This is a genomic window from Streptomyces sp. NPDC101110 (assembly GCF_044759525.1).
GTDB lineage: Bacteria > Actinomycetota > Actinomycetes > Streptomycetales > Streptomycetaceae > Streptomyces.
The window spans coordinates 1-115343 of record NZ_JBIVZM010000006.1 but is presented as its reverse complement, the minus strand read 5'-3'; the positions used below and the strand labels follow the sequence as shown (position 1 = coordinate 115343).

Genomic DNA, 115343 nt, shown 5'->3' with positions numbered 1-115343 from the left:
AGCCGCACCCAGGGCCGTGGCACCTTCACGGCCCGGCCCACCGGCTACGCGCCTGCACCGGTCGCGACACCGGTGCGGTAGGCACAGAACAGGCCCCTCCCCCTTCCGGCCCGGGGGAGGGGAGGGGCCTGCCCTTCCCTGCACGCTACGGATACGACACCACCGTCGACGGCACCGTTGAGGTCCCCGATGTCGGCGATCCCGTGTCGTTGATGACACGCTCGTACTGCCCGTTGCCGCCGAGCGAGACCACGAGCAGGTCGTGGAAGCGCACCCCGGGACGGTTCGGGGCCGCGAAGCCGTGGTGCTGCACGATCGTGGGGTCGACGTTGTAGTAGCAGTAGCTGCCCAGGCCCCAGCCCTCGTGGCTGGTGACGCCGTCCCCGACCCGGTAGGCGGCGTAGCCCTTGACCGGGCCGTTCTGGATCGCGGCCTGGTTCGGGGCGTCGTACGCCTTCTCGTTCTGGTAGAAGATCGTGCGCCCGCGCTCGCCGAACCACTGCACGTCGTACTTGTTGAAGTGCTCCACGAACAGCCCGGTCGCCAGCACGTCGTGCCCGTTGACGACGACGCCGTGATCGGCGCGGTTGGTCTCCCAGCCGACGCCCTCGCCGTGGTCGGCGCGCCAGACCCAGGTGTGGTCGACGATGGTGTGCCGGCTGTTGACGACCATGCTGGTCGTGGCCTTGCCGGGGCCCGCTCCGCCGATGCGGACGAACACGTCCTGGACGGTCGTCGGGTTGGCGGAGTGGTCGCGGGAGGCGCCCTGTGGGCCGATCTCCAGCAGGGTCGCGGAGTTGACCGGCCCGGCGTCGACGAGGAACCCGGCGAGCCTTACGCCGTCGACGTCGGCGACCTTGAGCGCGGTCACGCCGTTGTCGGGGACGAGGGTGGCGTAGCCCAGGCCCAGCACCACGGTGCCCGCCCGGTCGACCCGTACCGGCTGGTCGAGGTGGTAGATCCCGGGCGTGAGGAGCAGGTGCAGTCCCTGTGCGAGGGCCTGGTTGAGCGTGGCGGCCGGGACGCCGGGCTTCGCGACGTAGAAGCGGGACAGCGGCAGCGAGGTGCCCCGCGGCGTGCCGTTGCCCCAGGTGACACCGCGGGCGTTGATCCGCTTCTCCGGCAGGAAGACCCGGTACTCGCCGCCGCCGAGGTACAGGAACGGCTTCTCGCGGGAGACCGGTGTCGTGGCCAGGGTCGTGTACGGCGGGTTCGGGAAGCCCTGCGCGGGGGCGCCCTCGACGCCGGAGAACACCATGTTCCACACGCCGTTGAGCCAGCCGCCGATGGCGCTGTCCCGGGTGTACCACTGCTGCTGCGAGTACGGCTGCACCTGGCCGTCGATCCGGCTGTCGGCGATGTAACCGCCGCTGGACCAGCCGTAGCCGCTCGGGGCGAGGTTGAGGTTGCCGCGGACGTGCATCCGGCGGAAGGGGGCCGCCTGCGAGACCGCCCAGCGGTTGGTGCCGTTCACCGGTATGACCGCGAGGTTCTCCGCGGAACGCCAGAAGTTCTGCGTGGCGTTGCCGCCGAACCAGCCCGCGTCGACCGTGATGTCGCCGTTGATGGTGGTGTCGTCGGGGGAGAGGCCGAGACCGGAGATCGAGGTGTAGAAGCCGATCTGCGCGTTGAGGCCGTGATAGGTGCCCGGCTTGAACAGCAACTGATAGCGGCCGGTGCCGAACTGTGCCGATTCCTGCCGCCGGAAGACCTCGTCCAGTCTGGCCTGGATGTCCGGCGTGGAGGGGTCGAAGACCAGCACGTTCGGGCCGAGATCGCCACCGCCGGGCAGGGCGCGCGGCTTCCTGTGTACGGGCTTCCTGCGCGGGTCCGGGGCGGCTGCCGCCGTTCCGGGCAGCGCCGCCAGCGCGGTGGCGGCCGCGGCGGCGCCGAGGACGGTCCGGCGGCCGGGTACGGCCGGGCGTGATGACGGGGAGTCAGAGTGCATGGGGCGGCTCTCCTGGTTCATGAAGTGAACGGAGTGGGGTGCGGGGAGCGCTCTCTCGCCGCTGAATGGTTCATCCGCGGAACAGATGCGTCAAGGGGTGCCGCGAGAGTTCCGAGAGTGTGTCCAAACCCTTGACGGGACTGCCTTCCGGGGATTAACTCACGTCCTAAATTAAGCCATGACGGCTCCCCTGTTTCCGGGGACGCCGTGGTCCCGTACTCCCGGAAGGGCCAGGAGCAGCCATGCGCAGCATCCGAGCCGCGGCGGCAGGCGCCGTCACACTGTCACTCGCCCTCGCGGCCACGGCCTGCGGAGGCGGCTCGGCCACCGGCGGCGGATCCAACGACTCGCCGAAGACGCTCACCTACTGGGCGTCCAATCAGGGCGCGAGCATCGAGGTCGACAAGAAGGTCCTCCAGCCCGAGCTCGACAAGTTCGAGAAGCAGACCGGCATCAAGGTGAAGCTGGAGGTCGTCCCCTGGTCCGACCTGCTGAACCGGATCCTCACCGCCACCACTTCCGGCCAGGGCCCCGACGTGCTGAACATCGGCAACACCTGGAGCGCCTCGCTCCAGGCCACCGGCGCCCTGCTGCCCTGGGACGCGAAGAACTTCGACAAGATCGGCGGCCGGGACCGCTTCGTCGCCTCGGCCCTCGGATCCACGGGCGCCGAGGGGAAGGACCCGGCCGCGGTGCCCCTGTACTCGATGTCGTACGCGCTCTACTACAACAAGAAGATGTTCGCCGACGCGGGCATCTCCGAGCCGCCGGCCACCTGGGACGAACTGGTCGCCGACGGCAGGAAGCTCTCCAAGGACGGCAAGTGGGGCCTGGGAGCAGAAGGTTCCAACCCCTCGGAGAACATCCACCACGCGTTCGTCTTCGCCAAGCAGCACGGCGCCGACTTCTTCACCCCCGAAGGCAAGGCAGACTTCACGAACGACGGTGTGGTCACCGCCGTCAAGCAGTACGTCGACCTGATGGCCGAGGACAAGGTCATCGCGCCCGGCAACGCCGAGTACGCGCAGAACCAGTCGGTGAGCGACTTCGCCAAGGGCAGGACCGCGATGCTGCTGTGGCAGTCGGCCTCCGCCAACCTCACGTCCCAGGGCATGAGCGAGGACGACTACGGCATCGCGCCCGTGCCCGTGCAGTCCGGCACCCCCGGTACCGGCAAGCAGGTCAACTCGATGGTCGCCGGCATCAATCTGGCGGTCTTCAAGAACACCGACAACCTCGACGGCGCCACGAGGTTCGTGAAGTTCATGACCAGCGACGACGAGCAGACCATCCTCAACAAGGCCTACAGCTCCATACCGCCGGTGAAGAACGCGCAGTCCGACAAGGCGTTCGGCTCCGCCGCCGACGCCGTTCTGAAGGGCACCCTCGCCAAGAGCGCCGCCGCACTGCCCCAGGTCGCCGACGAGTCCCAGTTCGAGACGGCCGTCGGCACCGCCATCAAGGGCCTCTTCGCCGACGCGGCCGCCGGACGCCCGGTCACCACGGGCACGGTCGAGGCGGCCCTGGAGAAGGCCCAGCAGCAGATGCCGGCGGCGTGAACCAGATGACCACCACGGTTGAAGCCGGTACACCGCCGGTCAGCAAGAGCCCCTCCGGAGCGGCGCGCGGCCCCCGCCGCCGCACCGGGCGGATCCACCGCGTGGGCCTGCCCTACTTGCTGCTCCTGCCCGCCCTGCTCCTCGAACTCCTCGTCCACCTGGTGCCGATGGTGATCGGCATCGTCATGAGCTTCAAGGAACTCACCCAGTTCTACATCCGCGACTGGGGCGCCGCACCCTGGTCAGCCCTCGCCAACTACGAGGTCTCGGTGGACTTCGACGCCCCCGTCGGCGAGGCACTGCTCCACTCGTTCCTCGTCACCGTCGCCTTCACCCTGCTGTCGGTGGGCCTGTGCTGGCTGATCGGCACGGCCGCCGCGGTCTTCATGCAGGACTCCTTCCGGGGCCGCGGCCTGCTCAGGGCGCTGTTCCTCATCCCGTACGCGCTACCCGTCTACGCGGCCGTCATCACCTGGGTGTTCATGTTCCAGCACGACAACGGTCTGGTGAACCACGTCCTGCACGATCAGCTCGGCCTCACCGACAAGCCGTCGTTCTGGCTCATCGGCGACAACAGCTTCATCGCGCTGCTGACGGTGTCGGTGTGGAAAGGCTGGCCGTTCGCCTTCCTCATCGTCATGGCCGGCCTGCAGAACATCCCGCGCGAGCTGTACGAGGCGGCAGCCCTGGACGGAGCCGGCGTCCGGCAGCAGATCCGCCGTATCACCCTGCCGTCCCTGCGGCCGGTCAACCAGGTCCTGGTCCTCGTCCTGTTCCTGTGGACGTTCAACGACTTCAACACGCCGTTCGTCCTGTTCGGCAGGACCGCGCCGGAGGCCGCCGACCTCGTCTCGGTGCACATCTACCAGGCGTCGTTCGTCACCTGGAACTTCGGCACCGGCTCCGCGATGTCCGTCCTGCTCCTGCTGTTCCTGCTGCTGGTCACGGGCGGCTACCTCGCACTCACCTCCCGAGGACGGAGGGCCGCCGCATGAGCGCACCCCTGGCCCCGCCCCGGTCCTTCCTGTGGTCCCGGCGGATCTTCCTCACCCTGCTGACGGGCTTCGTGCTCGTGCCCGTCCACGTCATGGTCTCCAGCTCGCTGAAGCCCCTGGCGGACGTCACGGGCACCTTCCGCTGGCTGCCGACCGAGCTGACGATCCGCCCGTACATCGACATCTGGTCGACGGTCCCGCTGGCGCGCTACTTCGTCAACTCCCTGGTGGTGGCCGGCGCGGCGACGGTCTGCTCGGTGATCGTCGCGGTCTTCTCCGCCTACGCCGTCAGCCGCTACGACTTCCGCGGCAAACGCGTCTTTACCGTCACCGTCCTGTCCACGCAGATGTTCCCCGGCATCCTGTTCCTGCTACCGCTGTTCCTGATCTACGTCAACATTGGCAACGCGACGGGCATCGCCCTGTTCGGCTCGCGCGGCGGCCTGATCCTCACCTACCTGACCTTCTCCCTGCCGTTCTCGATCTGGATGCTGATCGGCTACTTCGACTCGGTGCCGCGCGACCTGGACGAGGCCGCGCTGGTTGACGGCTGCGGCCCGCTCGGTGCGCTGTTCCGGGTGGTCGTTCCCGCGGCCGTGCCCGGCATCGTCGCGGTGGCGGTGTACGCCTTCATGACCGCGTGGGGCGAGGTCCTGTTCGCCTCGGTGATGACCAACGACACCACCCGCACCCTCGCCGTCGGCCTCCAGGGCTACTCGACCCTCAACGACGTGTACTGGAACCAGATCATGGCCGCCTCACTGGTCGTCAGCCTCCCCGTGGTCGCGGGCTTCCTGCTGCTCCAGCGCTACCTGGTGGCCGGTCTCACGTCGGGAGCCGTCAAGTGACCGACTCGCCCGTTCCCGAGAGGACTTCCGTGACCATCGACCTCGCCGCACTCCCGCACGACTTCCTGTGGGGCACGGCCACCTCGGCGTACCAGATCGAGGGAGCCGTGGCGGAGGACGGCCGTTCGCCGTCGATCTGGGACACGTTCTCGCACACTCCGGGGAGGACCGCCGGGGGCGACCACGGCGACATCGCCTGCGACCACTACCACCGCTGGCGCGAGGACATCGCCCTGATGCGCCGGCTCGGCCTGAACGCCTACCGCCTCTCGATTGCCTGGCCGCGTATCGTCCCCGGCGGCGACGGCCCCGTGAACGCCAAGGGTCTCGCCTTCTACGACAAGTTGATCGACGGCCTGCTGGAGGCGGGCATCACCCCGTCCGTGACCCTGTACCACTGGGACCTTCCGCAGGCGCTCCAGGACCGGGGCGGCTGGCCGGAGCGCGACACGGCCCACGCGTTCGCGCGGTACGCCTCGGTCGTCGCCGAGCGCCTCGGTGACCGCGTCACCCACTGGGCGACCTTGAACGAGCCCCTGTGCTCGGCGTGGATCGGCCATCTCGAAGGCAAGATGGCACCCGGCATGACGGACCTCACCGCCGCCGTCCGCGCCTCATACCACCTGCTGCTCGGCCACGGGCTGGCGAGCCGTGCCGTGCGCGCGGCGGTCCCCGGAGCGCAGGTCGGCATCGTCAACAACCTCTCGACGATCCATCCCGCCACCGACACACCGGAGGACCGGGGCGCGGCCCGGCGCATGGACGGCCACACCAACCGCTGGTGGCTCGACCCGGTGCACGGCAGGGGCTTCCCGGCGGACATGCGCGAGCTCTACGGCGTCGAACTCCCCGAACGGCCCGGTGACTCGGCGGCCATCGCCGCCCCGCTGGACTGGCTGGGCCTCAACTACTACTTCCCGCAGACCGTCGCCGCCGATCCGGCCGGTCCGGCACCGTACGCCCGGGCCATCCGCCGTGACGGCGTGCCGCGCACCGGCATGGACTGGGAGGTCGACGCGAGCGGCATCGAGTCGCTGCTGCTGAGGCTCACCGACGACTACGGGGCCCGCCGGCTGTACGTCACGGAGAACGGCTCGGCCTACCCCGACGCGGTCCGCCCCGACGGCACGGTCGACGACCCCGAGCGGCAGGAGTACCTGCTGGGCCACCTCGCCGCCTGCGCCTCGGCCGCCCGCAAGGGAGCCCCACTGGCCGGCTACTTCGCCTGGTCGCTCCTGGACAACTTCGAGTGGGCGTACGGCTACGAGAAGCGCTTCGGCCTCGTCCACGTCGACTACGAGACGCAGCGGCGCACGATCAAGGCGGCGGGGTACCGGTACGCGGAGGTCGTACGAGCCCACCGGGGCCAGGCGCGCGAGGCGGCCTGAGAACCCTGAGAACAAGGGCCCGCCGCATCATCTGCGCGGGTTCCGGCCGCCCGTGGTCGCGGCGCGGCGTCGAACTCGATGCGATCGACGCGCCTGCTGTACACAAGACGGCAGGCGGAGGCGACAGTTATCGTATGTGCCGTAGATCACTCGCGCGGTGGGGGCGGCAGCATGGGGCTGGCAAACGACAAGATCATCACTCAGGTCGAGAATCTGCTGCGGGGCAGCGTCGTCATTCCCTCCATCCAGCGCGACTTCGTCTGGATGCGGCCCGATGTACGTGATCTTTTCGATTCCCTGTACCGGGGCTACCCCGTCGGTGCCCTGCTGTTGTGGAAGACGAATCTGACCGTCCCGTTCAAGACTGCTGCCGTCGTCCAGGCCGACAAGTCGACGCACCAGCCCCTGTATCTGCTGGACGGGCAACAGCGGTTGACTTCCCTCGCCTGGGTGTACCGGCCCGATTCGAAGGCGGACGGCCGGCTCATCGATCTGCGCTTCGACGTGCGCACCGAGGAGTTCGTCAATCCGAGCGCGGTCCAGGGCAAGGACCCGCTGTTGTTCCGCGTTTCCACCTTGCTGCAGGAGAACGTGCAGTACCACGAAGTGCTCAACGCGGCCGGGGTCGAGTACTCCGCTCCGCACTTCGGCGCGTGGATGCAGCGCCTGCAGAAGGTGCATGACATTCGCAGGCAGGAGATCGCCGTCATCACCTACGAGTCCGACGACTACGAGGAGGTCGCCGAACTCTTCGCCCGCTTGAACAAGGGCGGCCGAAGGCTGTCCAAAGGCGACTTGGTGTACAGCGCGATCGCGGCACGCTGGTCCGAGGGCCTGGACACCATGGACGCCTTCCACCAGGAACTGCGGGACAGCAACTTCGCCTTGAACAGGGAAGCCGTCCTGCGCCTCACGAGTCTCCTCGCGGGAACAGGCGCGCATCACATCAAGCTCATCGGAGCCGACATGGACGAAGCTGCGCTGAAGGAGGCGTGGCACTCCACGGAGAGGGCGCTGCGCTTCGCCATCGACTTCCTGAAGGGCGAGTGTTCGATCCCCCGGTCCGAGATCCTCTCCTCACCGAACGTCACGATCGTGCCCGCTCTGCTGCTGCACCACCGCGACGGCAAGCTGCGCCCGGGAGAGGCCCAGCTGCTGCGCCGCTGGGTGTACACGGCGATGGCGTTCAGCCACTACTCCTTGCAGGTCGAGGGCAAGCTCGACGCGGAGGCCAGGCTGATCAAGTCGCGTGCAGGCGAGGACCTGTTCGCCGAGCTCATCCGGCGGGCTTCCGGCACCCGGTCGCTGGACAGCGCGCTGCACCCGAGGGACCTGGAGCAGAAGTACTCCACGCACCCCTTCTTCAAGCTGCTCTACATCGCCGCGCTGCGGGGCACGGCACGGGACTGGGCGACCAACATCGCCATCAGTGACCAGCCGATGAACACCGGTGCCACCATCGAGTTCCACCACGTGTTCCCGCGCGCCCGGGTCCAGGGGACGTACGCGAAGGAGGAGTGGAACAGCCTCGCCAACCTGGCCTTCATCACCGGCCAGACCAACAAGATGATCTCGGCGAGGCTGCCCTCCCAGTACATGGCGGAAATCGCTTCGGAACGCCTGGCCGAACAGTGGATCCCCGAAGAACCGGAGTTGTGGTCCCTCGACCGCTTCCCCGACTTCCTCGCCGCCCGCAGGCGCTCGCTGGCCAATGTCCTCAACGGGCTTCTGGGGCTTCCCCACTACGACGCGCAGGCCGCGCATCCGGCCACCGACGAGTTGCCCGCCGACGAAGAACTGATCGCGGAGGACCCGACGGCACCCACTTTGATCGGGACGGAAGTCCAAAAGCTGCGCACGGAGCAGGGAGTCGAGATCCACGCGGTCTACGAAGGCCGACGCACCAACGCCTTCTACGACCCCTCGTCCCGCACCGTGAGGATTCCCTCCGGTCCCGGCCGCGGCGATTACGAGACTCCCAGCGGTGCGGCCGTCGCGGTGGTACATGCCCTCAACCCGCACGTCAATCCGAACCGCAACGGATGGTCGTTCTGGACGGTCACCGCCACAGGGCAGCTGCTGCAGAGCATTCGATAGGGGAGATTCGGCAAACCCTACCGAACGGAGTGGTCGAACCGAGCGGCCGAACCGAGCGGTCTTGACGAGGCGGTCCACACACCCATGACCGGCGGTACCGGCCGACCCGGTCCTGTGACCGGAACACCCTGCCAGGCTCAAGCCATGGCGCTACGCGAAGCGCGTCCAGTCCGGGTCGCGTGGATGCGCCGGACCGTCCCATACGCCGGACCGTCCCACACCAGTGCCTGATCGACGAGACCGGGCACTTTCTTGTTCACGGGCTCGGCGGCAGAACGGCAGCCTGTCGTGGTGTCTGCCGCAAGGTGCCTGTGTGAACACCAGCCGTGGTGCCACCCACCGTCTCGAAACCCGGCACGCCCCCGGTGAGGTCCGGGTCGCCGAACTCCGCGCGCAGCGCGTCGAACGCGGTCACCTTGTCCGCGCCGAAGCGGAGGACGTGGGCGGCGTATGCGTCGGGGGAGAGGAACACCGACGGCCGGGACTTGCTGTGAAACTTGTCCGCGTACATCACCAGTCTCTCCTCCTCCGTCACGGCCACATAGTCGGCGGGAGGGAGGGGCAGGGCCTGGCTGACGATGTCGTGCCGTGTGATTCCCACGCCCGTGTGGTGGGAGCAGAAGCGGCGGACAGCCTCGGGGAAGCCCTCCGCCTCGAGGATCTCGTGGCCGAGCAGACCGTGCCGGATGTAGTTCCGGTGGTCCAGCCGTCCGTCCTCCTCGTAGAGGCGGTAGACGCCGATGTCGTGGAGGAGACAGCCGGCGCGGACCAGTTCGGCGTCGAGGTGGGCGAGGTGCGGCGCGGCAAGGAGCTGCTCGGCGATGGCCCAGACGATCTCGCAGTGTCTGTGGACGAGGGCGAACGCCTCGGTGGTGGGCGCGTACTTCTCGTGCAGCGCCCGGATCTCTGCGGGGTCCGGAATCCTCATCGCAGGAGCGTAACAACCGTTCGTCCGGCTGCGCCGGGAAGTTCCCGCAGCGATCCTTTTCCCACGATCGGATGGTGCCTCGGGGAGCGGGCACCTGCCCGGCCCGCGGGCCGTTCGAGCTGGTGACGGGACTTGTCGTCCATCCTCAACACGATGACGGGGGCACACCATGGGCCTGCACTTCCACCGCAATTCCGACGGCACGACGACGGGGCGCAACGAAGCGAACGGCTTCACCGTGACGCATGCCGACGAAGAAGAGGTGAAACGGCAGTTGTACGAGGACGCCGGATGGGAGTACACGCCTCCGCCGCCGCCCGTCCCGCCCGGGTTCCACCGGTTCTCCCTGGTGCACGACGAGTTCCGGGCCTCCGGATTCGAGGACGAGACGTACGCGAGGCTGCGGGCGCGCCCGCCGGAGGGGTGCATGCCGATCGACCGGGGGTGCTTCGTCCTGGAATGCGAACGGCCGGGGAAGACGCTCCTGGACGCCGTCGCCGGTACCGTCGCGGAGCTCCGCCGAGAGCACGGCCTGGTGATGAACAGCCTGGGTGTCGAAAAGCCCCAGGAATGGTGCGACGCGCACAGCAAGAACGGATACGCCGCGCGGATCGTCGCGCACTTGGTACTGATGGCCGCCGACCGCGCCCGGCGGCTCGGGTACGGACGCAAGGACGTGGTCCGGCTACTCGATGCCACGGGAATCGAGTAGCCGGAGGGGACACGGTGGGCGTGGCGCCGGTGCCTCAGAGCCGGGCGGCCGGTCCCGGCACGAAGTCCGGATCCACTTGAGCGGCCAGGTCTTCGCCGGTACGCGCATCCGCCCACGCCTGGACGTTGCGCAGGTGGAACTCGACCGCGTGGCGGTGCAGTCGGTCCCAGTCGCGGACCTCGGCGTCCACCGCCCCGCGCATCACCGCGAGGGCGTGCCGGTTGTGAGGTTCCAGCGAGGCCAGTGCGTCCGGGCCGGACCCGGCCCGGCCCTGCTCGGCGGCGCGGATCCAGGGTGAGTGCACCAGGTGGGTCAAGAGGCCGTCGCCCACCTGCTCCTTGAGGAAGAGCAGGTCGTCCTCGCCGGTCACCTTGTTGCCGACGACGGCGATCCGGATGCCGAACTGTTCCGCGTGGTCGCGGTACTGGCGGTACACCGAGACACCCTTGCGGGTGGGTTCCGCCACCAGGAAGGTGAGGTCGAAGCGGGCGAACAGGCCCGAGGCGAAGGCATCGGCGCCGGCCGTCATGTCGACCACGACGTACTCGCCGGGACCGTCGACCAGATGCCCGAGGTACAGCTCGACCGCGCCCAGCTTGGAGTGGTAACAGGCCACGCCCAGGTCGGACTCGTCGAACTCGCCTGTGGCCATGAAGGGGACACCGCCTGCCCGTCCGACGTGCCGTGCGTGCAGTTCGTCCTCGCCGAGGGGGCGCAGGAGGCGGGATCCGCGACCCGGCGGGGTCGTCTTGATCATCGCCTCGGCGGAAGGGACGCGGGGGTTGTCGCCCCGCAGGTAGTCCTTGATCTCGGGCAGGTGCGCGCCCAGCGGAGGAGCGGACTCCTCCTCGCCGCCCAGCGCCTCGGCCAAGTGCTGGTTGATGTCGCCGTCGACGGCGAGGACCGGCGCGCCGGAGCGTGCCAGGTGGCGGGAGAAGAGCGCGGAGAGCGTGGTCTTGCCGCTACCGCCCTTGCCGACGAACGCGATCCTCACGACGGCCCCACCTTGTTGAAAATGGATGTCATGTGGCTAGGTTTAGGGAGTGATCGTCGCCGCTGTCAAATTGCCTGAGCCGATCGGGGTAGTGCCGTCGCCGAGGCCATCGCGACCGACGGCACCGAGCAGCGGCAGGGCGCCGCCATGGCTGCCGAGGCCGCGATCCTCGGCAGCGACGCGGTCGTGCCCCTGGCCCACCAGCAGATCATCGCCGGTGTCTCCACCAAGGTCCGGGGCGTGCTGCTCGACCCCTACGAACGGACCCTCGTGGGTGCCGGAACGCGTCGCTGACCGGGCGGTTCAGGCGGGCAGCCTCGTGTCGATCACGCAGCTGATCTCGACGAGCTGCCCGGGGAAGGTCAGTTCGGTGACGCCGAGGGCCGTGCTGGCCGGACGGTGGGCGCCGAAGTACGCCCGGTTGCCCTTCGCGATCACCTCGGCGTTGCGCACGAGGCCGACCGCGTACAGCGTCTGGGAGACGATCTGATTGCGGGTGGCGCCGTAGTGGGCCAGGACCTTGTCGAGGTTGACGTAGGTCCGGTCGAGCTGGGCGGCGACGTCGTCCTCGGGGTCGAAGGCGCCCGCCTCGTCGAACGAGAGCTGCCCGGAGACGTGGACGAGGTCACCGGACCTGATCGCCTGGGCGTAGCCGAAGTGGCCCTCGGCCGGAATGCCGTGGTCGTAGACGTCGAGCGTGGTCATGGTGCGGGTTCCTTCCGTCGGGCACGGACCGCGGGCCCCGGGCCCGTGCTCTCTTGCGGTTACTCGGAAACCGTAGGAGAGTGACCGCCGACCTGGAAGAACGCACTTTTCGGTGACTGGGGAACCAGATGGTGACCAAGGAGATCAGAGACCTGCCCGAGAACGCGGACCTGCGGCGGGCGGGCTCCCTGGCGCGGGAGATCTTCTCCGACGTGGCCAACAAGTGGGCCCTGTTGATCATCGAGGCGCTCGGGGAACGCACCCTGCGCTTCAGCGAGTTGCGCGACGAGGTCGAGGGCGTCAGCCACAAGATGCTCACGCAGAACCTGCGAATGCTGGAGCGCAACGGCCTGGTGGACCGGAAGGTGCACCCCACCGTGCCGCCCAAGGTCGAGTACACGCTCACCGAGCCGGGCCGCGCCCTGCGCGCCACGGTCGACGCGATCTGCGGCTGGACCCATCAGTACCTCGGGCACATCGAGGCGGCCCGAGGGCGATTCGGCTCCTGACCGGCCCGGTGTCAGCCGGCGACCAGCTCGCGAACCTGCCGTGAGGCCGGGCTCTCCTCGATCCGCGAGGTCCGGTACAGCCACAGCACGTCCCGCCCGAACGACCAGACCAGCAGGCCCAGCGCCAGGGCCGCGACCGCGAAGTTGGCGGCGTACGGCAGCAGCTCGGCGCCCGCCAGGAGCAGCAGCACACCCTGGAGCGCGGCGACGGTCTTGCGGGCGGTGCTCGGCGGGAGCGCGGCGGTCAGCCAGGGCCACACCTTGGCCGCGGCGACGAACACGTAGCGCATGCCGCCGATCAGCAGCACCCACGGGCCCAGTTGCATCGACACGTACACGCTGAGCACCAGGATCAGGAAGGCGTCGACCTCCATGTCGAAACGCGCGCCCAGCGGGGTCGACGTACCGGTGCGGCGGGCGACCTTGCCGTCCACGCCGTCGAGGATCAGCGCAACCGCCGTCAGGCCGACGAACAGCGACACCGGCGGTGAGCTCTGGAAGGAGTCCGCGACCAGGGCCGTGACCCCGCCCACGAGGGTGGCCCGGCCCAGGGTGACCCGGTTCGCCGCGCCGAACGAGCGCAGCCGGGAGCGGTGCAGGGCCCGGGAGAGCACCGCCCAGGTGGCGATCGCGAACGCGAGGCCGCTGAGCCAGCCCGCCGGCCCCATCCCGATCGCCGTGCCGATCAGGGCCAGCAGCAGGACCTGCACACCCGCCCCCAGGGCGGTCTCCTGCTGTACGAGCCTCGCGTCGTAAGTGTTGTTCAGGGCCACCGAACACCCTCCGGCCGTGTGACAGAGTCGATCAACGCCGCTACGTTGTGCGCGGCCTGTGCACCCCTCGGTACGCACTCAGCTTCCCGATCGTTCAGGAGGACTTCGATGAAGCACACCGGACGCGCGTTCTGGATCGACTCGCCTGGGCGAGGCGAGGTCCGGGACGTCGCCCTGCCGGCGCCCGGTGAGGGCGAGGTGCTGGTCCGCACGCTGTTCTCCGGAGTCAGCCGCGGCACCGAGACGCTCGTCTTCCGCGGCGGCGTCCCCGTGAGTCAGCACACGGCCATGCGCGCGCCCTTCCAGGAGGGCGACTTCCCCGGCCCGGTGAAGTACGGCTACCTCAACGTCGGCGTGGTGGAAGAGGGTCCCGAAGAGCTCGCCGGCCGCACGGTGTTCTGCCTCTACCCGCACCAGACGCGGTACGTCGTCCCGGCCTCCGCAGTGACCCCCGTCCCGGACACCGTGCCCGCCGAACGAGCCGTGCTCGCCGGGACCGTGGAGACCGCCGTCAACGCCCTGTGGGACGCCGCGCCCCTGGTCGGCGACCGGATCGCCGTGGTCGGCGGCGGCATGGTCGGCTGCTCGGTGGCGGCCCTCCTCGCCCGGTTCCCGGGGGTCCGCGTCCAGCTGGTCGACGCCGACCCGTCCCGCGCGAAGATCGCGGAGGCGCTCGGGGTCGGCTTCGCCACCCCCGAGGACGCCGACGGGGAACGCGACCTGGTCGTGCACGCCAGCGCCACGGAAGCCGGCCTCGCGAGGTCCCTGGAACTCCTCACCGCCGAGGGGACCGTCCTCGAACTCAGCTGGTACGGCGACCGGCAGGTCAGCCTCCCGCTCGGTGAGGCCTTCCACTCCCGCCGGCTCGTCATCCGCAGCAGTCAGGTCGGCACCGTCTCCCCGGCCCGCCCGAACCGCACCTACGCCGACCGGCTCGCCGTCGCCCTCGACCTGCTCGCCGACCCCGCGCTCGACGCCCTGATCACCGGCGAATCCTCTTTCGAGAACCTGCCGGAGGTGCTGCCCCGGCTGGCGTCCGGCGAGGTCCCCGCGCTGTGCCACCGCGTCCGTTACGACGAGAACTCCGGACGCATCGGCTGACGATTCGTTCCATCCGGTACGAGTTGGCCACGACAAGAGCGCCTGACCTCAGAAAAGACGTACGACAGGCTGAACAGGGGAAGACAACGGGCCGTACTACTCGGCATCCCCGGCACCGAGCGGGGAGCAGACGCGCCGCACCTGGAGGGTCGTCCGTTGTTCAGCATCACCGTCCGCGATCACATCATGATCGCCCACAGCTTCCGTGGCGACGTCTTCGGACCGGCGCAGCGCCTGCACGGGGCCACGTTCCTCGTGGACGCCACGTTCCGGCGCGAACAGCTGGACGAGGACAACATCGTCGTCGACATCGGGCTCGCCACCCAGGAACTGGGCGCGGTCGTCAGCGAGCTGAACTACCGCAACCTCGACAACGAGCCCGACTTCGCCGGAATCAACACCTCCACGGAGTTCCTGGCCAAGGTCATCGCCGACCGCCTCGCCGAACGCATCCACAAGGGGGCGCTGGGCGAGGGCGCCAAGGGCATCGCGGGCCTCACCGTCACCCTGCACGAGTCGCACATCGCCTGGGCGAGTTACGAGCGTGCGCTGTGACCGACACGACCGTCGAACGGCCCGAGCACATGGGCCCGGCACCGGCACGGCTGAATTATGTTCCCGTGCAGCACGCTTCCCTGAAGAACGCCGAGATCATCCCCATGTCCCTGCGCACCGTGCACTTCGTACTGCCGGGCGGCATCGACGACCCGACGGCACCCAGCGGCGGCAACGCCTACGACCGGCGCGTGTGCCTGGACCTGCCCGGCTTCGGCTGGCAGGTCACCAAGCACGCCGTGGCCGGTGACTGGCCCCGGCCCGGGGCCGGCACCCGTACGGAACTGGCCCGCGCCCTGGCCGCCCTGCCCGACGGCTCCGTCGTGCTCCTCGACGGACTGGTGGCCTGCGGCGTACCGGAGATCGTGGTCCCCGAGGCGGAACGCCTGCGCATGGCCGTGCTCGTCCACCTCCCGCTCGGCGACGAGACGGGGCTGGACGCGGCGGTCGCCGCCGAACTGGACGCCAAGGAGCGGACGGTGCTGCGGGCGGTGCCGGCGGTGATCGCCACCAGCGACTGGGCCGTCCGCCGTCTGGTCTCCCACCACGGCCTTCCCCCCGAGCGGGTCCATGTCGCCGCCCCCGGCGCCGACATCGCGCCGCTCGCGCCCGGGACCGACGGGGTGTCGCGCCTGCTGTGCGTGGCCGCCGTGACCCCGCGCAAGGGCCAGCACCGGCTGGTGGAGGCGCTGGCCGCGGTGCGCGACCTGCCGTGGAGCTGCGTGTGCGTCGGCTCGCTCACGCAGGACCCGGAGTACGTCGACCACCTGCGGTCCCTGATCGCGGAGCACGGCCTCGAGGACCGGCTGGAGCTGGCCGGCCCCAAGTCCGGACCCGCGCTCGACGCCGCCTACGCCACCGCCGACCTGATGGTCCTCACCTCCTACGCCGAGACCTACGGCATGGCGGTGACCGAGGCCCTGGCCCGGGGCATCCCGGTGCTGGCCACGGACGTGGGCGGACTGCCCGAGGCGGTCGGCCGCGCACCCGACGGCGGGATGCCCGGCATCCTCGTCCCGCCGGAGAACCCCGCCGCGATCGCCGCCGAGCTGCGCGGCTGGTTCGGCGAGGCGGACGTACGACGCCGTCTGAAGGGCGCCGCCCGCAGCCGCCGTGCCGCCCTCGACGGCTGGGCGACGACCGCACAGAGCCTGGCGGCGGTACTGCGCCGGCTCCCCACCGAACCCCGGAGGGCCGCATGACGAACCCGACGACGACCCAGCAGAGCGGGACGATCCCGGCACAGCCCGGGCCGAGGGAGGTCACGAGCGTGACGGACGGTGTGACGGCGGGCGCGAAGCCCGGCCCGGGCCAGGTCGCAGCGGGCAGGGTTCCCGGCGGGAAGGCGGCGGCCCCGGGCCTGGGCTCCAGCGTGGAGTTCGTCCCGGGATACGCCCCGGACGCCGTCATCCCCGGCGCCGGACCCAGCGGCAGGCCCGGCTCGCGGCCGACCGTCAAGCTGCGGGAGGCCAACCCGGAGGACCCGCCCCGGTACGCGCCGGAATGGCTGGAGTTGCGGGAGCCGGCCGACGCCGCGGCACGGGCCAACGACCTGCTCGACACGCTGCGCATCCGGCTCGCCAACCTGCCGGGCAAGTCCGGCGTCGTCATCCACGACCTGGGCTGCGGAACCGGATCGATGGGCCGCTGGCTCGCGCCCCGACTCGACGGCGCCCAGCACTGGATCCTGCACGACCGGGACCCCTATCTGCTGCACTTCGCCGCCGTCTCCTCCCCGCGCTCGGCCGCCGACGGCAGCCGGGTCACCGTGGAGACGCGGCGCGGTGACGTCGCCCGCCTCACCCCGGACGCCCTCCAGGGAGCCTCCCTGGTGACGGCGTCCGCCCTGCTGGACGTCCTCACACGCGAGGAGATCGACACACTGGCCGCCGCGTGTGCCGGAGCCGGGTGTCCCGCCCTGCTGACGCTGTCCGTCGCCGGGCGCGTGGAACTGACCCCGTCCCACCCGCTGGACGCGGAGATCGCCCAGGCGTTCAACGACCACCAGCGCCGCGACGGTCTGCTCGGACCCGACGCGGTCACCGTGGCGGCCGAGGCGTTCTCCGAGCACGGCGCGACCGTACGGCTGCACCCGAGCCCCTGGCGGCTCGGACCCGAGCAGGCCGCACTCACCGAGCAGTGGCTGCGCGGCTGGGTCGGCGCCGCCGTCGAGGAGCGCCCCGAACTGCGCGCCGAGGCCGACGTCTACCTCACCAACCGGCTGGCCGCCTGCGCCGCGGGCGAGTTGCGCGTCACCGTCCACCACGTCGACCTGCTGGCCCTCTCCCGCCCGGCGGACGGAGCGTCATGAGCCCCCAGGCGACGGGAACGCGCCCGCGCACACCGCTCACGGAGCAGCCCGGGCTGCCCACGACCGCCGACGCCACCCGTCTGCCCGCGCCCTCCGGGCCGGTGGCCACGGGCCGGACGGACACGGTCGCGCCGCGCCCGGCTGTGAGCGACGGCAGCGAGCCCGCCGCCTCGGCCCCGTCCGGCCCCACCCGGACGCCCGGAGCTCCGGCGAAGCGTGTCCGTACGGCCCTGGCCCGTCTCGGCTCCCCCAAGGTCCGCACGCACCTCGGCACGTTCGCCGGAATCGCCATCCTGGGTGTGCTGTTCTGGCGACTGGGAACCGGCGTCTTCCTGGACGGACTGCGGCGGATCGACGCGGCGTCGCTGCTGCTCGCGCTCGGCATCGGACTCGTCACCACCGTGTTCAGCGCGTGGCGGTGGGCGCTCGTGGCGCGGGGGCTGCGGATCCGCCTGCCCTTCGGGCCGGCCGTCGCCGACTACTACCGTGCGCTGTTCCTGAACGCGGCCCTGCCCGGAGGCGTCCTCGGCGACGTGCACCGGGCCGTGCGGCACGGGCAGAGCGAGGGGGACCTGCGGCGGGGCGTGAAGGCCGTCGTCCTCGAACGGACGGCCGGTCAGATCGCGTTGTTCGCCGCCGGGGCCGTCGTCCTGCTGACCATGCCGTCTCCGGTGCTGGCGGAGGCCCGGCACATCGCGGCGCCCGCGGCCCTGGCGGCCCTGGGCGCACTCGCCGTCGTCCTCGCCCTGCGCATGAACCGTTCGGGGCCCTCCCGCCGGAGCCGCAAGCTGCGCGCATTCCTCGCCGAGGCCCGCGAAGGGCTGCTGTCGCGACGGAACGGCCCCGGAGTGGTTGTCTCCTCCGTGGTGGTCCTGGCAGGTTACGTCGCGATGTTCGTTATCGCCGCCCGGGTCGCCGGGACCACCGCCTCCGTGGCCGTCCTGCTGCCCCTCGCCGTCCTCGCCCTGCTGGCGATGGGCCTGCCGCTGAACGTCGGCGGCTGGGGCCCCCGGGAGGGCGTCACCGCCTGGGCGTTCGGCGCGGCGGGTCTGGGCGCCGGCCGGGGGCTCGCCGTCGCGGTCGTCTACGGCGTGCTCAGTCTCGTCGCCAGCCTGCCCGGACTGATCGTGCTCGTCGCCCGCTGGTACGCGGGCCTGCGGGCCGGGACCCCTCCCGGGGCCCCGGCGCCGCAGGGTGACTACGCGTCGGAGGTCAGCATCGAGAAATACGCCCCGAAGGAATCCGCCAAGCTCGCCAGGAGTTCCTTCCCCTTTTCCGCCGAACCCAGTGAAGGACGGCCGATGACACCGGAATCGGTATAGCCGGACATGCCGAGGGTGAGCAGATGACGCCGGTCGTCAGCGACGAAATCGGAACTCTCATAACCGGGTCGGAGCATTTCTGGATGAGCGTGCAGAAGGATCGAGGTCTCGATTTCCCCCGCGTGCATGTCGGTGAGCAGCGAGGTGACGACACCCGCCCGCTCGCGCGCCGCCTCCCAGTCCTCCGCGGCCGGGAAGAGCGCCATCCGCTCGCCGCGCGCGGAGGATTCCTGAACCACGTTGCCCAGCACGTAGTTGCCGCCGTGTCCGTTGACCACCACCAGGACGTCGACGCCGGACCGGCGCAGCGAAGCCGCAATGTCCCGTACCACCGCATGAAGGGTCACCGAGGAGATGCTGACGGTCCCCGGCCAGGCCGCGTGCTCGTGCGAGCACGAGATCGTCACCGGAGGAAGGAGGTGCACCGGGTACGCGCCGGCTATCTCCCGCGCGACGGCACAGGCGACGAGCGTGTCGGTCGCCAGCGGGAGATACGGACCGTGCTGCTCGAAACTCCCCACGGGAAGCACCGCGACCTGCCGTGAGACACCGGCGCCCCGCGTCCGTACGTCTTCCGTGGTGTCCGCCGGCACCAGATCACTCATATCGTCACGGCCTTTCGTCTCTGCTTAGGAACTCGAGAATCATGACAGACAACATTGGCGTACTCGGCAAGAAGGCACCCCAGCGGACCGGCGTGGAACGCGTCGTCAATGCCCCCTTGCCCACCGTGTACGGGAAATTCCAGGCGATCGGCTACATGGACCACGACCGCGGCGACGAACAGGTCGCGCTGGTCTACGGCGAGATCGGCCCGGACGACGTCCTCATCCGGCTGCACTCGGAGTGCCTGACGGGCGACGCCTTCGGCTCCCAGCACTGCGAGTGCGGCGACCAGCTCGACGCAGCCCTGCGCGCGGTCGTCTCCGAGGGCGCGGGCGTCGTGGTCTACCTCAGAGGGCATGAAGGCCGGGGCATCGGCCTGCTCGGCAAGCTGCGGGCGATGGCCCTCCAGGCGGAGGGTCTGGACACGGTCGAGGCGAACCTCGCCCTCGGCCTGCCCGTCGACGCCCGCGACTACGGTGTCGCCGCCCGGATCCTGGAAGACCTCGGTGTGCGATCGGTGCGTCTGATGTCCAACAACCCGCGCAAGCGCGAGGCGCTGGTGGACCACGGCATCACGGTCGCCGAGACGGTGCCGCTGCTGATCCCGCCGTGCGAGAACAACATCACCTATCTGCGCACCAAGCGGGAACGCCTCGACCACCACCTGCCCCACCTGGACGCGGTGGTCAGCTCCTCCTGATCACCTCGACCGGCTCCGGCTTCCCCGACGTGACCTGGGCGGATCGGTGCGCGACCCGAAGGCGGGCCGCGTACGCTTCGTGGACGTCCGCCCCTTGAGCGTCGGCCCCAGCGGCCGACGCCTCACGCCGGAGGCCCACTGGTATGACCGAGCTCCATCTGTGGCTGCGCCACGAGGCCCGCACGACCGAGCGACGCACTCCGATCGTCCCCGACGACGCCCGGCGGCTCGTCGGGGACGGAGTGGAACTGACCGTCGAGGAGTCCCCCCAGCGGGTCTTCCCGATCGAGGAGTACCAGGCGGCCGGCTGCCGGATCGCACCAGCGGGCTCCTGGCTGACGGCGCCGCGGGACGCCGTCGTGCTCGGGTTGAAGGAACTGCCCGACGAACCGGGCGAGCTGACGCACCGGCACGTCTTCTTCGGCCACGCCTACAAGAACCAGCCCGGAGCGGCGGAGCTGCTGGGCAGGTTCGCTGCCGGCGGCGGGGCGCTGTACGACCTGGAGTACCTGGTGGACGACGCCGGGCGCCGCCTGGCCGCCTTCGGTTTCTGGGCCGGCTACCTGGGCGCCGCCCTCGCCGTGCTCCGGCACCGCGGCCGGCTCCGGGCGCCCCTGGCCCCCACCACCAAGGAAGACCTGGACGAGACGCTGAAGCCCGCCGCCGACGCCGATTTCAGCGGGCTCGTCATCGGCGCCCTGGGCCGCAGCGGCCGCGGCGCCCGCGCCGCCTTCGCCACCGCCGGCGCCGAGCCGACCTGCTGGGACCTCGCCGAGACGCGCGACCTCGACCGCCCCGCCCTGCTGCGGCACGACGTGATGGTCAACGCGGTGCTCGCCACCACCCCCGTCCCGCCCTTCCTGCGCGAGCAGGACCTGGACAGCCCCGACCGCCGTCTGCGCACCCTGTGCGATGTGACCTGCGACGTCGGCTCACCGCTCAACGTCCTGCCGGTGTACGACGACACCACCTCCTGGGACGAGCCGGTGCGCCGGCTGCGCGACGAACCCCCGCTCGACCTGATCGCCATCGACAACCTGCCCTCCCTGCTGCCGCTGGAGTCCAGCACCGACTTCTCGGCCGCACTGCTGCCCCATCTGCTCGACTTCGGCGTCTCCGGGCCCTGGGGACGCTGCCTGGACCGGTTCCGCGAGGCGTCCCGCGCCCACGGCCTCGACAAGGGGGGGTCCCGTGACCGGTGAACCGGCACCGGCAAGCGGCACCGTCCACTGGGTCGGCGCAGGCCTGTCCACGGGCAGCGGTCTGGCCACGCTGTGCGACACCGCCGAGCGCGTACGGCTCTGGCACCGCACCGAGAGCCGCGCCGCCGACGCCCTGGGCCGGCTGGGCCTGACCGGACGGGCCGAGCCCCGCGCGTACACGCGCTCCGCGCTCGGAGCCGAACTCGCCCCGGGCGACGTCGTCGTGTCGATGCTGCCCGCGCCGGAGCACGCACCGCTCCTCGCCGAGTGCGTACGCCGGGGGGCACACTTCGCGTGCTCCAGCTATGTGTCCCAGGCGGTGCTGGAGCAGGTACCCGACGCCGGGAAGGCCGGGCTGGTCGTCCTCACCGAGGCCGGGCTCGACCCGGGCATCGACCACCTGTTCGCCCATGCCCTGTTCGCCCGGGCCCGGGAGTCGATCGGTGAGGGGACGCCAGCGTCCTACACCTTCACGTCGTACTGCGGCGGAGTCCCGGCCGTGCCGAACGACTTCACCTACCGCTTCAGCTGGGCCCCCGCCGGTGTTCTCAACGCCCTGCGCTCACCGGCCCGTTACCTGGAGGGCGGTGCGGAGACGGTCGCCGAGCGGCCCTGGGAGGCGACCCGGCGGCACGTCGTCGACGGGGAGACCTTCGAGGTCTACCCCAACCGCGACAGTGTCCCGTTCGTCGCGCAGTACGAGGTGCCGGACGCCTGGACACCGCGGACGTTCGTGCGGGGCACCCTGCGTCTGGAGGGCTGGCTGCGGGCCTGGGACGGCGTCTTCGAGGAGCTGAGGACCGGCGACGACACCCGGATCGCGGCACTGGCCCGAGAGCTGGCCGCCGCCCACCCCACCACGGACGACGACCGCGACCGGGTCGTCCTGGCCGTGTCGCTGGACGTGCGCGCCGAGCCGGGGCCGTCGTGGCGGGGCGGATACCTCCTCGACCTGGCGGGGGACGCCGAGGAGAGCGCGATGGCCCGGTGCGTCTCGCGGACCCTCGCCCTCGGTGTCCGTCACATCCTGGACGGCTCCCTGCCGCCCGGCCTGAACCGCGCGGCGGAGACGGCCGCCCGGTCCGAGCAGTGGCTGCGTGAACTCGCTCAGGAGGGAATGGAGTTCACCTTGCGCGTGGACCGGTAGCGGACATTCGGTCCGGCAGGGCCTCGTGGACCAGCCGCTTGAGGTCCTTGAAGACCGTGTGGGACGTCCTGGGCCGCACCTGTGTCATGAACTGCACCGTCAGGTCGCGGCCCGGATCGACCCAGAAGGTCGTCGTGGCCACCCCGCTCCAGCCGAAGGCGCCGAGCCCGGACGGGACCTGGGTGCGGGACGGATCGATCACGACGGAACAGTTGAGACCGAAGCCGAGTCCCTCGTTGCCGGGCTCGTCGTGGGCGGGGCGGCTGCCGAAGGCCCGCAGGTCGGCGCCGCCGGGCAGGTGGTTGCGGGTCATCAGGTCCACCGTCTTTGGGTCGAGCAGCCGCACGCCGTCGAGTTCGCCCCGGCGGCGCAGCAGTTCCATGAAGCGGTGGTAGTCGTGGGCCGAGCACACCAGGCCGCCGCTGCCCGACAGGAACCGCGGCCGGCCGCGCAGCGGCAGTCCCGGGATCGGCTCGATGCCGCCGTCCTCCCGCTCCCCGTACATCTCGGCGAGCCGGGGCGCCCGGGCGTCCGTGACGTGGAAGCCCGCGTCCGTCATGCCGAGCGGCCCGAAGATCCGCTCGGCGCAGAACGCGTCGAGCGGCTGCCCCGACACGACCTCGATGATCCGGCCGAGGACGTTGCCGGCGACCGAGTAGTTCCACTCGGTACCCGGCTCGAACTGCAGCGGCAGGCTCGCGTACACCTCGATGGTCTCCGCCAGGTCCGCGCCCGGCGGCACCGACGACTCCAGGCCGGCTGCGCGGTAGAGGGCGTCGACGGGGTGGGTGCGGTAGAAGCCGAAGGTCAGACCGGAGGTGTGGGTCATCAGGTGCCGGACGAGTATCGGGCCGTCGGCCGGGCGGGTCTCCACGCCGGCCCCGGAGCCGCCCACGTAGACCCGCGGGTCGGCGAAGGCGGGCAGGTGGTCGGCGACCGGGTCGTCCAGCGCCAGGCGGCCCTCCTCCACCAGCAGCAGCGCGGCGACCGCGGTGACCGGCTTCGTCATGGAGTAGACCCGCCACAGGGTGTCGGGCTCCACCGGCAGCCCGGCCGCTGTGTCACGCAGGCCGTAGGTCGTGAGGTGGGCGACGCGCCCGGACCGGGCGACGGACACGAGGAAGCCCGGCAGCCGCCCCTCGTCGACCAGCCGCGCGAAGGTCCGGTCCATCCGGCCCAGCACCCGCGGATCCAGCCCGGCCTCACCCGGATCGACCTCTTGTCGCAGCTGTGCCATGGCTCTTCTCCCGTCGCACTGGTCGAGGTGAGGTCCGGCATACCCCGCCCGGACCGCCTCAGACACCCATGGTGGCGCAGGAAAGGTGGGCGATCGCGGGGAACCCGTGAGCGAGCCTTGGGCCCCGGGACGCATGACCGACGGCCGGTGGTCCGGCGGCGGCCGGGTTCCCGGGCTCGGGGCGTCGACGAAGTCAGGACGCCAGGACGTCAGGAGAAACGAGGGGGGAGCACCGGCGAGGACCTGGACGGCCTGCGGTCTGGTCCTGTGCCGGAGGGGAAGTCGTAGTACGCAAGGGCGCTGCCGATCCAGGCGGCGGTCGCGGCCTTCCTGGGCCGGCCGGGCGGGGCTGCGGATCCTTCGGGCATGGCGGGGACGGACACGGCGGCTCCTTCGGGGGCTCCACACCACAGTGGGCGACGGACGAGCAGAGGGGACGTGCCGGATCGCGGCTAATTAACCCACTGGATAGTTAGTAGGGGCCGGTGATGCTGCGCCCGTGTGCCGCCGGTGTCAAGGGGTGCGAGCCGGGTGTTCAGCGGGGGGTGCGCTCCGCCGTCAGGTACGCGATCACCATGTCGCCCAGCATCGCGCGGTAGTGCGCGCGCTGCGCCCCCTCGAGCAGGTCGCGGCCGAACAGCGCCCCGAAGGTGTGCCGGTTGGCGACCCGGAAGAAACAGAAGGAGGAGATCATCGCGTGCAGGTCGACGGCGTCGACGTCCGCCGTGAACAGGCCCGAATCCCGGCCCGACGCCAGGATCCGCCGGATCACGTCCAGGGCCGGGGAGCCGATCTTCCCGAGCTTCTCGGAGGCGGCGATGTGCTGCGCCCCGTGGATGTTCTCGATGCTGACCAGGCGGATGAAGTCGGGGTGCTGCTCGTGGTGGTCGAAGGTCAGCTCGGCCAGCCGCCGGATGGCCGCCACCGGGTCGAGGTGGTCGACGTCGAGCTGCTGCTCGGCCTCCCGGATCACGCCGTACGCGCGCTCCAGGACGGAGGTGAACAGCTGCTCCTTGCCGCCGAAGTAGTAGTAGATCATCCGCTTCGTGGTGCGGGTCCGGGCGGCGATCTCGTCGACCCGGGCGCCGTCGTAGCCGGCCCGGGCGAACTCCTGGGTGGCGGCGTCGAGGATCTCGGCCCGGGTGCGGGCGGCGTCATGGATGCGCTCGCCGGATCGTGCCGGTTCTTCGACGCTGGTCATCAGGTTCCTTCGGGCGGAGGGGCCGGTGCCGGTGATTCTAGAAGGAGGCTCCCCATCACCCGCCGGGTCTTCCGGAGGCCGCCCCTCGGCCGACATGGCTAACGTACTGGTTCGTACATTACTGAGCCGCCCGGGAGGCGTGCGTACCCACGGAGTCCTTTCTCGTCGGACTGATCGGTTCCGGCATCGGCCCGTCACTCAGTCCCGCGCTGCACGAGCGGGAGGCCGACCGCCAGGGCCTGCGCCTGGTGTACCGGCGGATCGACATCGACACCCTCGGCGTGCCGCCGATCACCGTCGTCGACGCCCTGCCCGAGCGGGCCGCGGTCCTGCCCGGAGCCCTGAACCGGACCTTCGGACCGGGCCGAGCGGCCGCGGCGTCGCCCGCCCGGCCCGCCCGGCTCGCCGGGCTGCTCGCGCACGCCGACGGCGTCGTCCACGCCACTCCAACGCCCCGGTGCGGCTGGCCGCGCAGCACACGGACCGCGCGCTCACTGGCGGCTGACGGTGCGGGTGATGCCGGTGACGACGGTGGTGGCGAGGATCCAGCCCGTGAGCACCAGGGCGTAGGAGAGCCACTGGTGGCCTCCGGTGGGGGCGAACGCGGCCTCCTGCCCGAAGGAGATCACCGGCAGCAGCAGGTCGAGGGTGTAGAAGACCGGGTTGAACTGCGGTGCCTCGTCGGGTTTCAGCGGCGCCGGATGGTGCAGCGCGTAGGCGAGGGAGCCGACCGCGAGCAGCGACACCAGCCAGCCCGCGGCCCGCAGGGGGCGGAAGCCGTAGCCGACGGTGGCGTCCTGCACGTACCCCCACAGCCGGCCGTACCAGGGCAGGGTGGCGCGCCGGCGGCGCTGCTTGGCGAGCTGGACGCGACGGGCTGCGGGGTCGTCGCCGATCCTGCGGTAGGCGGCGGTCAACTGCTCGTAGGCGTGCGGCACATAGCCCTCGCCGTCCCGCTCCAGCATCGCCAGCCGCCGCTCGGCGGGCTCGTGCGGGGTGAGGGAGGTGTAGACGAGACTGTTGAGCAGCACCTCGTCGGGGACCACCTCCGGCTCCAGGAACAGGACCTCCACCTGGGCGCGGCGGAGGTTGAGGGTGCCCTCCATGCGGGGCCCCTTGCGCAGCCAGAGTTCGCCGATGGTGCAACTGCTGGCCCGCAGCGCCGCGTCGCCCGGGTTCGCCAGCCGTGTGTGCGACAGGTCGAGGCGGCCGGCTATCCGCGCGCCCCGCAGCCCGATCCAGCCCAGCACGTCCGCTTCGCGCAGCAGGGCGTCGCCCTCCACCGTGAGCGTCTCCGCATCGAGGGCGACCTGACCGGCACCGGCCTGAAGCCGCGCCTCGTTGAGGTCGATCGTGCCGGCGACCGACGCGCCCGACAGCCGTACCTCGCCGCGCGTGTGCAGTCCCGGCGCCGACAGGCCGTCCCCGACGGTCACATGGTTGAGCTGGAGTGCCGGCTGCCCGGCGGGGGGTTCGCCGATGTCGGCCCCGTCCAGGAACAGCGCGCCGGACAGCTGCGCCCCGCCGAGCCGTACGGGCCCGTCGAAGAGGCAGTCCGACAAGCGCAGCACGCCGTCCACGCGCAGGGTGGCGGCGTCGAGTCCGGGCAGGACCGAGCGGCGCAGGTTCAGCTGACGCAGCCGCGCCGCGTACAGCACGGGTACGTTCTCGAAGAAGCAGTCACTCAGGCGCACGGCGTGGTCGATGTCGCTGTACTGGAGATTCAGCACCCCGGTGATCCGCGCCCCGGCCAGTCGGAGGGCGGCGGTCTCCCCGTCCTCCTGCGGTGCGCTCAGCAACAGGGCCCGCACCACGGCCGCCCGTACGGTCCGTTCGGGGCCCCAGTCCGCGCCCTGCCCCGGGTCCTCGCCCGCCGGCCCGCGGAAGTCGACGCTCTCCCCGCGTGCGAAGGCGCGCCACATCCGCTCCTCGGCGGGTGTCATCGTGTCGATCTGCATCAGCGGGGACTCTGACGTGCCCGGCCGGAGGCTGTCAACTCGCCTCCGGCCGGGGCTCGTTACGCCCTGGTGTTCCACTCCGCGATCACGGGCCGGCCATGCTCGGCCGACAGTCGGCAGAGCGTCCCGGTCTCCAGCCGGAACAGCCGTCCCTCCGCCGGGGACAGGCCCAGCCGGCGGGCCGTCAGTACGCGGAGGAAGTGGCCGTGCGCCACCAGCATCACGTCGCCCACGGGCAGCGCCTTCGCCGCCCGGGCCAGCACCCGGTCGGCCCGCTCGCCGACCTCCTCGGGCGACTCGCCCGGCTCGCCGTCACGGCCGGGCGGGCCCCCGTCGGTCCACAGGTCCCAGTCGGGACGGGTGCGGTGGATCTCCTCGGTGGTGACGCCCTCGTAGGCGCCGTAGTACCACTCGTGCAGGTCAGCGTCCCGCACGGCCCCCGTCAGGCCCGCGAGTTCTGCGGTGTGCACCGCGCGGCCGAGCGGGCTGGTGAGGACCAGGGCGAAGGAGCGTTCCGCGAGGAGCGGGGCGAGCGATGTGGCCTGCTCCTCACCGCGCCGGGTGAGGGGCAGGTCGGTGAAGCTGGTGTGCTGTCCGCTCCGGCTCCACTCCGTCTCGCCGTGCCGGACCAGCAGCAGATCACCCACGTCCTACGCCTTCTTCGCGGATTCGACGGCGTGGCCGCCGAACTGGTTGCGCAGCGCCGCGATCATCTTCATCTGCGGCGAGTCGTCCTGCCGGGAGGCGAACCGGGCGAAGAGGGAGGCGGTGATCGCCGGCAACGGCACGGAGTTGTCGATCGCCGCCTCCACGGTCCAGCGTCCCTCGCCGGAGTCCTGGGCGTAGCCCCGCAGAGCGGTGAGGTGCTCGTCGTCGTCCAGGGCGTCCACGGCCAGGTCGAGCAGCCAGGAGCGGATGACGGTGCCCTGCTGCCAGGAGCGGAACACCTCGCGGACGTTGTCCACCGAGTCCACGGCCTCCAGCAGCTCCCAGCCCTCGGCGTAGGCCTGCATCATGGCGTACTCGATGCCGTTGTGGACCATCTTCGCGAAGTGGCCGGCGCCGACCTTCCCCGCGTGGACGTAGCCGTACGGGCCCTCCGGCTTGAGCGCCTCGAAGATCGGCTGGAGCCGGTCGACGGTCTCCTTCTCGCCGCCCACCATCAGGGCGTAGCCGTTCTTCAGGCCCCACACGCCGCCGGAGACACCGGCGTCGACGAAGCCGACGCCACGCTTGCTCAGCTCCTCGGCGTGCCTCTCGTCGTCCGTCCAGCGCGAGTTGCCGCCGTCGACGACGGTGTCGTAGGGCTTGAGGAGGTCCCCCAGACGGTCGATGACGTGCTGGGTGGGTTCGCCGGCCGGGACCATGACCCAGACGGTGCGGGGCGCTTCCAGCTGGTTGACGAGGTCGGCCAGACTGCTCACGTCCGACTTCTCGGGGTCGGTGTCGTAGCCGATGACGGTGTGGCCGGCGTTGCGCAGGCGCTCGCGCATGTTGCCGCCCATCTTGCCGAGACCCACAAGACCGATCTGCATGTCAGTTCACTTCCCGAAGTTTGCGGTAGGCGGCCACCAGCGCGGCCGTGGACGGGTCGAGACCGGGGACGTCAGCGCCCTCGGTCAGGGCGGGCTCGATGCGTTTGGCGAGGACCTTGCCGAGTTCGACGCCCCACTGGTCGAAGGAGTCGATGTTCCACACGGCGCCCTGCACGAACACCTTGTGCTCGTAGAGGGCGATCAGCTGGCCGAGGACCGACGGGGTCAGCTCGGTGGCCAGGATCGTCGTGGTGGGGTGGTTGCCCCGGAAGGTGCGGTGCGGCACCTGCTCCTCGGGCACGCCCTCGGCGCGCACCTCCTCGGCGGTCTTGCCGAAGGCGAGCGCCTGCGTCTGGGCGAAGAAGTTGGCCATCAACAGGTCGTGCTGTGCCTTCAGCTGCTCGCTCAGCTCGGCGACGGGCCTCGCGAAACCGATGAAGTCCGCAGGGATCAGCTTGGTGCCCTGATGGATCAACTGGTAGTAGGCGTGCTGCCCGTTGGTGCCGGGCGTGCCCCACACCACCGGACCCGTCTGCCATTCCACCGGGTCGCCGTCGCGGTCCACCGACTTGCCGTTGGACTCCATGTCGAGCTGCTGGAGGTAGGCGGTGAACTTCGACAGGTAGTGGCTGTAGGGCAGGACGGCGTGCGACTGGGCGTCGTGGAAGTTGCCGTACCAGATGCCCAGCAGGCCCAGCAGCAGCGGCGCGTTGGACTCGGCCGGGGCGTTGCGGAAGTGCTCGTCGACGATGCGGAAGCCGTCGAGCATCTCCCGGAAGCGGTCCGGGCCGATGGCGATCATCAGGGACAGGCCGATCGCGGAGTCGTAGGAGTAGCGGCCGCCGACCCAGTCCCAGAACTCGAACATGTTGTCGACGTCGATGCCGAACTCGGTGACCTTCTCCGCGTTGGTCGACAGTGCGACGAAGTGCTTCGCCACCGCCTTGTCGTCGCCCCCGAGCCCGTTCAGCAGCCAGGAGCGCGCGGACGTGGCGTTGGTGATCGTCTCGATCGTGGTGAAGGTCTTGGACGCGACGATGAACAGGGTCTCCGCCGGATCCAGGTCGCGGGTGGCCTCGTGCAGGTCCGAGCCGTCCACGTTCGACACGAAGCGGAACGTCAGCTCCCGGTCGGTGAACGGCCGCAGCACCTCGTAGGCCATCGCCGGGCCGAGGTCCGATCCGCCGATGCCGATGTTGACGACGTTGCGGATCCGCTTGCCGGTGTGCCCGGTCCACTCCCCGGAGCGCACCCGGACCGCGAAACCGGCCATCCTGTCGAGCACGGCGTGCACGCCCGGGACGACGTTCTCGCCGTCGACCTCGATGACGGCGTCCCGCGGGGCGCGCAGCGCCGTGTGCAGCACCGCCCGGTTCTCGGTGACGTTGATCTTCTCACCGCGGAACATGGCGTCCCGGAGCCCGAACACGTCCGTGGCCGTGGCCAGCTCCTGGAGCAGGGCCAGCGTCTCGTCGGTGACCAGGTGCTTGGAGTAGTCGATGCGCAGGTCGCCCACGTGCACGACATAGCGCTCGGCGCGTCCCGGATCCGCCGCGAACAGCTCCCGCAGATCGGGCTGCGGCAGGGCATCCGCGCGGTGGTCCTCCAGCGCGGTCCACTCGGGGCGCCGGGTGAGGCTGGTGGAGTGGGAGGGGGAGTCAGACATGGGCAGGGGTCTCCTCGGTCGCCTCGCCGTTCAGGGCGATGGCGTACATCTCGTCCGCGTCGAGGCGCCGCAGCTCCTCGGCGATCAGTTCGGAGGTCGCACGCACCTTGAGCGCGAGGGTGCGCGACGGCTGGCCCGGCAGGGTCAGCGTGGCCAGCGGCCCCTCGGGCCGGTCGATCACGATCTCCCCGTGCTCGGTACCCAGGCGCACGGCCGTCACGACCGGCCCGGCGGTGACGACGCGGTCCACCCGGACGTGCAGCCGCGCCTCGAGCCAGCGGGCCAGCAGCTCGGCGGCCGGGTTCTCGGCCTCGGCCTCCACCGCCGCCGAGACGATCCGCGCCCGGGCCTGGTCCAGCGCGGCCGCCAGCATCGAACGCCACGGCGTCAGCCGGGTCCAGGCGAGGTCGGTGTCACCGGGGGCGTAGGAGCGGACCCGGGTCTGGAGCGTCTCCAGGGGGTTCTCGACGGCGTACAGGTCGGTGATCCGCCGCTGGGCCAGCGCTCCGAGCGGGTCCTTGGAGGGGACCTCGGGGGCGTCCACCGGCCACCACACCACCACCGGCGCGTCGGGCAGCAGCAGCGGCAGCACCACCGAGTCGGCGTGCTCGGACACCTCGCCGTAGGTACGCAGGATCACCGTCTCGCCGGTGCCCGCGTCGGCACCCACCCGGACCTCGGCGTCCAGTCGCGAGGACTGTCGGTCGCGCGGTGTGCGGGCGTGCCGCTTGATGACGACCAGGGTGCGCGAGGGGTGCTCGTGCGAGGCCTCCTCGGCCGCCTTGATCGCGTCGTAGGCGTTCTCCTCGTCCGTGACGATCACCATCGTCAGGACCATGCCCACGGCGGGTGTGCCGATGGCGCGGCGGCCCTGCACCAGCGCCTTGTTGATCTTGCTTGCCGTGGTGTCGGTCAGGTCGATCTTCATGGCCTGCGCCAGCTCCGTCCGTCTCGTGCGAGCATCTCGTCGGCTTCCTCGGGTCCCCAGCTGCCCGAGGCGTACTGCGCGGGCCGGCCGTGCGTGGCCCAGTACTGCTCGATCGGGTCGAGGATCTTCCAGGACTCTTCCACTTCCTGGTGACGGGGGAACAGGTTGGCGTCGCCCAGGAGGACGTCGAGGATCAGCCGTTCGTACGCCTCCGGGCTCGACTCGGTGAACGACTCGCCGTAGGCGAAGTCCATCGTGACGTCCCTGATCTCCATCGATGTGCCCGGCACCTTGGAACCGAAGCGGACCGTCATGCCCTCGTCCGGCTGGACGCGGATGACGATCGCGTTGGAACCCAGTTCCTCGGTCGCGGTGGAGTCGAAGGGGGAGTGCGGGGCCCTCTGGAAGACCACCGCGATCTCCGTCACCCGGCGGCCGAGGCGCTTGCCGGTGCGCAGGTAGAACGGGACGCCGGCCCAGCGGCGGTTGTCCACCTGGAGCCTGACCGCGGCGTAGGTGTCGGTGGTGGAGGAGGGGTCGATGCCGTCCTCCTCCAGATAGCCGCGTACCTTCGCGCCGCCCTGCCAGGCCGCCGCGTACTGGCCGCGCACGGTGTTCGCCCCGAGGTCCTGCGGAAGCCGCACGGCCTTGAGGACCTTCAGCTTCTCGGTGAGCAGCGAGGGGGCGTCGAAGGCGGCCGGTTCCTCCATCGCGGTGAGCGCCATCAACTGGAGCAGGTGGTTCTGGATGACGTCACGGGCGGCGCCGATGCCGTCGTAGTACCCGGCCCGGCCGCCGATGCCGATGTCCTCGGCCATGGTGATCTGCACGTGGTCGACGTACGACCGGTTCCAGATCGGTTCGAACATCTGGTTGGCGAAGCGCAGCGCCAGCAGGTTCTGTACGGTCTCCTTGCCCAGGTAGTGGTCGATACGGAAGACCTGCTCCGGATCGAACACCTCGTGCACGATGCGGTTGAGCTCCTCGGCCGACTTCAGGTCGTGGCCGAACGGCTTCTCGATGACCGCGCGACGCCAGGACCCCTCGGGCGCGTCGGCCAGCTTGTGCTTCTTCAGCTGCTGGACGACCTTCGGGAAGAACTTCGGCGGCACGGACAGATAGAAGGCGTAGTTGCCGCTGGTGCCCCGGGAGGCGTCCAGCTCCTCCACGGCGGAGCGCAGCTGCTTGAACGCCGTGTCGTCGTCGAAGTCGCCCGGGATGAACCGCATGCCCTCGGCGAGCTGCTGCCAGACCTCCTCGCGGAACGGGGTCCGGGCGTGCTCGCGGACCGCGTCGTGCACGACCTGCGCGAAGTCCTGGTCCTCCCAGTCCCGGCGGGCGAAACCCACCAGGGAGAAGCCCGGCGGCAGCAGGCCGCGGTTGGCCAGGTCGTACACCGCCGGCATCAGCTTCTTGCGGGAGAGGTCGCCGGTGACGCCGAAGATGACGAGCCCGGAGGGCCCCGCGATCCTGGGCAGACGGCGGTCGCGCGGATCGCGCAGGGGGTTCTCGAAGTGGGTGTCGGCGTGCTCCGTACGGGGGGCGTGACCGCTCACCCCGGTCTGCTCCACCCCGGCCGCCTCCTGCGCGGTCAGGGCCTCCTTCTCCTCCTTGGTCCCCTTCGTCTCCTGTTCGGCCGTCTGGGGGATGCCCTCGATGCCCTCGCTCATTCCGCGTCAACTCCCTTGCTGTTCAAGGACTTGGTGACCGCGTCCAGCAGCTCCTGCCAGGCCACCTCGAACTTGGCCACGCCCTCGTCCTCCAGTTGCCGCACCACCTCGTCGTATGCAATGCCGAGCCGTTCCACGGCCGCCAGGTCCGCGCGCGCCTGGGCGTAACCGCCGGTGACGGTGTCGCCCAGGACGTCACCGTGGTCGGCGACGGCGTTCAGCGTGGCCTCCGGCATGGTGTTGACCGTGCCGGGGGCGACCAGTTCGTCCACGTACAGGGTGTCCTTGTAGGCCGGGTCCTTCACACCGGTGGAGGCCCAAAGGGGGCGCTGCCGGTTCGCGCGGGCCCCGCCCAGGGCCTGCCAGCGCGGCCCGGCGAAGACCTGCTCGTACGCCTCGTAGGCCAGTCGTGCATTGGCCAGGGCGGCCCGGCCCTTCAGGACGAGGGCCTCCGGCGTGCCCAGCAGCGCCAGCCGCTTGTCGATCTCGGCATCCACGCGGGAGACGAAGAACGAGGCGACCGAGTGAATCGCCGCCAGGTCGAGACCGGCCGCCTGCGCCTTCTCCAGGCCCGCGAGATAGGCGTCCATCACCTCGCGGTACCGCTCCAGCGAGAAGATCAGCGTCACGTTGACACTGATACCCGCCCCGATGACTTCCATGATCGCCGGCAGGCCCGCGCGCGTCGCCGGGATCTTGATCATCACGTTGGGGCGGTCCACCAGCCAGGCCAGCTGCCGGGCCTCGGCGACGGTCGCCCGTGTGTCGTGGGCCAGCCGCGGGTCGACCTCGATGGACACCCGGCCGTCCCGGCCGCCGGTGGCCTCGTACACCGGGCGCAGCACGTCGGCGGCGGCCCGGACGTCGGCGGTCGTCATCATCCGTACGGCCTCGTCCACCGTCACTCCGCGCACCGCCAGGTCGGCGAGCTGCTCCTCGTAACCCGCCCCGGAGCCGATGGCGGCCTGGAAGATGGACGGGTTGGTGGTGACGCCGACGACGTTCCTCGTGGCGACGAGCTCGGCCAGGTTGCCGGACTCGATCCGCGGGCGCGACAGGTCGTCGAGCCAGATCGACACGCCCTGGCCGGACAGGCGCTTGAGTGCTCCCGCGTTCGCGGTCGCTTCGGTCACAGTGATCATCTTCTTTCGGGCTGTCGGATCAGCCGCGGGCGGCGGTGAGGGATTCCCGCGCGGCGGCGACGACGTTCTCGGGGGTGAAGCCGTACTCGGCGAACAGGGTCCTGGCGTCGGCGGAGGCGCCGAAGTGCTCCAGGGAGACGATGCGTCCGGCGTCTCCGACGAACCGGTGCCAGGTCAGGCCGATCCCGGCCTCGACGGCGACCCGGGCCGTCACGGACGGCGGCAGGACGCTCTCGCGGTAGGAGCGTGACTGTTCCTCGAACCACTCCACCGACGGCATCGACACGACACGGGTGGGCACACCGGCGGCCTGGAGGATCTCGCGCGCCCCGGCGGCGACGTGCACCTCGGAGCCGGTCGCGATCAGGATCACCTGAGGCGTGCCGCCCTCCGCCTCGAACCGTACGTAACCGCCGCGCGCCGCGTCCGGGTCCGGCTCGTACGTGGGCACGCTTTGGCGGGTGAGCGCCAGGCCGTGCGGAGCCGGGGCGGTGCTGTGCCGCTCGAGGATCTCGGCCCAGACGATCGCGGTCTCGTTGGCGTCGGCCGGGCGTACGACGTTCAGGCCGGGGATGGCCCGCAGCGCGGCCAGATGTTCCACCGGCTGGTGGGTCGGGCCGTCCTCGCCGAGGCCGATCGAGTCGTGCGTCCACACGTATGTCACGGGCAGCTGCATCAGGGCCGACATCCGCACCGCGTTGCGCATGTAGTCGGAGAAGACCAGGAAGGTGCCGCCGTAGACGCGGGTGTTGCCGTGCAGTGCGATGCCGTTCATCTCCGCGGCCATGGAGAACTCGCGGATGCCGAAGTGCACGGTGCGGCCGTACGGGTCGGCCTCCGGCAGCGGGTTGCCCCGCGGGAGGAACGAGCTGGTCCTGTCGATGGTGGTGTTGTTCGATCCGGCGAGGTCGGCCGAACCGCCCCACAGCTCGGGCACGACCGGGCCCAGCGCCTGGAGGACCTTGCCGGAGGCGGCGCGGGTGGCGACGGCCCTGCCCGGTTCGAACACCGGCAGGGCGTCCTCCCAGCCCTCGGGCAGCTCGCCCTTGCTGACGCGGTCGAACGTGGCGGCCCGCTCCGGGCTCTCGGACCGCCAGGCCGCGATCTGCTTGTCCCAGGCGGTGTGCGCCTCGGCGCCCCGGTCCAGGGCCTTGCGGGTGTGCGCCAGCACCTCTCCGGCGACCGCGAAGCTCTCCTCCGGGTCGAAGCCGAGGACGCGCTTGGTGGCGGCCACCTCGTCCTCGCCGAGCACCGAGCCGTGGGAGGCCTCGGTGTCGCGCGCGTTCGGGGCGGGCCAGGCGATGATCGTGCGCATCGCGATGATCGACGGGCGCTCCGTCTCGGCCTTGGCCGACCTGAGCGCCGTGTACAGCGCACGCACGTCGACGTCGCCGTCCTCCTGCGGCTCGATCCGCTGCACGTGCCAGCCGTAGGCCTCGTAGCGCTTCAGCACGTCCTCGGAGAACGCGGTCGCGGTGTCGCCCTCGATGGAGATGTGGTTGTCGTCGTAGAGGAAGACCAGGTTGCCGAGCTTCTGGTGGCCTGCGAGCGAGGAGGCCTCGGCGGAGACACCCTCCTGGAGGTCGCCGTCGGAGACGATCGCCCAGATCGTGTGGTCGAAGGGGGAGTCGCCGCCGTCGGCGTCCGGGTCGAACAGGCCGCGCTCGTACCGGGCGGCCATCGCCATGCCCACCGCGTTCGCCACGCCCTGGCCGAGCGGGCCCGTGGTGGTCTCCACGCCCGCGGTGTGGCCGTACTCGGGGTGACCGGGTGTCTTGGAGTCGTGCGTGCGGAACGCCTTCAGGTCGTCCAGCTCCAGCTCGTAGCCCGCGAGGTAGAGCTGCGTGTAAAGGGTCAGCGAGGTGTGGCCGGGGGAGAGGACGAAGCGGTCACGGCCGGCCCATTCGGGATCGGCGGGATCGTGCTTCATCACCTTCTGAAAGATCGTGTAGGCGGCCGGGGCCAGGCTCATCGCCGTGCCGGGGTGGCCGTTGCCGACCCGCTGGACGGCGTCGGCCGCCAGCAGACGGGCGGTGTCGACGGCACGCCGGTCGAGTTCGGTCCATTCGAAGCGGTCCGCTGTCTGCGTGCTCATCTTCAAGAAGTCCTCGATGGGAGCGAAGTTGCTGGACTGACGCGTTCAAAACTAAAAGTCTGACTTTTACGGCGGAAGGTCGGCGTGTGTCAGCCTGTGGTGAAAGTGGGACACCCGTGGGCAGCAGGACACGCGAACGGCGCGGCACGAGGCGGACATGGCGGACAGAACCATTCAAGACGGCGACGGGATCGATACGTTCCCCTTCCCGGTCGAGCTCAGCGTCGGCGGCGTCGGCATGCAGATCGCCCCCATGGGCGCCACCTGGCCGTCCGGCGTACCGCTGGAGCGCGTGCACCGCATCGACTTCCACACCGTCCTGCTCTTCGGTGCGGGCCCGGTCCGGCACATGGTCGACTTCACCGAGCACGAGGCCACGGCCGGGGACCTGCTGTGGATCCGCCCGGGACAGGTCCACCGCTTCTCGCGCACCAGCGAGTACCGCGGAACCGTGCTGACCATGCAACCCGGCTTCCTGCCCCGCTCGACCGTGGAGGCCACCGGCCTCTACCGCTACGACCTACCGCCCCTGCTGCACCCCGACGCCGCTCAACTCGCCGCACTGGAAGCCTCGTTGGCACAGTTGCGGCGCGAGTACGAGGACACGGCCACCCTCCCGCCGGCCCTGCACACCGCCGTCCTGCGTCACACGCTGACGGCGTTCCTGCTGCGGCTCGCCCACCTCGCCGCGCATTCGGCGAAGGCTCCGCGGCAGCAGTCCGACTCCACCTTCACCCTCTTCCGGGACGCCGTGGAGCGGGACTTCGCCACCAACCACAGCGTCAGCGCCTACGCCGACGCGCTCGGCTACTCCCGCCGAACCCTGGTCCGGGCGGTGCGCGCCGCGACCGGTGAGACCCCCAAGGCCTTCATCGACAAGCGTGTGATTTTGGAGGCCAAACGGCTCCTCGCCCACACCGAACTGCCCATCGGCCGGATCGGCGTGGCGGTGGGCTTCCCCGACGCCGCGAACTTCTCCAAGTTCTTCCACCAGCACACGGAGCAGACTCCGGCGGCCTTCCGCGCGGAGTTGCGCTGAGCACGGCGAAGGGGCTCGACGCGGGCGCGTCGAGCCCCTTCCCCCATGCCGTCAGTGCCCGAAGGTGAACCAGTTGACGTTCACGAAGTCCGCCGGCTGACCGCTGGTGAAGGTCAGATACACGTCGTGCGTGCCCGTTACGGCGCTGATGTTCGCCGGGACGGTCCGCCACGACTGCCAGCCGCCGGTGCTGCCCACCGCGAAGCTCCCCACGGGCGCGTTGCTCCGGCTGTCCAGCCGCACCTCGACCAGCCCGCTGACGCCGCCCGCCGCTCCGCTCGCGACCCGGGCGCTGAACTGCCGGGCCGCCGTGGAGCCGAAGTTCACGCCCTTGAAGTGCAGCCAGTCGCCGCTTGCGAGCGCGCCGACGTTCTGCCCGCCGCCGGAGTCGGCCGTTGTCTCCGTGATCACGCCGGACTGGCCGTCGTAGGACTCGGCCTGGATTGCGGAGTAGGCGTCGCGGTTTCCGGTCGGCGGGGGTGTCGTGCCGCCGCCGGACGACAGCACCTGCACGTAGTCGACGACCATCGCGTGACCCGGCTGCGTCCCGGCGTCCGGGCCGCCGCCGAACGCGTCGGGGAAGCCGCCGCCCATCGCTACGTTCAGGATGACGAAGAACCCGTGGTCGGTGGCGTTCTTCCAGGTGGTCGCGTCGACCTGGTCGGCGCGCACCGTGTGGTAGTTGACGCCGTCGAGGTAGAAGCGGATCTCCTCGACGCTCGTGGAGCGGTCCCACTCCATCCGGTACGTGTGGAAGCCCGCCTGGCAGGACGCGCCCTGACAGGTGGTCGAGCCGCCGATGCCACTGGTCTCGTTGCACGGACCACCGGGTGAGGTGCCGCAGTGCATCGTGGCGAACACCGTGTTCATGCCCTGGGTGTTCTCCATGATGTCCAGCTCGCCGACCGCCGGCCAGTTCCAGTGGTTGCCGCGGTACGGGGCGCCCAGCATCCAGAACGCCGGCCAGTAGCCCTTGGCGGCGGCGCCGGTGACGTTCGGCACCTGGATGCGCGACTCGACGCGGAGCTTGCCGCCGGCCGGGGGCTGGAAGTCGGTGCGGTTGGTCTCGATCCGGCCGGAGGTCCAGTTGCCGGCGGAGTCCCGCCGGGGCGTGATGCGGAGGTTGCCGTTGCCGTCGAGCGAGACGTTGTCCGTGCTGTTCGTCATCGTCTCGATCTCGCCGGTGCCCCAGTTGGCGGGTCCGCCGGGGTAGCCCTTGCCGGTCGCGTACCGCCAGTCGGAGGTGTTGACGCCGGAGCCGGCGGCGCCGTTGAAGTCGTCCAGGAAGAGCTGCGTCCAGCCCGACGGGGGCGGGGGCGCGGCGGCGTCAGCGGAAGGGGCGGCGACCGCGGAGGCGGCTGCCGCGAGCCCGAGGGTGCTGACCACGGCGACGAACGCCCGCCGCAGCGGACGTCGTCCGGGGGAGGTGCCGGTGGTGTCGCTCATGTGGGGATGCCTCTCGGATGGGAGACGGGTGAGAGCGCTCTCAAAGTGCCGTCAATGTGCTCCACGCGCTCTGGGGCGTCAAGAGGTAAAGCCGGGATTGGTGCGAGGCGGAGCGTGAGTGCACTGCTTGAACGGCCGGAGCCAGGCCCGGACCCGCCGGGCTTCGCGTCCACGGCCCGGGCCGGTCCTGCCGGCCTCCGCGCCGAAGCCCCGGCCGGTCCTGCCCGGCTTCGCGCTGTTGAACAAGGGGTTCCGGGGCACTCGGGGTGGCGACGGACCACCGGTCGAGGCAGCAGGAGGCATCCGTGGCCGTACGCCATCACCTGATCCGAGTCGGCCCGGGCGCCGTGTGGGACGTCCTCGCCGACGGCCACCGCTATGCGGAGTGGGTAGTGGGAACCTCCGAGTCCCACCCGGTGCACGGGCACTGGCCGCGCACGGGCGCGGCGATCCGCTACGAGATCCGGCTCGGCCCGGTGCGGCTCGAAAACGAGACGGTCGTCCGCTACTGCGAGGAAGGCAGGCGGCTGGAGCTGGAGGCCCACGCGGGTCCGCTGGGCACGGCCCGCATCGCCATCGAGCTGCGGCCCTGGGGCGAGCACTGCCTGGTGATCGTGGACGAGCACCCCCTGCGCGGCGCCGGCGGCCGGCTGCACAACATCGGATTCGAGGCCCTGATCCAGCTGCGCCACCGCGCCATGCTGGCCCGCCTGGCCCGGCTCTGCGAGGACGAGGCACAAAACCCGGGCGGTGCCCGCCGTCGGCCCCTGGGCCAGGTGACCGTGGGGCCTGACACGGGCGGAGCCCGCCATGCCTGACGCGGTGGTGATCGGCGCGGGCCCCAACGGCCTGGTCGCCGCCAACGTCCTCGTGGACGCCGGGTGGAGCGTGGAGGTGCTGGAGGAGCAGCCCGAACCCGGCGGCGCCGTGCGCCACGACCGGGGCGTCGACCCCGCCTTCGTCAACGACCTGTTCAGCTCCTTCTACCCCCTCGCCGCGGCATCTCCCGTCCTGGCCGCACTGCACCCCGAGGAGCACGGGCTGCGCTGGAGCCACGCGCCCAGCGTGCTGGCCCACCCCCTGACCGACGGCAGCTGCGCCCTCCTGGACCGGAACGTCGACGCCACCGCCGCGTCCCTCGACACCTTCGAGGCGGGCGACGGAGCCGCCTGGCGGCGACTGCACGACGTGTGGCAGAACCTGCGCCCCGACCTCCTCGACGCCCTGTTCACCCCGTTCCCGCCCGTCCGGGCCTCGGCCCGCCTGGCGTTGCGGTTGCGGGCCGCGGGCGGACTGCGCATGGCCCGCTCCCTGGTGCTGCCGGTGCGCCGCCTGGGTGAGGAGGAGTTCCGCGGCCAGGGCGGGCGCCTGCTGCTGGCCGGCAACGCCCTGCACGCCGACCTCGCCCCCGAGTCGGCGGGCAGCGGCGGCTTCGGCTGGCTGATGGCCATGCTGGGCCAGACCTACGGCTTCCCCGTCCCGGCCGGCGGCTCCGGCGCGCTGACCTCGGCCCTGGTGCACCGTCTGCGGTCCCGGGGCGGCCGGGTGCGCTGCGGGCAACGCGTGGACCGCGTCGTCGTCCGCGGCGGGCGGGCCGTCGGTGTGCGCACGGCGGCCGGTGACGCGGTCCGGGCCCGCCGGGCGGTACTGGCGGACGTGTCCGTGCCCGCCCTGTACGGCGAGCTCCTCGACCCGGAACACCTGCCCGCGCAGGTCCTCGACGACCTGCGGCGCTTCCAGTGGGACTTCGCCACGTTCAAGGTCGACTGGGCACTCGACGGCCCGGTGCCCTGGCAGGCCGAGCAGGCGTCGCGGGCCGGAACCGTGCACCTCTCCGACGGCATGGACGAGCTGACCCGCTTCGCCGCGCAGATCGCCATGCGGGAGGTCCCGGACCGGCCGTTCCTGATCTTCGGCCAGATGACCACCTCCGACGCCTCCCGTTCCCCGCGGGGCACCGAATCGGCGTGGGCCTACACCCACATCCCCCACGAGATCCGCGCCGACGCCGCCGACGAGGGCATCACCGGCCGCTGGGGCACCAAGGACCAGGAGCTCATGGCCGACCGCATGGAACGCCAGGTGGAACGCTTCGCGCCCGGGTTCCGCTCGCTGATCCGCAGCCGCCGCATCCTGGCACCCCCGACGCTGGAGGCGCTCGACGGCAACCTCGCGGGCGGTGCCATCAACGGCGGCACCACCGCCATCCACCAGCAGCTCGTCTTCCGGCCCCTGCCTGGCACCGGCCGCCCGGAGACCCCGGTACCGGGCCTCTACCTCGCCTCCTCCGGAGCCCACCCGGGCGGCGGAGTACACGGCGCCCCCGGAGCCAACGCCGCCCGGGCCGCCCTGCGCCGCAACCGGCCCCCCGGCCTCGCCCACGCCCAGCGGCTCCTCGCCCATCGCGACCGCACCGGAGCCAGGCGCTGACCCCGGCCCCCCGGGGGGACGGGCCCGACGCCGGAAGGAAGGGCAGCCCATGCGCAGCAGTCCGCTCGCCGAGCGCACGATCGTCGTCACCGGAGCCGCCCGCGGTGTGGGCGCTGCCCTGGCCCGCGAGGTCGCCCGGCGCGGCGCCCGGGTGGCACTCGTCGGCCACGAGAAGGCCGCCCTGGAGGCGGTGGCCGCCTCGCTCCCCGGCCCGGCCCTCGCCCTGGAGGCCGACGTCACCGACCTCCCGGCGCTGGAAGCGGCGGCGGAAGCCGTGCGGGTCGGTCTCGGCCGCCCTTCGGCGGTGGTGGCCAACGCCGGGATCGCCGAGGGCGGCTCGCTGCTGGCCTCGGATCCCGACGCCTGGCGCCGCGTGATCGACGTCAACCTCACCGGCAGCGCGCGGACGGCCCGGGCGTTCCTGCCGGACCTGCTCGCCACGGCGGGCTACTTCCTCCAGGTCGCGTCCCTGGCCTCGATCGGCGCCGCCCCGCTGATGAGCGCCTACTGCGCCTCCAAGGCGGGGGTCGAGGCCTTCGCGCACTCCCTGCGGGCGGAGGTGGCGCACCGCGGGGTCGGGGTCGGCATCGCCTACCTCAACTGGACCGACACCGACATGATCCGCGACGCCGACCGGTACGCGGTCCTGCGGGAACTGCGCCTGCACATGCCCCCGCCGGCCCGCCGCGTGTACCCGGTGGAGGTCGTCGCCGCCCGCCTGGTCAGGGGCATGGAGCGACGGCGTACGGCCGTCTACGCCCCGGCCTGGCTGCGGCTGGCCCAGCCGATACGACCCGCCATGCCCCCGGTGGTCCTGCGCGTGTCGCGCCGTGCCCTGCCCCGCCTGGAGGCCTCGGGCCCGGTCCGCTACACCGGCCCGCTCGGCGCCGGCGGCCAGGCCGACCGCACGGCGTCGGGCGGGACGTCCTGACCCCGGCGGCACGGCAGGCCCGCCAGGCCCCGGCCGGCGCCGCCATGCCGGACACTGGGCGGCAGGAGAAGGGAGGCCGACCGTGCTGACCGGAGTTCGTGAACAGCTGGGCCAGGCCCTGTTCCGCCGGGTCGCCGGGCCCGGCGGGCCCGCGGCCCGGGCCCGCATCCATCACACGCCGGGGCCGCGCTGGTTCGGGCCGGACCGCCCCATCCGCACGGTCCACGGCGACGCCTCGATGTTCATCGGCGGGCTGACCGCCCTGCTCCTGCAGTCCCTGCACCCCCTCGCGATGGCGGCGGTCGCCGGCCACTCCGGCTTCCGCGGCGACCCGTGGGGCCGGCTGCAGCGCACCAGCACCTTCCTGGCCGTCACGACGTACGGCACCGCCGCCGACGCGCAGCAGGCGGTCGACCACGTGCGCGCCATCCACGAACGGATCCGCGGCACGACGGCCGACGGCGTGCCGTACCACGCGGCCGACCCCCACCTGCTCGGCTGGGTGCACGCCGCCGAGACGGACAGCTTCCTGCGCGCGCACGAACGCTACGGGGCCCGGCCGCTGGACGCCGCCGGCTACGACGCCTACGTCGCCGACACCGCGCGCGTCGCGGAGGCGCTGGGGGCTGCCGACCCGCCGCGCGACCGCGGCGAACTGGCCGAGCGTCTGGCCGCCTACCGGCCCGAACTGCGGGCCACGCCCGAGGCCCGGGCGGCCGCCCGCTTCCTGCTGTTCCAGCCTCCGCTGCCCCTGGCCGTCCGGCCCTTCTACGGGGGGCTGGCGGCGAACGCCGTCACGCTGCTCCCGCCCTGGGCCCGCGGCCTGCTGTGGCTGCCCCGGGTGCCGGTCGTCGAGGACCTCGCCGTGCGCCCCACGGGCCGGGCCCTGACCCGGACCATCCGCTGGGCCATGGCACCGGCCCGGGAAGAGGTCTGAAGCCAGGGCACACGGCACCGGCCCGGGAAGAGGCCTGACGTCACGGCACACGGCACCGGCGCCTCCGCCGCCCCTCAGGGCTGCCACCCCAGCGCCCGCGAGATACCCCGCGCCGCCACCCGCACCGCCGGGCCCAGGACCGGCACCCGGGCGTCGGCGTGAGGCACCACGATCGACACGGCGGCGGTCACGCTGCCGTCGGCGCCGCGTACCGGAGCGGCCACCGACAGGGCGTCCTCGGTGACCTGACGGTCGCTCACAGCCATGCCCGACCTGCGCACCTCGGCGAGGACCCGCCGCAGCCGCTCCGGTTCGGTGATCGTGTACGGGGTGAAGGCGGCGAGGCCGCCCGCGCAGTACTCCTTGCGGAACACCGGGTCGCCGTGGGCCAGCAACGCGAGTCCGACCCCGGTTGCGTGCAGCGGCCAGCGGGCGCCGACGCGGATGTGCACACCGACCGCGGACCGCCCCGACAGCCACTCGATGTAGACGACGTCCCGGCCGTCCCGCACGGCCAGTTGCACGTTCTCGTGCGTCGCCTCGTACAGGTCCTCCAGGTACGGCAGCGCGATCTGCCGCAGCGCGAGGCCGCGCGGGGCCAGCGCGGCGAGCTCCCACAGTCGCAGCCCCACGTGGTAGACGCCGGACTCGTCCCGCTCCAGGGCGCCCCACTCGGTGAGCGCGCCCACCAGCCGGTGTGCGGTGGTCAGGCTCAGCCCGGCCCGCCGGCTGATGTCCGTCAGGCACAGCGCCGGATGCTCGTGGTCGAAGGCCGCGAGCACGGACAGCAGCCGGTCGGGCGCGGTGGGGCCGGTCATGGCCGGGCGTCTGAGGGGTGGGCGAGGTCGTAGGGACGCGGGTAGGCGCTCGGACGGTACGGCAGGTAGCGGGGCTCCGTCGTGGGATCCTCGGCCCGCGCGCGGGAGTTGAGGGCGCCCGGCGAGGCGTCCCAGCGGCCGGTGTCCACGCGGTGCTCCAGGGTGTGCAGGGCGGCCAGTGTCTCGCCCGGGCCGAAGGTGCAGTGGCCCGGCGCGTCGACGTACGCCTGGCGGAGCAGCCCGGCTGCGCCCGCCGCGGTGGCGGCCCGCCGGTAGGCGCTCTCCGACTGCACCGGGATCAGGGCGTCACCGGTGGTGTGGATGTTCAGCTGAGGGTCGGTGAGGCGGCCGGAGAAGACGCTGGTGTTCCGCATCCACCGCACCGCCGACGGTTCGGCGGAGACCCGGGGTGCCCGGCCCAGGGCCGAGAGGTCCGTGCGCAAGGACAGTCCCGCCTCCTTGTAGAGCTCCGTCACCTCTTTGTACAGCGGGGAACGGGCGAGCATCGAGCGGTAGTCGACGCCCGTGTTCCACGACGGGTTGCCGCCCGCCCGGCTCTCTGCCTCCTGCCGCCAGGCGAACGCGGGCAGCTGCAACAGGCCCCGGACGGCCGCGTACTGGTTGGACTGCGCGGTCGCCCAGTCGGTGGGGCCTGGTTCGGGTTGCGAGGCGTCGTTGTGGCCCGGGATGCCGTGCAGGGCGGCGGCCAGGGCGATCCGGGCCCGGCCCCCTGGGGTCTGCTGGGCCGCGTCGACCTTCGAGGTGAGCGCTTTGCCCGCGGCGACCGCCTCGGCCCGGTCCGCGAACCCCGCGAGCCGCACACCGGAGTCCGGGGCGAGCAGGGTGCGCAGCGCGAACACCGGGTCCAGGGTGCTGTTCCAGTTGGCGACCCCGCCCTGCACCAGCCCGCACATCGACAGCGAACCGTCGAACCGTCCGGCGTGTCGCTCGGCGAGCATGGCCGTGACGAAGCCGCCGTACGAGGTGCCCCAGGCGAGCGTCCGACGGGCCGCTCCGTACGTCCCCGTGAAGAGGTCCAGCGTGGCGAGCTGGTCGGGCACGGCCTCGGCGATCGCCCAGCCGTTCGTCGCGTACGAGGAGCCGATCAGGGCGTACCCCTCGGCGAGCAGCCGGTCGCGGACGGCCGGACCGGGCGCGTTCTGGGCCGGGTTGGGTGCTCCGGCCGGGGTGTAGCCGTGGCTGTAGAGCAGGACCGTGCCGTTCCAGGACGCGGGGACGTCCATCACGTACGCGGCGCCTGAGGAAAGCCTGCCCTCCAGGTGGGTGCCGGTGGAGGCGGCGTGCGCGGGCAGGGCGGTCGCCGCCAGGGACAGACACGCGGTGGTCAGTAAGGCGAGGCGGATCCTCAACGGGGGGTTCCTTCCAGGGCGGGGGCGGCGGCAGGGGAGTGGAGGGCGTCCGTGTGCGTCTCGCGCAGCCGCCACACGGTGACCGCGGTGACGGCCGCGCCGGCGCACAGCATCAGCGACACCGGGGTGCTGCCGCCGCCGAAGGAGGCCAGGAGGCTGCCGGCGATCAGGGGCGAGAACCCGGCGCCGATCAGGGTCGCCCCCTGGTAACCGAGGGAGGCGCCGGTGTAGCGGACGCGGGTGCCGAACATCTCGGTGAGCAGGGCGCCTAGAGGGCCGTACATCGTGGACTGGGCGACGCCGTGGCCGAGGGCCAGGGCGAGGATCAGCAGGGCCGGCGACCCGGAATCGACCAGGGCCAGCACCGGGAACGCGAGCGCCGCCGAGGCGAGGGCACCGGCCAGGACGACGGGCCTGCGGCCGACGCGGTCCGACAGCGCGGACGCGGTGGGCAGCACGACGAGGGCCACGCAGGAGGCGACGGTGACGGCGGTCAGCACCTGCGGGCGGGTGTACCCCTCGTCGACGGCGTAGGAGATCATGAAGCTGGTCAGCAGCGACTGGGCGGTGAAGGCGCCGATGCCGACACAGGCGGCCAGCAGCACGGGCTTCGGGCGGCGCAGCACCTCGACGATCGGGGGCCGGTCCGCCGGCTCCTTCTTGACCTGCGCGAACAGCGGGCTCTCGGCGACCTTCAGACGCACGAACAGACCGACGGCCAGCAGCACGATGCTCAGCAGGAACGGCACGCGCCAGCCCCAGGAGCGGAAGTCGTCGTCCGGCAGCGCGGCGACGAGCGTGACCACACCGGCCGACAGCACGGAACCGAGCGGAGCGCCGAGCTGCGTGAAGCTGGACCACAGGCCGCGCCGGGAACCCCGGGCGTGCTCGGCATGTTCGACGACCATCAGCATCGCGCCGCCCCACTCGCCGCCGATCGCGATGCCCTGCACCACGCGCAGGGCGACGAGCAGCACCGGAGCCCAGACGCCGATGGTGTCGTACGTCGGCAGCAGGCCGATGAGGAAGCTTCCGGACCCCATCAGCACCATGGTCAGCAGCATCATCGACTTGCGGCCGATCCGGTCGCCGAAGTGCCCGAACACGATGCCGCAGAGCGGCCGGGCGAGGTAGCCGGCGGCGAAGGTGCCGAACGCCGCGATGGTGCCGACCGCCGGGTCGGCCCGCGGGAAGAACAGTTCGCCGAAGGCGAGCGCGGCCACGGTGCCGTAGACGAGGAAGTCGTAGAACTCGACGGCTGTGCCGAGCAGGCCGGAGGCGGCTACCCGGCGCAACTGCCGTGAATCGGGAGAGGGTCGGGATGCGGACGGGGATGGCTGCACGGTGGGCTCCCTGGGGACGGGACGCGGTTGGTCCGTGAAGTTATGCAGTCGTCGTGCAGCCGTCAATCACTTGCACAACATCAGTTCAGGCTGTCCTCCGCGATGCGCAGCAACAGCGCGTGCAGCGTCTCCCGCTCGGCGGCGTCCAGCGGACCGAGAAGTTCACCGGTCACCCGCAGGCCGTCCTCGTCGGTGTCGCGGAGGAAGTCGCGGCCCCTCTCGGACAGGACGACGATCCGGCTCCGGCGATCGTCGGGGGAGGGGCGGCGCTCGGCGAAGCCCAGCTTCTCCAGGTCGTCGACCAGGCCGACGATCGCGCTCGGGTCGTAGCCGAGCCGCGTGCTCAGCTCGCGCTGCAGGGCGCCGTCGGTGGTGGCGAGGAAGCGCAGCACCGCGTAGTGGCGCAGGCGCAGGCCCGACTCCTGGAGGCAGGCGTTGAAGAGCTGTCCCGAGCGCAGGCCCAGGCGGTACAGCAGGTAGCCCGTGTCGGCGTGCAGGCCGCGCATCCACGGCTCGTGGGCGTCGATGGGCTTCGCGGTGACGTTCTCGCGTGTGATGGCGGGCTCCCTGGGCTCGGTGCTGCTGGGTGCTGCTTCCTGCTGATTCCAGCATCCCGCACCCATGGGTAACCAACAACTATTGACGTCAACAATTATTGCTCTTAGCTTCGATCTCGCAGTCGAACCCGTGCGACTCGCAGTCGAATCCGTGTGAAGGGACCCGCCCGTGCCCAGCATCGATCTCTCCGGCAAGGCCGCCGTCGTCACCGGCAGCGGCCGTGGCCTCGGCCTCGCCTACGCCCGCGCCCTGGCCGCCCACGGCGCCTTCGTGGTCGTCAACGACGTCGACGAGGCGGTGGCCGAGGCAGCCGTGAAGTCCATCGTGGACGCGGGTGGCAAGGCCGTGGCCGAAGTGGTCCCGGTAGGCACCACCGAGGCGGCGGAACGGCTGGTCGGCCGCGCGGTCGAGGAGTTCGGACGGCTCGACGTGCTCGTCACCAACGCGGGCATCCTGCGCGACAAGGTCCTGTGGAAGATGACCGACGAGGACTTCGACGCGGTGCTCACCACTCACCTCAAGGGCACCTTCACCTGCGCCCGCGCCGCCGCCGTACGGATGCGCGAGCAGGGCGAGGGCGGCTCACTGGTCCTGGTCGGCTCCCCGGCCGGGCAGCGCGGCAACTTCGGTCAGACGAACTACGCCGCCGCCAAGGCCGGCATCGCGGCGATGGCCCGCACCTGGGCCATGGAACTGGGCCGCGCGAACATCACGGTCAACGCGATCGTGCCGGTCGCCGCCACCGCGATGACCGAGACCATCCCGGTCTTCGCCCCCTACATCGAGGCCATGCGGAACGGCGAGCCCCTGCCGGACTTCCTCCGCAAGGGCGAGGGATTCGGCACCCCCGAGGACTGCGCGGCCCTGGTCCCGTTCCTCGCCTCGGAGGCCGCTCGGGGCGTCACCGGCCAGGCCATCGGCATCGGCGGCGACAAGGTGGCACTCTGGTCGCACCCGCAGGAGATCAGGGCCGCCTACGCCGACGGCGGCTGGACCCCCGACACCCTGGCCGACGCCTGGCCGGCCTCGGTCGGTGCCGAGCTCCAGACCGTCGGCATTCCGGCACCGAAGCTTCCGGAGGCGTGATGGACCGCCCGATGAACGTCGACGAACTGGTCGCGATCGACGTCCACACCCACGCCGAGGTGTCCTCCAAGGGCCACTCCTCGCTGGACGACGACCTGCACGACGCCTCCTCCGCTTACTTCAAGGTGGAGGGCAAGCGGAAGCCCACCCTGGAGGAGACGGCCGCCTACTACCGCGAGCGGAAGATGGCCGCGGTCATCTTCACCGTCGACGCCGAGTCCGCGACCGGCACCGCGCCCGTCCCGAACGAGGAGGTCGCCGAGGCCGCGGCCGCCAACTCCGACGTCCTGATCCCCTTCGCCTCCATCGATCCCTTCCGGGGCAGGGCCGGCGTCAGACGGGCCCGCCGTCTGGTCGAGGAGTACGGCGTGAAGGGCTTCAAGTTCCACCCCAGCATCCAGGGGTTCTTCCCCAACGACCGCGCGGTGGCGTACGACCTGTACGAGGTGATCGAGGAGACGGGTGCCATCGCCCTCTTCCACACCGGCCAGACGGGTATCGGCGCCGGAGTTCCCGGCGGGGGCGGCATCAGGCTCAAGTACTCCAACCCCCTGCATGTGGACGACGTGGCGGCCGACTTCCCGCACCTGAAGATCATCCTGGCGCACCCGTCCTTTCCGTGGCAGGACGAGGCCCTGGCGGTCGCCACGCACAAGCCGGGGGTGCACATCGACCTGTCCGGCTGGTCGCCGAAGTACTTCCCGCCGCAGCTCGTGCAGTACGCGAACACCCTGCTGAAGGACAAGGTGCTCTTCGGCTCCGACTTCCCCGTCCTGACCCCCGACCGCTGGCTCGCCGACTTCGGCAAGCTGACGATCAAGGACGAGGTCCGGCCGAAGATCCTCAAGGAGAACGCGGCCCGCCTGCTCGGGCTGACGACACCGTAAGGGGCGAGACATGCGCAACGAGGGACTGGGGTCGTGGCCCGCACGCCGGGCCCGCAAGACCCCGCACCGCACCGCCCTGATCCACGACGGGTCCGCCACCGACTACGCCACCCTCCACACCCGCACCACCCGCCTGGCCCACGCCCTGCGCGCCCGGGGTGTGCGCCGCGGCGACCGCATCGCCTACCTCGGCCCGAACCACCCCTCGTATCTGGAGACCCTGTTCGCCGCGGGCCTGCTGGGCGCGGTCTTCGTCCCGCTCAACATCCGCCTCGCAGGTCCCGAGATCGCCTACCAGCTCGCCGACTCCGGCGCCCGGGCCCTCGTCTACGGCCCGTCCTACGCGGGTCTGGTCGCGGGCCTGCCGGGCAGCACGGACGTACGCCTCTACCTGGAGGTCGGCGCGGAGTACGAGGCGGCCGTCGCCGAGGCGGCCGGGGAGCCGATCGACGAACCCGTCGGCACCGACGACACCTGCATCATCATGTACACCTCGGGCACGACCGGCCGCCCCAAGGGCGCCATGCTCACCCACGGCAACCTCACCTGGAACGCCGTCAACGTCCTCGTCGACACCGACCTGATCGCCGACGAACGCGCGCTGGTCTCGGCCCCCCTGTTCCACACCGCGGGCCTGAACATGCTGACCCTGCCGGTCCTGCTGAAGGGCGGCACCTGCGTCCTGGTCGACGCCTTCGACCCGGACGCCACCTTCGACCTCATCGAACGGCACCGGATCACCTTCATGTTCGGCGTGCCCACGATGTTCGACCAGGTGGTCAGCCACCCGCGCTGGCCCGAGGCGGACCTGTCCTCGCTCCGCATCCTCACCTGCGGCGGCTCCCCGGTCCCCACCCCGCTGATCGCGGCGTACCTGGAGCGCGGCCTGACCTTCCTCCAGGGCTACGGGATGACCGAGGCCGCCCCGGGCACGCTGTTCCTGGACGCCGAGCACGCCGTGAGCAAGGCGGGTTCGGCGGGTGTGCCGCACTTCTTCAGCGACGTCCGCGTCGTCCGGCCGGACCTGGCACCGGCCGAGGTCGGCGAGGTCGGGGAGGTCGTGGTGCGCGGCCCGCACGTCATGCCCGGCTACTGGGGGCTGCCCGAGGAGACGGCCGCCTGCTTCGCGGACGGCTGGTTCCGCAGCGGGGACGCCGCGCAGGTCGACGAGGACGGCTACGTCCACATCGTCGACCGCATCAAGGACATGATCATCTCCGGTGGCGAGAACGTCTACCCCGCCGAGATCGAGGACCAGCTCCTCGCCCACCCGGACATCGCCGAGTGCGCGGTGATCGGCGTGCCGGACGACACGTGGGGCGAGGTGCCCCGCGCGGTCGTCGTCCCCCGCGAGGGCGCCGCCCTCGACCCCGACGAGGTGCTCGCGTCGCTCGCCGGCCGCCTCGCCAAGTACAAGATCCCCAAATCGGTGGTCCTCGCGGACGCACTCCCGCGCACGGCCTCCGGAAAGCTCCTCAAGTCCCGTGTCCGTACGCGCTACGGCCAGAGTTAAGGATCCGCATGAGCATCACCGTCAACGGCCTCGACGAACTCAAGAAGCTCGCCGGCAGCGACCTCGGCACCAGCGAGTGGATCGAGGTGACGCAGGAGCGCATCGACACCTTCGCGGACGCCACGGGCGACCACCAGTGGATCCACGTGGACCCCGAGCGTGCCAAGGAGGGGCCCTTCGGCGCACCCATCGCGCACGGCTACCTCACGCTGTCCCTCTTCATCCCCCTGTTCACCGAGCTGCTGGACGTCCAGGGCGTGACGACGAAAGTCAACTACGGCCTCAACAAGGTGCGTTTCCCCGCCCCCGTCAAGGCCGGCTCCCGCATCCGCCTCACCGCGAGGCTCGCCGAGGTCGAGGAGGTGCCGGGCGGCGTGCAGATCACCGTCGAGGGCGCCGTCGAGATCGAGGGCGGCACCAAGCCGGCCGCGGTACTGCAGAGCCTGTCACGGTTCTACGCCTGAGGGCGCGCCGGTACCAGGTCCAGAAGGCGTCGTGAGGCGTCGCGGACGAGCGGTGAGAGCCTGTCGTGCACGGTCCGGAACGTCTTCTCGGCCTGTTCGGCCGGCCAGTCCTCCGGCAGATGCGCGACGGGCAGCCGTGGGTCGCGCCGGACGATCTGCAACCACTCCGTCTGGAGCCGCAGCCGCAGCACGAGGGCGTCGTCGGCGTCCGGCAGCTCGTCCTCCCACGACTGCCAGCGCCGCACGAACCCCGCGTAGCGCCCGGCCAGGTCGGACAGTTCCCACGTCTCCTCGATCATCCTGCCGATGTCCATGCCGCTGTCGGCGTGCGCCCGGAACACCTTCACGTGGGCGGACAGGCCGAGCTCGGACACCAGGTCCGACACGTCGACCTCGCCCGGGGCGATCCACAGGCCGTTGAAGAGGGGGCCGAAGCCGCTCCAGGTCAGCCGGGAGCGCAGGTCGTGCCGCTGGCGCTGCCAGGACTCCGGCAGGGAGAAACCGAGCAGCGTCCAGGTGCCGTCCCACCGCCGGTTGACGGCACCCGTCCGCCAGATCCGCCGCTCGCCGTCGCGCAGCACCGCCTCCGAGCGCTCGGTCAGCCCGAAGTACATCCGCCGGCCCTCACGCTGGCGGCGCAGCAGATCACGGCCGGCCATGCGGCTCAGCGTGGAGCGGGTCGCCTGCTCCCCGATCCCGGCCCGGGCGAACACGTCGATGACGCTGCCCGAGTACACGCACACGTCACGGCCGAGCACCTGGTCGCCCAGGAACGTCAGCATGAGGGACTGGGGCCGCAGCGACTCTTCACCGGTCACGCGGCCCACCGTACCTCCGCCCGATCAGACCGTGACCTGCTGGTACCTGGGCATCAAGCCCCCTCGACGTCCACGAACACGGGGTTCGAGTAGAACCAGGTGTCCGCCCACGGATCACCGTCCCCTGGGGCGTGCGGGACCGGCCCGTGCGGGTCGACCGAGGCGCCCAGACGGCCGGCGCCGTTGCGGTTGCCGTCGCTGCCGCGCAGCCGCACATAGAAGGACTCCGCTCCGGCGGTCAGCGGGATCCGCAGGGTGAAGGTGCCCTTCCGGCCGGAGACGTCCTCGGTCCGCACGACCCGGGTGTCCGGTGCCTTCCACGTGTCGCGGTCGGCGACCGGCCCGCGCACCGCGCCGCGGATGACGTCCACATGCGCCAACTCGGGCAGTATCCCCTGAGGGTTGGGCCGGGACGCGGTCGTCACCGTGACGTGCAGGGTGAGCCTCTCGCCCGTGCGGACCCGCAGCCGGCCGCCGAGCGTCACGCCCCGGCCCCGGTCGAGGTCCCGCGTGAGGCGGACGTCGAGTCCGTCGAGCAGATGCCCGTGGTCCAGCCAGACCCGGCCCGCCCGCATCCCGGCCATCACCGCGCGGTAGCCGTACCGGGTGACGCCCACATGCGTACGGCTGAACTGGCCGGGCCAGAAGTCACTGCCCGGCTGCGGGGTGCCGGTGTTCACCGGGTCGGGGAGCTTCCCCGTGTTGTCGAAGGTCTGCCCGGGCTGCCAGTCGCCGTTCTTCCAGGTGTCGAAGACGATCCGGTGCGCGTCGGAGTTGGTCGTGACCGAGAACAGCCGGCCCTCGGCGAGCATCGAGTCCCACAGACCGCCGACGGTCGCGGTCGCCCAGTCGAAGCCGCCGTACGTCAGGTAGGCGTCCGCCGGGTAGCCGGGCCAGGACTGCGCCGACGGCTTGTTCTCGTACTCGCCGCGGATCGAGGTGGCCCCGCGCCGGCCGGGGATGGCCGCGCCCTGCGCACCGGGCGCGCCCTCCATGCCGATCATGATCTCGGGTGCCGCGTCCCGCCAGGCGCGCAGCTCGTGCGGGGAGTCGATACCGAGGCGCATGGGGTGGTTGGCGAGGACCAGCACGTCGTCGACGCAGCCCGAACGGCGCTGCTCGGCCAGCCACTTGATCGCCTTGACGGCGTGCGTCTCGTTGCGGCCCGTGTCCGAGTCGGCGGGGCCGCCCTTGTCGTAGGCGAGGAGCTTGCCGTCGTAGGCCCGCTCGAAGCAGGTCAGTACGTCGACCTCGCGCGGCCCGGGCGCGGTGAACACCGTGCAGTGCTCGGCGGCCGGGATGTACCACTCCAGGCCCTGGAAGATCAGCTGCCGCGGGTTCTCCGCCCGTGCCTCCAGGATCTCCCGGTGCTCCATCGCGGCCCCGAAGTCGGCGTGCCCGAAGTTGGAGTGCTCGGTGAACACCATCCAGTCCAGGCCGTACTTCGCGCCCGCGGCGGCCAGCTGGGAGAAGGTGTACTTGGCGTCGTGGCTGTACACGGAGTGGATGTGGTGGTCGCCGACCAGGTAGGCCAGGCGCGGGTCCTCACCGCCCGGCCGGATGCCGTCACCGGCGGCCAGGGCGGGGGTCCGGGAAGCCGCCGCCGAGCCGAGGGCGAACGCGGCGCCGAACAGGCCCGCGCGGCGCAGGAGTCCGCGGCGGGACACGCCCTGCGGGTCGAGGGCGGCGGGGGAGACGGACGGATCGGCCCAGACGGCCAGCTGCTGCTCGATCATGATCAGGGGCCCTTCGGGATCTCAGTGGTTCATGAAGGAGGTGACGGGCAGCGCCCGGGCGACGATCCGGACGTCGCCGAGCCGGCCGTGGAAGATCTGGTCGATCTTTCCGCCGTACTCGTAGCCGCCCAGCAGCCACGGCAAGTCGGCGGAGGTGATGCCGACGGAGGACGCCTTGGGGTTGCGGAGCACCGGGCAGCCCTCGACGTAGAACGTGGTGTGCCTGCCGTCGTTGACGACCGCGAGGTGCCACCAGGTCTCCAGCGGCGTCTCCTGGCCCCAGTTGGTGGCGATGCCCTGCTGGTTGAGCGGGCGCACCGCCCACTGCGGTTCCCGGTCGTTGGACAACGACAGCGTCGCCGGCGGCTCGTCCGGGTCGTCGGCGGTCTTCCCGGCGGAGCCGCCCGTGCCGCTACGGGAGACCAGCCCCGACCAGGCGTTGTGGTCCGGGTCCCAGTCGGCGGGCAGGCGGTAGAACGCCTCGATGGTGTAACCGTCCTCGAACGTCGACGCGTTGAGCGGGGCATCGTCGACCGTCTTCAGATACGCGCCCCTCAGCGGGGACTTGAAGCCCTGGAACTCCAGGCTGCCGTGGCCCGGCTGGTCGGGGTGGTGGTCGGCCGACCAGCCCAGCGTGCCCCCGCCGACCGTGACCGCGGACAGGTCGTTGCCCCGGCCGGACAGGTCGCGGACCGTGCCGGTCGTGCCGTCGACGGGCTTGTCGAAGCGCCAGTACGCCACTGTGCCCGGCAGCAGGATCGTCGGGACGGGCCGGGCCGGCCGGGCGGGCACGGGCGCGAACCCGGAGAAGCGTGTCCGGAAGTCGATCTCGACGGAGAACCGGTCGGCGTCGCCGCTCAGTTCCATCTCCTGCCGCTCCAGCTCGTTGAGCCCCTTCGCCGCCCGGCCGAGGATCCACGGCGAGAGCGTCTCCACGTCGATGACGCCGCGATCCAGGTCGAAGCGGTAGAGGCGGATCATCGCCGCGCCGCCGAAGTAGCGGTTCTGGTAGTTCGTCAGATGCAGATGGACCTCGTGCCCGGCCGCGTTCTTCCGGGTCGCGCGGGCGGCGGGCCAGTAGTGCCCGCCCAGGGCCAGGAAGATCTGGTCGTGGTCCTCGATCAGCCGGTCCCACAGCTGCTGCCCGTACTCCGACAACGTGTCGTCCTCGACGACCAGTTCGTGTGTCGTGAGGATCACCGGCGTCCTCGGGTGTTTCGCCAGGACCTCCTTCGCCCACGCGTAGCCCTGCGGCGACAGCCGCCAGTCCAGCGCGAGCACCAGCCACTCCCCGCCGCCCGCCTCAAGGCGGTGGTACGTGTTGTAGCCGTCGGCGGAGGCCCCGCCGAACGTGCTCTGCCCCTCGAACCGGTGCGGCCCGAACGCGTCCAGGTAGGGGGTGGCGCCGCGCTGGTCGGTCGTCGACGACTTCACGTCGTGGTTCCCGGCCAGGACGCTGTAGCCGACGCCGCGCCGGTCGAGCAGCCGGAACGCCTCGCCGATCGCGGCGAACTCCTCCGCCGCGCCGTTCTGCGTCAGGTCGCCGAGGTGGGACAGGAAGACGATGTTCTCCACCCGGCCGTGCTCCAGCAGATAGCGCAGCGCGGCCTCGACGGGCGCCTTGTCGATGCTCGGCCCGTCGAACAGGTACTGGGTGTCCGGCATCACGGCGAGCGTGAAGCGGCGGCTGCGCGGGTCGGGGCGCCACGCCGGGGTCGCGGCCTCGGCGGTGACGGCCGGCAAGGCGGTCACGGCCGCGGCGGTCGCGCCGAGCAGGGCCGTGGCGCGGAGGAAACCGCGTCTGCCGGCACCGGCCTGGGGCGCCTCGCCCGGGGCGTGGTCATGCGAAGTGCACACGCGTGCTCCATGAGGGGACTGAGAGGGGTGACCGGGGGTGACGGAGAGGGGCGGAGGGAGAAGGGAAGAGGTCTCAGAGAACGCGCAGCGTCCAGCTCCAGCGGTGGACGCCGGCCGGCACCAGATAGGAGGCGAAGGTGTCGGGGCCGCACGAGGCCGTGCCGAGCCCGCGGTGCGCCGCGTCGATATGCACCACGCACCCGGCCCGCGGCACCAGTTCGTCATGGTGCGCGGCAGCGGCCAGGTCGGCGGTGCGATGCCGGGTCACCGAGACCTGGCGGGCCCGGTCCAGCCGCACCGCGAGACCGGTGGCGTCGGGTGCGGACAGCGTGAACCGCCGTACGCCGTGCCGTCCGCCGCTCTCCTGTGGCCGCAGATACGGCGTGAACAGCTCGTCCACCGGCAGGCGGTGGTGGCCGACCGGCGCACCCGAGGCCCGGTCCGGATACGACTCCCAGGGGCCCTGCCCGAACCACTCCATGAGGTCCAGCCCGGCGACCGTCTCGAACACGGTCCCGACCCGGGCCACGTCGTGCAGCGCCTCGGGCAGCTCGGCGCACTCCTGCACGAGCAGCCCGCCCTCCACGGCCGTCAGCACTCGCTCGTGACGGACGGTCCCGCCCGCGCAGCGGTAGTCGGACACCACGGCCACCCGGCCCGGATCACGCCGCACGGACACGAGGCTGCGCGGCGGCGCGTGCAGCCCCCAGTCCCGCCAGCGGGCCGCCGTGCCGCCCAGTTCGTCGTTGTCGGTGGGCGCCCGCCACAGCGACAGCAACGGCGCGGCCGTCAGCAGCGGATGGACCAGCAGCCCGTCCTCGTCGACCTCGACCGGGCCCGGGACCGGGGTGTGCCTGACGGGGAGCGCGGCCCGAAGCCGTACCTGCGGCAGGCACACGAGCGAGCCGCGCGGTGCCCACGGCTCGTCACCGGCCGTCGTGACCCGCAGCGTCAGCCACGCCTCGCCGCCCTCGTCCGGCAGCGCGAACGGCAGCGGTACGGCGGCCGTCTCGCCCGGCCGCAGATCGGGCAGCTCGGCGGGAGCGGTCAGGGAGGTGCCGTCGGCGAGGGACAACTCCCACTCACCGGACAGCCAGTCCAGGCCCCGGAAGTGCTGGTGGTTCCCGAGGATCACGCCCTCGTGCCGGAAACACTCGATCCGCACCGGCGCGGCGATCTCCCGGTGCTCGTACATCACCGGCTTGGGCGTGCGATCCGGGAAGACGACACCGTCGGCGATGAAGGCGCCGTCGTGGTCCGCCTCGCCGAAGTCGCCGCCGTACGCCCAGCGGTGCCCGGGCGCGGCGACACCGTTGTCATACCGCCCGGCGCCCCCACGCCCGGCCGGTCTGCCGTCGTTCACACGCTGGAGGATGCCGTGGTCCCAGAACTCCCAGATGAACCCGCCCTGAAGACCCGGGGTGGACTCGATGGCCTCCCAATGGTCGGCCAGCGTGCCGTTGCTGTTGCCCATGGCGTGCGAGTACTCGCACTGGATCAGCGGCTTGGTCTGGGCGCCGGACATGGCGTGCGCCAGGCACTCCTCCAATGGCGCGTACATCGGGCAGGCGATGTCGGAGGCCACGTCCGCAGCGGCCCAGCCGAGCTTGGCCGCGCCCTCGTACTGCACCGGCCGGGTCGGGTCGTGCCTGCGTACCCAGCCCGCCGCCGCGTCGTGGTTCGCGCCGTAGTCGGACTCGTTGCCCAGCGACCAGATGATGACGGACGGGTGGTTCTTGTCCCGCAGCACCATCCGGGAGACCCGGTCCACGAAGGCGCCCAGATAGCGCGGGTCGTCGGCGATCTCGTGGGCGTGGTCGTGGGACTCGATGTCCGCCTCGTCGACGACGTAGAAGCCGAGCTCGTCCGCCAGGTCGTACAGGGCCGGGTCGTTCGGGTAGTGCGCGGTGCGGATCGCGTTGAAGCCGAAGCGTTTCAGCAGGACGAGGTCCGCCCGCATGTCGTCGTACGTCACCGTCCGCCCGGTCAGCGGGTGGAAGTCGTGCCGGTTGACGCCCCGGACGAACACGCGCTCCCCGTTGACCAGCAGGTCCCGCCCGCTGACCTCGACGTCGCGGAAGCCGACGCGGTGCCGTGAGGTGTCGGCGACGCTGCCGTCGGCCCGGTGCAGGCGCACGGTCAGGCCGTACAGCTCGGGCGTCTCGGCGTTCCAGGTGCGCACCCGCGGTACCGAGGCCCGCAGCCGGGCCTCGCCGAGGAAGCCGGAGACCCGCTCGTCCTCGGCGTTGGCCCGGTCGAACTCCGCGTCCTGTGTGAGCAGGTGCCCGTCCAGATCCCCGCTGACGTACCAGCCCTCGGGCAGCGCCCCACCCGTGTCCCGCACCCGGCAGTCCACCCGCAGGTCCCCGTCCCGCCGGGCCCGCACCGTCACGTCCGCGAGGTGCAGCGGGTCGACGGCGTACAGCAGTACCGAGCGGGTGATCCCGCCGTGCCACCACTGGTCCTGGTCCTCGATGTGAGAGGCGTCCGACCACTTCACGACGGTCAGCCGCAGGCCGGCCCGCTCCCCGGGGCGCACCAGGTCCGTCAGGTCGAACTCGGCGGCCAGGTGCGAGTCCTTGGAGATCCCGACGGGCCGCCCGTCCACGTGCACCAGCAGCACGCTCTCGGCGGCCCCGGCCTGCAGCACGATCCGCCGCCCTGCCCACTCGGCCGGCACGTCCACCGAGCGCTCGTACACCCCGGTCGGGTTGACGGCGGGCACCTGCGGCGGGAACTCGGCGAACGGCATGCGGACGTTGAGGTACCGCGGGAGATCGTCCGTGCCCTGCACGGTCCACACACCGGGAACGTACGACGACGACCAGATCTCCCCGAGCGGGGCGTCCGGCGCGGGCAGCAGCTGGAAGCGCCAGTCGCCGTCGAGTGGGACGGCTGCGGGACGCCGGTCGACGGCGTGCATCGGCAGCCGGCCCCAGGAGGTCACCTCGGGGGCCTCCCAGGGGCGAAGGGCGATCAGGGGATCGAGCGGTGCGTCGGTCATGACCATTCCGAAGTGGGTGCGGTGGGCCCGGGCAGGACACGTCCCTGCAGGCCCCAGCCGGGGTCGACGGGGATGCCGAGACGGTCCAGGACGGTGGGGGCGATGTCGATGAGGCGGGGGGTGTCGAGCGGGGCGCCTACGGGTCCGCCGGCCGTGTCGAGCGGGGTGGTGCCCTCGGGCTTTCGGGGCTCGGTGAGCGGGGTGGACGCCGGTCCGCGGAGCGCGTCGCGCCGGGTGCCTGCGGGTTCGCCGGGCCGGGTGAGCCGGAAGCCTTCCGGCCCGCCGGGCTCGGCGAGGACGACGAAGACCTCCCGTTCGGCACGGGAGTCGCCGCCGTGGCCACCGGAGTCGAGGTGCCCGTGGTCCGTCGTGACCAGTACGGTCCACCGCTCACCGGCGCGCCCCGGAGCCGAGCGCCGGGCGTCGATCGCCGCCAGCAGCCGCCCGAGATGGGCGTCCTGGGCGCGGAGGGCGCGGTCGTAGGCGGGGGAGAGGGGGCCGGTGGCGTGGCCGGCCTCGTCGGTGGCGCCGAAGTACACGAACACGACGTCCGGGTCGCCCTTGGCGAGCCAGCGCAGGGCGGTGCGGGCGACGCGGCGGTCCGCCCTCTCGTAGCCCCAGAATTCGCCGTTGTACCGCACCCGTCGGCCAATGGCCCGGCCCAGGGTCCCGCGGCGGACCAGAGCCGGCCAGGACACCGCGGCCGCCGTACGCAGACCGGGCCGGGCGGTGACGGCGCGGGTCAGGAAGTCGGGGTAGCGGGCGTAGTCGGCGCCTGCGAAGTCGTTGCCGGTGACGCCGTGGCGCTCGGGCCACACTCCGGTGAGGATGCTCGACCAGCCGGGTCCTGAGTCGGTGTAGGCCGTGCCGTTCGACGGGCCGTCGTCGGCCCGGCCGTAGGGCAGCAGGCTGGTGCCGGCGGTGCCCTCGGCCATCAGGGCGTGCAGGACCGGGGCGTTGGCCGGTGAGCGGGTCAGGCGGTCGTGGCGCAGACCGTCCATGCCGATGACGAGTACTTTGGGGCGTCGGGCCTCGGCGTTGACATCCGTCACGGGGGGTGCCTCCTGGTGCGACCACTACGAGCTCGGGACCGGCTGCCGGTTCTTGGCTGCGCGGCCGTGGTGGCTGGTCGCGCAGTTCCCCGCGCCCCTTTCGGGGCGCTTCAACTGCCCTGTACCGCTCCCTCCGTGGCGCCCGCGATGAAGCCGCGGGCGAAGATCGTGAAGACGATGACCAGGGGCACGGACGCCATGAGCACACCGGCCATGACCATGCTGTAGTCGGTGGTGTGGCCGACGTGGAGCTGGGCGAGTGCCACTTGCAGGGTGAGGTGGCCGGGGTCGTTGAGGACGATCAGCGGCCAGATGTAGTCGTTCCAGGCACCGACGAAGGCGTAGATGGCGAGGAAGGACAGCGCGGGTCGGATCATCGGCAGCACGACGCTCCAGTACTGCCGGAAGAATCCCGCACCGTCGATGCGTGCGGCGTCGAGGAGCTCGTCCGGCACGCCGCTCTCGATGTACTGCCGCAGCCAGAAGATGCCGAAGGCGTTGGCGAGCGCGGGCAGGACCAGCGCCTTGAGCGTGCCGACCCAGCCGATGTCCGCCATCAGGATGAACTGCGGCAGGACGGCCAGCTGGAGCGGCAGCATCATGAACCCCACCAGCATGGCGAACAGCACCTTGCGGCCTGGGAAGTCGAACTTGGCGAAGGTGAACGCGGCCAGGGAGTCGACGAACAGGACCAGGACGGTGGTGACGCACGCGACGACGAGCGTGTTCAGCATCGACCCGAAGAAGTCGATGGTGTCGAGCACGTGCCGGATGTTCTCCAGCATATGGGATCCGAAGGTCAGCTTCGGGGGGCTCTTGTAGATGTCCTCGGTGGTGTTCGTCGCCATGACGATCGTCCACAGGAACGGGAACACCGAGACGAGGACGGCCAGGACGAGGACGATGTGCGCGGTCAGGCCCCCGGGACGCCGGGACCGCCTCGGGACGACTGCGGTCATGACTTCCTCCCGCGCTGTACGACACGCCAGTTGATGACGACCAGCACCATGATCAGTACGAAGAAGGCCCACACGATGGCCGCGCCGTAGCCGTAGTCGTTGTTCACGAAGGCCGACTGGTAGAAGTACAGCAGCGTGGTCAGGCCGGCCTGGCCTGGGCCGCCCAGGTTGGGGTTGGCGGCGTTGCTGCCGAACAGGACCTGGGGTTCGCTGAAGCTCTGCAGGCCGTTGATGGTCGAGATGACGACGGTGAACAGGATGATGGGCCGCATGATCGGCACGGTGATCTGGAAGAACGTACGGATCGGCCCGGCCCCGTCCAGCCTGGCCGCCTCGTAGATCTGGGCCGGGATGGACTGGAGGCCGGCCAGATAGATGATCATGTTGTAGCCGGTCCACATCCAGGTCATCAGCAGGGCGATGACCAGCTTGATCAGCCACGGATTGCTCAGCCACGGCACGGGCGAGATGCCGACCGTGCCCAGGATCGCGTTGACCAGGCCGAAGTTGTTGCTGAACACCGCGCCGAAGAAGATCGACACGGCGACGATCGAGGTGACGTTCGGTATGTACAGAGCGATGCGGTAGAAGCCCTTGAAACGGCGCACCGAGTGCAGCAGCGTCGCCAGCACCAGGGCGCCGAACAGGGTGGGGACGGTGGACAGCACCCAGATCGCCAGGGTGTTGCGGATGGACAGCCAGAAGACCGGGTCGTCCAGCAGGAACCGGAACTGCTGGAGTCCCACGAACTGCACGGTGCCCATACCGTCCCAGCGCTGGAAGGCGAGGTACAGCGAGTAGAAGACCGGGAAGAACGAGAAGACGCCGAAGATCAGGAAGAAGGGCGAGATCGCCAGGTACTGCCGCCAGTGCGACAGCACACGGCGACGCCCCGGCCGCACGGTGCCCGCGGGCGGCGTGCGTCGCGGGCGGAAGCGGGCCGGGCCGGGCCCGCCGTGATGCCGTGGCACCGCGGCGGAACCGGTGACCGGAGGGGAGGCCATCGCTCAGCTCACCCCCTGCCGCCGGGCGATCTGCTTGGCCTGGCCGACCGCGTCCTCCCAGGCGTCGTCGGGCTTCTTGCCCTTGGCCTCGATGTTGGTGAGTTCGGTCATGAACGGCGCCATGACGGCGGCGTCCGCGGGAGCCTCGTAGCTGGACGGTATGGCCTTGGCGGCCGGGCCGAAGACATCGATGATCTTCTGTCCGCCGAAGAAGGGGTCACCGCCCGTCATGGCCGGCATGGCGTAGGCCGCCGGTGCGGCGGGGAAGATGGCGGCGTCGGTGAAGCCGCGGGCGTCGTTCTCCGGGCTGAGGATCCAGCTGATGATCTTGAACGCCTCTTCGGGGTTCCGGCACTGCCTGGGCAGGGCCAGGTAGGAGCCGCCCTGGTTGGCCGGTCCGCCGGGCATCGCGCAGACCCGCCACTTGCCCTTGGTCTTCGGAGCCGCCTGCTCGATGTCCAGGGCGTGCCAGGCCGCGCCGAGTTCGGTGGTCAGGCTCCTGCCGACGGCGGCGTTCCAGGTGTTGTCGTTGATCTTGGCGTCGAGACCGAGGGCGTAGGGCCGCACCGCCGTGGTCCACGCGGTGCGGATGTGGTCCTGGTCGCCGATGAAGTGGTTGTCCTGGTCGATGAACCGCTCGGTGCCCTGTCCGACCACCATGTTGAACACCGAGCCGATGTTGTTCACCAGGTAGGTGCCGGGCAGCTTCCTCTTCAGTTCGGTGCCGAGCGCGAAGTACTCCTCCCAGCTCCCCGCCCGGGCGGCGACCTTGTCGGGGTCGGTGGGCAGTCCGGCCTTGTCGAACAGGTCCGCGCGGTAGAAGAGGGCGGTCGGGCCGATGTCGATGGGGAAGCCGATCTGTTTGCCGTCCTCGGTCCGTGCGAGCTTGGTCTTCCAGTCGAGGTACTGCGACGCGACCTTCTTGAAGCCCAGGTCGTTCAGATCGAGGAAGCGGCCCGCGTTGGGCAGGAACGACGCCATGTCCTCGCCCTTGATGCCGGTGATGTCGGGCACGGAGGCGCCCGCCGCGAGCGTCGTGGTCAGCTTCTGCTTGAAGTCGCCCCCGATGGAGGCCGCGGTCAGCTTCACCTCGCCGTTGAAGTGCGTCTTCGCCTCGGCGACGACCTTGTCGCTGAGCGCGCCTCCCCAGTACCACAAGGTGAGGTTCTTGCCGTTCTTGCTGCCGGCCGAGCCGGATCCGCTGCCGCAGGCGACGGTCAGACCGGAGGCGGCCGCGGTGAGCGCGGCGGCCTGGAGGAAGCCTCTACGGGAAAGGTCCACGGGTCACTCCTGTTGTTCCTGTTCGACGTGCCGGAGGGGTGGGTCAGTGCGTCCCTTCGAAGGCGCGCGGACCGACGGAGGTATGAGGGGCGGGCGGGGTGACGGGGGCGTGGTGCACGGGCCGTCCGGGATCGGCCGGGATGCGATCGGCGAGGAACCCGTAGGCGCCGCGTACGTCGGGGTCGGTCTGTGAGCGCCACCAGCGTGCGACGCCGTACCAGCCGGGGGCTGCCAGGGCGCCGCCGTGGTGCCGGACCGAGAGCCCGGCCGCGAGGACGGCGAACCGCAGCCGCTCCGTCAGCGGCCAGCCGCCGAGGGACGCCGCGACGAAGCTCGCGCCGAAGACGTCCCCGGCGCCCGTCGCGTCCAGGACCGCGGTGTCCAGGGCCGCGACCTCGGCGTACTCGCCGGTGATCTGGTCGACGGCGATGGCGCCGTCCCCGCCGCGGGTCACCACGGCGACCGGCACCAGCTCGGAGAGGGTGCCGAGGGCGGCCATCGCGCTGTCGGTGCGGGTGTAGGCCATCGCCTCGGTCTCGTTCGGGAGGAAGGCGTGGCACAGGGCCAGCTGGTCCAGGAGGGCCGGCGACCACTCCTGGGCGGGGTCCCAGCCGACGTCGCCGTAGATCTGTGTGCCGCTCGCCGCGGCCTTCGCGAGCCACTCGCGAGGCCGGGCTTCGAGGTGTACCAGGGCGGTCCGCGCTTCGGGCGGGTCGCCCATCAGCACGTCCTGCGAGTAGGGCGGCTCCTGGCCGTGCGTGAGCAGGGCCCGGTCGTGGCCGTAGGCGACGGAGACGGTGACCGGGGTGGGCCAGCCGTCCGCCGTCCGGGAGAGCGAGAGGTCGACGCCTTCCTGGTCGCGCAGGACGTCCCGGCAGTGCTCGCCGTAGAAGTCGTCGCCGAACACCGTGGCCAGGCTGGTGCGCAGGCCGAAGCGTGAGGCGGCGACCGCGAGGTTGGCGATGCCGCCCGGGCCGCAGCCCATGCCCCGGGTCCAGATCTCCTCGCCGGGGGTGGGCGGCCCGCCGAGCCCCGTGAGCACGAGGTCGTAGAAGAGCAGCCCGGTCAGCAGCACATCGGGCCGGTCGTCGTCCACGGATGTGTCCTCTCACTCATGGCTTCGACGGAGATCGTCAAAACTCTTCATTTCGGTGAGCGGAATCGTGCGCTGTTACGCGAGACCTGGTCAATACCCGAGCAGAAATAAGCATGGCGATGATTGGAGATGACGAGTAATGTGCACGCCGTGCTGGCAGAACGACGACACCAACTCATCCTGCGGGCCCTGCGGGCCGGTGGCCCCGCGTCCGTGACCGACCTCTCGGAGCAGCTGGGCGTGAGCCCCGCCACCATCAGGCGTGACCTGGTCAAACTAGAAGAGGACGGGCTGCTCACGCGTGTGCACGGCGGCGCCGTGGTGGAGGAGGGCGACCAGCCCTTCGCCGAGGTCGCCGAGGTGCGCGTGTCCGAGAAGGACGCCATAGCCGAACGCGCCGCCGCGATGATCAGGGACGGCCAGTCGGTGCTGCTGGACATCGGCACGACGGCCTACCGCCTGGCCCGGCAGCTGCACGGGCGCCGGCTCACCGTGATCACCAGCAACCTGGTGGTCTACGAGGAGCTCGCCGACGACGGGGGCATCGAGCTGGTCCTGCTCGGCGGCATGGTCCGCCGCGAGTACCGCTCCCTGGTCGGCTTCCTCACCGAGGACAACCTGCGCCAGCTGCACGCCGACTGGCTCTTCCTCGGGACCAGCGGGGTGCGGCCCGGCGGGCAGGTCATGGACACGACGGTCGTGGAAGTGCCCGTCAAACGGGCCATGATCAAGGCCGGCGAGAAGGTGGTGCTGCTCGCTGACGCGGCGAAGTTCCCCGGGCACGGGATGGCGAAGGTCTGCGGTCCCGAAGACCTGGACGCGGTGGTGACGAACGCGCCGGTCGACGCGGCGACACGCACCTCCTTCCAGGAGGCGGGCGTCGAGGTCGTCGTGGCGGGAAAGGGGCAGGCGTGAAACTGACGATTCTGGGCGGTGGAGGATTCCGCGTACCCCTGGTGTACGGAGCGCTCCTCCAGGATCACGCCGAGGGCCGGGTGACCCGCGTCGTCCTGCACGATCTGGACGCCGGACGGCTGTCGGCGGTGACCCGCGTCCTCGCCGAACAGGCGGCCGGCGTCCCGGACGCGCCCGAGGTGAGCGCCACCACCGACCTCGACGACGCCCTGCGAGGCGCCGACTTCGTGTTCTCCGCGATCCGCGTCGGCGGCCTGGAGGGACGCGCGAACGACGAACGTGTCGCCCTGGCCGAAGGGGTGCTGGGCCAGGAGACCGTGGGAGCGGGCGGCATCGCCTACGGCCTGCGCACGGTCCCGGTCGCCGTCGACATCGCGCAACGGGTCGCCCGGCTCGCGCCCGACGCCTGGGTCATCAACTTCACCAACCCGGCGGGTCTCGTCACCGAGGCCATGTCCCGCCACCTCGGCGACCGCGTGATCGGCATCTGCGACTCCCCGGTCGGCCTCGGCCGCCGCATCGCCCGGGTGCTCGGCGTGAAGAACCCGGGGGAGGCGTGGATCGACTACGTCGGGCTCAACCACCTCGGCTGGGTGCGCGGCCTGCGCGTCGCCGGCCGGGACGAGCTCCCGCGCCTGCTCGCCGACCCCGACCTGCTCGGCTCGTTCGAGGAGGGCAAGCTCTTCGGCGCCGACTGGCTGCGCTCCCTGGGCGCGATCCCCAACGAATATCTGCACTACTACTACTTCAACCGCGAGGCGGTCCGCGCCTACCAGCAGGCCGAGAAGACCCGAGGCGCCTTCCTGCACGACCAGCAGGCCCGCTTCTACGCCGAGATGCGCAACCCGGACGCCCCCGCCCTCGCTGTCTGGGACCGCACCCGCGCCGAGCGCGAGGCCACGTACATGGCCGAGAACCGCGAGACCGCGGGCGCCGGGGAACGCGACGAGGACGACCTGTCCGGCGGCTACGAGAAGGTGGCCCTCGCCCTGATGCGGGCCATCGCCCGGGACGAGCGCACCACCCTGATCCTCAACGTGCGCAACCGGCGCACGCTGTCCGTCCTGGACACGGAGGCCGTGATCGAGGTCCCCTGCCTCGTCGACGCCAACGGCGCCCACCCCGTCACCGTCGACCCGCTGCCCGGCCATGCCGCCGGCCTGGTCTGCGCGGTCAAGGCCGTCGAGCGCGAGGTGCTGGCCGCCGCGGACTCCGGCTCCCGCGCCATCGCCGTAAAGGCCTTCGCCCTGCATCCGCTCGTCGACTCCGTCAACGTGGCCCGCAGGCTGGTCGAGGGGTACGCCGAGGTCCACCCCGGGTTGGCGTACCTTAGGTGAACGCCGCTCGGTAAGCGCTTTCCCCTCGCCTGCCGTCTGCTCGCTCTTCCCGCTTCCTGGAGACAGCCCATGCACGACGAAAGCCGCCGCATCGAGGAGCGCGTGCAGCGCCTTCACGACCAGCGCATCAAGACCGCGGTCTACGCGGCCACCGTCCCCCTCGAGGTGGAGGCCTGGCAGGCCCCGGGGGAGCCGGTGCCGTTCGAGGAGGCCGCCGCCGCCTCCTACGAGCCGTTCACGATGGGCACCCCGTGGGGCCCGCCTTGGGGCACCACCTGGTTCCGTATGCGCGGACAGGTGCCCGCCGAGTGGGCCGGCAGGCGCGTCGAGGCCGTCATCGACCTCGGCTTCACCGGCGACTGGCCCGGCAACCAGGCCGAGGCCCTCGTCCACCTCACCGACGGCACCCCTCTGAAGGCGGTCAACCCGCTCAACCAGTACGTGGCGATCGCCGACCCCGCCCAGGGCGGCGAGAGCGTCGACTACCTGGTCGAGGCCGCCTCCAACCCGGACATCCTCGCGGACAACTTCTCGAAGACCACCCCGCTCGGCGACAAGCTCACCGCGGGTGACAAGCCCCTCTACACCTTCCGCAGCGCCGACATCGCGATCCTCGACGAACAGGTCTGGCACCTCGACCTCGACGTGCAGGTGCTGCGCGAGCTGATGCTGGAGCTCGGCGAGCACGACCCGCGCCGGCACGAGATCGCGCACGCCCTGGACCGGGCCATGGACCTGCTCGACCTGGACGATGTCTCCGGCTCCGCCCCGGCCGTCCGCGAGGCGCTGAAGCCGGTGCTGTCCAGGCCCGCGCACGCCAGCGCGCACACGATCTCCGGTGTCGGCCACGCCCACATCGACTCCGCCTGGCTCTGGCCGATCCGCGAGACCAAGCGCAAGACGTCCCGCACCTTCTCCAACGTCACCTCGCTCGCCGACGAGTACGACGACTTCATCTTCGCCTGCTCCCAGGCCCAGCAGTACGAGTGGGTCCGCGACCACTACCCCAAGGTCTGGTCCCGCATCCAGGAGTCGGTCAAGAACGGCCAGTGGGCGCCGGTCGGCGGCATGTGGGTCGAGTCCGACGGCAACCTGCCCGGTGGTGAGGCCGTCGCCCGCCAGTTCGTCCACGGCAAGCGGTTCTTCATCGAGCACTTCGGCCTCGAGACCAAGGGCGTGTGGCTGCCGGACTCCTTCGGCTACAACGCGGCCTACCCGCAGATCGCCAAACTCGCCGGCAACGAGTGGTTCCTCACCCAGAAGATCTCCTGGAACCAGACCAACAAGTTCCCCCACCACACCTTCTGGTGGGAGGGCATCGACGGCACCCGCATCTTCACCCACTTCCCGCCCGTCGACACCTACAACGCCCGCTTCAGCGGCGAGGAGATGTCCCGCGCGGTCCGCAACTACTCCGAGAAGGGCGGCGCCTCCCGCTCCCTCGCCCCCTTCGGCTGGGGCGACGGCGGTGGCGGCCCCACCCGCGAGATCATGGAACGGGCGCGCCGGCTGGCGGACCTGGAGGGCTCCGCGAAGGTCGTCGTCGAGCACCCCGACGAGTTCTTCGCCAAGGCCCGCGAGGAGTACCCGGACGCGCCCGTGTGGGTCGGCGAGCTCTACCTGGAGCTGCACCGCGCCACCTACACCTCCCAGGCCCGCACCAAGCAGGGCAACCGCCGCTCCGAACACCTCCTGCGCGAGGCCGAACTCTGGGCGACCACGGCCGCGCTGCACGCGCCCGGCTACAGCTACCCGTACGAGAAGCTGGACCGGCTGTGGAAGACGGTGCTGCTGCACCAGTTCCACGACATCCTGCCCGGCTCCTCCATCGCCTGGGTGCACCGCGAGGCCGAGGCCGAGTACGCCCGCGTCGCCCGGGAACTGCACGCCCTGACCGCCGAGGCGGTGGCCGCACTGGGCGCAGGGGAACCCCGCGTCTTCAACACCAGCCCCTACGACCGGGCCGAAGTGGTCCGCAGCGCCGACGGCACCCCGGTGTTCGTGCGGGTGCCCGCGAGCGGCTCCGCGCCCCTGGCCGACACCGCGCCCCCGCAGCCGGTGACCGTCGACGGGCGAGTGCTCGACAACGGACTGGTCCGCGTGGAGGTCGCCGAGGACGGCACCCTCTCCTCGGTCTTCGACCTGCGCGCCGGCCGCGAGGTGCTCGCCGAGCCGGGCAACCTGCTCCGCCTGCACACGGACCTGCCCAACTACTGGGACGCCTGGGACATCGACAAGCACTACAAGAACCGCTACACCGACCTCCTGGACGCGTCGTCCGTCACGGTCGTCGAGCAGGACCCGCTGGTCGGCGCCATCCGTGTCGAGCGATCCTTCGGCAAGGGCTCCACGATCACCCAGACGATCAGCGTCCGCGCCGGCAGCCCCCGTATCGACATCGAGACGGACATCGACTGGCACGAGACGGAGAAGATCCTCAAGGCGGCCTTCCCGGTCGACATCCGCGCCCCGCACTCCTCCGCCGAGATCCAGTTCGGCCACGTCCAGCGCCCCACCCACACCAACACCAGCTGGGAGTCGGCGCGCTTCGAGGTCTCCGGCCACCGCTGGGTGCACCTCGCCGAGCCCGGCTACGGTGTCGCCGTCATCAACGACTCGACCTACGGCCACGACGTCTCCCGCACCGTCCGCGACGACGGCGGCACCACGACCACCGTCCGGCTGTCCCTGGTCCGCGCCCCGCGCATCCCGGACCCCGAGGCCGACCAGGGCCGCCACCGCTTCACCTACGCCCTGCTGCCCGGCGCGAGCATCGAGGACGCCGTCGCCGAGGGCTACGCCCTCAACCTGCCGCTGCGCGTGGCCGACGCTGCCGGTGCGCCCGAACCGGTCGTGTCCACCGAGGGCGAGGGCATCACCGTGGAAGCGGTCAAGCTCGCCGACGACACCTCCGGTGACGTCGTCGTACGGCTCTACGAGTCTCGCGGCGGTCGCGCCACCGGCACCCTGCGCACCGGGTTCCCGCTCGCGGGCGCCCAGATCACCGACCTGCTGGAACGGCCCCTGGAGGACGCGGAGACCACCGACGGGGCCGTCGCCGTCGCGCTGCGGCCCTTCCAGATCCTCACCCTGCGCCTGCGCAGGGGATGACCTCGGGGGCGTGCGGCCGAGGACGGGGACGCCGTGCCCGGCGTCCCCGCCCGCCGGGCCAGCGAGGCCGTCGACGGCGTGGGCGCAGTCCAGGTCGTTCTGCGACGCCGCCCGGCACAGGGCCGGTCCCTGTCCGGCACGGCCCTGCGCCGGAGGGTCAGTCCACCGGATCCAGGAAGGTGAGCACGGAGGCGCTCTCCTCGATCAGCGGCGCGAGCGCGGCGTTGAACGGGCCGCCGTACGGGGCGTCCAGGTGTGCCTTGAAGGCGTCGTCGTCCCGGTAGACCTCGAAGATCCAGAAGGCGCGTGGGCGGGAGGCCTTGGTGTAGACGTCGAAGGCGAGGTTGCCCTCCTCGTCCCGCACCTTCAGGGCGTAGTCGCGCAGCATCCGGGCGACGTACTCCTCCGCTCCCTCACGGGCGGTGAACTCGGCGAACAGGGTCTTCTTCACGATGGGTCGGCCTCCATGGTCGAGGATGGCGGGGAGGATCGGTCACGGCAGGAGCCGGGGCCCCGGACGGCGGCCCGATCCCGCCTCACCGTGCCTTTCCCGGCCTTCGGCGGTGCGCGCCGCGATGGTCCGCCGGTGAGCACGCCGGGATGCACGTCGAGGGCTCATGAAGTCTCCTGTGCCGCGGTCGTCCACGCAGCGGAACCCGAACTGCTCCGGCGCGGACCGGCCGAGAGGTGATGCCCCCTGGCCGGCGCTGTCGTCCACGTCGCCCAGGGGGTGTCGTCGCCGACTTGTGTCAACGATGACATCGAGGTGCCCGATGATGGAGGCAGAACGGCCGGCACGTCAACGGGTACGGGCGCCGTCGGCCCCTGCCGGCAGCGGCCCCTCAGGCTCGGCGGGCCGTCGCGGGGCGCGTGAGTGCGTGCTGCCACGGCGGGTTGGGGCCGGCCACCGAGCAGGTCAGGGAGGCGACCCGGGCGGCGAAGCGGCAGGCTTCCTCGACGTCGCCGAGCCGGAGGTCCGTCAGTCGGCCCCCGAGGAGTCCGCGGGCGGCGAGGCGGTGCAGCAGGCCGGCGGTGAAGGAGTCCCCCGCCCCGACCGTGTCGACCACCTCCGCCGCGACCGCCGGCACCTCCACCCGTTCCCCGTCGAGCGAGGCCAGGGCGCCGTCCCCGCCGCGGGTGATCACGACGAGCCGGGCCCCCGCCGCGTGCCAGGTGTCGCACGCCTGTTCGGGGGACGCGCCGGGCAGGAGCAGTTCGAGGTCCTCGTCGCTGAGCCGCAGGATGTCGGTGAGCCGGCACCAGTGCGGAAGCCGCTCGCGGTAGACCTCGGGACGCACCAGCAGCGGACGCACGTTGGGACACCGCGGCCGCTCCGGGTTCCCGGACCAGGGCGAGCGATCCGGTGTGCACACAGACGGACCCGGACAGGTCCGCGCCGGCGAGTTCCCCGGCCGTCCACTGCCAGTCGGCGGTGTTCTGCGCGTGGAAGGAGAACGCGGCCCGGCCCTGGGCGTCCAGTTCCGCCACGGCCAGCGTGCTCGGTTCGCAGGCCTTGACGGCGTCCGACAGATCCACTCCGGACTCCTCCAGGTGGGCCCGGAACAGGCGGCCGAACACATCGTCGGACAGACGTGCCAGGAAGTGCGCTCCGGTGCCGAGCCGGGCGAGCGACACGGCCGTGTTCGCCGGCCCGCCTCCGGGCAGCACCCGCAGGGCGAGTTCGTTCGAGGCCTTCGCGGGCTCGGTGAACGCGTCCGCGACGCACTCTCCCAGGACGGTGATCTGATGCGGGCTCATCTGCTGCTCTCCTCTGCGGCCGCGCGGGCGAACCGGTCACGTCATGACGCAGCCGCTGATCGGCCGCGGGGGCGGGGGCCCGGGCGTTGCCGATTTGTGACGCGGGTAAGGCATTGACGTTGCCGGGAGCCGGAGTCCATCATCCTCGCCATGCAGTGTCAACGATGACATAAGTCAACGATGACACCTCGGGACGGCATGCTCCCATGCCGGCCGCGCCGCTCGTTATCCCGCAGGAGTCGTTTCATGTCTCGCACCACTCGTATGCCCTCCTCCCTCCTCAGAGCCGCCGCGTGCACCGGCGTCGCGGCCCTCGCCCTGACGGCCTGCGGATCCGGCTCCGGCGCCGGTTCGGCTTCGGCCGGCTCCTCCTCGGGCGATGTCAAGGTCGGTCTGATCACCAAGACCGACACCAACCCGTTCTTCGTGAAGATGAAGGAGGGTGCCGATAAGGCCGCGAAGGCCGAAGGCGTGCAGCTCATGACCGCGGCGGGCAAGTTCGACGGCGACAACGCCGGTCAGGTGACGGCCATCGAGAACATGGTCGCGTCGGGCGTGAAGGGCATCCTCATCACCCCCAGCGACTCCAAGGCGATCGTGCCCGCGCTCGAAAAGGCCAAGGCCAAGGGCGTCCTGGTCATCGCGCTCGACACCCCTACCGAGCCGCAGAGCGCCGTCGACGCCCTCTTCGCCACCGACAACCTCAAGGCCGGCGAACTGATCGGCGAGTACGCCAAGGCCGCCATGAAGGGCAAGACCGCGAAGATAGCCGCCCTCGACCTCGCACCGGGAGTCTCCGTGGGCGTCCAGCGGCACAACGGCTTCCTCAAGGGCTTCGGCGCCACCGACAAGGACGTCGCCTGCGCCCAGGACACCGGCGGTGACCAGTCCAAGGGCCAGACCGCCATGGAGAACTGCCTCCAGAAGGAACCCGGCATCAACGTCGTCTACACCATCAACGAACCGGCCGCCCTGGGCGCCTACACCGCCCTGAAGGCCAAGGGCCGCGAGAAGGACGTCCTGATCGTGTCCGTGGACGGCGGCTGCACCGGCACCCGCGCCGTCAAGGACGGCAAGATCGCCGCGACCTCGCAGCAGTACCCGCTGAAGATGGCCGCCGAGGGTGTCAAGGCCGTCGTGACCTACGCCAAGGACGGCAAGAAGGCCTCCGGTTACACCGACACCGGCGTCACCCTCATCTCCGACAAGGCGCAGCCGGGGGTCACGTCCAAGGACACCGCCTACGGCCTGGAGAACTGCTGGGGCTGAGCCGCCCCGAGGACCGCCCGCACCGCCTCACCCCGAGCCGGCGGGCCGGCTCCCACCTCCCCGGCCGGGAGCCGGCCGCCTCCCCACCCTCCGTCAAGGACCTCGCATGACTGCCACGTCCACGCCACCGTCCACATCCTCGCCCTACGCCGGGCTGAAAGCCCCGACGACGGTCCGCAGGCTGCTCACGCAGCCGACCACGGGTCCGCTGGTCGCGCTCCTGCTGGCCTGTGTGTTCTTCTCCGTCTCGACCGACCAGTTCCTCACGGGCGGGAACTTCTCGCTGATCGTCCAGCAGGTCATGGTCGTCGGAACGCTCGCGATCGGCCAGACGCTGATCATCCTCACGGCGGGCATCGACCTGTCGTGCGGGGCCGTGATGGCGTTCGGCAGCATCGTGATCGCCAAGATGGCGGCCGAGGGCTCGCTGCCGCCGCTGGCCGCGATCGCCCTGGGTCTGGTCGTCTGCGGCGGTTTCGGCCTGCTCAACGGGCTGCTGGTGCAGAAGATCCCGCTGCCGCCGTTCATCGTCACCCTCGGCATGCTGAACGTGGCGTTCGCGCTCACCCACATCTACTCCGAGGAGCAGACGGTCACGAACCTGCCCGGCCCGCTGACGGCGCTGGGGCAGACCTTCCCCCTGGGCAGAACGGACATCACCTACGGCTCCCTGGTCACCATCGGCCTGTTCCTCCTCCTCGCCTACGCGCTGAGCAGCACCGGCTGGGGCCGGCACGTCTACGCCCTGGGCAACAGCCAGGAAGCGGCCCGCCTGAACGGCATCCGCACCTCCCGGCTGACCATCGGCGTCTACACCGCGGCCGGCGTCCTCTACGGCATCGCCGCCCTGCTCCTCATCTCCCGTACGGGGGTGGGCGACCCGCAGGCGGGCCAGACGGACAACCTGGACAGCATCACCGCCGTGGTCCTCGGCGGCACCAGCCTCTTCGGCGGACGCGGCTCGGTCCTGGGCACCTTCATCGGCGTCCTCATCGTCGGCGTCTTCCGCAACGGGCTCCAGCTGATGGGAGTCGCCTCCATCTACCAGACCCTGATCACCGGCGTCCTGGTGATCCTCGCGGTGACCGTCGACCAGATCTCCCGGAAGAAGGCCCGATGACCGCCACCTCCTCCCCGACGCCCGTCCTCCAGGCCCGCGGTCTGGTCAAGCGCTACGGCCACGTCACCGCCATCGACGGCGCCGACTTCGACCTGCTGCCCGGCGAGGTGCTCGCCGTCATCGGCGACAACGGCGCCGGCAAGACCAGCCTCATCAAGGCCCTCACCGGCGCGGTGACCCCCGACGCGGGCGAGATACGCCTGAACGGCGAACCCATCACCTTCTCGGGCCCTCAGAGCGCCCGCGCCCACGGCATCGAGACGGTGTACCAGGACCTCGCCGTGGCCGCTTCCATGGACATCGCGTCGAACATGTTCCTTGGCCGCGAACTGCGCCGCCCGGGCGTCCTCGGCAGTGTCTTCCGCCTGCTGGACAAGAAGCGCATGCGTCAGGAGGCCGCCGAGCACATGGCCGACCTGAAGATCGGGCTGCGCTCCCTGACGCAGGCGGTCGAGACCCTGTCCGGCGGACAGCGCCAGGCCGTGGCCGTGGCCCGTTCCGTCGCCTGGGCCCGCAGCGTCGTCGTCATGGACGAACCCACCGCCGCGCTGGGCGTGAAGGAATCGGGGCAGGTCCTGGACCTCATCCGCCGTGTCCGGGACAAGGGCATGCCGGTCGTCCTGATCAGCCACAACATGCCGCACGTCTTCGAGATCGCCGACCGGATCCACGTCCACCGGCTGGGCCGCCGCGCCGCCCTGATCAAGCCCTCCGACTACTCCATGGCGGAGGTCGTCGCCATCATGACCGGCGCGCTCGGTGTCGACGCGGCCGGGGATACTGTCGTGGCGGATTCCGCGGCCGCGAAGGCCGCCGGGGTCCAGGCCACTTGACCACCCGCCCTCACAGGATTCCGGCCGAGGCCGCGGCCGGAACCGACGAGCACAGGAGACAGTCCTCCCCCATGGCAGCGAACCGCCGCCCGACCCTGGCCGACGTCGCACGCGAAGTCGGTGTCAGCGCCAAGACGGTCTCCCGTGTCCTGAACGAGGACGGGCCCGCCTCCGCCGAGACGAGGGAACAGGTCCTCGCCGCCGTCGCCCGACTCGGCTTCCAGCCGAACCTCATGGCCCGCAACATCCGGGTCGGCGGACCGGACACCACCATCGGGCTGGTCATCCCCGACCTCGGCAACCCCTTCTTCGGGGCCGTGGCCCGAAGCATCGAGGACACCGTCCGCGAACGCGGACTGACCCTCCTCATGGGCTCCTCCGCGGACGACCCCGACCGCGAGCGGGCCCTGACCGACAAGTTCCTCGCCCGCCGCGTCAGCGTCCTCATGGTCGTGCCGTCCGTCGGCGCCGACCACTCCCACCTCAAGGCCCACCGCACCAGGGGCCTGCCCGTGGTCTTCCTCGACCGGCTGGGGTCCGGCCTGTCCACCGACAGCGTGGTCAGCTCCAACCGCACCGGCGCGCACGACGGCGTCGCCCACCTGGTCGCCCACGGCCACCGGCGCATCGGTTTCGTCGGCGACCTGCCCACCAAGCTCTACACCCGCCGTGAACGACTGGCCGGCTACCGCGACGCCCTCCAGGAAGCGGGCATCGCCTACGACCGCACCCTGGTCGCCAACGCCCACGACCAGCGCGGGGCCTCCGCCGTCACCTCCCGGCTGCTGGGCCTGGACGATCCCCCCACCGCCCTGTTCGCCGGCAACAACATCGTCGCCCTGGGCATCGTCACCGAACTCGCCCGCAGCAGGAGGAAGGACGTCGCCGTCGTCGCCTTCGACGACGTGGAACTGGCCGAGGCCCTCGAGCCCGCCCTGACGGTCGTCGCGCAGGACCCCGAGGAGATCGGCAGGGCAGCCGCCACGACCGCCCTCGCCCGCCTCGACGGCGACCGCTCCCGCGCCCGCACCGTCACCGTCCCCACCCGGCTCATCGTCCGCGGCTCGGGGGAACGCCCGGCTCCGGCGCCGCGGCAGGCGTGACACCGCCGGCACCCGTGGGCCGCAGCGAGCCGGGCCGGCCGCACCCGTCCGAGATGAAGGACTCCTAACGCTTCGGCAACCACTACGTCGACAGCCCGGTGTGGCGCGGGGCGCTCGCGGCCAGGCCCGGGAGCGGGGCCGCCTGAGCCGCCGGCCCGACGGTGCCGGCCCGCTCGGCCGCTGCGGGAGAGGGCACCGCCGGGAGCGGCTCCGGCACCTGAGGCCGCTGCTGTTGCAGCGACACCGGGAGCAGCGGACGCGGCCCCGACACCACCGTGTAGTCCTGGCCCAGGAACGGCGGCTCGATGTCGCCCGGGTCCTCGCCGAGGGCCAATCGCACGGCCGCCCAGGGCGCGTTGACGCCGCACTGGGACAGCTGGTGCAGTCCGCCCGCCGGGCGGGTGTTGACGTCCATCAGCACCGGCCGGTCGCCGAGCATCCGGAACTGGATGTTGGACAGGTAGTGCAGACCGAATCCCTCAGCGATCCGCCGGGCCGGGTCCAGCCACCGGTCGTGCAGCGTGAAGCCGCGGCGGCGGCCGTTCTTGGTACGGCCCACCGCCAGCCGGACCCGGTTGTCCGGCCCGGTCAGGCAGTCCACCGACACCTCGGGCTGCTCCAGACGCGGCATCACCAACCAGTCGACCGGCTCCTCGTCCCGCCGCAGCGCCTCCAGCACCAGGTCGAGCGGCACGTACGGGCTCGGGAAACCGCTCAGATGCGCCAGGGAGAAGGACGTACGCGTGATCACGCGGAAGCCCACCCCGCCGGCCCCGGACGCCGGCTTGAAGCACGCCTTGTGCCCACCGGCCTCCAACTCCTCTACGGCGGTCACCAGTTCGTCCTCCGAGCGGACCCGGTACCACGGCGGCACCGGCACACCGATCGCCTGGACCGCCTCGTAGGCGATCACCTTGTCGTGGAAGACGGCCACGGCCTCGGGCGGCGGCGCCAGGACCGCCGTGCCCGCCGCCTCGAACTCGGCGCGGTGCGCCACGATCGCCGACTGGTGCAGCCGGGGCACGAACACATGGATGCCCCGCCGCGCGCACTGGTCCAGCGCGTACTCGACGTACCCGGCGGGGGAGAGGTTCTCGGGCTCCAGCTCGGCGGTGTCGGCGGCGGCCAGCACCGGCGAGTCGGGGTCGCCGTGCGTGGCATGGATCTCGACCGCCCGGTCGCTGGGATTCCTCCGCAGCTGATCCATGAAGAACACGTTCTCCGCGTACGTGCGGTTGAGCCAGACGCGTACGCGAGAGACCATGCAGGCCGCCTTTCACGGTTCGCGGGCAGGGCTGAGCAGCCCGTGCCCGGGCAGAAGAAGGGAGGGACACCAAACCGCCCCTGGGGCAGGGGCGTTCACAGCGGTGGTGTTGGGCCCAGATCATACGGCTTCGGCGGGCCGTCTCGTGCAACGCGCGTGTGAAGGAATTCTCCGCCCACGGCCCCGGGCCGCCTTGTCCCGGTCACACGGATGTGATCTCTTGGTGGCGTCCGGGACGGACGGAGGGGGCGAGAGGTGACGTCGACGGCCGGTGGCGCCGCACAACTGCTGGCCATCAGCGACCTGCACATCGGTTACCCGGAGAACCGCGCCCTGGTCGAGGGCATGCGGCCGGGGACGGACGACGACTGGCTGCTGGTCGCCGGGGACGTCGCCGAGACCGTGGCGGACATCCGCTGGGCCCTGAAAACGCTCGCCGGCCGCTTCCGCAAGGTCGTCTGGGTGCCCGGCAACCACGAGCTGTGGAGCCATCCGGGCGACGCCGTCACCCTGCGCGGCGTCGCCCGCTACACCCACCTGGTCGAGCTGTGCCGCGACCTCGGCGTGACGACACCCGAGGACCCCTACCCCGTCTGGGAGGGCCCCGGCGGCCCGGCGGTCGTCGCCCCGCTGTTCCTGCTGTACGACTACTCGTTCCTGCCGGCCGGCTGCACCACCAAGGAACAGGGCCTGGAATACGCGCAGGGCACCGGCATCGTGTGCACCGACGAGTATCTGCTGCACCCCGACCCGTACCCGAGCCGGGAGGCCTGGTGCCGGGCACGGGTCGCCGAGACCGAACGCAGACTCGCCGGACTGCCCGGCGACCTGCCGGTGATCCCGGTCAACCACTACCCGCTGCACCGGCATCCGATGGACGTGCTGTGGCACCCCGAGTTTGCCATGTGGTGCGGCACGGACCTGACCGCCGACTGGCACCGCAGGTTCCGCGTGTCCGCGATGGTCTACGGCCATCTGCACATCCCCCGCACCACCTTCCACGAGGGCGTGCGCTTCGAGGAGGTGTCGGTGGGCTATCCGCGCGAGTGGAGCAAACGGTCCCAGCCGCCGGGGCGGCTGCGGCGCATCCTGCCGGAGGAGGGCGAGGAGCGGTGATCGAGGAGCTGCTGCCGCAGACGGTGGTCACCGTCGAGACGTACGGACACGCGGAGGCGGACACCCCGCTGTACCCCGAGGAGGCCGCGCTCCTGACACGGGCGGTCGCCAAGCGGCGCAGGGAGTTCGCCGCCGTGCGCTCCTGCGCCCGCAGGGCCATGGAGAAGCTCGGCGTGCCGCCGCAGCCGATCCTGCCCGGGGAGCGCGGTGCCCCCGGCTGGCCGGCCGGGCTGGCCGGGAGCATGACCCACTGCGACGGCTACTGCGCCGCCGCGCTGGTGCGCGCCTCCGACCTGGCGTCCCTCGGCATCGACGCCGAGGTCCACGGACCGCTGCCCGAGGGCGTCCTGCCGTCCGTGTCCCTGCCGGCCGAGGCCGACCGGTTGCGGCGGCTGGCGGCCGAACGACCCGGCATCCACTGGGACAGGCTCCTGTTCAGCGCCAAGGAGTCCGTCTACAAGGCGTGGTTCCCCCTCACCGGGAAGTGGCTGGACTTCATGGAGGCCGACATCGAACTCGACCCCGACGGCACCTTCCGCGCGGAGCTGCTCGTCCCCGGGCCCCGGGTGGGCACCCGCCGCCTGGACCACTTCGACGGCCGCTGGACGGCGGGGCGGGGCCTGATCGCGACGGCGATCGCGGTGCCGCACGCCTGAACCCGCTGCACGGCACTCGCCCCGAGGCGAACGCCCTTCAGCTGCCCGGCTCCGGGCACCACTGCTCCAGGAGACGGAAGAACGCCTCCTCGTTGCCGGACAGGCCGGCGCGCTCCAGGGCCTGCTCCGCCTCGGCGAGCACCGCCGGCGGGACGAGCGGCGGGCCGCCCTCCCGGTCGAAGGCGGCGCGGACGGTGTGCAGCAGCCGCAGATATGCCTGGACGGCGGTGCGTTCACGATCGGTCAGAACGGCGGTGGGCATCGGTCGGCTCTCCCCGTGTCGGCGTCGTCGGTCCCGCGCCTCGCGGCGCGTGCGCCCCCGCACAGCGATGGCGCACCTCCAGCTTGCCGCCCACCACTGACAATCCGGCCCCGCCGCCCTCCGGTTCGCCCGCTCGGCGGAGGCCGCCGCACCACGTCACCGCACCGGGCGGCCCGTCAGCCCTGGGGTCCGCGATACCCCAGCGATGCCTCGATCCGCCCCGCCAGATGGTCCCGCTGCACCGGCCCCCGCGAGGACGAACCGGCGAGCCAGGCACGGCACTTGCTGGCGAGCAGCAGGCCGAAGCTCTCGGCCTCCTTCTCGTCGTCGAGGTCGAAACGGGTGCGGGCGGCGACCTTCAGCACAGTCGCCTGGAGGTCGGCCCCGTCGTCGAGCAGCCGGGCCGCCACGGCCGCGCCCTCGACGTGGTGGGAGCAGTGCCCCGCCTTCATGTGCCACAGCTCATGGCCGAGGATCACCAACTGGTGCTCGGGAGCGGTGCGTTCCTCGATCACCACGAGGTCCTGTTCGGCCATGTCCAGCCACAGCCCGCTGGCCGTTCCGGGCGGGAACGCGGCCGTGCGGAAGCGGACGGGGCGGCCACGGCGTCTGCTCATGCCGTCGCACAGGGCGGCGTACAGCTCGTCGGGCCGGGCCGGCGCGGGGAGAGTCAGCTCCGCGACCAGCTCGCCGCACAGACGGCGCATTTCCCTACCGATGCCCACAGTTCTCCCCACGGTCACGACTCGGGCCGCTTGACGCTCTCCAGGAGCATGTCCAGCCACTCCGCGACCTTGTCGCGGTGCTGGTCGGTGGGCAGTTGCGCGGCACGCCAGGCGATGCCGCGCACGCCGTGGTCCTGCAGCAGCCGCTCCAGCGGGTCGTCCGCCGCCGCTGCGGCCTGCCGCTCACGATCGGCGAGCTTCTGCAGCAGCTCCTGCTCGATGTGCTGGAGGGCGCTCACGAGCGCCTCGGGGTCCTCGGCGGTCAGGAAGCCGGCGTGCACCCGGAAGAACCGCTGGAGGGCGTCGCAGTGCTCCATCGTCGGCCGCCGGTCGCCGTTGATGAGGGCGCCGGCCTGCTGGCGGGACATGCCCGCGCCGTCGGCGATCTCCTGCTGGGTGTACTTGCGGCCGTTGGGCTTGAGCCGGGTCCGGCGCAGCAGGTCCAGCCGCTGCAGGAACCGGGCCTGGACGTCGGGCTCACCCGCCGGACGACCGCTGAGCAGGGCCTTGATCACGGGGTCCGGGACTCCGGAGGCGACGGACAGCCTGCCGACGTCGAAGACCTCGGCGTGCGGCACGCCGAGCCGGTCGGCGAGCGCGCCGACACGGGAGACGACGGCCGGCAGCACGGCCGTAGGCGTGACGCCCGGACCTTCGACGAAGCCACCCGTCACCGACAGATCTCCTACGTATCTCACAGGCTTCTCACAAGTGGATGCCGTGACCTACCCCGGCGTGAACTTCCCGGAGCGTAGCCGGTGCTTCGAACTCACATCCAGGTCTCGCCACAACTGTGGCCAATTTCAGCCGTCAACAGACGCTGAATGCCACGATAGTTGACATGCCTCAGCTCGGACCAGCAGGATCGGGGCGCCGCGTCAAGGCCGCACAGGCAAGAGGGGTGACCTCCCGATGGCATATCAGGCAGGAGGGCAGCGGCCGGCACCGCGGCCCGTCCCCGAGACTCCCGAGGCCCAGGCCTACCTGGAGGACTACGCCGGGCTCCTGGAGGGTGTCACCTTCCCTTCGCTCGTCGTCGACCACTGCTGGGACGTGGTGCTGACCAACGGCGCCTTCCGGTCACTTTTCCGTGAGGTCGGCCCGCATCCGACCGCGATGCCGGACGACAACTTCCTCAGGTTCGTCCTCTTCCACCCCGACGCCCCGACCGTGCTCGGCGACCACGAGGCGAGCTGGTGCCTGCCGATGCTCGCGCACTTCGCGCGGACCGTGGACGGCCACGGCCCCGACCACGGTCTGCAGGCCATCCGCCGTGACATCGCCCAGGACCCGATCATGGAGGCCGCCTACCGGCACGGCCTGCCGCACTGGATCCGTGCGGTCGGCGAGGGTGCCGTCGAGCAGGACGGAGCCGTCCGGCCCCTGGTGCACCCCGATCCGCACCGGGGATCCACCGAGTGCCGGATCGTCGTCGAGACGTCCAGGACGCTGGAGGAACTGGGCTGCGCCCGGGTCACGTTCGTGCTGCGCGAGGCCCGCCGCTCCGCGTCCCGCGAGCGCCGCGCCCGCCGCACCGCCTCCCATCTGAGTGTCGTCCCCACGGTCGACTGACGTCGCCGGTGCGACCGCCGGGTGTCCGCCCGTCCTGCCCGCACCCTTCCCCGCGTCTGTGGTGTGTGACATAGTACTGACGTGAGCGAGTCGCTGACCTGCGATGTCGTGGTGGTCGGAGCCGGAGTGATCGGAGCCGCCACCGCCCTGTACGCGGGCCGGGCGGGCCTGGACACCGTCGTGGTGGACCGGGGCCCGGTGGCCGGTGGCACGACCGGAGCGGGGGAGGGGAACCTCCTCGTCTCCGACAAGGAGCCAGGCCCCGAGCTCGAACTGGCCCTGCTGTCCGCCCGGTTGTGGGCAGCCCTGGCCCGGGAGGGGCTGGGCGGGGCCGTCGAGTACGAAGCCAAGGGCGGTGTCGTCGTCGCCGGCACGGACCGGGCCCTGGCCGGGCTGGAGAAACTCGCCGCGGGGCAGCGCGCGGCCGGGGTCGAGGCCCTCCCGGTGCCGGCCGACGTGCTCACCGACCTGGAGCCGTACCTGGCCCCCGGTCTCGCGGGCGGCATGCACTACCCGCAGGACGCGCAGGTGATGCCCGCCCTCGCGGCGGCGCACCTGCTGCGTGCCTCGAAGGCCCGGGTGCTCACCGGGCGGGAGATGACCGGGATCCTGCGCGGTCCGGGCGGTGCGGTGCGCGGCGTGCGGACCGACCGGGGCGTCCTGCACGCACCCGCGGTCGTCAACGCGGCCGGTACCTGGGGCGGCGAGGTGGCGGCCCGCGCCGGGGTGTCCCTGCCGGTGCTGCCCCGGCGGGGGTTCGTCCTGGTCACCGAACCGCTGCCGCCGCGCATCCGGCACAAGGTGTACGCCGCCGACTACGTGGCCGACGTCGCCAGCGACTCGGCGACACTGCAGACCTCCCCGGTGGTCGAGGGCACCCCGGCCGGACCGGTCCTCATCGGCGCCAGCCGCGAACGCGTCGGCTTCGACCGGTCGCTGTCCCGCCCCGCGCTGCGCGCCCTGGCGGCCGGGGCGACCGGGCTCTTCCCGTTCCTCGGCGACGTCCGGGCCCTGCGGACGTACGCCGGCTTCCGGCCGTATCTGCCGGACCATCTGCCCGCGATCGGCGCGGATCCGAGGGCGCCCGGGCTGTTCCACGCCTGCGGGCACGAGGGCGCGGGCATCGGACTGGCAACCGGCACCGGGCATCTCCTCGCACAGGTGCTGAGCGGACGGACGCCCGATCTGGACCTCGTCCCCTTCCGGCCCGACCGCTTCACCGAGGAGGCCGAATGAACCCGCTGGAGCTCGCGGGGGCCAGGCCCGGCCCCGCCTTCACGGTCACGTTCGACGGGCGGCCCGTCGAGGCGCTGCCCGGACAGACGGTCGCCGCGGCGCTGTGGGCGGCGGGCGTCACCTCCTGGCGTTCCACCCGCTCACAGGGCCGTCCGCGCGGGGTGTTCTGCGGGATCGGCGTCTGCTTCGACTGCCTGGTGACCGTCAACGGCCGCCCCAACCAACGCGCCTGCCTGGTGCCGGTGCGGCCCGGGGACGAGATCGGCACGCAGGAGGGAACGGGCCACGGGGAGACGGGCACGCAGGGCGGGACGAGCCGCAGGGAGACGGGCTCGCGGGCCCGGACGGGCCGTGGCGAGACCGGGGCACAGGGCGGCGGAACCGGCCGCGAGGAGGCGTGTCATGAGGACTGACCTCGCCGTGATCGGCGCCGGACCGGCCGGGCTCGCCGCCGCCCTGGCCGCCTCCGCGCGGGGTGTGCGGGTCACGCTCGTCGACGCCGCCGCACAGCCCGGCGGGCAGTTCTACCGGCAGCCCGCCGCCGGACTGGGCGCAGGCCGGCCCGGGGCGCTGCACCACCGGTGGCGGACCTGGGAGCGGCTGCGGAACGGCCTCGCCGCAAGTGCCGTACGCGTGCTGACGGACCACCACGTCTGGAACGTGGAGCGCACCCCCGACGGCTTCACCGTGTACGCGCTGCTCGGGCCGGAGCAGGAGCAGCCCGTCGAGGTGCGCGCCCGCGCCGTGCTCCTGGCCACCGGCGGCTACGAGAAGGTGCTGCCCTTCCCCGGCTGGACCCTCCCCGGAGTCGTCACCGCCGGCGGCGCCCAGGCCATGCTCAAGGGCGGACTGGTCCTGCCGGGGCGCCGAGCGGTCGTGGCCGGCTCCGGGCCGCTGCTGCTGCCCGTGGCGACCGGACTCGCGGCCGCCGGTGCCGAGGTCGCCGCGCTCGTCGAGTCGGCCGGCCCGGCCCGTCTCGCCCGCCACGGCCGGGCCCTGGCCGGCAAGCTCCCGGAAGGCGCCGGGTACGCCGCCAGGCTGCTGCGCCACCGCGTCCCGGTCCTCTTGCGCCACACCGTCGTCCGTGCCCACGGCGACGACCGGCTGACCGGCGTCACGGTCGCCGCCCTCGACGCCGGGGGCCGGGTCCGGCCCGGCACCGAGCGGCGCCTGGACTGCGACACCGTCGCCGTAGGCCACGGCATGCTCCCGCACACCGACCTCGCCGAGAGCCTCGGCTGCCGCCTCGACGGGCTCACCGTGGCCGTCGACCCCGAGCAGCGCACGGACGTGCCCGGCGTATGGGCGGCCGGCGAGGCCACCGGCGTCGGCGGCGCCGACCTCGCCCTCGCCGAGGGGCACATCGCCGGCTGTTCCGCCGCCGCCCGCCTGCGAGGCACCGCCCCAGGCCCGGCGCCCGCCGCCCTCAAGGCCCGTACGAAGCTCGCACGGTCCGCCGCCGCCCTCGACTCCGCCTACGCGCCGCCCGCGCACTGGCCCGAGCGGATCACCGACGACACCGTGGTCTGCCGCTGCGAGGAGGTCACCGCCGGGGCCGTACGCGAGGCGCTGGATCTCGGCGCGAGCGACGAACGCACCGTGAAGCTGCTCACCCGCGCCGGGATGGGCTGGTGCCAGGGCCGGATGTGCGGCACCGCGGTCGCCGGTCTCGCCGGCTGCCCGCCCGCCCCCGGCAAGCGCCCGTTCGCCCGTCCCGTGCCGCTCGGCGTCCTCGCCCGGCAACACCCCCAGGAGGGACCGTCATGACCGAACCCCGACCCTGGCGCGGCGTGCTCGTCGCCACCGCGCTCCCCTTGAACGACGACCTGTCGGTGAACCACGACCGGTACGCCGAGCACTGCGCCTGGCTGGTCCGGAACGGCTGCGACGGCGTCGTACCGAACGGCTCCCTCGGCGAGTACCAGGTGCTCACACCCGAGGAGCGGGCCCGGGTCGTCGAGACGGCCGTCGCCGCGATCGGCGGTGAGCGGGTGATGCCCGGCGTCGCCGCCTACGGGTCGGCCGAGGCCCGGCGCTGGGCCGAGCAGGCCGCGCAGGCCGGCTGCCGCGCCGTGATGCTGCTGCCCCCGAACGCCTACCGCGCCGACGAGCGCTCCGTCCTCGCCCACTACGCCGAGGTCGCCCGGTCGGGCCTGCCGGTCGTCGCCTACAACAACCCGATCGACACCAAGGTCGACCTCGTGCCCGAACTTCTCGCACGGCTGCACGGCGAGGGACACATCCAAGGGGTGAAGGAGTTCTCCGGCGACGTCCGACGGGCCTACCGGATCGCCGAACTCGCCCCCGAGCTGGACCTGCTGATCGGCGCGGACGACGTCCTGGTGGAGCTGGCCGTCGCCGGAGCCAAGGGCTGGGTCGCGGGCTACCCGAACGCGCTGCCCCGCGCCTGCGTCGAGCTGTACCGCGCGGCCGTCGGCGGTGACCTGGACACCGCGCTGCCCCTGTACCGGCAACTGCACCCGCTGCTGCGCTGGGACTCCCGGGTGGAGTTCGTCCAGGCCATCAAGCTGTCCATGGACCTCGTCGGCCGCCACGGCGGCCCCTGCCGCCCGCCGCGGGTGCCGCTGCCGCCCGAGCAGGAGGCCACCGTCCGAGCCGCCACCGAGAAGGCCGTCGCGGCCGGATTGAGCTGAGGACCATGCGCAGCAGACTCGTCCTGCACGCCGTCGACTCGCACACCGAGGGCATGCCCACCCGCGTGATCACCGGCGGCGTCGGCACCGTCCCCGGCGCCACCATGAACGAACGGCGGCTCTGGTTCCGCGAACACCGCGATGACATCAAGCAGTTGCTGATGAACGAGCCGCGCGGCCACTCCGCGATGAGCGGCGCGATCCTCCAGCCACCGACCCGGCCCGACTGCGACTGGGGCGTCCTCTACATCGAGGTCTCCGGCTACCTGCCCATGTGCGGGCACGGCACCATCGGCGTGGCGACCGTCCTGGTCGAGACCGGCATGGTCGAGGTCGTCGAGCCGGTCACCACCATCCGCCTCGACACCCCTGCCGGGCCGGTCGTCGCCGAGGTGGCCGTCCAGGACGGGGCGGCCAAGGCGGTCACCCTGCGCAACGTGCCCTCCTTCGCCGTCGGCCTCGACCGCAAGGCCACCCTCGCCGACGGCCGGACGGTGACGTACGACCTCGCGTTCGGCGGCAACTTCTACGCCATCCTGCCGCTGGAGCAGCTCGGTCTGCCCTTCGACCGGACCCGCAAGGACGAGATCCTCGCCGCGGGCCTGTCCCTCATGGCCGCCGTCAACGCCGAGGATCCGCCCGTCCACCCGGAGGACGCGTCCATCCACGGCCTCCACCACGTCTACCTGGCCGCCCCCGGCTCGACGGCCCGCCACTCCCGGCACGCCATGGCCATCCACCCAGGGTGGTTCGACCGCTCGCCCTGCGGTACCGGCACCAGCGCCCGCATGGCACAGTTGCACGCGCGCGGCGAACTCCCGCTGCACACCGAGTTCGTGAACGAGTCCTTCATCGGTACCCGCTTCACCGGCCGGCTGCTCGGCACCACCGAGGCCGCCGGCCGCCCGGCCGTCCTGCCCAGCTTCACCGGCCGCGCCTGGATCACCGGTACCGCCCAGTACCTGCTGGACCCGGAGGACCCGTTCCCGGCCGGGTTCGTCCTGTAGCAGCCCCGCACCGGAGAGGAACCCCGAACGGTCATGGCCCCGCAGCACACCCCCGCCCTGCCCACCCTGGGCAGCAGGAAGCCCAGCCACCGGGAGCGGGTCGCGGACGCGCTGCGGGCCGCCCTGATCGCCGGTGAACTGCGGCCCGGCGAGGTCTACTCGGCCCCCGGACTCGCCGCCCGCTTCGGCGTCTCCGCCACACCCGTGCGCGAGGCCATGCTCGACCTGGCCAAGGAGGGCCTGGTCGACACCGTGCCCAACAAGGGCTTCCGGGTCACGGCCGTCTCCGAGCGGCAACTCGACGAGTACACACACATCCGAGCGCTGATCGAGATCCCCACCACGGCGGAACTGGCCCGCACGGCCGACCCGGTGGCCCTGGAGGCACTGCGCCCGGCCGCCCGGGAGATCGTCACCTCCGCCGCTGCCGGGGACCTCATCGCCTACGTCGAAGCCGACCTGCGCTTCCACCTCGGTCTGCTGGCCCTCGCCGGCAACGGCCACCTCGTCGACGTCGTCCGCGACCTGAGGCGCCGCTCCCGGCTCTACGGCCTGACGGCACTGGCCGAGCAGGGGCGGCTGGAGGCGTCGGCGCAGGAGCACCTGGAGATCCTCGACGCGCTGCTCGCCCGCGACGAGGAGGCCGTCCGCGCCGTGATGACCCGGCACCTCGGACACGTCCGGGGCCTGTGGGCAGCGCCCTGAACGGGCCGCGACGGCGGCCGGGGCCGGCCTCTCACAGATCCAGGACGAGCCGCTTTCCGCGGCAGCGGGACACACAGATCATCATGGTCTCGCCGGCCGCCCGCTCGTCGTCCGTCAGCACCGAGTCGCGGTGGTCCGGCTCGCCGTCGAGGACGTCCGTCTCACACGTGCCGCAGGTGCCCTCCGTGCAGGAGTACAGCACCTCGACCCCGGCCGCGCGCACGGCGTCGAGCACGGACACGTCCGGCGTGACGGTGAGCCTCGTGCCGCTCCGCGCGAGTTCCACCTCGAACGCGGTGGCGGCCCTGGTCTCCTGCTCCTTCGGACGGAACCGCTCGACGCGCAACGCCCCCGACGGGCACCGGGCCTCGACCGCGTCCAGCAGCGGCCCCGGACCGCAGCAGTAGACGAGAGTGCCCTCGGGCACGTCGTCCAGCACGGACGCCAGGTCCAGCAGACCCGACTCGTCCTCGGGAGCGATCGTCACCCGGTCCCCGTAGCGTGCCAGTTCCTCCGCGAAGGCCATGGACCCGCGGCTGCGCCCGCCGTACAGCAGCGTCCAGTCGGCGCCCGCCGCCTCGGCCGCCGCCAGCATCGGCAGGATCGGTGTGATGCCGATGCCGCCGGCGACGAAGCGGTACCGGGGAGCGGGTTCCAGACGGAAGTTGTTCCGGGGCCCGCGCACCCGTACCTTGTCGCCCTCGCCCACCCGCTCGTGCACATGGGCCGAGCCGCCACGCCCGGCGCTCTCGCGGAGCACCGCGATCCGCCAGGCCGACCGGTCCGCCGGATCCCCGCACAGCGAGTACTGGCGCTCCAGACCGGGCACCGGCACGACGTCGACGTGCGCGCCCGGCTCCCACGCCGGGAGCTGCTCACCCAGCGGATGGCGCAGGGTGAGGGCGAGCACCCCGTCGGCGGCGAACTCCCGCTTGTCGACGACAAGTTCGGTCTCGTACGTCTTCATGAACCGGTCCCTCGCGGCTCGTCCACCGAGTGCCCCCGCGGGTGGGCCAGCATCCACTCCCACATCTCGACCGGGTCCTGCGCGACGTGTTCGCGGCCGCAATGGCACGTGCCGTGCAGGGTGTCGGTGCCGGGCAGCCAGGCGATGCGGTAGATCTCGCCGGTCGGAGCGGTCACCGGAGCTTCTCCTCGGGCTTGGCGCCCTGCTCCACCAACCGCGCGAGGATGCGGCGGGCGGCCAGACCACCGGTGTCGATGTTGATGCTCAGCTCCTGGTAGCCGGTGCGTTCGGTGCCGAGCGTCTTCTGCAGCAGGTTCAGCGCGGTGACGTCCTGCATCACGACCGTGTGGTTGTTGCCCCGCAGGAACTCGGTGACCTCGGCGTCGTCGGTCGCCCAGTCGCGGGAGACGGCCCAGAAGTCGTACACCGTGCCGTCACCCGAGGGCGTGATGGCGTACGTGATCTCGGTGTGGAAGCCGTTCGGGTCGCGGCCGTCCGCCTCGGGCAGCACCCCGACCGGGGCGATCCGGCTGTGCAGCAGATACAGGCAGGGCGCGTGGTACTCGATGTCCTGCCAGCGGGTGATCCGGCCGTCGATGCCGGTGGACTTGGCGTAGAACGGCGGGCATGCGGCGTCGTCCATGTGCCGGCTGACCCGGACGATCCCGGCGCCCTCGTCGACCTCGGTGGTGATCGGCGTCTCGGCGACCTCGGGGGTGCCGATGTAACCGCCGTGCAGATACGTCTCGTGGGACAGGTCGAGGAGGTTGTCGACGAGCAGGCCGTAGTCGCAGTCGATGGGCTCCATGCCGCGCACCGTGACCCAGCCGGGGGCGTCCAGGTGCCGGGCCCGGGGGATGGACCGCGGGTCGGCCGACGCCGGGTCGCCGATCCACACCCAGATCAGCGAGTCCTGCTCGACGACCGGGTAGGAGGCGACCCGGGCGGTGCGCGGCACCCGTTTCTGCCCCGGAACGTACACGCACGTGCCGGTCGGGTCGTAGGTGAACCCGTGGTAGCCGCACACGATCCGGTCCCCGTCCAGCCGCGTCGGCGCCTCGGACAGCGGGTAACGCCGGTGCACACAGCGGTCGTGCAGCACGACCGGCGTCCCGTCCTCCTCCGTCCGGTAGAGCACGAGCGTCTCACCGAGGATCGTCCGGCCGAGCAACTCCCGCCCCACTTCATGGCTGTAGGCGGCGACGTACCACTGGTTCCTGGCGAACGCGGTCATGTGAGGCATGGGCGCTGGCTCCCGTCTCTCTGTCGTGGCGACCATCGTCGGGAAGCGCTTCACGGGGGCGCAACACCACTTCCGCCCGGTGGAAGGACCGGTGTGACACGCCTGTTCAGCGTCTTTCCTCGCCTCCACGCGTCCGGGCCCCGGCCGCGGTGGCGCCCACCGCCTCGCGGACCGCCTCGGTCACCTCGGCCGCGGTGCGGCCGCGGCAGTCGACACGGTGGACGGCGACCTCCGGCCGGGTGCGCGCCAGCCAGGCCAGAGCTGTCTCGTAGTGCTGCCGGACCAGCGACAGCAGGTCCGCCGTCTCGTGCAACTCGCCCCCGCCGCGCCGGTCCCTGGTCCGTGCCAGCGCGTCCTCGACGGGGAGGTCGAGCAGTACCACCGCGTGGGGCAGTGACACGCCGCACGACCGGCTGAAATGGTCGAGGACGTCCTGCGGCGGCCCCGTCGCCCTGTGGAGGAGATCGGTGCCCAGCGGTCTCGGGTCGGCGCTTCCGGTACGGGCCACGAGCCAGTCGCGCACCGCCCCGGCGGCCCGGGGTTCCTGTCCGCGCCAGAAAGCCTCGACGTCGGCGTCGGGAGTGTCCTCATGATCGGCCCGGACGAACATCGGCAGGTACGCCAGCGGATCGATCAACGGGTGCCGGTCGGAGACGAGGATCCGGCCCTCCCGAGCCGCCCGCCGCTCCGTCGGGCCGTACAGACACAGCTGCAGGTACAGCACGGCCAGCTTCAGCTGCACCCGGCCCAGGGCGTCCGCCGCGGCCGACGCCCCGGCCAGCGCCCTGGACAGCGCGGCGTACGGACTGCCCGGGTCGTCATGGGCCCGGATGGCGTGCACGACCGCGATGTCGCCGCGCTCGCGCATCCGGCGCAGCACCGTGGTCTTGCCCGTGCCGTCGATCCCCACGACAGCGGCCCGCACCTCAGTCCTCCTCCCGGGCCGCTTCGAGCTGCCACAGCCGGAACGAGGTCTGCGCGAGGCGCGGCAGGAAGCCGAACTCGCGCTGGCTGTGCCCGGCGAGGTACAGCGCCAGCCGGGTCGTCATGAACGTGCGCAGTGCCAGCCGGTAGCCGCGGCGCCAGTCGCATCCGGCCACCAGCGCGGCCGCCTCCGGCGACACCGCGGCCACGGCTTCTGCGTGCACGGCGAGCGCGTGCTCGACGTCGTCCGCCGTGGCGTCGGGACCCAGGGTGGACGCGAGCAGCTCCACGACGTCCCGCTGCGGCACGTCGACCGTGGCGAGCTCCCAGTCGTACACGACGATCCGCTCTCCCCGCACCGCGATGTTGCGCGGATTGAGGTCGTTGTGCACCAGCGTCCGGGGCAGGGAGTGCACCGCGGGCACCCACTGGCCGGCATCCTCCACCAGACCCGTGAGCACGTCCGCCCGGGCGGGGCCCAGCAGATCGGGCTGCTCCTGCGCGGCGTGCCGGACCAGCGCCCCCCACAGCTCGTGCGCCTTGGCCACGTCCGCCGGCTCCGGCACCCGCTGCAACCAGCCCTCGGCGAGCAGTTCCTCGTCCCGGCCGAGCCAGTGGCCGTGCACCCGCCCGACGCCGCGCAGCACGCCGTCGATCCGGTCACGCGTCCACGGCCGGCCGTCGTCGGACAAGCGCTCCATGAGGACGACGTACGCCTCCCGCTCGTCGTCCTCCAGGATCCCGTAACAGCGCGGGAGGAGCTCCGTCAGCGCGCTCTCCGGCCGCCGGTACACGGCCGGTTCACGGCGGTGCGCGTCACCGAACCCGGTGACCGCGCCCCAACGCTCCCACGCCGCGGCCGGTTCCGGGCCGCACAGGGACAGCACCATCGCGATCCCGGCGACGATCTCCTCGCCGCGGGGTTTGACCTTGGCGACGAGGTCGGCCGCGGTGGGGGAGCCGTCACCGGCGGTCCACTCGACCCGCAGCGGGTGCAGCCCGCTCAGTCTGCGCCGTTCGGCGAGCGCCCCGAGTTCGCCGGCGATCCCGTCCCCGCGCAGGGGCGGCGACGGCTCCACCCGGGTGACGTGCAGGCCGGGGTCGTCAAGACCGCGCGTCAGCATCGGCTGCAGCAGCGCCGCGTCGAGATCGCCTTCCCGCAGCCAGTCCACCCGCCGGGCCCGCCCCAGCCGTTGGTGCGCCTGGGCGAACTGGCCGCTGACCAGCGCCGCCATCGTCGACAGGTCCAGGGCCAGCGCGAACCCGGCGACGATCTCGGCGAACCGGCGGCCGCCACCCTCACCCGCGCAGCCGAGCAGGTCGAGCAGTTCACGCTGGTGCGGCAGCCCGGTACCCCCGCCGACCGTTCCCACGACCAGGTTGGGCAGCAGGATCGTGGCGACCAGATCGTCGCCGTCCTGCTCCATCGAGAAGATCGACACCCCCGACTCGTGGACACAGGCCACGTCCTGGCCCGTGGCGACGAACAGGGCCGCGACGATGTTCGCCGCGTTGACGCCGTGCCCCGGCATGCCGATCTGCTGGGCGCCCAGAACCGTGGAGACGTGGTTCTTCACCATGGCCTCGGGCGTGGTCTTGAGCACCGAGGCCACCGTGTCGCGGCTCAGGCGGCACTCGGCGGTCACCCGGGTGCCGCGGCCGGCCAGCATGGAGCCGACGGTCGCCTTCTTGTCCCCGCTGAGATTGCCCTCCAGCAGCAGGTTCCTGGGCCTGAGCCCTTCCTCGGCGGCGAGCGCGTCGGTCAGCCAGCGGCAGATCTGCCAGGTCGCCGCCGTCGTCATGTTCTGCCCGGCCGCGTCGGCGGTCTCGAAGACGAACCGCACATGCAGATACCGGCCGATCTGGTGCGGCTCGACGTCCACCAGCCGGGTGTGCCGGGACACCAGAGCGACCTGTGCCTCCAGCGCGGGCCGCCGCTCCCGCAACCACTCGGTGAGACGGTGGGCGGCGGCGATGTCGGCGCACTCCAGCACGGGAGCCCGCGTCATCCGCTGCGACAGCACCCTCGTCGACACCCCGCCGGACGCGGTCACGGCCCGGGCGCCCCGGGACGCCGACGCGACCAGGGCGCCCTCGGTGGTCGCCAGCGGGGCCACCACCTCCCCGCGCGCCGCGTCCCCGACGAACAGCAGTGGCCCCGCCAGGCCCACCGGCACCTCGACCGAACCGATGAAGTTCTCCACGTTGCCGACCAGGTTGTACGCGTCCAGGCCGGTCCGCTCCAGCGACGTGAGCGCGGCGCCGCTGTGCCCGCGCAGCCACTCCAGCCGCTGTCTGCGGGCGTCCTCCGTGTACTGCCCCCGGCCGGGGACCACGCCGGCCGTCCCCTGCCCTGCCTTCTCCGGTGTCACGCCGCCACCTCCTGCGCGGTGGCGACGATCCTCGCCCATCTCTCCTCGTCGGGCATGAAGACCCGGTCCTTGATGCGGGGCGGGCGCTGCCCGGAGCGGGCCGCGCGCTCCCATTCCCGCAGGAACGCGTCCGGGTGGACAGGGATCACCTCGACCGGTCGGATCGCCCCGGTCCCGCGGCCGGCGGCGTAGCCGGGACACTCCCGCGACAGCCGCCGGTCGAGCGCGGCGGCCAGTCCGGGCACCGCGGGCCCCGCGAAGGAGACGGCGATCCGGTAGCGCGGGCCGGCCCCCTCGCCCCCGGGGCACAGGCGGAACGTCGCGTTGCGCAGCTCCGCGCCGGTGTCGCCGCACGCGGCCCGCAGGGCGCGCAGCGCGACGGCCTCCGTCAGCCGCTCCCCGGCCGCGGACCGGACGAGGTCCCGCCCGGCGTACTCGATGCGCGGGGTACGGCCCACCCGGCCGACCACCGTGACCACGTCCGTGACGGCGCACCGGTACAGCCCTCCGACGTGGCTGAGCACCAGGTGGTAGTCGCGCCCCTCCTCCACCTCGGTGGCCGACAGCGTCTCACTGCCGGCGGTGACAGGCCGCTCGGCGGGCACGAACTCGTAGACGCAGCCCGGCAGATACAGCGGGGCTCCGTGGGGATGCCCGTCGACGGGCACGGCCGCCGGTCCCTCGCAGGACGCGATGGGCGCCGGGAACAGCCGCACACCCGGCCCGTACGTCTCCCGCACGCGGGGGAGGTAGGACCGCGCGAGGCCGCTGTTCCACACGAACACGGCGGCCAGGCGCGGCCACAGGTGGTAGGGGTGGACCGTGCCGAACGTCTTCGCGTACTCCTCGATCTGCTCCGCGCGCTCCGGGTTCGGCGTCGAGTGCCGGTGACCGCCGAGGGTGCCCGCCCGGATGTCGTCCACCAACCGCGGCCACATCTGCCGCAGTTGGTACGGCAGCCCCGCCACCATCGCGGGATTGACGCCGATCACCACCCGGATGTCCTGCTCGGCGGCCAGGCGCAGCTTGTAGTAGCTGCGCTCCCAGGGGTCGTCGCCGGCCAGCGCCTCGGGGATGCGGCTCCACGGAGCGTTGTTGCCGAGGCCCACGGCGGAGTCCTCGCCGAACTTGCGGTAATCGACCTGACTGGCCCCGATGTGCGGTCGGCCCTGCGGGGTGCGGGTGATCGGCGAGGTGGGATCCTGCCAGAGGTTCAGCACACCACCGGGTGCGGCCGGTGCCTGCGGCAGTGCCTGCAGCAGCGGCGCGAAACTCGCGTGGTAGAAGGGCAGGAACGTCTGCCGCATGTAGGTGCGGGTGATGGGGATGTGCTTCTCGCGGCCCGTGCTCCCGCTGGACGAGAAGTAGACGACCGGGTCGTCGGTGGTCAGCACCTTCGGCTCGCCGGCCATGGCGCGTTCGATCCACGGCATCATCGCCTCGTGGGTGCGGATCGGCACGGCCCGGCGCAGCTCGTCCAGCGTGCGGACCGAGGCCAGCGCGTGCTCACGCCCGAACGACGTGTCCGCGTTGCGCTCCAGCATGTCCCGGAGCAGGTCGTGTTGAGCTTCCTCGGGGCGCTCCAGGCACTCCAGGAACCGTCGGTGCTCCGCGAGCACCCGTTCGGCCTGCACGTCAGTGGTCTCCTTCGCTGCGGTCCGACGTCAGCACGCCGAACAGGGCCAGTCGGTCGGGGTCGGAACCGCTGCCGGCGATCCGGGTCTGGACCGAACCGGCACGGGCGGGGTCGAGGGCGTCGTGGAACTCCGCCGGGTCGAGGCACCGCCGGTGGCCGACCCGCAGGGTGTCACCGGGGCCGACCAGTCCGCGCAGCACGGCTTCCGCGATCAGATGGTGCACGTGGACGAGGTAGGCGCTGGTGCTGACGCCGCCGACCGCGACCGACACCTGTGCGGTGCGGCCGGAGGGCGGTCCCGGCACGGTCACGGTCAGGGGCCCGGCCGGCACCTCGACCGGCCGGGGGCCCTCGAAGGAGCGCAGCAGCCGGGACAGCGGCAGCAGCGCCCCGCGTGCGGCCGGGCCGTACCACGCGAGGTTCCCGTCCGGGGTGACGAGCCGGTGCGGATGCCGGACCGCCACGGCCGTCGGCCGGCCCGCCAGGAACACCGTTCTGGTGAAGGTCCGGTACCAGCCTTCCCGCAGGTCGTCCGGGAGGCCCACGGTGAACTGAGCGGTGCCCCGGACGAACGCCGCGACGTCGAGGTCGGCCACGACCACGGCCACCCCCAGCCCCCTGGGCACCGGTCCGGCGCCCAGCCCCGCACGGACCGCCGCCACCCGGGACAGTGCCGCGGCCCGCAGAGCCGGCACACCCGCCGGCGCCCCGGCCGGTAACCCGCTCACGTGTAGATCCTCAGCACCCGCGGGTCCGCAGGCAGCGGGCGGAGCAACGACGTCGTCAGCCGGTAGGGGTCGACGAAACCGTTCGGGTCCCGGGACCGGGAGAGCGCCTCCGGCAGCCCGCGCCCGTCGACGTCGGCCGGGGCACGCGCGAGGAGCCGGGCGGCGCGTCCCACGCACCGGCGCAGCACCGACATGCGGAACGGTTGCACGGAGCGCCGGGGCAGCACCCCCGCGAAGTACAACCGCATCCCCAGCCGGTAGGCCGCCCGGTCGGCGGAGCCGGAGACCGCCGACAGGTCGGAGAGGGTGGAGCCGCGCCAACCGCCGTAGCGGCTGGAACGCACCGCCCCGGCGACCGGCACCCTGCTGAACGGCAGCCGTACCGAGTGGCCGCCGAACGCGGTCAGCACCCGGTCGAGCAGCAGGTAGTCGGCGGCCAGGCCGTCGTCGAAGACCAGCAGGAACACCCGGCCCGGGCCGATCGCCGGGATCAGCTCGCGCAGGATGGGCAGCAGATAGTTGGGATGCCCGTCGCTCCCGATCAGCTGCCGCAGCGGCAGGCCCCAGCGCGTGCCGTCCAGGTGGACGGGACCGCCGAAGCGGCGGTGGTCGACCAACAGGCCCCGCTCCGCCAGCGCTTCGAGCATCGGGTCCGCCGCCGCGGCCAGCGGACGGTCCGCCCCGAGGCCGAGATCGGCGACACCCAGCAGCTCCAGCTCGGCGCGCCACGCATCCAGCACCCGCCGGCCGGCGGGGTGGATCCACCCGGACGTGTCGACCCGCTCCAGGTAGGCGCCCACACCCCGGGGATCGCTCCTCGCGCCCTCGGTGTGGAAGCGGACGTAACGCTCACCGATCGCAGCCGCCGACTCGCGGCCCCAGTCCGTGTCCGGCTCGACCCGGTCCAGGTACTGCCAGAACGCCGTCGACTGAGTCGTCAGGGTCGCCATGCGGTCGTTCCAGAGCAGCCGCACCCGCCCGGCCGGCGCGCTCGCCTTGACCAGGATGTCCGTCCACAGCAGGCCTTTGACATGCGTCGGCGTGAGCGGCTTGGTCGGCGTGATCGTCACCGGAGCCACCACGAGTTCGTCGAGGACCACGTGATCGACCCTTTCTGCGCAAGGAATTCGGCGGCAATTCACGGGCGGCGACGGAAGAGTGCGCGAAGAATGAGGCAACCGTAACAATGGCCCACGGGTGTTCAACTGCCGCTGGTGCACGGTTGAACGGACGAGCCTTTTCTGCCCGAATTACAGAGGGCTTTCCGGACGTTCAACTGCGGCGAGGAAGCAGTTGAACACAACGCCGTGAAATCTGTTGGACATTGATCGGCCAGCCCCGTCACGCCTAGCTTGAGGCCGCACCCCCGCCTGTTCAAAAGCTCCAAGAGATGGGAAACCCATGGCTGATCAGCAGCTGTTCCTGCGCTCGAAAGTGATCGTCGAACCGCTGATCGACAGATTCTTTGCGTGGCCGTACACCACGGCACCGGTGCAGTCGGCGATGAACCTCGCATTCCTCCAGGTACCGCTGCTCGAGTCCTACTTGCAGTCCCCCCAGGTGCACGTGGCGGCCAGCAACAACCCTGACCTCCGCGGCGGCTACTTCATCAACATCCCGGAGGAGCGCGCCGACGAGGTACGCGATCTGCTCGCCGCGATCAAGCGGGACCGCGCGCACATCCTGCGCTTCGCCGACGCGATCGTCGCCGGCCAGGAACTGCTGCGCGCCAACGCCACCGGCTTCGACCTCACCCCGCTGTACCCGAAGCTGCCGCCGGAGCTCGGCGGTCTGATCGAGCTCGCCTACGACACCGACAACCAGGCGCAGCTGCGCTTCATGGAGCCGGTCGTCTACAAGAGCGACATCTACCAGGAGTCGCGGCAGTCGGTGCAGCTGTCCTTCGAGACCGGCATCGAGCGCCCCTTCGTCCTGAGCACCCCGCGCCTGCCCTCCCCGGACGTCCTGGAGCTCGACATCCCCTTCCGCCACGAGGGCCTCGCGGCACTGTTCCGCACCCGCGTGCGGCCCACCACCCTCGGGCACCTGCGCGAGGCCCTCGGCCTCGACGACACCCAGGCCGGACAGCTGTCGCACATGCTCAGCGAAGAGCCCTCCCTCGCCGAGGACCGCCACATCGAGTCCGGCGGCCGCATCCGCTACTTCGGCCACGCCTGTCTGGTGATGCAGACCCCGCAGGCGGCCATCGTCACGGACCCCTTCATCAGCGCCGACAGCACGGCCGGCGACCGCTACACCCTGGACGACCTGCCCGACTTCATCGACCTCGTGCTCATCACCCACGGGCACCAGGACCACATCGTGCTGGAGACCCTGCTGCAACTGCGCGGCCGCGTCGGCGCGATCGTCGTGCCCCGGTCCTCCCGCGGCAACCTGGCCGACCCCAACATGGCGCTGATGCTGAAGAGCCAGGGCTTCCCGGTGATCGAGGTCGACGACTTCGACGAGATCGAGTTCCCCGGCGGCAAGGTCACCGCCACCCCCTTCCTCGGGGAGCACTGCGACCTCGACATCCGCGCCAAGTCCACGTACTGGGTGCGGCTCGCCGACAAGAACGTCTTCGCCGGCGCCGACTCCTCCGGCATCGAGCCCTCCCTCTACCGCTACATCAAGCAGGAACTGGGCACCGCCGACTACGCCTTCCTCGGCATGGAGTGCGACGGCGCCCCCCTCACCTGGCTCTACCAGGCCCTGCTCACCATCCCGATCACCAAGAAGATGAGCAACTCCCGCAAACTGTCCGGCTCCAACGCCGAGCAGGCCGCCGCGATCATGACCGAACTGGGCGCCAAGGAGGCATACGTGTACGCCATGGGCGAGGAGCCCTGGCTCGGCCACGTCATGGCGACGACGTACACCCCCGACACGTACCAGATCAAGCAGATCGAGGAGTTCATGACCTGGTGCGCCGACCGCGGAATCAAGGCCGGCCACCTCTACGGCCAGCAGGAATGGCGCTGGTAGACATGGCACCCGCCACCCTGCGGAGAGCCGAACTGCACGCCAGCGTCGGCGACCCGGTCCTCGACACGATGAACTTCCTGAACGAGATCACCCACCGCTACCCCCGGGCGGTCTCGTTCGCACCGGGCCGCCCGTACGACGGCTTCTTCGACGTCGAGGAGATCTTCCGGCACATCCGCCGCTACCTCGACCACCTGGAGGAACGCGGCGCCTCCCCGGCGGAGATCCGCGACGCCCTCTTCCAGTACGGGCCGACCGGCGGGCAGATCCGCGAACTCGTCACGCGGTCACTGCGCGAGGACGAGGACATCGACGTACCGCCCGAGGCCGTGGTGGTGACCGTGGGCTGCCAGGAGGCCATCCTCCTCACCCTGCGCGCCCTGCTGGCCGGCCCTCGGGACACCCTGATGGTCTCCAGCCCGTGCTACGTCGGCATCACCGGGGCCGCCCGGCTGCTCGGCGCCGAACCGACCCCGGTGGCGGAGGGCCCGGACGGCTTCCGCAGCGCGGACCTGGAGGCCGCGGTCGCCGCCGAGAAGGCGCGCGGCCGACGCCCCCGCGCTTTCTACGTCGTCCCCGACCACTCCAACCCGTCCGGATCCACGATGCCGTTGCCGGAGCGGCACGCCCTGCTCGACCTGGCGCGGCGTGAGGACTTCCTCATCCTGGAGGACAGCCCCTACCGGCTGGTCAGCCCCGGCCGGCAACTGCCCACCCTGAAGTCCCTCGACCGCGACCGGCGTGTCGTCCACCTCGGCTCGTACTCCAAGACCCTCTTCCCCGGCGCCCGGGTCGGCTTCGCCGTCGCGGACCAGGTCGTCGTGGACGACGACGGCGGGCAGGGCCTGCTGGCCGACGAACTCATCAAGATCAAGAGCATGGTCACGGTCAACACCTCGCCTCTGAGCCAGGCCGCGGTGGCGGGCATGCTCCTCGCCGCCGACGGACGCACCTCGGAACTCAACACCGAGACCTCGGCGTACTACGGGGAGGCGATGCGGGCCATCCTGAAACGGCTCGACGAATGCTTCCCCGAACCCGAACGCAGCACACTCGGCGTTCGCTGGAACGAGCCGGACGGCGGGTTCTTCCTCACCCTGGACGTCCCCTTCCCCGCCGACAACGCCGCCCTGGTGCGCTCGGCGGAGGACCACGGCGTGATCTGGACGCCCATGTCCTACTTCTATCCCCGGGGCGGCGGCGAGCACAGCCTGCGCCTGTCCGTCAGCTACCTGACCCAGGCCGACATCACCGAAGGCACAGCCCGGCTGGCCCGGTTCATCACGGCCGAAGCGGCCCGGGCCCGCTGAAGCACCGCCCTTCCCTCCCGTCACTCACAGAAAGCGAAGTTCCGTGTCGACAGCACGACGTCTCATTCGCAGCAAGCCACGCATGTGGGGGTGGACCTTCCGATGACCGCCGACGCAGACATCCACGGCACCACCCTCCTCGACACCCCCGTCACCACACCGTCCAAAGGCCTCGGCAGCCCACGGATCATGGGGGTGGGCACCGCCGTCACCGACCACTCGTACTCCCAGCGGGAAGTCCTCGACCTCTTCGGCATCACCGACCCCAAGGTCCGCTCGGTCTTCCTCAACAGCGCCATCGAACGCCGCCACCTCACCCTCCCGCCCCGGGACACCGACGGCGCCGTCCTCACCGAGGCCCAGGGCGAACTCCTCGCGAAGCACAAGCGGACCGCCCTCGACATGGGCGCCCGAGCCGTACGCGCCTGCCTGGAGAACACCGGTCTCGACCTCGCCGACATCGACTACCTCTGTTGCACCACCACCACCGGATTCCTCACCCCCGGCCTCAGCGCCCACCTCATCAAGGACATGGGCCTCCTGCCCCGCACCAGCCGGGTCGACGTCGTCGGCATGGGCTGCAACGCAGGCCTCAACGCCCTCAACGCCACCGCCGGCTGGGTCACGGCCAACCCCGGCAAGGTCGCCGTGATGCTCTGCACGGAAGCCTGCTCCGCCGCCTACGTCATCGACGGCAGCATGCGCACCGCCGTCGTCAACAGCCTCTTCGGGGACGGCGCCGCCGCCGTCGCACTCACCGCGGACCCACCCGACGCCGCCTACGGCCCGGCCGGCACCCCACCGGCACAGGACGGCCCCCGCATCCTCGCCTTCGCCAGCCACCTGATCACCGACGCCATCGAAGCGATGCGCTACGACTGGGACGACGACCAGAACAAGTTCAGCTTCTACCTCGACCCGCTCGTCCCCTACGTCGTCGGCGCCAACGCCGAGCAGATCGTCGACCGGCTGCTCACCGGCGCAGGCCTGCGCCGGCGCGACATCGCCCACTGGCTCGTGCACTCCGGCGGCAAGAAGGTGATCGACGCCGTACGCGTCAACCTCGGGCTCACCCGCCACGACGTACGGCACACCACCGGCGTCCTGCGCGACTACGGCAACCTCTCCAGCGGATCCTTCCTGTTCTCCTACGAGCGACTGCTCCGGGAGGGAGCCGCCCACGCCGGCGACCACGGCGTGCTGATGACGATGGGCCCGGGCTCGACCATCGAGACCGCGCTGGTGCAGTGGTGACCACGGAACAGGTGAGAGAAGCGATGAAGAGCAACCCGACGGCCGCCGCACACCCCGCGCCCGAGGAGATACCCCTGCGGATCGACGGGCGGCAGCCCCTGTCCGCCGACACCGTCGCCGCCGTCACCGCGGTGTGCGAGGCGGCCGAGGACCTCGACGGCCTCGCCAGCGTCGTCGTACGTGTCTCCGGAGCCCCGGGCGGACCCCTCCCGGGCGACCTGACCGTCTCCCTCGTCAGCAAGTGGGAGCGCGTCCTGCGCCGCCTGGAACGACTGCCCGCCACCACGGTCGCCGTCGCCGACGGCGACTGCGGAGGCCCCGCCCTGGACGTGCTGCTGGCCACCGACCACCGCATCGCCACCACCACGGTGCGCCTGGTCGTCCCCGTGGAGGGCGGGGGGACCTGGCCGGGCATGGCCCTGTACCGGCTCGCCGGACACGGCCCCCACGCGGCCCCCATCCGCCACGCCGTCCTCTACGGCACCCCCGTCGGCGCCGCCGACGCCCTGGCCCTGCACCTGGTCGACGAGCTGACCGACGACGTGCCCGAGGCCCTCCGGCTCGCCGCGCAACGCGCACGCGCCGTCTCGGGCACCGAACTGGCCATCCGCCGCCAACTGCTGCACGAAGCGGCCGGCACCAGCTTCGAAGAGGCGCTCGGAGCCCACCTGGCGGCCTGCGACCGCGTCCTGCGCCGCGCCACGACAGGAGCCGAAGCATGACCGCCACCGCGGAGCCCACCGCACCGCACACCGGCCCGGACGACGTCCGCGCACCCCTGCCCCGGGCCCGGCAGGCCCTGGAACAGGCGGCACGCCACTGCCAGACCCTGCTGGACGGCCTGCCCCCGCACGGCGAACGCTCCGTGCGGCAACAGACCCTCGCCGCCACGGCCGCCGACACCGCCCGCAACCTGCGCGCCGCGTTCCTGGACACCCACACCGACGCGGTCTACGACGAACTCACCGACCGCCGCACCCGCCCCCTGCGCATCGACGCACTGGCCAGGGCCGCCGCGACCGCCTTCCCCGGCCTCGTCCCCACCGACGACCGGCTCGCCACCGAACGTGGCCGGCCACAGGCCCGCAAAGAGGGCCACGAGATAGACCAGGGCATCTTCTTCAGCCGGATACTGCGCTCACCCCTGGCCGGCGCCCACCTGCTCGACGCGATGCTCCGGCCGACCCCGCGTGCCACCGCGCTGCTGCCCGAGTTCACCCGCACCGGCAGCGCCGACCTGGGATCCGTCCGCCTGGAGCGCACCGGCGCCGTGGCCCGGCTGACCATGTGCCGCGACGACGCCCTCAACGCCGAGGACAACGCCCAGGTCGACGACATGGAGACAGCGGTCGACCTCGCCCTGCTCGACCCGGCCGTCGAGGTCGGACTCCTGCGCGGCGGCGAGATGACCCACCCCCGCTACCGCGGACGGCGGGTCTTCAGCGCGGGCATCAACCTCAAAGCCCTGCACAGCGGAGACATCTCCCTCGTCGACTTCCTGCTCCGTCGCGAACTCGGCTACATCCACAAGCTGCTGCGCGGCATCCGCACCGACGAACCGGGCTGGCGGTCGGGAAGCACCGACAAACCCTGGGTCGCCGTCGTCGACTCCTTCGCGATCGGCGGCGGGGCCCAGCTGCTGCTCGTCTTCGACCACGTCATCGCGGCCGCCGACGCCTACGTCAGCCTCCCCGCCGCACAGGAGGGCATCGTTCCCGGCGCCGCCAACTTCCGGCTGACCCGCTCCGCGGGACCACGCCTGTCACGGCAGGTGATCCTCGAAGGAAGGCGGATCTTCGCCACCGAACCCGAGGCCCGGTTCCTCGTCGACGAGGTCCACGACCGGACCGATCTCGACCTCGCGGTGGAACGCAGTGTGGAACGACTGCGCGGCAGCGCGGTACTCGCCAACCGGCGGATGCTCAACCTGGCGGAGGAGTCACCGGACGACTTCCGCCGCTACATGGCCGAGTTCGCGCTGCAACAGGCCCTCCGCCTCTACAGCTCCGACGTGATCGACAAGGTCGGCCGCTTCACCACGGCCTCGGCGCCCGCAGCCGGGCGCACACCGTGATCGGCGGCGGGGACTCGGGCGTACGGTACGAGAAGGACGGCCGGATCGCCCGGGTCACCCTCGACCGGCCCGAGGTGCTCAACGCGATGAACCAGCGCATGCACCGCGAACTCGCGCTCGTCTGGGACGACATCGAGGCCGACGACGACATCCGGGCCGCGGTGCTGACCGGCGCCGGCGATCGCGCGTTCACCGTCGGCCAGGACCTGCGCGAGCGGGCCCGGCTCGACCGGGAGGGCACCCCGCCGACCAGCTTCGGCAGCCGCGGCCAGCCCGGCTCACCCCGGCTGACCGACCGGTTCGACCTGACCAAGCCCGTGATCGCCCGCGTCAACGGCTACGCCCTCGGCGGCGGCTTCGAACTCGCCCTGGCCTGCGACCTCGTCGTCGCCGCCGACCACGCCGTGTTCGCGTTGCCCGAGGCCACGCTGGGCCTGGTCCCCGGCGCGGGCGGCGCTTTCCGCCTGGCCCGGCAGATGCCCCTGAAACAGGCGATGGGATACCTGCTCACCGGACGCCGCATGAGCGCCGCCGAGGCGTTGCGCTTCGGCCTCGTCAACGAGGTCGTGCCGCTGCACGCTCTGGACGCCGCCGTGGACACCTGGACGGACGCCCTGCGACGCAGCGCCCCGCTCTCCGTAAGGGCCCTCAAGGAAGCGGTGCAGCGGTCTCTGCACCTGCCGCTGGAAGAGGCCTTCACGGCGACCTACCCGTGGGAGGAGAAACGACGCCGCAGCCATGACGCGGTCGAGGGCCCGCGGGCCTTCGCCGAGAAACGCACTCCCGTCTGGCGCGGCGCCTGACACCCACACCGGCTCACCGGTACCGCCGGCCCACACCGCACGCACGCCGGTGCTCGCGCCGGGCCCGGCCCCACCGCGCCGGAAGGGGAGCGGCGCGGCCCGGGCCACTCGGCAACCCTTGATCGCCGCCGAGGTGCGATGCCATCGTGAGCCGTGACGGAGCCCGCGCGCTCCACCGAGCACGACACCCGGCCCCGAGCCGGGACCGACGGGGGCCGAGGGCGGGGCGGCCACCCGGACCTCTCCGTGGTGACCGCACGGAGAGCGCCTGTTGCCCCCTACGAGAACGGGCTCGACATGCCATTCGTGAACACCAACGGTGTGAGGCTCTCCTACCAGCGATCCGGCAGCGGCACGCCGGTCCTGCTGATCATGGGCTCGTCCGCGTCGGGCCGGGTATGGACGATGCACCAGACACCGGCACTGAACCGCGCCGGATACGAGACCGTCACCTTCGACAACCGGGGCATCGCACCGTCGGACGCCCCCGCGGGCGACTACCGCCTCGCCGACATGGTGGCCGACACCCGCGGCCTCATCGAGCAGCTGGGACTGGGCCCCTGCCACATCGTGGGGACGTCCCTCGGCTCCATGATCGCCCAGGAACTCGCCCTCGCCGCACCCGAACTGGTGCGCTCCGCGACCCTGATCGCGTCCCGGGCCCGCTCCGACGCCTTCCGGCGCGCCCAGAGCGCCGCCGACCGCGCGCTGCGGGAGAGCGGCGTACGACTGCCTGCCGGCTACGACGCCGTGAAGACCGTCACCGAGATGTTCTCCCCGACGACCCTCAACGACGACACCGCCGTCACCCCCCTGCTCGAGCTCTTCGAACTCACCGGCGGCGGCCACTCCTCCGCCGGCCAGGCCGCCGCCGTCGACGGTCTCGGCGACCGGCGCGCGTCACTGCGCGGCATCACGGTGCCGTGCCGGGCCGTCGCCTTCAGCCACGACCTCGTCTGCCCGCCCCACCTGGTTGCCGAGGTGGCCGACGCCATCCCCGGCTGCGACCTCGTGGAGATCGCGGACTGCGGTCACCTCGGCTACCTGGAACGCCCCGACGAGGTCAACGCGGCCCTGATCGAGTTCCTCGACAAGTACTGACCACGCGGCGGCTGGCACCACCCTTTCCCGACCATCCCGCGCAGGAAGGATGACCCATGGCAGGGCACGGCATCGCGTACGTCGAGTTGTACGCCAAGGACAAGCAGCGGACCGCCCGGTACCTCGTCTCGGCCCTGGGATTCGAGTGCGTGGCGGACTCCGTCGCCCCCGACCGCAGCTCCCTGCTGCTGAAGCAGGGAACCGCCTCCCTCGTCGTCACTTCCGGACCCGCCACCTGGGGATTCCTGAACGCACACGGCGACGGCATCGCCGACATCGCACTGCACTGCACGGACGTCACCGCGACAGTGGAGCGGGCCCTGCGGGCCGGCGCCCGTGAGGTCGGCTCCGCACGCGGCAATCCGATCCTCGCGGGGGCCGGCGGCATGACGCACACCTTGCTGCCCGCCGGACACACCCGGCCGGGCCGGCCGGGCGGCCACCGCTGGGCGCGGCTCCCGCAGAGCCCCGGCCGCGAGATGTTCGCCACCCCCGTCGCGCGACTCGACGGTGTGACGACCGGTGTCGGGGCGACGAACCTCCAGGAGTGTGTCCGCCTGTACGAGGAAGGGTTCGGGCTGATCCCGCGCAGGCCACGAGGGGACGGCGCACCCGACCGGACGCCCCGCGTGGTGGAACTCGCCGGACTGCAGGGCGGCATGACCCTCACCCTCGCGGCCTCGGAGCCGCACACCGACCTCCGCCACGAGGCGTCGCCGCAGCCGGCCGCCGCGCACCGCCCGGAACAGCGACTCAGCCTCCGCGCGGACGACATCGCCCGCGCGGCCCGCGAACTCGCCGAAGCAGGCGTCGAGTTCGAAGCACCGGTACCGCTCGAACAGTCCGCGGGACACCCCACGCGACCGCTCCTCGTGGGCACCGCGGCACACTTGGGCGACACTCTGCGCATCGAACTGGCCGGGTACGGAGGCGGCCCGGACGCGCTCGGCGGCGACGACCTCCAGGCCCTCTGTCAAGCGGTCGGCCGGCACAGGCTGGCCGCCCGATGAGCCACCCGACGTGCCCGCAGCGGAACAACTCCCGCCCCTGATGGGTACCGGCACGAAGGGCCCCGCCCCGAGGCGTACGCCCCGGGGATGACACACCCAGGGGAGGACACCCTCCGGCGGTCCCGGACGGGAGGACGTGGCGCCGCGAAGGACACGGGGTCGTCACCGCGGGGGACGCGGTCCGGCGGGGGAGGAACCTAGCCTCGAACCGTCAACGGGCCGCCCGGTCACGACGCCGGCGCGGTGACACGACCCGGAAGGAATGATGAGCAGTGGCAGACCACGGAGGGCCGGGGCGCGAGGGCGCCGACGGGCCGCCGACCGAGGCATCCGAGCTCCCCACAGCGGATGACCCGCGCGGTTCCGTCGTCGCGCTGCCAGGGCTCCGGCACTCCCGGGAACCGGGAGACGTCTCCCCGGTCGCCCAGGGTCGGCCACACCGGCCGGTGCCCCATCCAGAGGCCCCGGGACTGGATCAGCTCGTGTCACCCGGCGCGGTCTGCGTGGACGTCGGGGCAGGCTGCGCGCGGTGCACGGCGGCACTGAGGAACCTCACGGGCCCGGACGGCCAGGTGCACCGTCTCGTGCCGGGACGTCCGGGCGGCCCACGGGCGGCCACCGTGGACGATCTCTGCCGGCGGAAGGACCTGACACGGGTCGACTTCATCCGGATCCAGTTCGGCCAGGACGAACTGGACGTCCTGCTCGGGGCGTTCGCGACACTGCTGCGCGACCGCCCCGCTCTCCTCCTGCGGTGGGGGCGACGACGTCCCGACCGGCGGCGCACGGCCGACACCGTCCGCAGCCTCACCGTCTCCCTGTCGTACACGATGCACGGCTGGCAGGAAGGCACCTGGCGGCCGGTGACGGACGCCCTGCCGGGATGGGGCGGTTTCCTGTTCCGGCCTCAGCCTGTCCCGGGCCGATTACCGTGACGGCGGCAGCCGGATCACCCGGGCCCAGGCTCCTCACCGGTTGCGAGCCGAACCTGTCCGCGGCCGTCGGAGTGTGTCCCCTGCTCCCGGGCGGGCGAGCGTCCTCACCCGCTGGCGAGCAGCCCGGCCCGGAGACGCTCGTCCAGCTCCTGCGCGAAGCCGAGCCATGTCTTGGCGTACTCCCGGGCGAGACTCGCCACCGTCTCCCTGGAATGGTCCGGCAGAGAGGTGCTCAGCGCGGGCCATTCCTGCGTGGCGATCGCGTGCTGCTGGAGCAGCCGCAGCAGCCGCCGCCCTTCCTCCCTGTGACGCAGGGACGGGTCACGCGACAGCTTGTCGAGAACGACCCCGGGATCCTGCGCCACCAAACGCATCCGGCGGTGCGGCTTACGCCCGGTGGGCTGGGGAGGTACGGCGCCGGTCCGGGCGGCCGCCGGGCCCTTGTCCGACTGGCTCCTGCTCCCCGAGCGCTCCGGGGCGGGCGGTTCGCCGGAGGCGAGACGTCTTCGGACGTCGCTGACGGTGGCCGGTGAGACGCAGGCGAGCCGCGCCAGTTCACGCAGGGAGGCCTCGGGACGCTCGGCCAGCAGCTCGGCGACCCGGTACCGCGCCTCGGCGCTGTTGAGCGGACGGACCTTGCCGTCCTGGCCGACGCGGGCGTTGAGTTGGGGTGTCTCGTCCATCCGGCGGCGGATGGTGGCCACGGCCTTGGCACCCAGCCCGGCCGCCTTGGCGATCGCGCGGTCGGACATGTGGGGCAGTGACGCGATGATCCTGGCGGCTGCCGCTTTGCGTTCGGCGGGGGAGAGCGGAAGTCCGTGGGCCGAGTTCGCCTGCACGGCCCGGAGGTACGCCTCTTCGGTGGTTCCGTCGAAGAACTCGACCTCGATAGTCTTCTGGCCGTTCGAGAGTGCCGCCAGATAGCGGTGCATTCCGTCGATGACCCGCATCGTCGGTCGGTGCACCAGCACGGCGGGTAAGGGCCCTTCGATTTCGGCGAGACGTGCGATGTGCTGGGCGTTCACGCCCTCGGTACGAGGCGAGTCACCCGGCAGCAGCGACGCGGTGGGTACGGTCGTGATCCGGCTGCCCGAAGTCCTGGATCCGTGCTCCGGTCTTGATATGGCCCTATCACTTCCGGATTGCGTCAAGATCTACCCCCTGATTAATCAGTGTCTCGGAACTGCTGTTCGTGGGTCGTGCCGTGCATGGGCCGGGTCGTGCCACGTACTTTTGCGAGAACTTGGAGCAACGGGGTGAGTGGGACCGGTGTCTCTACGGCCGTTAACGGCCGCTGGGCGGCCGGCACGCGACCGTACAACGATTGCCGGACGCTCTTCGGCATCCAGCCTACATTCACATCTGGGCGGCCACAGGCGGGTTTATCCGGAGTCGAGTATTCCGCATTTCGGGCGTTACGAGGCGTGAGTATGCGTGCATCCAGGGTAAAAACAGTGACGGGATGAGTACGTCAAATCGCCGTTTACAGTGCCAAAACGGAAGCTCCACCCATGTCCGGCGCGCACCCCCCGGAAAGCCCGGAATCTCAAGCAGAGACGCCTCGACGGCAAGCGGGCAATGCCTCGTGGGGGCCGGCCACGCCTGTTCAAGTGCGGTCGGGGCGCAGTTGAACGATCAGAGAATTCGATCACCGGCATTGATCAGACATGCGGCCTGGACCATAGTGAACTGGCTCCGCCCACGGCCGCCCGTGGACACGTCTTGTAAGGGATGACGGATGACCGACCCGTTCGACGAACCGACCGCCCCGTCTTCCGGTGCCGGTCGACGGCGAGGAACAATGCCGTCGGCGGGTCGCCTTCGCCTCGACCACCCGAATGCCGCCGCGCGACCGGTGAACGGACCTGACTTTCCTGCTCGCATTCAAAACACTTGCTGTTCTTGACGAAAACGGCAGTTGAATATCAAGCCGCTCATGCGGAGGCTGCGAAGGCATGCCCTTCAGGTGCGCCACCTTCGAATGGGGAACGTGATCCCCGCCGCGGTCACGCGTAAACAGGAGGAATCCCGATGATCCCGTTGTCGTACGCGCAGCGCCGGCTGTGGTTCTTGACGCAGCTGGAAGGTCCGAGCGCGACGTACAACATTCCGATGGCCCTGCGGTTGTCGGGCCGACTGGACCGGGATGCACTGGAAAGCGCGCTGCGGGACGTGCTGGAGCGCCATGAGGTACTGCGCACGGTGTTCACGGAGACGGACGGCGAGCCGTACCAGCGGATCCTGCCGGTCGAGGAGACCGACTTCGCGCTGACCGTCGCAGACGTGCGACCGGAGGAACTGGACAGCGCGGTGGCGGAGGCGGTGCGCCATGTCTTCGAGCTGAGCTCCGACATTCCGTTGCGGGCGTGGTTGTTCGGGGTCGGTCCGGATGAGCATGTGCTGGTGCTGGTGGTGCATCACATCGCGGGTGATGGCTGGTCGATGGGTCCGTTGGCGCGGGATGTGTCGGTGGCGTACGGGGCGCGGTGTGATGGGCGTGTGCCGGGGTGGGCGCCGTTGCCGGTGCAGTACGCGGATTACGTGTTGTGGCAGCAGGAGGTGTTCGGGTCCGAGGAGGATCCGGAGAGTGTGCTGTCGCGTCAGGTGGAGTTCTGGCGTGGGGCGTTGGCGGGGGTGCCGGAGGAGTTGGCGCTGCCGTATGACCGGTCGCGTCCGGCGGTGGCGTCGCATGAGGGGCATGCGGTCGGGCTGGAGGTGCCGGCTGGGGTGCATGCACGGTTGCGTGAGGTGGCGCGTGAGCGTGGCGTGACGGTGTTCATGGTGTTGCAGGCGGCGCTGGCGGTGACGTTGTCGCGGGTGGGTGCGGGCATCGACATTCCGATTGGTTCGGCGGTGGCGGGGCGTACGGATGAGGCGCTGGACGAGCTGGTCGGGTTCTTTGTGAATACGCTGGTGGTGCGTACGGATCTGTCGGGTGATCCGACGTTCGCGCAGGTGCTGGAGCGGGTTCGGGAGACGACTCTGGCGGGGTTCGGGCATCAGGATGTGCCGTTCGAGCGGCTGGTGGAGGAGCTGGCGCCGGCTCGTTCGCTGGCCCGGCATCCGCTGTTCCAGGTGATGCTCACCCTGCAGAACAACGCCCAGGCGGTCGTCCACCTCCCGGGCGTCGACGTCGAAGGACTCGCGACGCAGCCACTGTCGGGCTCCAGGAAAACGAAATTCGACCTGGACGTCATGCTCACCGAAATCCTCGACACGGACGGCAGTCCGGCCGGCCTCACCGGCCGGCTTCTCGTCGCCGCGGATGTGTTCGGGGTGGGGGCGGCTGAGCGGTTTGCGGAGTGGTTGGTGCGGGTGGTCGAGGTGGTGGTGGGGGCGCCGGACATCCGGGTGGGTGCGGTGGATGTGCTGGGTGCGGCTGAGCGGGCGTTGGTGGTGGAGGAGTGGAACGCGGCGGCTGCGGGTGTGGGTGTGGTGGAGGGGTTGGTTCCGGAGCGAATTGCGGAGTGGGCGGTTGTTGATCCGGGTGCGGTGGCGGTGGTGTGTGAGGGGGTGGAGTTGTCGTATGGGGAGCTGGATGCGTGGGCTAGTCGGTTTGCGGGGTTGTTGAGGGCGCGGGGTGTGGGTGCGGAGTCGGTGGTGGCTTTGTGTCTGCCGCGGGGTGTGGAGATGGTGGCGGCCATTGTGGGTGTGTGGCGGGCTGGGGCCGCCTATGTGCCACTTGACCCCGAATACCCGGCGGAACGACTGGAGTTCATGCTCGCCGACAGCGGCGCCCGCATCGTGGTCGGACGCGGCGACAAGGCGGCCGAGCTCCCCGGTTCGGCAGCGCACCTGGTGAACCTTGACGACACGAACGTGGCACATGAACTGGCGGCTGCGCCGGTCACAGCCCCCGAAGTCATCCTTCGTGCGGAGGGTTTGGCGTATGTGATTTATACGTCGGGTTCGACGGGGCGGCCGAAGGGTGTGGCGGCTACGCATGGTGGGTTGGCGCATTTGGTGGGTGCGTTGGGTCCGGTGTTGGGTGCGGGGCCGGGTGTGGGGGTGTTGCAGTTCGCGTCGTTCAGTTTTGATGCGTCGGTTTTGGATGTTGCGGTGACGTTGTCGTCGGGTGGGTTGTTGGTGGTGGCGTCGGCGGCGGAGCGGTCTGATGGGTCGTTGTTGGCGGGTTTGGTTCGGGGGCGGGGTGTGGTGGCGGCGAGTGTGGTGCCGTCGTTGTTGGGGGTTTTGGATCCGGGTGAGTTTGCGGGTGTGTCGAGGGTGGTGGTGGGGGCGGAGCCGATTGGGGTGGGGTTGGCGGGGGTGTGGTCGGCGGGTCGGACGTTGGTGAATACGTATGGTCCGACGGAGACGACGGTGATGGTGACGGCGGGGGAGGTGGATGGGTCGGGGCCGGTGGTGTCGATGGGGGCGCCGGTTGCTCATTCGCGGGTGTATGTGCTGGATGAGGGTTTGCGTCCGGTGCCGGTGGGTGTGGTGGGGGAGTTGTATGTGGCGGGTGCGCAGGTGGCGCGGGGGTATGTGGGTCGTCCGGGTTTGACGGGTGAGCGGTTTGTGGCGTGTCCGTTCGGTCCGGCGGGTGGGCGGATGTATCGGACGGGGGACCGGGTGCGGTGGTCGGCTGAGGGCCGGCTGGTGTTCGCGGGGCGTGCGGATGAGCAGGTGAAGATCCGGGGGTTCCGGATCGAGCCGGGTGAGGTCCAGGCGGTGCTGGCTGCGCATCCGGCGGTGGCACAAGCTGCGGTGGTCGCCCGCGAGGACGTCCCCGGGGACAAACGCCTGGTGGCGTATGTCGTTCCGGTTCCTGGCGAGGACGTGACGCCCGAGGGGCTGTCGCGGCAGGTGCGTGCCTTTGTCGGTGAGCGGCTGCCGGAGTACATGGTCCCCTCGGCGGTCATTGTGCTGGATGCCTTGCCGTTGACTGTGAACGGCAAGCTGGACCGCAAGGCGCTGCCCGCGCCGGAGTATGCGAGTGGTGGGGGCCGGGGTCCGGCGACGGCGCAGGAGGAGATCCTGTGCCAGGCCTTCGCCCAGGTCCTGGGCCTGCCCGCGGTCGGTGTGGACGATGACTTCTTTGCCCTCGGCGGGCATTCGCTGCTGGCGACTCGTCTGGCGAGCCGGGTGCGCGCGGTGCTGGGCGTGGAAGTGGCCCTGCGGACTCTGTTCGAGGCGTCCACGCCGGCCGGGCTCGCCGCACGGTTGGGCCAGGCAGGTGTGGCACGTCCGGCTCTCGTGGCCGGGGAGCGCCCGGAGCGGGTGCCGCTGTCGTACGCGCAGCGCCGGCTGTGGTTCTTGACGCAGCTGGAAGGTTCGAGCGCGAACTACAACATGCCGATAGCGGTGCGACTGACCGGGGCGCTGGACCGGGATGCGCTCGAGGGTGCGCTGCGGGATGTGCTGGAGCGTCATGAGGTGCTGCGGACGGTGTTCGCGGTGGTGGACGGGGAGCCGTATCAACGGATCCTGTCGGTCGAGGAGAGCGGTTTTGCGCTGGCTGTCACCGATGTGCGCGCGGAGGAGCTCGGTGGGGTGGTGGCGGAGGCGGCGCGGTATGCCTTCGACCTTGCGGAGGAGATCCCTGTCCGGGCCCGGTTGTTCAGGGTCGGTCCGGATGAGCATGTGCTGGTGCTGGTGGTGCATCACATCGCGGGTGATGGCTGGTCGATGGGTCCGTTGGCGCGGGATGTGTCGGTGGCGTACGGGGCGCGGTGTGAGGGGCGTGTGCCGGGGTGGGCGCCGTTGCCGGTGCAGTACGCGGATTACGTGTTGTGGCAGCAGGAGGTGTTCGGGTCCGAGGAGGATCCGGAGAGTGTGCTGTCGCGTCAGGTGGAGTTCTGGCGTGGGGCGTTGGCGGGGGTGCCGGAGGAGTTGGCGCTGCCGTATGACCGGTCGCGTCCGGCGGTGGCGTCGCATGAGGGGCTTGCGGTCGGGTTGGAGGTGCCGCCTGGGGTGCATGCGCGGTTGCGTGAGGTGGCGCGTGAGCGTGGCGTGACGGTGTTCATGGTGCTCCAGGCGGCGCTGGCGGTGACGTTGTCGCGGGTGGGTGCGGGCACGGACATTCCGATTGGTTCGGCGATTGCCGGGCGTACGGATGAGGCGCTGGACGAGCTGGTCGGGTTCTTTGTGAACACGCTGGTGGTGCGTACGGATCTGTCGGGTGATCCGACGTTCGCGCAGGTGCTGGAGCGGGTTCGGGAGACGACTCTGGCGGGGTTCGGGCATCAGGATGTGCCGTTCGAGCGGCTGGTGGAGGAGCTGGCGCCGGCTCGTTCGCTGGCCCGGCATCCGCTGTTCCAGGTGATGCTCACCCTGCAGAACAACGCCCAGGCGGTCGTCGACCTGCCCGGATTGCAGGCCTCCGGAGCACTGGCCGGGTCGGTGAAGTCCACCGGGACGGTAACGGCCAAGTTCGATCTGGACGTCACTGCGACCGAGGAGTTCGACGCGGAGGGTGCTCCCGCCGGCTTGCGGGGTGTCGTGACCGTGGCTGCGGATGTGTTCGGGGTGGGGGCGGCTGAGCGGTTTGCGGAGTGGTTGGTGCGGGTGGTCGAGGTGGTGGTGGGGGCGCCGGACATCCGGGTGGGTGCGGTGGATGTGCTGGGTGCGGCTGAGCGGGCGTTGGTGGTGGAGGAGTGGAACGCGACGGCTGCGGGTGTGGGTGTGGTGGAGGGGTTGGTTCCGGAGCGGATTGCGGAGTGGGCGGTTGTTGATCCGGGTGCGGTGGCGGTGGTGTGTGAGGGGGTGGAGTTGTCGTATGGGGAGTTGGATGCGTGGGCTAATCGGTTTGCGGGGTTGTTGAGGGCGCGGGGTGTGGGTGCGGAGTCGGTGGTGGGTTTGTGTCTGCCGCGGGGTGTGGAGATGGTGGCGGCCATTGTGGGTGTGTGGCGGGCTGGGGCCGCCTATGTGCCACTTGACCCCGAATACCCGGCGGATCGTTTGCAGTTCATGGTGGAGGACAGCGGGGCTGAACTCGTGGTGGGCCGGGGCGGCTTGTTGGGGGATTTGTCGGCGGCCGGGCTGGCGGGCGTCGATCTGGGCGACCAGGCCGTGGTCGAGGAATTGGCCGGGCTGCCGGGAGACGGCATTTCCGGAGTGGTGCTTCGTGCGGAGGGTTTGGCGTATGTGATTTATACGTCGGGTTCGACGGGGCGGCCGAAGGGTGTGGCGGCTACGCATGGTGGGTTGGCGCATTTGGTGGGTGCGTTGGGTCCGGTGTTGGGTGCGGGGCGGGGTGTGGGGGTGTTGCAGTTCGCGTCGTTCAGTTTTGATGCGTCGGTTTTGGATGTTGCGGTGACGTTGTCGTCGGGTGGGTTGTTGGTGGTGGCGTCGGCGGCGGAGCGGTCTGATGGGTCGTTGTTGGCGGGTTTGGTTCGGGGGCGGGGTGTGGTGGCGGCGAGTGTGGTGCCGTCGTTGTTGGGGGTTTTGGATCCGGGTGAGTTTGCGGGTGTGTCGAGGGTGGTGGTGGGGGCGGAGCCGATTGGGGTGGGGTTGGCGGGGGTGTGGTCGGCGGGTCGGACGTTGGTGAATACGTATGGTCCGACGGAGACGACGGTGATGGTGACGGCGGGGGAGGTGGATGGGTCGGGGCTGGTGGTGTCGATGGGGGCGCCGGTTGCTCATTCGCGGGTGTATGTGCTGGATGAGGGTTTGCGTCCGGTGCCGGTGGGTGTGGTGGGGGAGTTGTATGTGGCGGGTGCGCAGGTGGCGCGGGGGTATGTGGGTCGTCCGGGTTTGACGGGTGAGCGGTTTGTGGCGTGTCCGTTCGGTCCGGCGGGTGGGCGGATGTATCGGACGGGGGACCGGGTGCGGTGGTCGGCTGAGGGCCGGCTGGTGTTCGCGGGGCGTGCGGATGAGCAGGTGAAGATCCGGGGGTTCCGGATCGAGCCGGGTGAGGTCCAGGCGGTGCTGGCTGCGCATCCGGCGGTGGCACAAGCTGCGGTGGTCGCCCGCGAGGACGTTCCCGGGGACAAACGCCTGGTGGCGTATGTAGTGGGGGATGCGTCGGAGTACGAACTGCGTGACTTCGTGGGTGCGCGGTTGCCGCAGTACATGGTTCCGTCGGCGGTCGTGGTTCTTGAGGCGTTGCCGTTGACGGTGAACGGCAAGCTGGACCGCAAGGCGCTGCCCGCTCCGGAGTATGCGAGTGGTGGGGGCCGTGGTGCGCTGTCGGTGCAGGAGGAGATCCTGTGCCAGGCCTTCGCCCAGGTCCTGGGCCTGCCCGCGGTCGGTGTGGACGATGACTTCTTCGCCCTCGGCGGGCATTCGCTGCTGGCGACTCGTCTGGTGAGTCGGGTGCGCGCGGTGCTGGGCGTGGAAGTGGCCCTGCGGACCCTCTTCGAGACGCCGACCCCGGCCGGACTCGCAGCCGGGCTGGGCCAGGCCGAAGCATCTCGTCCGGCTCTGGCGGCCGGGGAGCGCCCGGAGCGGGTGCCGCTGTCGTACGCGCAGCGCCGGCTGTGGTTCATAGGGCAGTTGGAAGGCCCGAACCCGACGTACAACATCCCGATCGCGGTGCGATTGGCAGGGGCGCTCAACCAGCGAGCGCTTGAGGAGGCACTGCGGGATGTGGTCGGGCGTCATGAGGTGCTGCGGACGGTGTTCGCGGTGGCCGACGGGGAGCCGTACCAGCGGATCCTGCCGATGGAGGAGAGCGGTCTTGCGCTGACGGTCACCGATGTGCGCGCGGAGGAACTGGACGCAGCGGTGGCAGAGGCGGCGCGGTATGCCTTCGACCTGAGCGCAGAGATCCCCGTCCAGGCACGTCTGCTCAGGGTCGGTCCGGACGAGCACGTCCTGACCCTTGTGGTGCATCACATTGCGAGTGATGGGTGGTCGTCTGCTCCGCTGGAGCGGGATCTGACGTCTGCTTATGCGGCGCGATGTGAGGGGCGTGCTCCGGTGTGGGAGTCCCTGCCGGTGCAGTACGCGGACTATGCGTTGTGGCAACGCGAGATGCTCGGGTCCGAGGAGGATCCGGAGAGTGTGCTGTCGCGTCAGGTGGAGTTCTGGCGTGGGGCGTTGGCGGGGGTGCCGGAAGAACTGACCCTGCCGTATGACCGGTCGCGTCCGGCCGTGGCGTCGCATGAGGGGCATGCGGTCGGGCTGGAGGTGCCGGCTGGGGTGCATGCACGGTTGCGTGAGGTGGCGCGTGAGCGTGGCGTGACGGTGTTCATGGTGCTCCAGGCTGCCCTCGCGGTGACGTTGTCGCGGGTGGGTGCGGGCACGGACATTCCGATCGGTTCGGCGATTGCCGGGCGTACGGATGAGGCGCTGGACGAGCTGGTCGGGTTCTTTGTGAACACGCTGGTGGTGCGTACGGATCTGTCGGGTGATCCGACGTTCGCGCAGGTGCTGGAGCGGGTCCGGGAGACGACTCTGGCGGGGTTCGGGCATCAGGATGTGCCGTTCGAGCGGCTGGTGGAGGAGCTGGCGCCGGCTCGTTCGCTGGCCCGGCATCCGCTGTTCCAGGTGATGCTCACCCTGCAGAACAACGCCCAGGCGGTCGTCGCCCTGCCCGGGTTGGAGACCTCGGGGGTGCCCGTCCGTCGGACGGGAGCAGCGGGGTCACCCGGGGCGGCGACGGCCAAGTTCGACCTGGATGTCGTGGCCAGTGAGGTATTCGACGCCGATGGCGCTCCGGCTGGTCTGGGGGGTGTTTTGATCGCTGCCACTGATGTGTTTGATGCGGGGACGGCTGAGCGTTTGGTGGGTTGGTTCGGTCGTTTGTTGGAGGGTTTGGTTGCGGATCCTGATGTGCGGGTGGGGGGTGTGGAGTTTCTTGGTGAGGGTGAGCGTGGGTTGGTTTTGGGTTGGGCTGGTGGTGGTGGGGGTGTGCCGCTTGATGGTTTGTCGGTGGTGGAGTTGTTTGAGGCGCAGGTGGTGCGTGATCCGGGTGCGGTGGCGGTGGTGTGTGAGGGCCGGGTGTTGTCGTAT

The 115343-nt window shown here is 71.4% G+C and carries 93 protein-coding genes and 5 pseudogenes (1 of these 98 running past the window's edge); 53 read left to right on the top strand and 45 right to left on the bottom strand.

The features are described 5' to 3' along the window. Positions 1 to 81, top strand: partial view of an elongation factor G gene (gene fusA / locus ACIQU3_RS15790; RefSeq protein ID WP_403925463.1) — the 3' end only. 1962 nt of this gene lie to the left of the window's left edge; the window shows 81 of its 2043 coding nt (coding positions 1963-2043); the start codon falls outside the window, past its left edge; its stop codon occupies positions 79 to 81. Positions 82 to 145: 64 nt separating this feature from the next. Here fusA and ACIQU3_RS15785 read toward each other — a convergent pair whose 3' ends face one another. After that, on the bottom strand, positions 146 to 1948 hold the full coding sequence (locus ACIQU3_RS15785) for a coagulation factor 5/8 type domain-containing protein (RefSeq protein ID WP_403733977.1): 1803 nt from the start codon (positions 1946 to 1948) through the stop codon (positions 146 to 148). Between the two features lie 242 nt (positions 1949 to 2190). Between ACIQU3_RS15785 and ACIQU3_RS15780 the strand changes: the two genes are divergently transcribed. The 5 genes from ACIQU3_RS15780 (at position 2191) to ACIQU3_RS15760 (ending at position 8835) form a co-directional block, all read left to right on the top strand. Continuing rightward, complete coding sequence (locus ACIQU3_RS15780) at positions 2191 to 3507, top strand: ABC transporter substrate-binding protein (RefSeq protein ID WP_403925460.1); 1317 nt, start codon at positions 2191 to 2193, stop codon at positions 3505 to 3507. Positions 3508 to 3512: 5 nt separating this feature from the next. Further along, entirely contained in the window at positions 3513 to 4502 is a 990-nt protein-coding gene (locus tag ACIQU3_RS15775; RefSeq protein ID WP_403925457.1) for a carbohydrate ABC transporter permease, read from the top strand. 8 nt (positions 4503 to 4510) lie between these two features. Further along, positions 4511 to 5350, top strand: coding sequence for a carbohydrate ABC transporter permease (locus ACIQU3_RS15770; protein WP_403926151.1), 840 nt, complete (start codon positions 4511 to 4513; stop codon positions 5348 to 5350). A gap of 29 nt (positions 5351 to 5379) precedes the next feature. Continuing rightward, positions 5380 to 6738: a GH1 family beta-glucosidase gene (locus ACIQU3_RS15765; protein ID WP_403925454.1), complete on the top strand. Its 1359-nt coding sequence runs from the start codon at positions 5380 to 5382 to the stop codon at positions 6736 to 6738. 171 nt (positions 6739 to 6909) lie between these two features. After that, the gene (locus tag ACIQU3_RS15760) at positions 6910 to 8835 is read left to right on the top strand and encodes a DUF262 domain-containing protein (protein WP_403733987.1); all 1926 of its coding nucleotides are present in this window, start codon (positions 6910 to 6912) and stop codon (positions 8833 to 8835) included. A gap of 256 nt (positions 8836 to 9091) precedes the next feature. On the opposite strand, the gene ACIQU3_RS15755 is transcribed toward ACIQU3_RS15760, so the two are convergent. Next, positions 9092 to 9763, bottom strand: coding sequence for an HD domain-containing protein (locus tag ACIQU3_RS15755; RefSeq protein ID WP_403733990.1), 672 nt, complete (start codon positions 9761 to 9763; stop codon positions 9092 to 9094). A 169-nt stretch (positions 9764 to 9932) separates the two neighbouring features. Between ACIQU3_RS15755 and ACIQU3_RS15750 the strand changes: the two genes are divergently transcribed. After that, the gene (locus tag ACIQU3_RS15750) at positions 9933 to 10475 is read left to right on the top strand and encodes a hypothetical protein (protein ID WP_403733993.1); all 543 of its coding nucleotides are present in this window, start codon (positions 9933 to 9935) and stop codon (positions 10473 to 10475) included. 34 nt (positions 10476 to 10509) lie between these two features. Here the strand turns inward: ACIQU3_RS15750 and ACIQU3_RS15745 are convergent, their stop codons facing one another. Next, on the bottom strand, positions 10510 to 11469 hold the full coding sequence (locus ACIQU3_RS15745) for an ATP-binding protein (protein ID WP_403925451.1): 960 nt from the start codon (positions 11467 to 11469) through the stop codon (positions 10510 to 10512). A 93-nt stretch (positions 11470 to 11562) separates the two neighbouring features. Between ACIQU3_RS15745 and ACIQU3_RS15740 the strand changes: the two are divergent. Then, positions 11563 to 11763: pseudogene (locus tag ACIQU3_RS15740) on the top strand (ABC transporter substrate-binding protein); the annotation flags it as partial. A gap of 9 nt (positions 11764 to 11772) precedes the next feature. On the opposite strand, the gene ACIQU3_RS15735 reads toward ACIQU3_RS15740, so the two are convergent. After that, positions 11773 to 12174: a Rid family hydrolase gene (locus tag ACIQU3_RS15735; RefSeq protein ID WP_403733999.1), complete on the bottom strand. Its 402-nt coding sequence runs from the start codon at positions 12172 to 12174 to the stop codon at positions 11773 to 11775. Positions 12175 to 12302: 128 nt separating this feature from the next. Between ACIQU3_RS15735 and ACIQU3_RS15730 the strand changes: the two genes are divergently transcribed. Then, on the top strand, positions 12303 to 12683 hold the full coding sequence (locus ACIQU3_RS15730; protein ID WP_403925448.1) for a winged helix-turn-helix transcriptional regulator: 381 nt from the start codon (positions 12303 to 12305) through the stop codon (positions 12681 to 12683). Positions 12684 to 12694: 11 nt separating this feature from the next. Here ACIQU3_RS15730 and ACIQU3_RS15725 read toward each other — a convergent pair whose 3' ends face one another. Then, positions 12695 to 13456, bottom strand: coding sequence for a CDP-alcohol phosphatidyltransferase family protein (locus ACIQU3_RS15725; protein ID WP_403734005.1), 762 nt, complete (start codon positions 13454 to 13456; stop codon positions 12695 to 12697). A gap of 108 nt (positions 13457 to 13564) precedes the next feature. Between ACIQU3_RS15725 and ACIQU3_RS15720 the strand changes: the two genes are divergently transcribed. The 5 genes and pseudogenes from ACIQU3_RS15720 to ACIQU3_RS15700 all read left to right on the top strand — a co-directional run. Next, positions 13565 to 14557, top strand: coding sequence for a zinc-binding alcohol dehydrogenase (locus ACIQU3_RS15720; RefSeq protein WP_403925445.1), 993 nt, complete (start codon positions 13565 to 13567; stop codon positions 14555 to 14557). A 156-nt stretch (positions 14558 to 14713) separates the two neighbouring features. After that, entirely contained in the window at positions 14714 to 15112 is a 399-nt protein-coding gene (locus tag ACIQU3_RS15715) for a 6-carboxytetrahydropterin synthase (RefSeq protein WP_221759551.1), read from the top strand. Next, positions 15109 to 16314 carry a glycosyltransferase family 4 protein gene (locus ACIQU3_RS15710; protein WP_403925442.1) on the top strand — a complete coding sequence of 402 codons (1206 nt, stop codon included), beginning with the start codon at positions 15109 to 15111 and terminating at the stop codon, positions 16312 to 16314. Before ACIQU3_RS15715 ends, ACIQU3_RS15710 begins: the two co-directional genes overlap by 4 nt. Beyond that, on the top strand, positions 16311 to 17423 hold the full coding sequence (locus tag ACIQU3_RS15705) for a class I SAM-dependent methyltransferase (RefSeq protein ID WP_403734017.1): 1113 nt from the start codon (positions 16311 to 16313) through the stop codon (positions 17421 to 17423). Before ACIQU3_RS15710 ends, ACIQU3_RS15705 begins: the two co-directional genes overlap by 4 nt. Further along, positions 17420 to 18484: pseudogene (locus ACIQU3_RS15700) on the top strand (lysylphosphatidylglycerol synthase domain-containing protein); the annotation flags it as partial. The gene ACIQU3_RS15705 and the pseudogene ACIQU3_RS15700, both read left to right, overlap by 4 nt. A 137-nt stretch (positions 18485 to 18621) precedes the next feature. On the opposite strand, the gene ACIQU3_RS15695 reads toward ACIQU3_RS15700, so the two are convergent. Continuing rightward, positions 18622 to 19350, bottom strand: coding sequence for a creatininase family protein (locus ACIQU3_RS15695; RefSeq protein ID WP_403734020.1), 729 nt, complete (start codon positions 19348 to 19350; stop codon positions 18622 to 18624). Positions 19351 to 19391: 41 nt separating this feature from the next. Between ACIQU3_RS15695 and ribA the strand changes: the two genes are divergently transcribed. The 3 genes from ribA to ACIQU3_RS15680 all read left to right on the top strand — a co-directional run bounded on the left by ribA (position 19392) and on the right by ACIQU3_RS15680 (position 22400). Next, a complete protein-coding gene (gene ribA, locus ACIQU3_RS15690) occupies positions 19392 to 20051 on the top strand; it encodes a GTP cyclohydrolase II (protein ID WP_031108505.1) in 660 nt (219 codons plus the stop codon). A gap of 143 nt (positions 20052 to 20194) precedes the next feature. Then, entirely contained in the window at positions 20195 to 21253 is a 1059-nt protein-coding gene (locus ACIQU3_RS15685; RefSeq protein WP_403925439.1) for a saccharopine dehydrogenase, read from the top strand. Beyond that, positions 21243 to 22400 (top strand): saccharopine dehydrogenase family protein, encoded by a 1158-nt coding sequence (locus tag ACIQU3_RS15680; protein WP_403925436.1) that lies wholly within the window; start codon positions 21243 to 21245, stop codon positions 22398 to 22400. The genes ACIQU3_RS15685 and ACIQU3_RS15680 overlap by 11 nt, the downstream gene beginning before the upstream one ends. Here the strand turns inward: ACIQU3_RS15680 and ACIQU3_RS15675 are convergent. Together ACIQU3_RS15675 and ACIQU3_RS15670 are read right to left on the bottom strand one after the other, a co-directional pair. Next, the gene (locus ACIQU3_RS15675) at positions 22378 to 23637 is read right to left on the bottom strand and encodes a serine hydrolase domain-containing protein (protein ID WP_403925433.1); all 1260 of its coding nucleotides are present in this window, start codon (positions 23635 to 23637) and stop codon (positions 22378 to 22380) included. The two genes, ACIQU3_RS15680 and ACIQU3_RS15675, sit on opposite strands and share 23 nt — an antisense overlap. 535 nt (positions 23638 to 24172) lie before the next feature. Continuing rightward, a complete protein-coding gene (locus ACIQU3_RS15670; protein ID WP_403734037.1) occupies positions 24173 to 24838 on the bottom strand; it encodes a TetR family transcriptional regulator in 666 nt (221 codons plus the stop codon). Between the two features lie 170 nt (positions 24839 to 25008). On the opposite strand from ACIQU3_RS15670, the pseudogene ACIQU3_RS15665 reads away from it, so the two are divergent. Beyond that, a pseudogene (locus ACIQU3_RS15665) lies at positions 25009 to 25308 on the top strand (hypothetical protein); the annotation flags it as partial. A 21-nt stretch (positions 25309 to 25329) separates the two neighbouring features. Here ACIQU3_RS15665 and ACIQU3_RS15660 read toward each other — a convergent pair. The 8 genes from ACIQU3_RS15660 to tkt are packed head-to-tail and all read right to left on the bottom strand — an operon-like array spanning position 25330 to position 35832. Then, positions 25330 to 26796, bottom strand: coding sequence for a membrane-associated oxidoreductase (locus ACIQU3_RS15660; protein WP_403925430.1), 1467 nt, complete (start codon positions 26794 to 26796; stop codon positions 25330 to 25332). Positions 26797 to 26855: 59 nt separating this feature from the next. Beyond that, entirely contained in the window at positions 26856 to 27443 is a 588-nt protein-coding gene (locus tag ACIQU3_RS15655) for a histidine phosphatase family protein (RefSeq protein WP_403734045.1), read from the bottom strand. 3 nt (positions 27444 to 27446) lie between these two features. Next, positions 27447 to 28331, bottom strand: a complete 885-nt coding sequence (gene gnd / locus ACIQU3_RS15650; RefSeq protein WP_403734049.1) for a phosphogluconate dehydrogenase (NAD(+)-dependent, decarboxylating) — start codon at positions 28329 to 28331, stop codon at positions 27447 to 27449. A gap of 1 nt (position 28332) precedes the next feature. Continuing rightward, entirely contained in the window at positions 28333 to 29997 is a 1665-nt protein-coding gene (gene pgi, locus ACIQU3_RS15645; RefSeq protein ID WP_403925427.1) for a glucose-6-phosphate isomerase, read from the bottom strand. Beyond that, entirely contained in the window at positions 29990 to 30925 is a 936-nt protein-coding gene (opcA, locus tag ACIQU3_RS15640) for a glucose-6-phosphate dehydrogenase assembly protein OpcA (protein WP_403734055.1), read from the bottom strand. The genes pgi and opcA overlap by 8 nt, the downstream gene beginning before the upstream one ends. Further along, positions 30922 to 32595: a glucose-6-phosphate dehydrogenase gene (gene zwf / locus ACIQU3_RS15635; RefSeq protein WP_403734059.1), complete on the bottom strand. Its 1674-nt coding sequence runs from the start codon at positions 32593 to 32595 to the stop codon at positions 30922 to 30924. The genes opcA and zwf overlap by 4 nt, the downstream gene beginning before the upstream one ends. Continuing rightward, positions 32592 to 33737: a transaldolase gene (tal, locus tag ACIQU3_RS15630; RefSeq protein WP_403925424.1), complete on the bottom strand. Its 1146-nt coding sequence runs from the start codon at positions 33735 to 33737 to the stop codon at positions 32592 to 32594. Before tal ends, zwf begins: the two co-directional genes overlap by 4 nt. Before the next feature lie 19 nt (positions 33738 to 33756). Beyond that, positions 33757 to 35832 carry a transketolase gene (tkt, locus tag ACIQU3_RS15625; RefSeq protein ID WP_403925421.1) on the bottom strand — a complete coding sequence of 692 codons (2076 nt, stop codon included), beginning with the start codon at positions 35830 to 35832 and terminating at the stop codon, positions 33757 to 33759. A 157-nt stretch (positions 35833 to 35989) separates the two neighbouring features. Here tkt and ACIQU3_RS15620 point away from each other — a divergent pair, with 157 nt between their 5' ends. Further along, positions 35990 to 36871 (top strand): AraC family transcriptional regulator, encoded by an 882-nt coding sequence (locus tag ACIQU3_RS15620; RefSeq protein WP_403734065.1) that lies wholly within the window; start codon positions 35990 to 35992, stop codon positions 36869 to 36871. A gap of 51 nt (positions 36872 to 36922) precedes the next feature. Here ACIQU3_RS15620 and ACIQU3_RS15615 read toward each other — a convergent pair whose 3' ends face one another. After that, complete coding sequence (locus ACIQU3_RS15615) at positions 36923 to 38317, bottom strand: glycoside hydrolase family 16 protein (RefSeq protein ID WP_403734068.1); 1395 nt, start codon at positions 38315 to 38317, stop codon at positions 36923 to 36925. Between the two features lie 305 nt (positions 38318 to 38622). Here ACIQU3_RS15615 and ACIQU3_RS15610 point away from each other — a divergent pair, with 305 nt between their 5' ends. From ACIQU3_RS15610 to ACIQU3_RS15595, 4 genes are all read left to right on the top strand, one after another. Then, a complete protein-coding gene (locus ACIQU3_RS15610; protein ID WP_403734072.1) occupies positions 38623 to 39135 on the top strand; it encodes an SRPBCC family protein in 513 nt (170 codons plus the stop codon). Then, positions 39128 to 40747 (top strand): phytoene desaturase family protein, encoded by a 1620-nt coding sequence (locus ACIQU3_RS15605; RefSeq protein WP_403925418.1) that lies wholly within the window; start codon positions 39128 to 39130, stop codon positions 40745 to 40747. The genes ACIQU3_RS15610 and ACIQU3_RS15605 overlap by 8 nt, the downstream gene beginning before the upstream one ends. Positions 40748 to 40796: 49 nt before the next feature. Beyond that, on the top strand, positions 40797 to 41678 hold the full coding sequence (locus ACIQU3_RS15600; protein ID WP_403734077.1) for an SDR family oxidoreductase: 882 nt from the start codon (positions 40797 to 40799) through the stop codon (positions 41676 to 41678). Positions 41679 to 41760: 82 nt separating this feature from the next. Beyond that, positions 41761 to 42615, top strand: a complete 855-nt coding sequence (locus ACIQU3_RS15595) for an oxygenase MpaB family protein (RefSeq protein WP_403734081.1) — start codon at positions 41761 to 41763, stop codon at positions 42613 to 42615. 74 nt (positions 42616 to 42689) lie between these two features. Here ACIQU3_RS15595 and ACIQU3_RS15590 read toward each other — a convergent pair whose 3' ends face one another. From ACIQU3_RS15590 to ACIQU3_RS15575, 4 genes are all read right to left on the bottom strand, one after another. After that, positions 42690 to 43433: an IclR family transcriptional regulator gene (locus ACIQU3_RS15590; RefSeq protein ID WP_403734083.1), complete on the bottom strand. Its 744-nt coding sequence runs from the start codon at positions 43431 to 43433 to the stop codon at positions 42690 to 42692. Then, positions 43430 to 44803 (bottom strand): alpha/beta hydrolase family protein, encoded by a 1374-nt coding sequence (locus ACIQU3_RS15585; protein WP_403925415.1) that lies wholly within the window; start codon positions 44801 to 44803, stop codon positions 43430 to 43432. The genes ACIQU3_RS15590 and ACIQU3_RS15585 overlap by 4 nt, the downstream gene beginning before the upstream one ends. After that, positions 44800 to 46098 (bottom strand): MFS transporter, encoded by a 1299-nt coding sequence (locus ACIQU3_RS15580; protein WP_403925412.1) that lies wholly within the window; start codon positions 46096 to 46098, stop codon positions 44800 to 44802. Before ACIQU3_RS15580 ends, ACIQU3_RS15585 begins: the two co-directional genes overlap by 4 nt. Before the next feature lie 128 nt (positions 46099 to 46226). Beyond that, on the bottom strand, positions 46227 to 46652 hold the full coding sequence (locus ACIQU3_RS15575) for a MarR family winged helix-turn-helix transcriptional regulator (RefSeq protein WP_403926148.1): 426 nt from the start codon (positions 46650 to 46652) through the stop codon (positions 46227 to 46229). Between the two features lie 220 nt (positions 46653 to 46872). On the opposite strand from ACIQU3_RS15575, the gene ACIQU3_RS15570 reads away from it, so the two are divergent. Genes ACIQU3_RS15570 through ACIQU3_RS15555 form a run of 4 tightly spaced genes read left to right on the top strand, consistent with a single transcriptional unit; the run spans position 46873 to position 50654 of the window. Next, complete coding sequence (locus ACIQU3_RS15570) at positions 46873 to 47790, top strand: SDR family NAD(P)-dependent oxidoreductase (RefSeq protein ID WP_403925409.1); 918 nt, start codon at positions 46873 to 46875, stop codon at positions 47788 to 47790. An 11-nt stretch (positions 47791 to 47801) separates the two neighbouring features. Further along, a complete protein-coding gene (locus ACIQU3_RS15565; RefSeq protein ID WP_403734296.1) occupies positions 47802 to 48677 on the top strand; it encodes an amidohydrolase family protein in 876 nt (291 codons plus the stop codon). 10 nt (positions 48678 to 48687) lie between these two features. Then, positions 48688 to 50190, top strand: a complete 1503-nt coding sequence (locus tag ACIQU3_RS15560) for a long-chain fatty acid--CoA ligase (RefSeq protein ID WP_403734093.1) — start codon at positions 48688 to 48690, stop codon at positions 50188 to 50190. A gap of 8 nt (positions 50191 to 50198) precedes the next feature. Beyond that, positions 50199 to 50654 carry a MaoC family dehydratase gene (locus ACIQU3_RS15555; RefSeq protein ID WP_403734095.1) on the top strand — a complete coding sequence of 152 codons (456 nt, stop codon included), beginning with the start codon at positions 50199 to 50201 and terminating at the stop codon, positions 50652 to 50654. On the opposite strand, the gene ACIQU3_RS15550 is transcribed toward ACIQU3_RS15555, so the two are convergent. From ACIQU3_RS15550 to ACIQU3_RS15510, 9 genes are all read right to left on the bottom strand, one after another. After that, a complete protein-coding gene (locus tag ACIQU3_RS15550; protein WP_403734098.1) occupies positions 50645 to 51472 on the bottom strand; it encodes a PaaX family transcriptional regulator C-terminal domain-containing protein in 828 nt (275 codons plus the stop codon). The genes ACIQU3_RS15555 and ACIQU3_RS15550 overlap by 10 nt on opposite strands. 53 nt (positions 51473 to 51525) lie before the next feature. Continuing rightward, entirely contained in the window at positions 51526 to 53208 is a 1683-nt protein-coding gene (locus ACIQU3_RS15545; RefSeq protein ID WP_403734100.1) for a PHP domain-containing protein, read from the bottom strand. A 21-nt stretch (positions 53209 to 53229) separates the two neighbouring features. Beyond that, a complete protein-coding gene (locus ACIQU3_RS15540; RefSeq protein ID WP_403925406.1) occupies positions 53230 to 55065 on the bottom strand; it encodes a LamG-like jellyroll fold domain-containing protein in 1836 nt (611 codons plus the stop codon). Between the two features lie 73 nt (positions 55066 to 55138). Beyond that, a complete protein-coding gene (locus ACIQU3_RS15535; RefSeq protein WP_403925403.1) occupies positions 55139 to 58069 on the bottom strand; it encodes a glycoside hydrolase family 2 TIM barrel-domain containing protein in 2931 nt (976 codons plus the stop codon). Beyond that, positions 58066 to 59121, bottom strand: coding sequence for an alkaline phosphatase family protein (locus ACIQU3_RS15530; protein WP_403925400.1), 1056 nt, complete (start codon positions 59119 to 59121; stop codon positions 58066 to 58068). Before ACIQU3_RS15530 ends, ACIQU3_RS15535 begins: the two co-directional genes overlap by 4 nt. 110 nt (positions 59122 to 59231) lie before the next feature. Continuing rightward, complete coding sequence (locus ACIQU3_RS15525; protein WP_403925396.1) at positions 59232 to 60080, bottom strand: carbohydrate ABC transporter permease; 849 nt, start codon at positions 60078 to 60080, stop codon at positions 59232 to 59234. Then, on the bottom strand, positions 60077 to 60961 hold the full coding sequence (locus ACIQU3_RS15520; protein WP_403734299.1) for a carbohydrate ABC transporter permease: 885 nt from the start codon (positions 60959 to 60961) through the stop codon (positions 60077 to 60079). Before ACIQU3_RS15520 ends, ACIQU3_RS15525 begins: the two co-directional genes overlap by 4 nt. Before the next feature lie 126 nt (positions 60962 to 61087). After that, complete coding sequence (locus ACIQU3_RS15515; RefSeq protein ID WP_403925393.1) at positions 61088 to 62365, bottom strand: ABC transporter substrate-binding protein; 1278 nt, start codon at positions 62363 to 62365, stop codon at positions 61088 to 61090. A gap of 43 nt (positions 62366 to 62408) precedes the next feature. Next, on the bottom strand, positions 62409 to 63461 hold the full coding sequence (locus ACIQU3_RS15510; RefSeq protein ID WP_403925389.1) for a carbohydrate kinase family protein: 1053 nt from the start codon (positions 63459 to 63461) through the stop codon (positions 62409 to 62411). A 150-nt stretch (positions 63462 to 63611) separates the two neighbouring features. Here ACIQU3_RS15510 and ACIQU3_RS15505 point away from each other — a divergent pair, with 150 nt between their 5' ends. From ACIQU3_RS15505 to ACIQU3_RS15495, 3 genes are all read left to right on the top strand, one after another. Continuing rightward, positions 63612 to 64376: a DeoR/GlpR family DNA-binding transcription regulator gene (locus tag ACIQU3_RS15505; RefSeq protein WP_403926146.1), complete on the top strand. Its 765-nt coding sequence runs from the start codon at positions 63612 to 63614 to the stop codon at positions 64374 to 64376. Continuing rightward, positions 64373 to 65713 (top strand): 6-phospho-beta-glucosidase, encoded by a 1341-nt coding sequence (locus ACIQU3_RS15500; RefSeq protein ID WP_403925386.1) that lies wholly within the window; start codon positions 64373 to 64375, stop codon positions 65711 to 65713. Before ACIQU3_RS15505 ends, ACIQU3_RS15500 begins: the two co-directional genes overlap by 4 nt. Before the next feature lie 69 nt (positions 65714 to 65782). After that, complete coding sequence (locus ACIQU3_RS15495; protein WP_403925383.1) at positions 65783 to 68824, top strand: alpha-mannosidase; 3042 nt, start codon at positions 65783 to 65785, stop codon at positions 68822 to 68824. A gap of 157 nt (positions 68825 to 68981) precedes the next feature. Here ACIQU3_RS15495 and ACIQU3_RS15490 read toward each other — a convergent pair whose 3' ends face one another. Together ACIQU3_RS15490 and ACIQU3_RS15485 are read right to left on the bottom strand one after the other, a co-directional pair. Next, positions 68982 to 69275, bottom strand: coding sequence for a putative quinol monooxygenase (locus tag ACIQU3_RS15490; RefSeq protein ID WP_403734131.1), 294 nt, complete (start codon positions 69273 to 69275; stop codon positions 68982 to 68984). A gap of 391 nt (positions 69276 to 69666) precedes the next feature. Then, positions 69667 to 70582, bottom strand: a pseudogene (locus tag ACIQU3_RS15485) (carbohydrate kinase). 246 nt (positions 70583 to 70828) lie between these two features. On the opposite strand from ACIQU3_RS15485, the gene ACIQU3_RS15480 reads away from it, so the two are divergent. From ACIQU3_RS15480 to ACIQU3_RS15465, 4 genes are all read left to right on the top strand, one after another. After that, positions 70829 to 71851: a sugar ABC transporter substrate-binding protein gene (locus tag ACIQU3_RS15480; protein ID WP_403925380.1), complete on the top strand. Its 1023-nt coding sequence runs from the start codon at positions 70829 to 70831 to the stop codon at positions 71849 to 71851. A 106-nt stretch (positions 71852 to 71957) separates the two neighbouring features. Further along, positions 71958 to 72971: an ABC transporter permease gene (locus tag ACIQU3_RS15475; protein ID WP_403734143.1), complete on the top strand. Its 1014-nt coding sequence runs from the start codon at positions 71958 to 71960 to the stop codon at positions 72969 to 72971. Further along, entirely contained in the window at positions 72968 to 73804 is an 837-nt protein-coding gene (locus ACIQU3_RS15470) for an ATP-binding cassette domain-containing protein (RefSeq protein WP_403734147.1), read from the top strand. The genes ACIQU3_RS15475 and ACIQU3_RS15470 overlap by 4 nt, the downstream gene beginning before the upstream one ends. 71 nt (positions 73805 to 73875) lie before the next feature. Beyond that, positions 73876 to 74907: a LacI family DNA-binding transcriptional regulator gene (locus ACIQU3_RS15465; RefSeq protein ID WP_403925379.1), complete on the top strand. Its 1032-nt coding sequence runs from the start codon at positions 73876 to 73878 to the stop codon at positions 74905 to 74907. Between the two features lie 82 nt (positions 74908 to 74989). Here ACIQU3_RS15465 and ACIQU3_RS15460 read toward each other — a convergent pair whose 3' ends face one another. After that, complete coding sequence (locus ACIQU3_RS15460) at positions 74990 to 76171, bottom strand: ATP-grasp domain-containing protein (protein ID WP_403734153.1); 1182 nt, start codon at positions 76169 to 76171, stop codon at positions 74990 to 74992. A gap of 255 nt (positions 76172 to 76426) precedes the next feature. Here ACIQU3_RS15460 and ACIQU3_RS15455 point away from each other — a divergent pair, with 255 nt between their 5' ends. Beyond that, positions 76427 to 77287: a metallophosphoesterase family protein gene (locus ACIQU3_RS15455; protein WP_403734156.1), complete on the top strand. Its 861-nt coding sequence runs from the start codon at positions 76427 to 76429 to the stop codon at positions 77285 to 77287. After that, the gene (locus ACIQU3_RS15450; protein WP_403734159.1) at positions 77284 to 77943 is read left to right on the top strand and encodes a 4'-phosphopantetheinyl transferase; all 660 of its coding nucleotides are present in this window, start codon (positions 77284 to 77286) and stop codon (positions 77941 to 77943) included. Before ACIQU3_RS15455 ends, ACIQU3_RS15450 begins: the two co-directional genes overlap by 4 nt. Before the next feature lie 37 nt (positions 77944 to 77980). Here the strand turns inward: ACIQU3_RS15450 and ACIQU3_RS15445 are convergent, their stop codons facing one another. The 3 genes from ACIQU3_RS15445 to ACIQU3_RS15435 form a co-directional block, all read right to left on the bottom strand. Further along, complete coding sequence (locus tag ACIQU3_RS15445; RefSeq protein WP_366714563.1) at positions 77981 to 78205, bottom strand: hypothetical protein; 225 nt, start codon at positions 78203 to 78205, stop codon at positions 77981 to 77983. A gap of 176 nt (positions 78206 to 78381) precedes the next feature. Then, positions 78382 to 78912 (bottom strand): toxin-antitoxin system, toxin component, encoded by a 531-nt coding sequence (locus ACIQU3_RS15440; protein WP_234848058.1) that lies wholly within the window; start codon positions 78910 to 78912, stop codon positions 78382 to 78384. Positions 78913 to 78944: 32 nt separating this feature from the next. Then, the gene (locus tag ACIQU3_RS15435; protein ID WP_403734303.1) at positions 78945 to 79604 is read right to left on the bottom strand and encodes a helix-turn-helix domain-containing protein; all 660 of its coding nucleotides are present in this window, start codon (positions 79602 to 79604) and stop codon (positions 78945 to 78947) included. A gap of 238 nt (positions 79605 to 79842) precedes the next feature. Between ACIQU3_RS15435 and ACIQU3_RS15430 the strand changes: the two genes are divergently transcribed. The 7 genes and pseudogenes from ACIQU3_RS15430 to ACIQU3_RS15400 all read left to right on the top strand — a co-directional run bounded on the left by ACIQU3_RS15430 (position 79843) and on the right by ACIQU3_RS15400 (position 86104). Next, on the top strand, positions 79843 to 80502 hold the full coding sequence (locus ACIQU3_RS15430; protein ID WP_403925377.1) for a hypothetical protein: 660 nt from the start codon (positions 79843 to 79845) through the stop codon (positions 80500 to 80502). 81 nt (positions 80503 to 80583) lie between these two features. Next, complete coding sequence (locus tag ACIQU3_RS15425) at positions 80584 to 81738, top strand: NAD(P)/FAD-dependent oxidoreductase (RefSeq protein ID WP_403734168.1); 1155 nt, start codon at positions 80584 to 80586, stop codon at positions 81736 to 81738. After that, a pseudogene (locus tag ACIQU3_RS15420) lies at positions 81735 to 82025 on the top strand ((2Fe-2S)-binding protein); the annotation flags it as partial. The gene ACIQU3_RS15425 and the pseudogene ACIQU3_RS15420, both read left to right, overlap by 4 nt. A gap of 115 nt (positions 82026 to 82140) precedes the next feature. Further along, positions 82141 to 83505 carry an FAD-dependent oxidoreductase gene (locus tag ACIQU3_RS15415; RefSeq protein WP_403734173.1) on the top strand — a complete coding sequence of 455 codons (1365 nt, stop codon included), beginning with the start codon at positions 82141 to 82143 and terminating at the stop codon, positions 83503 to 83505. Beyond that, positions 83502 to 84392 (top strand): dihydrodipicolinate synthase family protein, encoded by an 891-nt coding sequence (locus ACIQU3_RS15410; RefSeq protein WP_403734176.1) that lies wholly within the window; start codon positions 83502 to 83504, stop codon positions 84390 to 84392. Before ACIQU3_RS15415 ends, ACIQU3_RS15410 begins: the two co-directional genes overlap by 4 nt. Before the next feature lie 5 nt (positions 84393 to 84397). Continuing rightward, a complete protein-coding gene (locus tag ACIQU3_RS15405; RefSeq protein WP_403925373.1) occupies positions 84398 to 85399 on the top strand; it encodes a proline racemase family protein in 1002 nt (333 codons plus the stop codon). Between the two features lie 33 nt (positions 85400 to 85432). Then, on the top strand, positions 85433 to 86104 hold the full coding sequence (locus tag ACIQU3_RS15400; RefSeq protein ID WP_403734185.1) for a GntR family transcriptional regulator: 672 nt from the start codon (positions 85433 to 85435) through the stop codon (positions 86102 to 86104). Between the two features lie 31 nt (positions 86105 to 86135). Here the strand turns inward: ACIQU3_RS15400 and ACIQU3_RS15395 are convergent, their stop codons facing one another. The 8 genes from ACIQU3_RS15395 to ACIQU3_RS15360 form a co-directional block, all read right to left on the bottom strand. After that, a complete protein-coding gene (locus tag ACIQU3_RS15395) occupies positions 86136 to 87071 on the bottom strand; it encodes a PDR/VanB family oxidoreductase (RefSeq protein ID WP_403734188.1) in 936 nt (311 codons plus the stop codon). Further along, positions 87068 to 87247, bottom strand: a complete 180-nt coding sequence (locus ACIQU3_RS15390; protein WP_403734195.1) for a hypothetical protein — start codon at positions 87245 to 87247, stop codon at positions 87068 to 87070. Before ACIQU3_RS15390 ends, ACIQU3_RS15395 begins: the two co-directional genes overlap by 4 nt. Next, complete coding sequence (locus ACIQU3_RS15385) at positions 87244 to 88314, bottom strand: Rieske 2Fe-2S domain-containing protein (RefSeq protein ID WP_403734198.1); 1071 nt, start codon at positions 88312 to 88314, stop codon at positions 87244 to 87246. Before ACIQU3_RS15385 ends, ACIQU3_RS15390 begins: the two co-directional genes overlap by 4 nt. Before the next feature lie 106 nt (positions 88315 to 88420). Continuing rightward, positions 88421 to 89239, bottom strand: coding sequence for a hypothetical protein (locus ACIQU3_RS15380; protein ID WP_403734203.1), 819 nt, complete (start codon positions 89237 to 89239; stop codon positions 88421 to 88423). A gap of 1 nt (position 89240) precedes the next feature. Next, complete coding sequence (locus tag ACIQU3_RS15375) at positions 89241 to 91610, bottom strand: hypothetical protein (protein WP_403734206.1); 2370 nt, start codon at positions 91608 to 91610, stop codon at positions 89241 to 89243. Beyond that, on the bottom strand, positions 91607 to 93244 hold the full coding sequence (locus ACIQU3_RS15370) for a GH3 auxin-responsive promoter family protein (RefSeq protein WP_403734211.1): 1638 nt from the start codon (positions 93242 to 93244) through the stop codon (positions 91607 to 91609). Before ACIQU3_RS15370 ends, ACIQU3_RS15375 begins: the two co-directional genes overlap by 4 nt. 1 nt (position 93245) lies before the next feature. Beyond that, positions 93246 to 93974, bottom strand: a complete 729-nt coding sequence (locus ACIQU3_RS15365; RefSeq protein WP_403734214.1) for a DUF6182 family protein — start codon at positions 93972 to 93974, stop codon at positions 93246 to 93248. Beyond that, a complete protein-coding gene (locus ACIQU3_RS15360) occupies positions 93971 to 95074 on the bottom strand; it encodes a hypothetical protein (RefSeq protein ID WP_403925370.1) in 1104 nt (367 codons plus the stop codon). The genes ACIQU3_RS15365 and ACIQU3_RS15360 overlap by 4 nt, the downstream gene beginning before the upstream one ends. A 301-nt stretch (positions 95075 to 95375) precedes the next feature. On the opposite strand from ACIQU3_RS15360, the gene ACIQU3_RS15355 reads away from it, so the two are divergent. From ACIQU3_RS15355 to ACIQU3_RS15315, 9 genes are all read left to right on the top strand, one after another. Then, positions 95376 to 96959 (top strand): MBL fold metallo-hydrolase, encoded by a 1584-nt coding sequence (locus tag ACIQU3_RS15355; protein WP_403925368.1) that lies wholly within the window; start codon positions 95376 to 95378, stop codon positions 96957 to 96959. Positions 96960 to 96961: 2 nt separating this feature from the next. Next, positions 96962 to 98269: a PLP-dependent aminotransferase family protein gene (locus tag ACIQU3_RS15350; protein ID WP_403925365.1), complete on the top strand. Its 1308-nt coding sequence runs from the start codon at positions 96962 to 96964 to the stop codon at positions 98267 to 98269. Positions 98270 to 98458: 189 nt separating this feature from the next. Further along, the gene (dpgA, locus tag ACIQU3_RS15345; RefSeq protein WP_403734306.1) at positions 98459 to 99523 is read left to right on the top strand and encodes a 3,5-dihydroxyphenylacetyl-CoA synthase DpgA; all 1065 of its coding nucleotides are present in this window, start codon (positions 98459 to 98461) and stop codon (positions 99521 to 99523) included. Between the two features lie 23 nt (positions 99524 to 99546). After that, entirely contained in the window at positions 99547 to 100245 is a 699-nt protein-coding gene (gene dpgB / locus ACIQU3_RS15340; protein ID WP_403734226.1) for an enoyl-CoA-hydratase DpgB, read from the top strand. Then, entirely contained in the window at positions 100242 to 101597 is a 1356-nt protein-coding gene (dpgC, locus tag ACIQU3_RS15335) for a (3,5-dihydroxyphenyl)acetyl-CoA 1,2-dioxygenase DpgC (protein WP_403734233.1), read from the top strand. The genes dpgB and dpgC overlap by 4 nt, the downstream gene beginning before the upstream one ends. Further along, complete coding sequence (gene dpgD, locus ACIQU3_RS15330) at positions 101594 to 102400, top strand: enoyl-CoA-hydratase DpgD (protein ID WP_403734236.1); 807 nt, start codon at positions 101594 to 101596, stop codon at positions 102398 to 102400. Before dpgC ends, dpgD begins: the two co-directional genes overlap by 4 nt. A gap of 297 nt (positions 102401 to 102697) precedes the next feature. Then, positions 102698 to 103501, top strand: a complete 804-nt coding sequence (locus tag ACIQU3_RS15325) for an alpha/beta fold hydrolase (RefSeq protein WP_403734241.1) — start codon at positions 102698 to 102700, stop codon at positions 103499 to 103501. A 56-nt stretch (positions 103502 to 103557) separates the two neighbouring features. After that, positions 103558 to 104511, top strand: a complete 954-nt coding sequence (locus tag ACIQU3_RS15320) for a VOC family protein (protein ID WP_403734244.1) — start codon at positions 103558 to 103560, stop codon at positions 104509 to 104511. Between the two features lie 620 nt (positions 104512 to 105131). Continuing rightward, complete coding sequence (locus tag ACIQU3_RS15315; protein ID WP_403734246.1) at positions 105132 to 105446, top strand: hypothetical protein; 315 nt, start codon at positions 105132 to 105134, stop codon at positions 105444 to 105446. A 104-nt stretch (positions 105447 to 105550) separates the two neighbouring features. Here the strand turns inward: ACIQU3_RS15315 and ACIQU3_RS15310 are convergent, their stop codons facing one another. Next, positions 105551 to 106417 (bottom strand): transcriptional regulator, encoded by an 867-nt coding sequence (locus tag ACIQU3_RS15310; RefSeq protein ID WP_403734248.1) that lies wholly within the window; start codon positions 106415 to 106417, stop codon positions 105551 to 105553. 1060 nt (positions 106418 to 107477) lie between these two features. On the opposite strand from ACIQU3_RS15310, the gene ACIQU3_RS15305 reads away from it, so the two are divergent. Beyond that, a partial coding sequence (locus ACIQU3_RS15305; protein WP_403925362.1) for an amino acid adenylation domain-containing protein occupies positions 107478 to 115343 on the top strand: 7866 nt, incomplete at its 3' end.

What these genes read in the sequence shown, in the direction of transcription:
- ACIQU3_RS15620 (WP_403734065.1), top strand. Translation starts at nt 35,990, where the DNA reads ATGGCGGACAGAACCATTCAAGACGGCGACGGGATCGATACGTTCCCC.
- ACIQU3_RS15410 (WP_403734176.1), top strand. Translation starts at nt 83,502, where the DNA reads ATGACCGAACCCCGACCCTGGCGCGGCGTGCTCGTCGCCACCGCGCTC.
- dpgC (WP_403734233.1), top strand. Translation starts at nt 100,242, where the DNA reads ATGACCGCCACCGCGGAGCCCACCGCACCGCACACCGGCCCGGACGAC.
- ACIQU3_RS15480 (WP_403925380.1), top strand. Translation starts at nt 70,829, where the DNA reads ATGTCTCGCACCACTCGTATGCCCTCCTCCCTCCTCAGAGCCGCCGCG.
- ACIQU3_RS15465 (WP_403925379.1), top strand. Translation starts at nt 73,876, where the DNA reads ATGGCAGCGAACCGCCGCCCGACCCTGGCCGACGTCGCACGCGAAGTC.
- ACIQU3_RS15350 (WP_403925365.1), top strand. Translation starts at nt 96,962, where the DNA reads ATGGCACCCGCCACCCTGCGGAGAGCCGAACTGCACGCCAGCGTCGGC.
- ACIQU3_RS15555 (WP_403734095.1), top strand. Translation starts at nt 50,199, where the DNA reads ATGAGCATCACCGTCAACGGCCTCGACGAACTCAAGAAGCTCGCCGGC.
- ACIQU3_RS15750 (WP_403733993.1), top strand. Translation starts at nt 9,933, where the DNA reads ATGGGCCTGCACTTCCACCGCAATTCCGACGGCACGACGACGGGGCGC.
- ACIQU3_RS15325 (WP_403734241.1), top strand. Translation starts at nt 102,698, where the DNA reads ATGCCATTCGTGAACACCAACGGTGTGAGGCTCTCCTACCAGCGATCC.
- ACIQU3_RS15405 (WP_403925373.1), top strand. Translation starts at nt 84,398, where the DNA reads ATGCGCAGCAGACTCGTCCTGCACGCCGTCGACTCGCACACCGAGGGC.
- ACIQU3_RS15535 (WP_403925403.1), bottom strand. Translation starts at nt 58,069, where the DNA reads ATGACCGACGCACCGCTCGATCCCCTGATCGCCCTTCGCCCCTGGGAG.
- ACIQU3_RS15560 (WP_403734093.1), top strand. Translation starts at nt 48,688, where the DNA reads ATGCGCAACGAGGGACTGGGGTCGTGGCCCGCACGCCGGGCCCGCAAG.
- dpgA (WP_403734306.1), top strand. Translation starts at nt 98,459, where the DNA reads ATGGGGGTGGGCACCGCCGTCACCGACCACTCGTACTCCCAGCGGGAA.
- ACIQU3_RS15355 (WP_403925368.1), top strand. Translation starts at nt 95,376, where the DNA reads ATGGCTGATCAGCAGCTGTTCCTGCGCTCGAAAGTGATCGTCGAACCG.
- ACIQU3_RS15675 (WP_403925433.1), bottom strand. Translation starts at nt 23,637, where the DNA reads ATGGCACAGCTGCGACAAGAGGTCGATCCGGGTGAGGCCGGGCTGGAT.
- dpgB (WP_403734226.1), top strand. Translation starts at nt 99,547, where the DNA reads ATGAAGAGCAACCCGACGGCCGCCGCACACCCCGCGCCCGAGGAGATA.
- ACIQU3_RS15705 (WP_403734017.1), top strand. Translation starts at nt 16,311, where the DNA reads ATGACGAACCCGACGACGACCCAGCAGAGCGGGACGATCCCGGCACAG.
- ACIQU3_RS15400 (WP_403734185.1), top strand. Translation starts at nt 85,433, where the DNA reads ATGGCCCCGCAGCACACCCCCGCCCTGCCCACCCTGGGCAGCAGGAAG.
- ACIQU3_RS15760 (WP_403733987.1), top strand. Translation starts at nt 6,910, where the DNA reads ATGGGGCTGGCAAACGACAAGATCATCACTCAGGTCGAGAATCTGCTG.
- ACIQU3_RS15395 (WP_403734188.1), bottom strand. Translation starts at nt 87,071, where the DNA reads ATGAAGACGTACGAGACCGAACTTGTCGTCGACAAGCGGGAGTTCGCC.
- ACIQU3_RS15605 (WP_403925418.1), top strand. Translation starts at nt 39,128, where the DNA reads ATGCCTGACGCGGTGGTGATCGGCGCGGGCCCCAACGGCCTGGTCGCC.
- ACIQU3_RS15575 (WP_403926148.1), bottom strand. Translation starts at nt 46,652, where the DNA reads ATGCGCGGCCTGCACGCCGACACGGGCTACCTGCTGTACCGCCTGGGC.
- zwf (WP_403734059.1), bottom strand. Translation starts at nt 32,595, where the DNA reads ATGAGCGAGGGCATCGAGGGCATCCCCCAGACGGCCGAACAGGAGACG.
- ACIQU3_RS15470 (WP_403734147.1), top strand. Translation starts at nt 72,968, where the DNA reads ATGACCGCCACCTCCTCCCCGACGCCCGTCCTCCAGGCCCGCGGTCTG.
- tal (WP_403925424.1), bottom strand. Translation starts at nt 33,737, where the DNA reads ATGATCACTGTGACCGAAGCGACCGCGAACGCGGGAGCACTCAAGCGC.
- ACIQU3_RS15755 (WP_403733990.1), bottom strand. Translation starts at nt 9,763, where the DNA reads ATGAGGATTCCGGACCCCGCAGAGATCCGGGCGCTGCACGAGAAGTAC.
- ACIQU3_RS15430 (WP_403925377.1), top strand. Translation starts at nt 79,843, where the DNA reads ATGGCATATCAGGCAGGAGGGCAGCGGCCGGCACCGCGGCCCGTCCCC.
- ACIQU3_RS15720 (WP_403925445.1), top strand. Translation starts at nt 13,565, where the DNA reads ATGAAGCACACCGGACGCGCGTTCTGGATCGACTCGCCTGGGCGAGGC.
- ACIQU3_RS15780 (WP_403925460.1), top strand. Translation starts at nt 2,191, where the DNA reads ATGCGCAGCATCCGAGCCGCGGCGGCAGGCGCCGTCACACTGTCACTC.
- ACIQU3_RS15445 (WP_366714563.1), bottom strand. Translation starts at nt 78,205, where the DNA reads ATGCCCACCGCCGTTCTGACCGATCGTGAACGCACCGCCGTCCAGGCA.
- ACIQU3_RS15775 (WP_403925457.1), top strand. Translation starts at nt 3,513, where the DNA reads ATGACCACCACGGTTGAAGCCGGTACACCGCCGGTCAGCAAGAGCCCC.
- ACIQU3_RS15590 (WP_403734083.1), bottom strand. Translation starts at nt 43,433, where the DNA reads ATGACCGGCCCCACCGCGCCCGACCGGCTGCTGTCCGTGCTCGCGGCC.
- ACIQU3_RS15385 (WP_403734198.1), bottom strand. Translation starts at nt 88,314, where the DNA reads ATGCCTCACATGACCGCGTTCGCCAGGAACCAGTGGTACGTCGCCGCC.
- ACIQU3_RS15660 (WP_403925430.1), bottom strand. Translation starts at nt 26,796, where the DNA reads ATGCAGATCGACACGATGACACCCGCCGAGGAGCGGATGTGGCGCGCC.
- ACIQU3_RS15460 (WP_403734153.1), bottom strand. Translation starts at nt 76,171, where the DNA reads ATGGTCTCTCGCGTACGCGTCTGGCTCAACCGCACGTACGCGGAGAAC.
- ACIQU3_RS15415 (WP_403734173.1), top strand. Translation starts at nt 82,141, where the DNA reads ATGAGGACTGACCTCGCCGTGATCGGCGCCGGACCGGCCGGGCTCGCC.
- ACIQU3_RS15440 (WP_234848058.1), bottom strand. Translation starts at nt 78,912, where the DNA reads ATGCGCCGTCTGTGCGGCGAGCTGGTCGCGGAGCTGACTCTCCCCGCG.
- tkt (WP_403925421.1), bottom strand. Translation starts at nt 35,832, where the DNA reads ATGAGCACGCAGACAGCGGACCGCTTCGAATGGACCGAACTCGACCGG.
- ribA (WP_031108505.1), top strand. Translation starts at nt 19,392, where the DNA reads ATGACAGACAACATTGGCGTACTCGGCAAGAAGGCACCCCAGCGGACC.
- opcA (WP_403734055.1), bottom strand. Translation starts at nt 30,925, where the DNA reads ATGAAGATCGACCTGACCGACACCACGGCAAGCAAGATCAACAAGGCG.
- ACIQU3_RS15600 (WP_403734077.1), top strand. Translation starts at nt 40,797, where the DNA reads ATGCGCAGCAGTCCGCTCGCCGAGCGCACGATCGTCGTCACCGGAGCC.
- ACIQU3_RS15670 (WP_403734037.1), bottom strand. Translation starts at nt 24,838, where the DNA reads ATGACCAGCGTCGAAGAACCGGCACGATCCGGCGAGCGCATCCATGAC.
- pgi (WP_403925427.1), bottom strand. Translation starts at nt 29,997, where the DNA reads ATGTCTGACTCCCCCTCCCACTCCACCAGCCTCACCCGGCGCCCCGAG.
- ACIQU3_RS15320 (WP_403734244.1), top strand. Translation starts at nt 103,558, where the DNA reads ATGGCAGGGCACGGCATCGCGTACGTCGAGTTGTACGCCAAGGACAAG.
- ACIQU3_RS15615 (WP_403734068.1), bottom strand. Translation starts at nt 38,317, where the DNA reads ATGAGCGACACCACCGGCACCTCCCCCGGACGACGTCCGCTGCGGCGG.
- ACIQU3_RS15695 (WP_403734020.1), bottom strand. Translation starts at nt 19,350, where the DNA reads ATGAGTGATCTGGTGCCGGCGGACACCACGGAAGACGTACGGACGCGG.
- ACIQU3_RS15495 (WP_403925383.1), top strand. Translation starts at nt 65,783, where the DNA reads ATGCACGACGAAAGCCGCCGCATCGAGGAGCGCGTGCAGCGCCTTCAC.
- ACIQU3_RS15565 (WP_403734296.1), top strand. Translation starts at nt 47,802, where the DNA reads ATGAACGTCGACGAACTGGTCGCGATCGACGTCCACACCCACGCCGAG.
- ACIQU3_RS15730 (WP_403925448.1), top strand. Translation starts at nt 12,303, where the DNA reads ATGGTGACCAAGGAGATCAGAGACCTGCCCGAGAACGCGGACCTGCGG.
- ACIQU3_RS15525 (WP_403925396.1), bottom strand. Translation starts at nt 60,080, where the DNA reads ATGACCGCAGTCGTCCCGAGGCGGTCCCGGCGTCCCGGGGGCCTGACC.
- ACIQU3_RS15475 (WP_403734143.1), top strand. Translation starts at nt 71,958, where the DNA reads ATGACTGCCACGTCCACGCCACCGTCCACATCCTCGCCCTACGCCGGG.
- ACIQU3_RS15685 (WP_403925439.1), top strand. Translation starts at nt 20,195, where the DNA reads ATGACCGAGCTCCATCTGTGGCTGCGCCACGAGGCCCGCACGACCGAG.
- ACIQU3_RS15545 (WP_403734100.1), bottom strand. Translation starts at nt 53,208, where the DNA reads ATGATCGAGCAGCAGCTGGCCGTCTGGGCCGATCCGTCCGTCTCCCCC.
- ACIQU3_RS15735 (WP_403733999.1), bottom strand. Translation starts at nt 12,174, where the DNA reads ATGACCACGCTCGACGTCTACGACCACGGCATTCCGGCCGAGGGCCAC.
- ACIQU3_RS15785 (WP_403733977.1), bottom strand. Translation starts at nt 1,948, where the DNA reads ATGCACTCTGACTCCCCGTCATCACGCCCGGCCGTACCCGGCCGCCGG.
- gnd (WP_403734049.1), bottom strand. Translation starts at nt 28,331, where the DNA reads ATGCAGATCGGTCTTGTGGGTCTCGGCAAGATGGGCGGCAACATGCGC.